Here is a 112,147-nt window from a genome sequence, read left to right as displayed (position 1 = left end):
CGTGCAAAAGTGCCCTCGACTTGCGCGATGTGCCACGGCTTCCACGGGGTCTCCTCGGGATCGCGCAAGGCCGTGCCGCGCGACGCCGTGCACGACGAGGCGCTTGAACTGCCGGTAACCAAGGATTTCAATGCCCCGGACAGACCGGGCACATAGAAACGGGCCAATAACGAAAAGAGCCTTCGGGAGACACGCCTTGCTGATTGCCCAAGTGACGGACATCCATATCGGCTTCGACCGGGGCAACCCGGAGGAGTTCAATGTCCGCCGCCTGCTCGCGGTGCTGCGGCGTATTGCCGAAGGGCCGCAGCGGCCGGATCTGCTGCTGCTTTCGGGCGATCTCACCGAACATGGCGATGCGGAGAGCTATGCGCTGCTGGCGCGTCTGGTCGAAGGCTGCCCGATCCCAGTGGCGCCGATGACCGGCAATCACGATTTGCGCGGGCCACTGCTGGCCGCGTTTCCCGCTTGCCCCAGCCACGACGGCTTCGTGCAATATGCTATCGAGCTGAAAGGCCTGCGGGTGCTGGTGCTCGATACGCTGGAGGAAGGCCGCCACGGCGGCGGTTTCTGCGAAACGCGCGCGGCATGGCTCTCGGCGCAACTCGCCGGGCATCCGCATGCGCCCACGGTGATCGCGCTCCACCATCCGCCGTTCGAGAGCGGCATTGCCTGGCTGGACTGCGACGCGCGTGAGCCGTGGATCGCCCGCCTTGCCCAGGCTCTTGAGGGGCACCGGCAAGTGGTCGGGCTGTTGGCGGGGCATCTCCACCGTCCTATCCACACGCTGTGGAACGGCATTCCCGCTACCGTCTGCGGATCGAGCGCGGCTCCGGTTGCGCTCGACTTCACCCCCGCCGATCCGGCTCACCCCGACAAGCGCGCGATGATTACCGACGAGCCCCCCGTCTACGCCCTCCACCGCTGGGATGGCGAGCGCCTGATCTCGCACATGGAGCAGGGGGGCGAGATCGACGTGCTGGCGCGTTTCGACGCCGCGTTCCAGCCGATCGTGCAGGCTATTGCAGCGGAGCGGCCTGAGTAACGCAGCACCGGCGCGGGGCCATTGGACAGGCTCTGCGAAGATTCCGATGGTTGGTGCCGAGGTCTCTGTTATCAAGTGGGAATGTCTGACCTTTCCGCAGTTCCTGCCTTGATCGCCGCGTGGCTTTCCGCGCGATCGGTTTGTCGGGGACTTCCCTTGCCCGTTGCCGACCGGGGCGGCTGGAGAGTGGATACGAACCTGCCCAACGAGGCGCGCCGTTGGGTGTTTGCCGAGCCGTGTGAGGGATTGCGGGAATTCGGGCGCGAAGTGTCGCTGCCTCGACATTTTCTCAAGTTGTGCGGGTCGGTCGATGATTTGCGGGCTGTTTTGCCGGCGGCGTGGCACCTCCAGCCCGAAAGCCACTTTATGATCGCGAACGATGCGCGCTCATCAGTAAGGGTTCCAGTGGGCGCGGCGGCGCGCACGCTTCCGGACGGCTATCGGCTCGAAAGTGAACGCGATGGGCCGACGACTTCCATTCGTATCGTCGCCCACGGCGGCAGTCTGGCGGCAAGCGGTTATGCTGCCGAAACCATGGGCGTTTTCATCTACGACCGGATCGTGACGGCACCCGAGCACCAGAGGAAGGGGCTGGGCAATATCGTCATGCATGCGCTGAAGTCGCAGCGACAATCCCCGAATGCCCCCGAACTTCTTGTCGCGACCGAGGAGGGGCGCCAGCTTTACATGTCGCTGGGCTGGACGGTGCTTTCCCCGTTTTCGACTGCGGAAATCCCCGCATGAAGCCCGGATCGCTTTGGCGGCGTATGGCTATTTGCACCGAGCCTCGCTCAGGCTAGACATCGGCGCGGGGGGTGGCGCTGCGTGCGCGCACCTTGGGGAAACAAATGTACGCCAGGCTGCCATCGCGTTCAGTGCTCGCAGGGCTGCTCATCGCGGCGGCCTTTGCGCTCGCGCTGGGCTTGCGGCTGCGGCAGGAGCCGGCCCCGCTGGGGTTTGACGAATATGCCTCGCTCTATTTCTCCGGCCGGTCCTTCGCGGAGCTGTGGGGGCCGTGGATGCTGCGCGAGACCAACCCGCCGCTGTTCTATTCGCTGCTGAAACTCTGGCGCATGGCGCTGCCGGACAGTCAGGCGGTGCTGCGGCTCCTGCCATTGCTACTGTCGCTGGCGCAGATCGGATTGGTGGCGCGGATCGCCGGGCGCAACTGGGGCTGGGCGGCGGCGGCGCTGGCGGTGCTGCTCTTCGCGCTCTCGCCCTCCGATATCTACCAGTCCGAATATCTGCGCGGCTATGTGCTGGCCAAGCTGGCGGTGACGGTCTCGTTCGTCGGCCTCCTGGCGGCACTGGAAGGCGAGAGCACGGCACGGCGCGGCTGGGCGCTTTATGTCGGTGGGGCGCTGGTCGCGATTTACAGCCATACGACGATGCTGCTCTGGCCGGTGATCGCCACGCTGGCGGTCCTGGTGGAGGCGGCACTTTGCCGGAGCATCGGCCGCACGGCGTTGCAGCGCCTGTTGGCGGCGAACCTTGCGGTGGCGGTACTGTCGGGCTGGGCCTTGTGGATCGCCGCTGTGCAAGTCCACGCAGCCTCGGCCAATATCGCGTGGATCGAGCCGCTGTCGTTCGACGACTGGCTGTCGAGCGTGAACCTCCAGCTCCTGCTTGATGGAGAGATCGGTTCGGGCCTGATGGCGGCGCTGATGGTCGTCGGCGTGGCGCGGACTTTCCGGGATCGGACGACACGGCTGGCGCTGTTCATCGTGATCGCTGCGCTGGCCGCATTCAAGGTGGCGGACCGGATCCACCCGATCATCTCCGATTACACGCTGCACTGGTGCGCCAGCTTCACCGTCCTGCTCGCCGCTGCCGCGCTGGCGGGGGGAGGGCGCAGATTCGGCATTCTCGCGCAGGGAGTTACGCTCGCAGCCGTGGCAGTGGTGGGGCTTTACGAACTGGTCACGCTCGTCTGGATTCCCCAGCCGCAGGACTGGCGTCGCACGATCCAGACCGTCGCCCACACCCCGAATTCCGCCCTGCTGGTCTCCCACGAGTCGGTGGGGCTGGTGGTGCAGCAGGCCTGCATGCTGGAATTCCACCGGGGCGACTGCCCGTTTCCCCTGATCGTCATGGCCAGCCGCGCGCCAACGGACGCCTGGGCTTTCGGCGGTTATCGCGGCCCGATCACGCCCGTCCGCCAGGTCCGCACCGCGCTTGTCCCGGCGCGCCGGGTCTATGCGTTCAGCCGCTATGTCTACACGCCGCTGCTCCCGCTGGGCCTCGACGAGAACCGCTATCGCCGCGTCGAGTGGGACGATGGCGAACTGATCGGCCCGATCCCGGCGAGCGACTTCCGGAAACACGCCTGAATTCTTATCCATCCCGGCAGCGATCTTGGGTAAAATCCCTCTGGTTCTCGGGCGGGCGATAGCTTAATGAACAACGCTGTTGATAACAGGAGAGGCCACGTGAAAGATACGGGCACCAATCAGACGGCCACACTGACCGCACAGGACATGGACGAGGAACGCCTCGCCACGTATCCGACCACGGCCTTCCTTTCGAAGGATTACCTTCAGGCGGAAAAGACCCTGCTCTGGCCGAAGATCTGGCAAATGGTCGAGCGCGAGACAGACCTGCCGAACCCCGGCGACTGGCTGACCTACAATGTCGCCGACGAATCGATCATCGTGCTGCGCAAGGACGATGGTTCGCTCAAGGCCTTCCACAACGTCTGCCCGCATCGCGGCCGCCAGCTCGTTTCGGTGCCGGACATGCTGCCGGGCAAGGTCCACGACGTGCGCGGCAACAACCGCAAGAGCTTCATCTGCGGCTTCCACGGCTGGACGTTCAACCTCGACGGTGAAAACACCTACATCCTCGACCCGCAGGACTGGCACAACAAGCTGACGCCGGAAATGACCTGCCTGTCCGAAGTGCAGGTCGATACCTGGGGCGGCTACATCTACATCACCATGGATCCCGATGCGGTGCCGCTGTCCGAATGGATGGGCCGCGCGGGGGAGATCCTCGACCACTTCGACCTTGCCGGCATGCACTACAAGTGGCGCCAGTGGGCGATCTACGACTGCAACTGGAAGACCGCGATCGAGGCGTTCCTGGAACCCTACCACGTGGCCGGCACGCACACGCAGCTCTTGGCCTATGGCGACTATTACGCGCTGTCCAAGCAGTACGGCCTGCACTCGGTCTCCAGCTACGACACGCGCGACAGCAAGTTCCAGATGAGCGAGAGCGCCGGCACCACCCGCGCCGGCAAGGGCGACGATGCGCGCGTCTCGACTTACGAACTGATCCGCGAAAACTATGAGACGGTGAACTACTCCGCCTCCACCGAAACGCTGGTCAACGCCGCCAGCCGTCTGGTGGACGAGCTTCCCGAAACCGCCACGCCGGGTGAGATCATCGCCCACTGGCTGAAAAGCGCCAAGGCCGACGACGCCGCGCGTGGTGTGACCTGGCCGGAAGTCCCGCCAGAGATCAAGAAGGAGAGTGGGCTGGCCTGGGGCCTGTTCCCCAACCAGAACATCCTCCATGGCGAGACTTTCGCGCTCTGCTACCGTGTGCGCCCTTATGGCAATGACCCCGACAAGTGCGTGTTCGAAAGCTACGCCCTCGAACGCTTCCCCGAAGGCGAGGAGCCGGAGACGGAATGGGTCTATGCCGATCCGATCGGTGAGAAATGGGGCTCGGTTCTGGCGCAGGACTTCTCGAACATGCAGTTCGTGCAGAAGGGCATGAAGTCCTCCGGCTTCCGCGGCCCGCTGCCCAATCCGCATCAGGAACAGAAGGTCATCAACCTCCACCGCAACCTTGCCAACTTCATGGACGGCATGGGCGCACCGAGGCTGCTGGATATCGACTGAGGGGGAAAACCACCCCCAACCCCTCCCGCTTGCGGGAGGGGAGTTCCAGCGCAACCATGAGAGGGCACGCAACTCTGCCTTCCCGCAAGCGGGAGGGCCGCGAGGCTCACGACGCGCAGGGAAGTCAATCGCCGCGAGGTGCGTAAGCGCCACGTCCGCTTACGCCAGCGTTTCTGGCATGCCAATGTTGCGAAGTTTCACCGCTTGACGCATGGACCCCGCCCGCTCGGCCTCGGTGCCGGCAAGGAGGTTCACGTTGGAAATCGATGCTCAATCAAGTGAGGAAGCGAAAGTCGTAGGTCGCCAGCTCGATGCTTACAATGCACGCGACATCGATGAATTCATGTCTTTCTGGGCAAGCGATGCGGAGGTTTTTGCATGGCCGTCAGAGAGCATCGCTAAAGGTTCCGAACAGATCCGCGCCCGACACATTGAGCGCTTCAACGAGCCGGATTTATTTGCTCGCCTGCTAGGTCGCGTTGCCGTCGGTGGCATGGTCGTGGACCGGGAAATCGTCACACGCAACTTTCCGCAGGGCCGAGCGAAGCTCGACGTCATCGGCATCTATGAAGTTGAAGAGGGTAAGATAAAGCGCGCTTGGTTCAAGCAAGGCCTTCCTGTTTTCGGAACATGATTCACACCAAGGTACGCCTGCTTCCCCGCAATTCCGGCCCTTCAAATCCGCTCACTCTTCAAATCCGCTCAGGCTGAGCTTGTCGAAGCCCCTGGCGGCGTGGCGCTGATCCAACATCCTTCGACAGGCTCAGGATGAGCGGGGTGAGGGGGATGAGCGGCAACCGGGATGGGGAGAGCCATGGCGGCTCTCCCGCACATCCGAACATTCGCCAGACGCGCCGAGCCGCTATTACGAGCGCCGCGAAGTTAGCCGCAGCGGGCAGCGCCTGCATGACGACGCCATGCCCTATCACGCGATCGGCTGCGCCTCCGGAACCGTCCACGACCCGTCCCATATTTCGCGGCGCGGGCGGTGTGTGCCCCTTGGCGCAAGGCGACGGGTTCTTAACCGTGCAAGCTTCAGGAGCACAGGAAACTACGTAGAAACACGTGGGTCTCTGGCTAGCCAATATCAAGGATTATCAATGAGACTCGAAGGCATGGAAAACCTTGCCTTTCAATTCGCCACGCGTCGGAAGCGGTTTTACGCAAACCTTTGCAAGACCGGATCCCTTGCGCTCGCGGTAACCGCATTCGTTTTCGCATCACCCCAGGCTGCCGAAGCGGCGACCGCGACGACCACGTTTGCCGTCACCGCCACGGTCCTGCCCTCCTGCACGGTTTCCGCAACGGCATTGGCTTTCGGCAACTGCAATCCGCTGTCCGGTACGCCCACCGATGGGACCAGCACGATCACCGTCAACTGCACGACCGGCACCAGCTATACCGTCGGGCTCAATGCCGGGGGCACCAGCGGCGCCACCGTGACCACGCGGCAGATGCTGTTGAGCACCAACGCGCTGAACTACGCGCTCTATCGCGATTCCGGCCACACCAACAATTGGGGAAACACGCCGGGAACCGATACGCCGGCCACCGCCACCGCCACCACGACGGCAGCGGCGCTCACCGTCTACGGGCGGATACCCGCGCTCCAGAACGTGCCTGCGGGGAGTTACACCGATACGGTCACGGTCACGGTCAACTATTGATGCGGGCGACCGGCCTCTGGCTGCTGGCCCCGATGGCAATGGCCGGGGCGGCGCCGGTGGCGGCGGGAAGTCTGCGGGTCATGCCGATCCGGGTGGAGGTTCCGGAGAACGCCTGTTTCTGCGGGCTGACGGTCTCCAATGACGAGGACACGCCGGTCTCCGTGCAAGTGCGGGGCTATCGCTGGTCGAAGGATGCGAACCGCGAGGACGTGCTGGCCGAGGACGCGGCGTTTCAGGTCAATCCGACGATCGTGACACTGGGAGCCCGGGAAGAGCGGCTGGTCCGGTGCGGCATGCCGCCATCCGCGCCCCGAACGTCCTCGGGCGTCGCCGAGCAGAGCTGGCGGCTGGTGTTGGACGAACTGCCCCGGCCGGACGCGGCCCCGGGCTCCACTTCCCGACCCGGCGGCATCCGTACACTGCTGCGGATCAGCGTTCCGGTGTTCCGCGCAGCGGCGGAAGCGCAGCCCGATCTCGTCTGGTCGCTGGGTTCCGATGCCGATGGCGTCGGCGGCGGGAAGGAGCGGCAACGTCCTCGTCACCGGGCTGGTTCCCTATGTGGCCAACCGCGTGGCCATCGATCCCGCGAACATCCCGATCGAGGTCTCTCTCGGCGATGTCGAACAGGCCGTGACGCCGGGCTGGGGCAAGGCCGTGCGCGTCACTTTCGGCCACCGCAACGCGCATCCCGCGCGGCTGCGTGTGACCAACGTTGCCGGAAATCCGCTCCCCGCCGGGCTCGACGTTACCGTGCAAGCCGCCACCGCCACGCATACCGTCATTGGCCACGACGGCGAACTGTACCTCGAAGACTTCATCCCCCACACGCGCCTGCGCATCGCGAAGGGGCAGGGCGGCACTTGCGTCGTGCATCTGGGAGAGGCGGTGCCCGCCGATGTCCTCGTCCACCCGATCGCCGCCGTCTGCCAGACCGAATCCGGGATCTTGGGCAAATGACGCTCCGTTACCTCCCCGTGGCCGTCGCGCTCTGCGCGCTGATCCTTCCGCCTGAGCCCGCGCAGGCGCTCTGCCTCTGCTCCTGCACCGTGAGCACGACGGCCATGGCTTTCGGAAACTACGACCAGACCGCCCCCGCGCCGCAGGACGTGAACGCCACTGTCACCATCAACTGCACCAGCGTCGCCAGCATCCTCAGCACCGCCGACATCGCGCTCAGTGCCGGTGCTTCCGGCAATGCCACCGCGCGACGCATGGCTGCGGGCACGAACCTGCTCTATTACAACATCTTCGCGAACTCGGCTCATACCACGGTGTGGGGAGACGGCACGGCGGGCACCTCGACCGTGCAAGTGCAGCTCAACGGACTGCTCGCCTCCAGTTCCAGCGCGACGGCCTACGGCCGCATTCCGGCGCTCCAGAACGTTTCGGTGGGCAGCTATGCCGATACGCTGACGATCACCGTCACGTATTGAGATCGCTCCGCTTCCATGCCTCCGCTTCCATGCCTTCACTTCCATCCCCATCCGTTCCAGCCTCGTGCGGACCAGATACAGGCTGGCCGGACCTCCACGCTGGCGGAGGCCCGGCCGGATTTCGGATGCTCTGGCGTGTCAGGCGCTGCCGGATGCCGCCTGGGTCATGGTATCGAGCACCTTGTCGAGATTGAAGGTTCCTGCCTTCTGGCTTGGCGGGAATTCCTTCAGCGTGCTCAGGAAGTCTGCGATGATCCCCTGCATCGGCACAAGGATGAACGCGCGGTCGAGATACCAGTCCCAATAGGTGTTCGACGTAATATCGGCGAATTCGTAAGGGTCGGTCCGCAGGTTGAAGAGCTTGGGAATGCGGCCCGTGACGAACGGTTCGCCCCAGATCTGCAGCGTGCCCTGGCAGCGCTGCTCCATGAACACCGCCTTCCAGTTGTCCACCCGGAGCGCTGCCACGCCGCCTTCGTCGGTCCAGTAGATGAAGCCCGGACGCGGGGACTTCTCGCCCTTGGTCAAATGCCCGCCAAGGTCGTAACCGTCGAGGTGGACCTTGAACTTGTGACCATCGAGTTCACAGCCCTTCTTGAGCTTCCCGGCGACGTCTTCGATACCGGCCATGGCCGCGAAAGTCGGCAGCCAGTCAAGGTGCGAGACGATGTCGTTCGAGATCGATCCTGCGGGAATCTTGCCCGGCCAGCGAACCATTGCGGGCACGCGGTAGGCACCTTCCCAACTGGTGTTCTTTTCCGAACGGAACGGCGTGGTGCCGGCATCCGGCCACGAATTGCAGTGTGGGCCGTTGTCGGTCGAGTACATGACAAAGGTATTGTCGGCGATGCCCAGTTCCTCGAGCAGGCCCAGCATCACGCCGATCGCCTTGTCATGGTCGATCATCACGTCGTGGTATTCGCTCTGCCAGCGACCGGCCTGACCGCGACTTTCCGGCTTCACGTGGGTGCGGAAGTGCATGTGGGTGGTGTTGAACCACACGAAGAACGGTTCACCCGATTCCACCGTCTTGCGGATGAAGGCGCTGGCCTTTTCAACCACTTCGTCGTCGATGGTCTGCATCCGCAGCTTGGTCAGTGGGCCGGTATCCTCGATCTTTTGCCCGCCCTTGCCGTCGGCATGGCAATGCAGCACGCCGCGCGGGCCGAATTTCTTGCGGAAATTCGGGAAATCCTCCGGCTTGGGATAGTCCGGGTTCTCGGGCTCTTCCTCCGCATTGAGGTGGTAGAGGTTACCGTAGAACTCGTCGAAACCATGCATGGTCGGCAGGTGTTCGTCGCGGTCGCCGAGGTGGTTCTTGCCGAATTGCCCGGTCGCGTAGCCTGCGGACTTGAGCACGCGCGCGATGGTCGGGTTTACGGCCTGCATGCCTTCCTTGGCACCGGGCATGCCGACCTTGGTCAGGCCGGTGCGAAGGCCGTTCTGGCCCATGATGAAGCTGGCGCGCCCTGCGGTGCAGCTCTGTTCGGCATAATAATCGGTGAACAGCATTCCCTGTTCGGCGATACTGTCGATGTTGGGCGTCTTGTAGCCCATCATGCCCTTGGTGAAGATGCTGAGGTTGGACTGACCGATGTCGTCCCCCCACAGGATGAGGATGTTCGGCTTTTTGTCGGCCATCTCTAGGCTCCACTTCCAGGTTACGAGGCCGGAGCATGCGCTCCCCTCTGACTGCACCGCGCGGAGGCTGCATGATCGCCCTTTGGCGGCCTATCGGGGAGATCCCTAGGGATGTACGGGGAAACCTCTGGGGGTGGCGGAGGCAAACCCCCGCGTCGCAGGACTTGATTGCGCCGCCCAAATCCCGTAAGGGCGCCCATCTTCTGCGGGTTCTCTCGCAGGAAACGACATAGAGCTGAACATTGCCATGTCAGCATTTCCGGGACTTTCGCGCGGCTTTGGCTGCGGATCGCTCCCATTCGGGATGACCTTGCGCCGAGTCGGGCAGGGCCTTTTTCCGGGAAGCTCATGGCAAAGTAATCCGGTGCATTCTGGCCGGGTGGAGTGTTTTTCGGCTCACGTGTGACGGTCCCCGCCGATGGGTGGGCCTGAACCGACAGCGACCCCGGTTTTTGCCGGGATGACGATGCGGTTTCCGGAAATACCGTTACGGCGTGACCCTTCCTGCACTCTCCTTTCAGATGCTCCGGGCCCTTGATCCGGGTGCGAAGGGTTCGTGCCGGTGCTTTTGCCCCGGCCCGGATCCATCGCACTCCCATTTGAAAGAAGAGTATAGATGCCCACTATCAACCAGCTGGTCCGCAAGGGCCGCGAACCGCAGAAGGCCAAGTCCAAGGTCCCTGCGATGGAGCAGAACCCCCAGAAGCGTGGCGTCTGCACCCGCGTTTACACCACGACCCCGAAGAAGCCGAACTCGGCTCTCCGCAAGGTCGCCAAGGTGCGCCTGACCAACAGCCGCGAAGTCATTTCGTACATCCCGGGTGAAGGCCACAACCTGCAGGAGCACTCGGTTGTGCTCATCCGCGGCGGCCGCGTCCGCGACCTTCCCGGCGTTCGCTACCACATCCTGCGCGGCGTGCTCGACACGCAGGGCGTCAAGGATCGCAAGCAGAGCCGCTCGAAGTACGGCGCCAAGCGTCCGAAGTAAGCTGGCCGCGGCGTAATTGCGCCGCACGGTACTGGATTTACCGGCCGGTGATGCTCACGCTCCCGCCCGAAAGAACAAGGAATACCAACGATGTCACGTCGTCGTCGTCCCGAGAAGCGGGAAATCCTGCCTGATCCGAAGTTCGGTGATCAGGTCCTGTCGAAGTTCATGAACAACCTCATGCTCGACGGTAAGAAGTCGGTCGCCGAATCGATCGTCTATGGCGCCATGGAAACCATGGAAACCCGTGCCAAGACCGACCCGATCCAGCTGTTCCACGATGCCCTGAACAACGTGAAGCCGCAGATCGAAGTTCGCAGCCGCCGCGTTGGCGGTGCGACCTACCAGGTCCCCGTCGAAGTGCGCCCCGAGCGCGCCCAGGCTCTGGCCATCCGCTGGCTGATCACGGCGGCTCGCAACCGTCCGGAAACCACCATGGCGGCCCGTCTGTCGGGTGAGCTGCTCGACGCTGCCAACAACCGCGGCAACGCCGTGAAGAAGCGCGAAGACACGCACCGCATGGCGGACGCGAACCGCGCCTTCTCGCACTACCGCTGGTAATGTGAGCGTGTGGCCCCGGATATCCGCTCCTCCTGAGCTTGTCGAAGGATCGGGCGGTCATCCGGGCGTCACACTTTTATTTCAGGGGCTGGGGACCTATCTGACGGTCGGTCCCAGTCTCCAAAACTCCTTCTAAGGATTTTCACCATGGCACGCAGCCATCCGCTCAATATGTACCGTAACATCGGTATTATGGCGCACATCGACGCCGGTAAGACCACCACTACCGAGCGAATCCTCTACTACACCGGCAAGTCCTACAAGATCGGCGAAGTCCACGACGGCGCTGCGACCATGGACTGGATGGAGCAGGAGCAGGAACGCGGCATCACCATCACCTCGGCTGCGACCACCTGCTTCTGGACGTCCGAGAGCAAAGAATACCGCATCAACATCATCGACACCCCCGGGCACGTCGACTTCACCATCGAAGTCGAACGCTCGCTGCGCGTGCTCGACGGTGCGGTCGCGTGCTTCGACGGCGTTGCCGGCGTTGAGCCGCAGTCGGAAACCGTGTGGCGCCAGGCTGACAAGTACGGCGTTCCGCGCATGTGCTTCATCAACAAGCTCGACCGTACCGGTGCGAACTTCAAGTACTGCGTGCAGTCGATCATCGACCGCCTCGGTGCGACGCCTGCCGTGCTCTACATTCCGATCGGCCTCGAAGCCGACCTGAAGGGCCTGGTCGACCTGGTTCATAACCGTGCGATCATCTGGAAGGACGAATCGCTCGGCGCCGAATTCTTCTACGAAGAGATCCCGGCTGAGCTGGCTGACGAAGCCGCCGAATACCGCGAAAAGCTGCTCGAACTTGCTGTCGAGCAGGACGATGCGGTCATGGAAGCGTACCTCGAAGGCACCGAGCCCGACGTCGCGACCCTCAAGGCGCTGATCCGCAAGGGCACGCTGAACCACTCGTTCGTTCCGGTCGTTTGCGGCTCGGCGTTCAAGAACAAGGGCGTTCAGCCCCTGCTCGACGCCGTCGTCGACTACCTGCCTTCGCCGCTCGACATCGAAGACGTCCAGGGCGTCAAGGTCGACAGCGACGAGCCCGATAGCCGTCCGCCTTCGGACGAAGCTCCGTTCTCGGCGCTCGCCTTCAAGGTCATGAACGATCCCTTCGTGGGCTCGCTCACCTTCATCCGCATCTACTCGGGCACGCTGTCGAAGGGCACGTACCTGAACTCGGTGAAGGGCAAGAAGGAAAAGGTCGGCCGCATTCTCGAAATGCACGCCAACGACCGTAAGGACATCGACGAATCCTTCGCGGGTGACATCGTTGCCCTTGCCGGTATGAAGGAAACCACCACGGGCGACACGCTCTGCGCGGAAAAGGCGCCGATCGTTCTCGAACGCATGGAATTCCCCGAGCCGGTCATCGAGCTGTCGGTGGAACCGAAGACCAAGGCCGACCAGGAGAAGATGGGCGTCGCGCTCAACCGTCTCTCGGCTGAAGATCCCTCGTTCCGCGTCACCACCGACCACGAGTCGGGCCAGACGATCATCAAGGGCATGGGCGAACTTCACCTGGACATCATCGTCGACCGTATGCGTCGCGAGTTCAAGGTCGAAGCCAACGTCGGCGCTCCGCAGGTTGCCTATCGCGAATACCTCGCGAAGCCGGTGGACATCGACTACACCCACAAGAAGCAGTCGGGCGGTACCGGTCAGTTCGGCCGCGTGAAGGTGAAGGTCACGCCGGGCGAGCGCGGTGCGGGCATCAACTTCAAGGACGAGATCAAGGGCGGTAATATTCCGAAGGAATATATCCCCGCGATCGAAAAGGGCATGCGCGAAACCGCTGCCTCGGGCTCGCTGGTCGGCTTCCCGATCATCGACTTCGACATCGTCCTTTACGACGGTGCGTACCACGACGTCGACTCGTCGGCTCTGGCCTTCGAAATCGCCGGTCGCGGTGCTATGCGTGAAGTCGCCCAGAAGGCCGGCATCAAGCTGCTTGAGCCGATCATGAAGGTTGAAGTCGTCACCCCCGAGGAATACCTCGGCGACGTCATCGGCGACATGAACAGCCGTCGCGGCCAGATCCAGGGTACCGACAGCCGGGGCAACGCCCAGGTCGTCGAAGCCATGGTTCCTCTGGCAAACATGTTCGGCTATGTGAACCAGCTCCGCTCGTTCACCCAGGGCCGTGCAAACTACTCGATGTTCTTCTCCCACTACGACGAAGTCCCGGCCAACGTCGCGGCAGAAGTCAAGGAGAAGCTTGCCTAAGAGGCAAGATCATTCTAGGGGCGGCGCCTGTTTCAGCGGGCGCCGTCCTTCCCGCAGATTCTATTTCAAGCGAAAAGAAGGTTTGAACAATGGCGAAGGCAAAATTCGAGCGGAACAAGCCGCACTGCAACATCGGCACCATCGGTCACGTCGACCACGGCAAGACCACCCTGACTGCCGCCATCACCAAGGTGATGGCTGAAGCATTCGGTGGTACCGCGGTTGACTTCGCAAACATCGACAAGGCTCCCGAAGAGCGCGAGCGCGGCATCACCATCTCGACCGCACACGTCGAGTACGAGACCGACGCTCGTCACTACGCGCACGTCGACTGCCCGGGTCACGCCGACTACGTGAAGAACATGATCACCGGTGCTGCCCAGATGGACGGCGCGATCCTGGTTGTGAACGCTGCTGACGGCCCGATGCCGCAGACCCGCGAGCACATCCTGCTCGCCCGCCAGGTCGGCGTGCCGCAGCTGGTCGTGTACATGAACAAGGTCGACCAGGTCGATGACGAAGAACTCCTCGAGCTCGTCGAACTCGAAGTGCGCGAACTGCTCTCGTCGTATGACTTCGACGGCGACAACATCCCCGTCGTCAAGGGTTCGGCTCTGGCCGCTCTTGAAGGCCGTGACGACAACATCGGCAAGGAATCGATCCTCGCGCTGATGAAGGCCGTTGACGAGTTCATCCCGCAGCCCCCGCGTCCCACCGACAAGGCGTTCCTGATGCCCGTCGAAGACGTGTTCTCGATCTCGGGTCGTGGTACGGTTGTGACCGGCCGCGTCGAAACCGGCATCGTCAAGGTTGGTGAAGAAGTCGAAGTCGTCGGCATCCGCGACACGCAGAAGACCGTCGTCACCGGCGTCGAAATGTTCCGCAAGCTGCTCGACCAGGGTGAAGCCGGCGACAACATCGGCGCGCTGGTTCGTGGTCTGAAGCGCGACGACGTTGAGCGTGGTCAGGTTCTCGCCAAGCCGGGCACCGTTACCCCGCACACCGAGTTCGACGCAGAAGTCTACGTTCTGTCGAAGGACGAAGGCGGCCGTCACACGCCGTTCTTCGCCAACTACCGTCCGCAGTTCTACTTCCGCACCACCGACGTGACCGGCGAAGTGATCCTTCCCGAGGGCACCGAGATGGTCATGCCGGGCGACAACATTGCCCTGTCGATCAAGCTCATCGCGCCGATCGCCATGGACGAAGGTCTCCGCTTCGCAATTCGCGAAGGCGGCCGTACCGTCGGTTCGGGCGTTGTTGCCAAGATCACGAAGTAATTCGCTGATCTTCAGCTTCGGCTAGAGTGATTGGCCCGGCCTTCCGCAAGGAAGGCCGGGCTTTTCGCGTTGAGAGGGCTCGAAGTCCTGACGGGCGTCTTTACCGCGCTCGCAACTCACCCTGTCCGATCTTCCATGCATCCGAGCCCTTGGGGGCTTCGGGAATGGACTTGAGGTCGATGTAGTAGACCGGTTCCGGCACGCGGCCGAACGGTATGGTGATGCAAGGACCAAGGCAGCCGGGCAGATGTCCGACGTCCGGCGGGTAGGCTGCGCCCGTGCGCGTGCTTTCGTCTACCGACTTCGATGCCGGGACGCGCTGGTCCGTGCCGTCGGCGCCGTGGGAGCAGACGACGATCGTGCCTTCATTGCCGCCATTGCTGGCGCGGGCGGCTTCACGGCAGGCGTCGTCCACCGGGCTGCCCGAGGTATCGGGCATGCCAACGTGGGCGGTTAGTACGTCGGTGTCGTCGAGGTCGATGGGAGTGCCGCTTCCGCTGTGGGCATAGGCGGGGGCGCCGGCTGCAAGGGCACCCGGTGCCAGGCATGCAAGAGTCAACGCGGTAAACGCGCTCGAAATTGTCGTGGTGATGGAGGGCATTGAGAGCGGCTTCTGTTAGGCGTCGCCTTCTCAACGTAGGAAGCCGATAGGGGGCAGGGAAGGGCGGATGCGACGAACGGCGCCGGCAACCTTCGAAAAAACCTGCCGGGCCACGTGAAATCAGGGCTTGCCCGACTCGCCTTCGCCGTGTAGGGGCGCGGTTCGAATTTGACTGGGCGCAAGCCCTTTGGCTCTTTCTCATCGGTAGTAGGTAATGGAAGCTCAGAACATCCGTATCCGCCTCAAGGCGTTTGACCATCGCGTGCTCGACCAGGCTACTGGCGAAATCGCTGACACGGCCCGCCGTACCGGCGCTCTGATTCGTGGGCCCATTCCTCTTCCGACCAAGATCGAGAAGTTCACGGTCAACCGTGGTCCGCACATCGACAAGAAGTCGCGTGAGCAGTTCGAAGTTCGCACCTACAAGCGTCTGCTTGATATCGTGCAGCCGAACGCAGCTACCGTCGACGCGCTGATGAAGCTCGACCTGGCTGCCGGCGTGAACGTCGAGATCAAGCTGGCCTAAGCCGGTTTACGGGGCAACCGCCAAGGTTGCCCCGATAGTCTTTTTGATCGGACTTAAAACGATCAGGTGAAATTCGGATCTTCGGATCCAAATTACCTTGTCGGCCTTCGCGGCCGGCTTTGCGAACGGAAGTTTGCAGAGACAGCGCCCCTAAGGGAAACCGAGGGGACACAAGGGATACCTCCGCCGTCTCCTTCGGGAAGCGTCGGGAATGCGTCCCCCGTCTCGTTTCCGCGGCCCATAACGGGTTTGCAGGGAACACCTGACCCGGACGGGGTTCGTATCATAACAGGGTTGGACACGCGTACGGGGGATGGTCCTGCGTACGCCTCTGTAAGGAGAAAGGTCATGCGTACAGGCGTGATCGCCAAGAAAGTCGGGATGACCCGCCTGTTCCAGGAGGACGGTCGCCACGTGCCCGTCACTGTCCTGGCACTTGAAGACTGTCAGGTGGTTTCGGTCCGTACTGCTGATCGTGACGGCTACGTCGCGGTTCAGCTCGGTGCGGGCGAAGCAAAGCAGAAGAACGTTGCCAAGCCGCAGCGCGAACACTTCGCCAAGGCTCAGGTTCCCCTGAAGATGCGCGTCGCGGAATTCCGCGTCGCCGACGACGCCCTCCTCGAAGTTGGCGCCACGATCGCAGCCTCGCACTTCGTGCCCGGCCAGCTGGTCGACGTAGGCGGCCACACCCAGGGTAAGGGCTTCCAGGGCGCCATGAAGCGCTGGGGCTTCGGCGGTATGCGCGCCACCCACGGTGTTTCAATCTCGCACCGTGCGCACGGTTCGACGGGTAACCGTCAGGATCCGGGCAAGGTGTTCAAGAACAAGAAGATGGCCGGCCACATGGGCGACCGTCAGCGCACCCAGCAGAACCTCGAAGTCGTCCGCGTGGACGACGAGCGTGGCCTGATCTTCGTGAAGGGTTCGGTCCCGGGTTCGAAGAACGCCTGGCTCACCGTTTCGGACGCCGTCAAGGTTGCCCGTCACGCCGAGGCTCCGTACCCCGCCGGCATCAAGTCGGCCGCCAACACCAATGATACGGTCGCTGCCGTGACCCCGGCCGAAGCCGTGGCTCCCGAAGCGACCGAAGGCCAGGAGGGCTAATCATGAAGGTTCAGGTCCTCAATATCGACGGTTCGGCCGCTAACGCCGACATCGAGCTTTCGGACGACGTGTTCGGCCTTGAGCCGCGCGCTGACATCCTGCACCGCGTCGTCACCTGGCAGCTCGAAAACCGTCGCGGCATCGCCCGTGCGACCCGCGAGCGCTCGGAAGTCGCGCGCACCGGCAAGAAGTTCGGTCGCCAGAAGGGCGGCGGTACCGCTCGTCACGGCGATCGCGCAGCACCGGTGTTCATCGGCGGTGGTAAGGCTCACGGTGCCCGTCGCCGCGAGTTCAACGTCTCGCTGAACAAGAAGATCCGCGCTCTCGGTCTGAAGATGGCCCTTTCGGCCAAGGCTCAGAACGGTCTCGTGATCGTCGACTCGCTCGACGTTTCCGATGCCAAGACCAAGGCGCTCGCCGGTCAGCTCGCCAAGGCGAACTTCGGCAAGAAGGTTCTCGTCATGGACGGTGAGCAGGTCAACGAGGGCTTCGCCCTGGCTGCCCGCAACATCATCGGCGTCAACGTGCTCCCGGCTGTCGGCGCCAATGTCTACGACATCCTGAAGCATGATACGCTGGTGCTGACGCGCGCCGCTGTCGAGAAGCTGGAGGCGCGTTTCAATGGCTAAGAGCAACGTGGACATCCGTCACTACGACGTGATCCTCTCGCCGCACATCACTGAGAAGTCGACCCTGCTTTCGGAGCAGAACGCGGTCGTGTTCAAGGTGGCTGACAAGGCGACCAAGCCCGAGATCAAGGCTGCCGTCGAGGCGCTGTTCGACGTCAAGGTTACTGGCGTGAACACCCTGGTCCAGAAGGGCAAGACCAAGCGCTGGCGCGGTAAGCCTTACCGTCGCAGCGACGTGAAGAAGGCGATCGTCACGCTGGCCGAAGGCCAGTCGATTGACATCACCGAAGGCGTACGGGGCTGATCCGATGGCACTGAAGCATTATAACCCGACCAGCCCCGCACGCCGCGGCCTGGTCCTCGTCGACAAGTCGTCGCTGTGGAAGGGCAAGCCTGTCAAGGCTCTGACCGAAGGCAAGTCGAAGACTGGTGGTCGTAACAACAAGGGTCATGTCACCTCGCGTGGCATCGCCGGTGGTCACAAGCAGAAGTACCGCTTCATCGACTTCAAGCGTCGTAAGTGGGACATGGAAGCGACCGTGGAGCGGATCGAATACGATCCCAACCGCACCGCCTTCATCGCGCTGGTGAAGTACACCGACGGCGAGCTGACCTACATCCTGGCGCCGCAGCGTCTGGCCGTTGGTGACGTTGTCGTCGCCGGCGAAAAGACCGACGTGAAGCCCGGCAACGCGATGCTCCTGTCGCAGATGCCGGTCGGCACGATCTGCCACAACGTCGAGATGAAGCCCGGCAAGGGCGGCCAGATCGCCCGTTCGGCAGGCACCTATGTGCAGGTCGTCGGTCGTGACCGCGGCATGGTCATCGTTCGTCTGAACTCGGGCGAGCAGCGCTACCTGCGTGGCGATTGCATGGGCACCGTTGGCGCCGTGTCGAACCCCGATAACGCCAACCAGACCCTTGCCAAGGCCGGTCGCGGCCGTTGGCTGGGCCGTCGCCCGCTGACGCGCGGCGTTGCCAAGAACCCGGTTGACCACCCGCACGGTGGTGGTGAAGGCCGCACCTCGGGCGGCCGTCACCCGGTCACTCCGTGGGGCAAGCCGACCAAGGGCGCTCGCACTCGCAACAACAAGCAGACGGACAAGATGATCATCCGTTCGCGCCACGCCAAGAAGAAGAGGTAAGACACGATGGCACGTTCCGTCTGGAAAGGCCCCTTCGTCGACCTGTACCTTCTCAAGAAGGCCGAGGTCGCGCAGGATGCCGGCAACCGCGCTGGTCCGATCAAGACCTGGTCGCGTCGCTCCACCATCCTTCCGCAGTTCGTTGGTCTGACCTTCTCGGTCTACAACGGGCACAAGTTCATCCCTGTCTCGGTCAACGAGGACATGGTCGGCCACAAGCTCGGTGAATTCGCGCCCACGCGCACGTTCCCCGGCCACGCTGCCGACAAGAAGGGCAAGCGCTAATGAGCAAGCAGGCAGCACCCCGCCGCGTTGGCGAGAAGGAAGCTCTTGCGGTCGGCACCACCATTCGTGGTTCCGCCCAGAAGCTCAACCTCGTCGCCGCCCTCATCCGTGGCCGCAAGGTCGAGGACGCGATGAACATCCTGGCCTTCTCCAAGAAGGCCATGGCCCAGGACGCCCGCAAGATCCTCGCTTCGGCGATCGCGAATGCGGAAAACAACCACAACCTCGACGTCGACGCTCTCGTCGTCGCCGAGGCGTCGGTCGGCAAGTCGATCACCATGAAGCGTTTCCACGCTCGTGGTCGCGGCAAGTCCACCCGGATCCTCAAGCCGTTCTCGCGCCTGCGGATCGTCGTTCGCGAAGTCGAGGAGGCCTGAGCCATGGGTCACAAGAGCAATCCGATCGGTCTGCGTCTGCAGATCAACCGTACCTGGGACAGCCGCTGGTTCGCGGAAGGCCGGGACTACGGCAAGCTTCTTGAGGAAGACCTCAAGATCCGCAAGTTCATCATTTCGGCGCTGCCCCAGGCTGCGATCTCGAAGGTGGTGATCGAGCGTCCGGCCAAGCTGTGCCGCATTTCGATCTACGCAGCCCGTCCCGGTGTTATCATCGGCAAGAAGGGTGCGGACATCGAAAAGCTGCGCAAGCAGCTTGCGACGATGACCGGCAGCGAAGTGAAGCTGAACATTGTTGAAATCCGCAAGCCGGAAATCGACTCGAAGCTCGTCGCTCAGGGCATCGCCGACCAGCTGGTCCGCCGCGTTGCTTTCCGCCGTGCCATGAAGCGCGCCGTTCAGTCGGCTCTTCGTCTCGGCGCCGAAGGCATCAAGATCACCTGCGGTGGTCGCCTGGGCGGCGCGGAAATCGCGCGTACCGAATGGTACCGTGAAGGCCGCGTGCCGCTGCACACTCTGCGTGCCAACATCGACTATGCCGAAGCCGAGGCGCTCACCGCCTATGGCATCATCGGCATCAAGGTCTGGATCTTCAAGGGCGAAATCCTTGGTCACGACCCGATGGCGCAGGACCGTCTTATGATGGAGGCCCAGACCTCCGGCGTGCGACCCGCGCGCTGAGGCTTGAGGTAGAGTAAGCACCATGCTGCAACCGAAAAAGACCAAGTTCCGCAAGGCCTTCAAGGGCCGCATCAAGGGCGATGCCAAGGGTGGCACCGACCTGAACTTCGGCTCGTACGGCCTCAAGGCCCTCGAGCCGGAGCGGATCACCGCCCGCCAGATCGAAGCGGCTCGCCGCGCGATCACGCGTCACATCAAGCGCCAGGGTCGTCTCTGGATCCGCGTCTTCCCCGACGTGCCGGTTTCGAAGAAGCCTGCTGAAGTCCGTCAGGGTAAGGGCAAGGGTTCGGTCGAATACTGGGCGGCCCGCGTCAAGCCCGGCCGCATCCTGTTCGAACTGGACGGCGTCGCTGGCCCCCTCGCAGCAGAGGCTTTCAGCCGCGCTGCGATGAAGCTGCCGATCAAGACCAAGGTCGTGGCTCGCCTCGGCGACACCTCGCACCTTGGCGGCGAGTAAGGAAGTCGTATCATGGCTAACAAGATCGAAGACCTTCGCGCCAAGACCGACGACCAGCTCACCGCTGAACTCGTCGATCTGAAGCGCGAGCAGTTCAACCTGCGGTTCCAGGCCGCGACCAGCCAGCTCGAAGCGCCTGCGCGCATCCAGCAGGTGCGTCGTGACATCGCCCGCATCAAAACGCTCCAGGCTGAGCGTGCGGCGAAGGCCTAAGGAGGAAACACGATGCCCAAGCGTATTCTGATCGGGACCGTCGTTTCCGACAAAACCGACAAGACCGTGACCGTACTGGTCGAGCGCAAGGTGAAGCACCCCCTTTACGGGAAGATCATCCGTCGCTCGAAGAAGTACCACGCTCACGACGAAGACAACGCCTTCAAGACCGGCGAACGCGTCCGGATCGAGGAGACGAAGCCCTACTCGAAGACCAAGACCTGGAAGGTTCTTGACCGTCTTCAGGCGAGCAAGGGTACGGCACTGGAAGCCGAGGTCTAAGGACCTCGGCCTCTCGGCCGGACAAGAGTGTTGACCTAGGCGGGTGAATGCGGCAAAGGGCCGCACTTCGCCCGTCGGGGCGACTCGGGCCCCTCGTGGGCCTGTCTTTTTAGGAACTGCCGGACTGGTTCCGGCAAGCCAGTTGAGAAGGACTCGGATCTATGATCCAGATGCAATCCAATCTCGACGTCGCGGACAACAGCGGCGCAAAGCGCGTCCAGTGCATCAAGGTGCTGGGCGGCTCTAAGCGTCGGTTCGCAGGCGTTGGCGACATCATCGTGGTGTCGGTTAAGGAAGCGCAGCCCCGCGCCCGCGTCAAAAAGGGCGACGTCCATCGTGCGGTTATTGTCCGTACGCGCAAGGACGTCCGTCGTGCTGACGGCAGCGTGATTCGCTTCGACGGCAATGCCGCCGTGCTGATCAACAAGAACGAGGAGCCGATCGGCACTCGTATCTTTGGCCCCGTCGTGCGCGAGCTTCGCGGCAAGGGCTTCATGAAGATCATCTCGCTTGCTCCGGAGGTGCTGTAATGGCTGCCGCAAAGATCAAGAAGGGTGACGCCGTCGTCGTCCTGTCCGGCAAGGACAAGGGCCGCACCGGCACCGTTCTCCAGGTCCTGCCCAAGGACGGCAAGGTCGTGGTTGAAGGCGTGAACGTCGCCACCCGCCACCGCAAGCCGACCCAGCAGAACCCGCAGGGCGGCATCGAGCGCACTCCGGCACCGATGGCGATCAGCAAGATCGCCGTTGCCGACAAGGACGGCAAGCCGACCCGCGTTCGCTTCGAGACCAAGGACGGAAAGAAGGTCCGCGTGGCCGTCAAGTCCGGGGAGACCATCGATGGCTGAGAACTACACTCCGCGCATGCGCACGCGCTATGACGACGCGATCGTCAAGGCGATGACCGAGAAGTTCGGTTACAAGAACGCGATGGAAGTGCCCAAGATCGAAAAGATCACGCTCAACATGGGCGTGGGCGAGGCGAGCCAGGACAAGAAGAAGGTCCAGACCGCCGCTGTCGAGATGGAAGCCATCGCTGGTCAGAAGCCGGTGATCACCAAGGCCCGCAAGTCGATCGCACAGTTCAAGCTGCGCGAAGGCATGCCGATCGGCTGCAAGGTGACCCTGCGTCGCGAGCGTATGTACGAATTTCTCGATCGCCTCATCACGATCGCGATGCCCCGCATCCGCGACTTCCGTGGTCTGAATCCGAAGTCGTTCGACGGCCGCGGCAACTACGCGATGGGTCTCAAGGAGCAGATCATCTTCCCGGAGATCAGCTACGACAAGATCGAGAAGGTGCGTGGCATGGACATCATCGTCACCACCACCGCCAAGACCGATGAGGAAGCGCGCGAACTGCTGCGTCTCTTCGGTTTCCCGTTCCCGGCTGAAGTGTCGGAACAGAAGGAGGCGGCGTGAGCCGCCGCTGAGCAAGAGAGCTTAAGTCCATGGCGAAACTGAGTTCCGTGAACAAGAACGAGCGCCGCAAGCAGCTCGTTAAGAAGTATGCAGGCAAGTACGCGCGCCTGAAGGCAGTGGCCGATGATGAATCGCTCGACGAAACCGAGCGCCTCATCGCCCGTCTGAAGCTGGCCGAGATCCCGCGTAACGGCAACCCGACCCGGGTTCGCAACCGTTGCGCCACCACCGGTCGTCCGCGCGGTTACTACCGCAAGTTCGGTCTGTGCCGCGTCGAGCTGCGCGATCTTGCCAACAAAGGCATGATCCCCGGCGTGACCAAGTCGAGCTGGTAAGGGATACTAAGCAATGGCTATGACCGATCCCCTGGGTGATATGCTCACCCGCATCCGCAACGGCCAGCAGGCGAAGAAGGACTCGGTCCTTTCTCCCGCCAGCAAGCTGCGTGCGCGCGTGCTCGAAGTTCTGCAGCGTGAAGGTTACATCCGTGGTTTCAGCGATGACGCCACCGGTGCCCACCCGCAGCTGCGCATCGAGCTGAAGTATTTCGAGGGCGAGCCTGCTATCAAGCACATCGCCCGCGTCTCCAAGCCTGGCCGCCGCGTCTACTCGGGTTCGAAGGAACTCCCGGTTGTGCGCAACGGCCTTGGCATCACCATCGTCTCGACGCCCCGCGGCGTGCTTTCGGATGCCGAAGCGCGCGCTGCCAACGTCGGTGGCGAAGTGCTGGCGGAGGTGTTCTAATGAGCCGCATCGGCAAAAAGCCGGTTGTGATCCCTGGCGGGGTCACTGCCGCCATCGACAACGGCGTTCTCAGCGTGAAGGGCCCCAAGGGCACCCTGACTCTGGGTCTGTCGGACCTCGTGACCTACTCGGTCGAAGAAGGTTCGATCGCCGTTCAGCCTGCCAACCAGACCAAGGCTGCCCGCAGCCACTGGGGCATGCAGCGTACCCTCGTTTCGAACCTCGTTGAAGGCGTTACCAACGGCTTCTCCAAGGTCCTCGAGATCAAGGGCGTCGGCTACCGTGCGGCCGCTCAGGGCAAGAACCTGAAGCTGCAGCTCGGCTACTCGCATGACGTTGACATCGCCGTGCCGGAAGGCATCGAGATCAAGACCCCGGATAACACCACGGTCGAAATCTCGGGCATCGACAAGCAGAAGGTCGGCCAACTCGCGGCCGAAATTCGCCGCTGGCGCAAGCCTGAGCCTTACAAGGGCAAGGGTATCAAGTACCGCGGCGAATTCATCTTCCGCAAGGAAGGGAAGAAGAAGTAATGGCCAAGCTTTCTCTTTTCGCGCGCCGCGCCCGGCGCGTCCGCACGGCCCTGAAGGCCCGTTCGGGCGGCCGTCCTCGCCTGTCGGTGCACCGCACCGGCCGTCACATCTATGCGCAGATCATCGACGACGCGCAGGGCCGTACGCTGGCCGCCGCCAATACCCTTGGCGGCAAGGGCACCGACAAGGATGCCGCGACCCGCGTTGGCAAGGAACTCGCCGAGGCCGCCAAGAAGGCGGGCATCACCTCGGTCGTGTTCGACCGTGGCGGTTTCCTCTTCCATGGCCGCGTCAAGGCGCTGGCCGAAGCCGCCCGTGAAGGCGGGCTGGAGTTCTGATCATGGCTGACGAAAACACCGAAATCCAGACCGACGTCCCGGCTGTTGAAGGCCAGGAAGTCCGCGAAGGTCGTGGTCGTGGCCGTGGCCGTGGCGAACGCGGCGAGCGTGGCGGCCGTGGCCGTCGCGACGACCGCCGTGGCGGCCGTGGCAACAACGACGAGGAACAGGGCGAGGAGCTCATCGAGAAGCTCGTCCACATCAACCGCGTCTCGAAGACCGTTAAGGGCGGCAAGCGCTTTGGTTTCGCAGCACTGGTCGTCGTTGGTGACGGCAAGGGCCGCGTCGGCTTCGGCCATGCCAAGGCTCGCGAAGTGCCTGAAGCGATCACGAAGGCCACTGCTTCTGCCAAGAAGAAGATGGTCCGCGTGCCGCTCAAGGACGGCCGCACTCTTCACCACGACGGTCGGGGCCACTTCGGCGCCGGCAAGGTGAACGTGCGTACGGCGCCTGCCGGTACCGGCATCATCGCCGGTGGTCCGATGCGCGCCGTGTTCGAAAGCCTCGGCGTCCATGACGTCGTGACCAAGTCGGTCGGCACCTCGAACCCGTACAACATGATCCGCGCCACGTTCGACGCGCTGACCAACCAGACTTCGCCGAAGTCGGTTGCCCAGCGTCGCGGCAAGAAGGTCTCTGACCTGCTTGGTCGCGGTGGCGCCAGCGAAGCAGAGGCTGAAGCCGCTGCTGAAGCCATCGTGGAGTAAGCATCATGGCGAAGATCAAGATCAAGCAGATCGGTTCGCCGATCCGTCGCCCCGAGAGCCAGAAGAAGATCCTTATCGGTCTTGGCCTCGGCAAGATGCACAAGGTCGTCGAGCGCGAAGACACCCCGGAAGTCCGTGGTGCGATCGCCAAGCTGCCGCACATGGTTGTGGTGGTCGACTGATCGACCGGCCTTTGGCCAGAAAACAGGAAGGGGCTCCGGCGGAAACGCCGGGGCCCTTTTCTTTGCTCAGGCCGGTTCCGGCGTCATCCCGCCGACGGCCGCCCATCGAAAAGCTGTGCGTTCGCGCAAGTTCATCTCCACCTGGGGATGAGTCCTGTGCTAAGCGCGCCCGACTTTCGGCACCTTGCACTTCCCTGGGGGATACCTTGTTTCGCAGGACCATCGCGGCCTCATCGCTCATTCTTGCCACGCTCGCCGTTTCGGGCTGCGACGGCACCGCCACCGGCGATGACGAGACTTACGTCGAAGAGAGCCCGGCGGCGGAGCCTCCCTGCGCCGATCCGCTGGCGGATCCGGCCGTGCTCGAACGCAACCGCAATGCCGACCGCGCGCTGAAGGCCGCGATCGCGCAGGGCCGCGCCGATCCCATCGAGGAAGCGCAGAAGGCCGCTGCAGCGGGTGATTTCCGGCTCGTCGCCGCCGTCACGGTGGAGGGTATCGATACGCGCGGGTTCGGCGCGCTCTGTGCGCTGCGCGGCGGGCTCAATCCGCGCATGGCCCGCGTCGTCACGTATTACGGCGAGGACGGCGAGCCGTCGCCCGAGCCGACCGATACCGCCAGCGCCGCGCCGGAAGCCACGCGCGAGGACAACCTCGTCGCCTTCGCGCGCGCCTTCAATCAGGCACTGATCGCCGATCCGGCCTATCCTTACCGCGACGTCTGCCGTCCGCTGGAGGCGCAGGAAGCCGATGCGGCGGGCAAGGACGTCGGCTCGGCCCACGGCGCCGTGGTGCGCGCGATCAGCGAGGCGCCCAAGCGCGCCTACGGCTATCCCGACCTCGGCCCGCTACAGACCGGCGCGACTCTTGCCGATGCGGCCCGTAGGGGCAACGTGGCGGCCCTGCGCCGCATGCTGAATGAGGAAGCACGCGAACAGCGCAAGCTGGCCGCCGAACAGGCCAATGCGCCGGTCAAGCCGGGCGAAAAGTCCACCAACAGGCCCGCTCCCAAAAGCTCGATCGATTCGCCGGACCTGTTCGGGATGACCCCGCTGGCCTGGGCCATGGCCTATCGCCGCGATGAAGCGGTGCGCCTCCTGCTCTCGCACGGGGCCAGCCCCTCCGGCGCGCAGTGCCAGGCGTTGGTCGACCGCGATTCGCCGATGCAGATTGCCCGCGCGCTGGGCTGGATCGGGATGGTCCAGCGGATGAAGCCGAAAGTGTCCGAGGACGATTACGCCGCGCTCGCCGAAGAGGCCCAACTCGCCGACGGCAGCAAGGCCGAGTTCAATGGGGAGCTGGCCAAGCTTGGCGATCGCTATGGCAAGATCTTCAACAAGGACGAGATGACCCGGCACACGCTGCACTTCAAGATCGATGCGCGCGGCGGGATGACCTCCTGCGCGTTCGAACCCAAGACGGTCTCGCCCGAGTTCGATGCGGATATCTGCAAGCTGGGTCGGGATGTTCTCGAATGGGTGCCGGCGCGCGATTCGGAAGGCCGCCCGGTGGCGGGCGAGGGCAAGGTGATGATCCGCCTTCGCGGCACCTGAAAAGGCCGTTTCAAAGGCGCCGAGGCCCGCGAATCGGCGGGTTTCGGCCGCGTTCCCGCATTAGGGGGTGACAGGCCGCCGCCTTTCCCTTATGGGGCGCCCCTTCCTTCAAGCGCGATTTAAAGCGAAAGCGAGTGCAGACTATGAAATTGAATGACATCCGCGACAACGCCGGCGCCCGTCACCGTCGCATCCGCGTCGGCCGTGGTATCGGTTCGGGCAAGGGCAAGACTGCCGGTCGCGGCCAGAAGGGTGCCAAGGCACGCTCGGGCGTTTCGATCAACGGCTTCGAGGGTGGCCAGATGCCGCTCCACATGCGCCTTCCGAAGCGCGGCTTCAGCAACAAGAAGTTCGCCAAGGACTACGCTGAAGTGAACCTCGGCATGATCCAGAAGGCGATCGAAGCCGGCAAGCTCGACATCTCGGGCACCGTCGATCACGCCGTTCTCAAGGCAGCCGGTCTGGCCCGTGGCGGCAAGGACGGCGTGCGCCTCCTCGCCAAGGGTGAACTGACCGACAAGGTCACCTTCAACGTTGCCGGTGCCTCGAAGGGCGCCATTGCAGCGGTTGAAAAGGTTGGCGGCACGGTCATCGTTCCTGCCAAGGAAGCCGTCGAGGCCTGAGGCATCGCATCAGCGATTAGCTCATAGGGAGAGGGCGGGCGCCATGCGCTTCGCCCTCTCTTCGTTCCGACTTGTGTAACATTCCGACCGAACCTGCGGCACGGGTCTTTCAGACCCGGCGCGAATGTCTATATGAGCGGACCAGAACCGGGTTCGACAAGCCTGCGCGCAGTCGCTAAGGCAAGTGCGAACCGACTATTCGAGGCATTACCAATCGTCATGGCTTCTCGCGCCGACAACATTGCCAGCTCGCTGAACCTGGCCAATTTCTCGAAGGCCACCGAACTGAAGAACCGTATCTGGTTCACAGTCGGTGCGCTGATCGTTTTCCGCTTCCTGAGCTTCGTGCCGCTCCCGGGTGTGAACCCGGTGATTCTCGCCAAGCTCTATGACAAGACGCAGGGCGGCATTCTCGACCTGTTCAACACGTTCTCGGGCGGCTCGCTTTCGCGCATGAGCCTGATCGCGCTCGGCGTGATGCCCTACATCACGGCGTCGATCGTCGTTCAGCTGGCCGCTGCCCTTCATCCGTCGCTGATGGCGCTGAAGAAGGAAGGCGAAGCCGGCCGCAAGAAGCTCAACCAGTACACGCGCTACGGCGCTGTGGTGCTCTGCGCGATCCAGGGCTGGTTCCTGGCCGTGAGCCTTGAGGCCTATGGCGCCTCCAGCGGTCTCGCCGCAGTCGTGGATCCGGGCCTCGTGTTCCGCGTGGGCGCGGTCATCTCGCTGGTTGGCGGCACCATGTTCCTGCTGTGGCTGGGTGAGCAGATCACCGCGCGCGGTATAGGCAACGGCGTTTCGCTGATCATCATGGCCGGCATCGTCGCCCAGATGCCGACGTTCGCCAGCAACGTGGGCCAGGCCTACAGCGCCGGCGACACCGGCTCGATCCTGATCATCTCGCTGATCGCACTCGTGGTGCTGATGATCCTGGGGATCTGCTTCTTCGAGCGTTCCACGCGCCGCCTGCTGATCCAGTATCCCAAGCGCGCTACCCAGCGCGGCATGATGCAGGCCGATCGCAGCCACCTGCCGCTGAAGCTGAACACCGCCGGCGTCATCCCGCCGATCTTCGCCAGCTCGCTGCTGCTGCTGCCGCTGACGATCACCCAGTTCGCCGGCAAGTCGCTGAACCCGGAATCGACCGCGGGCAAGATCGTCGTCACGCTCAACCAGTATCTCGGCCATGGCAAGCCGCTGTACATGGCGCTCTATGCGGCCGGCATCATCTTCTTCTCGTTCTTCTACACTGCCGTGGTCTTCAATCCTGAAGAGACGGCCGACAACCTGAAGAAGAATGGCGGCTTCATTCCCGGCATCCGTCCGGGCAAGAACACCGCGAACTATCTGGACTACGTGCTGACGCGCGTGACCGTGATCGGCGCCTTGTATCTGACCGTGGTTTGCACCGTGCCCGAGTACTTCCTCTCGATGACCGGTCTGCCGCTGTTGTTCATGGGGGGCACCAGCCTGTTGATCGTCGTCAACGTGACGGTCGACACCATCACCCAGATCCAGTCGCACCTGCTGGCGCACCAGTATGGCGACCTGATCAAGAAGGCCAAGCTGAAGGGACGCCTGCGCTGAAGGGAGCGCAGGCACAGGGATAATTGAGGGGTAAGGCGTGAATATCATCCTGTTGGGCCCGCCGGGGGCGGGCAAGGGCACCCAGGCGCAGCGTCTGGTTGAGCGGCACGGCATGCGCCAGCTCTCCACCGGCGACATGCTGCGCGCCGCCGTCAAGGCCGGCACGCCCACCGGGCTTGAAGCCAAAGCTGTGATGGAACGTGGCGAACTGGTCTCTGACGAGATCGTTTCGGCACTGATCGGGGATGAGCTTGACGCGATGGGGCCGAGCGTCGGCGCCATCTTCGACGGCTATCCGCGCACTGCGGCGCAGGCCGAATCGCTCGACGCGATCCTGGCCGGGCGCGGACGCAAGCTTGACCACGTGGTGGAGCTTGAAGTGAACGAGGATGCGCTGGTCGAGCGTATCACCGGCCGCTTCACGTGCGCCACGTGCGGCAAGGGCTACCACGACAAGTTCGAGCAGCCGAAGGTTCCGGGCGTCTGCGACAAGTGCGGGGGCACTGAATTCAAGCGCCGCCCGGACGACAATGCCGAGACCGTGCGCACGCGCATGGCCGAATACCGGGCCAAGACGGCGCCGATCCTGCCGATCTACGAAGCGCGCGGGATTGTCGCCAAGGTCGACGGAATGGCCGAGATGGACGATGTGACCGCCGCGATCGAGGCGGCGCTCAAGTCCTGAAGCTTCGAAGGGCTCGCGGATATCGCGGGCCCTTTTTGCATCGACTGCACTGCGCTGGGGCGGCGCGCATGGGCACAGGCACGGGCAGGGGGAATCGATGAAGAAGGCGGCAACACTCGCGCTGTTCGCGATGGTGGGGCTTGGCGTGCTCGCGGCAGCACCGGCTCAGGCGAAGGTGCAGGAGGCAAGCGAGCGCGGCATCGTGATGCGCTACGTCGCGCATGTCCCCGTCGGCGCCGATGAGGCCTGGGCCGTGCTGGTCAAACCGTCGCAGTGGTGGGATTCGGAGCACACCTATTCGGGCAGCTCTGCCAATCTCTCGCTGGATGCGCGGCCCGGCGGATGTTTCTGCGAAGTGCTGCCCGACAAGGACGCGCCAAAAGCGGCGCCGCGCGGCGGTGTCGAGCACATGCGCGTGATCTATATCGACAAGGGCAGGGCGCTGCGCTTGACCGGCGCGCTGGGCCCGCTTCAGGCCGATGCCGCCGTCGGCACGCTGACCTTCCAGTTCAAGCCCGATGAGACGGGCACGCAGATCCTCGTGGAATATGTCGTCGGCGGCTATTTCCGGACCGATGCGGCCCGGCTTGCGCCGATGCTCGACCGGGTGCTGGCCGGGCAGGTCGATCGCTTCGTCGAAAAACTTGGCGGCTCGTTTGCCGCTGCATTCCGCCCCGATACGCTCGGCGCCGTGGGTGAGCCGCCTGCCGGTCCGGCCGACAAGCCACAAGACGCGCCGCCCGTGAAGGACGACAAGACGCGGATCATCGGCCGTTGAGGGCGCGCGGCGCGCATCGGAAACGCGGGCAGGTCCTTGCGGCCTTTGCGCTTTCTTTGACTGCGCTTTGCGAATCCGGTACACTGATTGCATCACGGGTGTTGCGACGACCGCCGAAGAGCGGGCCGCAGCCCGAAGGCCATGGCGCGGATCGCTCCAGATCGATCCTTGCGCACCGGGCCTCAGTCCGGGCCGGGTCGCCCGAGCGCTTGAACGCGGATTTGCAGGCGTTGACATGCCTTGCGAATCGTTCTAAGCGCGCCGTTCACTTGACACTTGCGGCAAGTCCGGATGGTACAGGCAAAATGGTTGCTGTGCTCCGGACCTTTTGCCATTTCAGCAGTTTCAGGTGGAATTTGAGCGTTGAGATAGGAAAGCCCGCAGGGGCATTCCTGTGGAGCATGGAGAATTAAGTGGCTCGTATTGCAGGGGTAAATCTCCCCACCAACAAGCGCGTGATCATCGCGCTCACCTACATCCATGGCATCGGTCGTACCAAGGCCCTGGAAATCGCCGACAAGCTGGGCATCGACCACAGCCGTCGCATCCAGGACCTGTCGGACGCCGAAGTCCTGCAGATTCGCGAAACCATCGACGCCGACCACACGGTCGAAGGTGATCTTCGTCGCGAAACCGCGATGAACATCAAGCGCCTGATGGACCTCGCCTGCTACCGCGGCCTGCGTCATCGCAAGGGTCTGCCGGTTCGCGGCCAGCGCACGCACACCAATGCGCGCACCCGCAAGGGTAAGGCCAAGCCGATCGCCGGCAAGAAGAAGTAAGTCGCCTTTCGGCTTCTTTCCCGCAGCGACTAATCTACAGGATATACGGACATGGCACGCGAACCCCAGCGCATTAAGCGCCGCGAACGCAAGAACATCACCAGCGGCATCGCGCATGTGAATGCTAGCTTCAACAACACCATGGTGACCATCACCGACGCCCAGGGCAACGCGATTTCGTGGTCCTCGGCCGGCATGATGGGCTTCAAGGGCAGCCGCAAGTCGACTCCCTACGCCGCACAGGTCGCCGCTGACGACGCCGGCAAGAAGGCCGCCGAGCACGGCGTGCGCACCCTCGAAGTCGAAGTCAAGGGCCCGGGTTCGGGCCGTGAGAGCGCCCTGCGCGCCCTCCAGGCTGTCGGCTTCACCATTACCTCGATCCGCGACGTGACACCGATCCCGCACAACGGTGTTCGTCCGTCGAAGCGCCGTCGCGTCTGATCGAGCTAATACGGACGGCGAACCGGTCGCCGTCCGATTTCGGAACGTCCCGGGCCTTTCCACCAGGCTGCGGGACGTAACCGCCATCACTCCCAGGGGAAGTCCATGACTGTCAACATCAAGAACTGGCAGGAACTCAAGAAGCCGAACAGCCTTGAGATCAAGCCGGGACCCGACCCCAAGCTGAAGGCGACCTTCATCGCCGAGCCGCTGGAGCGTGGCTTCGGCCTGACGCTCGGCAACGCGCTGCGCCGCGTGCTGCTCTCCTCGCTGCAAGGCGCGGCGATCACCTCGATCAAGATCGAGAACGTCCTTCACGAATTCTCGTCGCTTGCCGGCGTTCGCGAAGACGTCACGGACATCGTCCTGAACGTCAAGCAGATCGCGCTCAAGATGCAGGGCGAAGGCCCCAAGCGCCTCCAGCTCTCGGCCACTGGCCCGGGCGAGGTCAAGGCTGGCGACATCGCGGTGTCGGGTGACATCGAGGTCATGAACAAGGACCTCGTGGTCTGCCACCTCGACGAGGGCGCAGTCCTGAACATGGAACTGACCGCCGACACCGGCAAGGGCTACGTCCCCGCCGTGTCGAACCGTCCGGTTGACGCGCCGATCGGTCTGATCCCGGTCGACTCGCTCTACTCGCCGGTCCGTCAGGTCAGCTACAAGGTCGAGAACGCCCGTATCGGCCAGGAGCTTGACTACGACAAGCTGAGCCTCATGGTCGAGACCGACGGCACCGTGACCCCGGAAGACGCAGTGGCTTATGCCGCCCGCATCCTCCAGGACCAGCTGGGGCTGTTCGTCCACTTCGAAGACATCGCCCCGGTTGGCGCCTCGCCGATGATCGGCATGGCTGCCGGCGGTGCTGCGACCTCGGAAGAGAGCGACACCAACCAGCTCAACCGCTACCTTCTCAAGAAGGTGGACGAGCTGGAACTGTCGGTCCGTTCGGCCAACTGCCTCAAGAACGACAACATCATCTACATCGGCGATCTGGTTCAGAAGACCGAAGCCGAGATGCTGCGCACGCCGAACTTCGGCCGCAAGTCGCTCAACGAGATCAAGGAAGTCCTTTCGTCGATGGGCCTGCGCCTCGGCATGGACATCCCGGGCTGGCCGCCCGAGAACATCGAAGAGATGGCCAAGAAGCTGGAGCAGGAACTGCTCGGCTGATCGGCACCTTCGGTACCGAATTGAAGAAGGGCTCCGCAGCAATGTGGGGCCCTTTTTCTTTATGCTGGTCCAAACTTGCAGCGTCGGTTTAAGGTATCGGCATGGTCGAACCTTCCGATACGCTCTCAGCCGATGGGCTGCCGGAGCAAAGTCGTTTCAGTGTCGTGGCGCGTCTCCGGAGCTCTATTTATGCGTGGCGTGGCCTCCGTCAGCTTGTTGAGGGCGAGCATAACGCCCGGCTACATCTGACCGCTTCGCTTGGTGTGGTAGCGGCAGGGCTATTCTTACAGGTTTCGGCAAGCGACTGGCGCTGGCTGGTGCTCGCCATGGCACTTGTCTGGCTGGCCGAGGCGCTCAACACTGCGATCGAGGAACTGTGCGACCGGATCGAGCCCGGCTTCGATGAGGCCATAGGTCGCATCAAGGACATCGCGGCGGGCGCCGTACTCATCGCGGCGATTGCGGCGGCGGGGATCGGATTGCTGACGTTGGGGCCGCCGGTTCTGGTACTGTTGCGTTAGGGACTGGAGAGGGAGGCTTGGCAGCTCATGCGGATCCTGCTTGCGATCATATCGCTGACAGTCTGTTTTCTGTCGCTAACGTGGTCGGCGTGCTGGTTCGCTCGCAACGCGCCTGGCGGGGGCTTTTCAGTCAGCGATGTCTTGCTGGCCGTAATCCCGCCGACCGTCTCTATTGTCTGGATTGCGCGATGGCTACGCCGTGCTGGGATGGCGCTTTGGCTGGCGCGGGTCGAATTGGGTCTGGGCTTCATCTGGTTTGCGATGATTTTTGGCCACTTCGTGTGGCGGACCTATTCGCGCGTCATGTTTGGGCTGAGCTATCAGGATATCTACTACGAAAGTCCCGCTTTTACGGGGAAATACGAGGACTACAGGTTGGTCGCCGTTGGAATGCTGGTGTTCGCCGCAGGTATATCGGGCTGTGGAGCTGGCGTTTTGGCGTGGTGCGCATTCCGACCATTGCGCGGGCATGAATTGGCTGCCGGGGGCATCAATCCTTGACTCTTTCGCCGTTTTCGTCTTGAGGGCGCCCTTCACACGAAAGTGAACCGGCTTTGGGCGGTGGCCGAACCACATCGCCCGGCAGGCAGTACCTTGAACGGCTGTCTGACGAACGGAGAACTGAAAATGCGTCATAAGCACGGTCAGCGCAAGCTGCAGCGCACCTCGGGCCATCGCGCCGCTCTTCTGCGCAACATGGCTGCCGCTCTCATCAAGCACGAGCAGATCCAGACCACCACGCCGAAGGCGAAGGAACTGCGTCCTTACCTCGAAAAGCTGATCACGCTCGCGAAGCATGGCGGCCTTTCGAACCGTCGTCTGGCGCACGCGCGCCTGATGGACGAAGCCCAGGAAAAGAAGCTCTTCGAAGTGCTCGCAGAGCGCTACGCGGGCCGCAACGGTGGTTACACCCGCATCATCAAGGCCGGCATCCGCGCTTCGGACGCCGCCCCGATCGCGATCATCGAACTCGTTGACCGCGACACCTCGGAAAAGGGCAAGGACTCGGGTCCGGTTCTGACCGAAGAAAACGAATACGCCGAAGCCTGATAGGCTGAGGGTCCTCCGGCTTTCCACACGCGAAAGCTGAGGCGAGATTGAAAGGGCGGTCGCGAGTGCTAGGCTCGCGGCCGCCTTTTTTCATTCTCGGAGAACGACATGGTTCGTCTGGCCGGCCTCGGTGGGGCTTTCGGCATGGTGCTTCTGACGGCCTCTTCGCTTTCCGCACAGGACATGCCTTCCACGCAGAACAGGGAGCCGCTGGTCTATCCGGAAACGCGGCGCGGTGACGTGGTCGATACGCTGTTCGGGGAGAAGATCGCCGATCCCTATCGCTGGCTCGAAGCCGACGTGCGCCGCGATGCCGATGTCGCCGACTGGGTAGTGCGGCAATCTGCCTTTACCGATGCCTATCTGAAGACCCTGCCACAGCGCGCCTGGTTCCAGCAGCGGGTCAGCGCGCTCACCGATTTCGAGCGCTTCGGGCTGCCGACCAAGGCGGGCAGGCGCTATTTCTACACGCGCAATTCGGGGCTCCAGAACCAGTCGCAGCTTTTCGTGCGCGATGGGCTTTCCGGCACGCCGCGCCTGCTGATCGACCCGAATGGCTGGGCCAAGGACGGCGCCACCGCGCTCGATGACTGGGAGCCGTCGGACAAGGGGCGCTACCTGCTTTACAGCGTGCAGGACGGCGGCAGCGACTGGCGCGTGCTCCATGTGCTCGACGTCGATACCGGCAAAGTCATGGCGGACGAGCTGCGCTGGGTGAAGTTCTCGCCGCTATCGTGGATCGGCGAGGAGGGCTTCCTCTATTCGCGCTTCCCAGCGCCCAAGCCGGGCGAAACGTTCCAAAGCCGCAATTACAATCAGGCTATCTGGTATCACCGGCTCGGCACGCCGCAGTCGGCCGACGAACTGGTCTATGCGACGCCCGATCATCCCGAATTCGGGCACAGCGCCAAGGTGACGCAGGACGGCCGCCTTGCGGTGATTACCAGCACCATCGGCACCGATGCGCGCTACGAAGTCCGTGTGGTCGATCTGGCGGCGCGCAAGCGGGCGGGCTGGCGGACGCAGGCGGTGGTCACCGGCTTTACCGACGACTGGCGCCTTGTCGAAGGGGCGGGGCAGAGGCTGTGGTTCGTCACCAACCAGAACGCGCCGCGTTTCCGCCTCGTCAGCATCGATCTGGCCCAGAAGGCGCCGACCTTCTCGGAGATCGTGCCGGAGCGCGACGATATTCTGGAGCGGGCCGGGGTGATCGGCAGCGATCTCGTGCTCAACTACATGCGCGATGCGGCGAGCCATGCCGAGATCGTCTCGGTGGACGGCAAGACCCCGCGCACGCTGGCGCTCAGCGGGATCGGCACGGCCTCGGGCTTCCGGGGCAGGCCGGGCGATCCGGAGACGTTCTACGCCTTCTCCAGCTTCAACCGGCCGGCCTCGATCTTCCGGCTCGATATGCGCACGGGCAAGACGGAAGTCTTCGCCGAGCCGAAGATGGACTTCTCGCCCGACGACATCGCGGTCGAGCAGCGCTTCTACACCTCGAAGGACGGCACCCGCGTTCCGATGTTCCTGGTGCGCCGCAAGGACGTGGCGGCGGCAGGCAAGCCCGTGCCGACGCTGCTCTATGGCTATGGCGGCTTCGACATTGCGCTGACGCCGGGGTACTCGGCATCGACGATGGCCTGGGTGCAGGCGGGCGGGGCTTATGCCATGGCGAACTTGCGCGGCGGCGGCGAGTATGGCCGCGCGTGGCATGACGCGGGGCGCGGGGCCAACAAGCAGAACGTGTTCGACGACTTCATCGCGGCAGGCGAGTACCTCAAGGCGCAAGGCATCGCCGCGAAGGACGGGCTGGCCATTCAGGGCCGCTCGAACGGCGGCTTGCTGATCGGGGCGGTGACCAACCAGCGCCCGGACCTCTTCGCGGCCGCCGTGCCGCAAGTGGGGGTGATGGACATGCTCCGCTTCGATCGCTTCACGGCCGGGCGGTACTGGGTGGACGACTACGGCTATCCGGACCGCGCGGCGGACTTCAAGGTGCTGCGCGCCTATTCGCCCTACCACAACATCCGCGAGGGGATGGCCTACCCGGCGATCCTGGTGACCACGGCCGATACCGACGACCGTGTGGTACCGGGGCACTCGTTCAAGTACGCCGCAGCGCTCCAGCATGCGGCGCTGGGCGACAAGCCGCACCTCATCCGCATCGACACGCGCGCGGGCCATGGCTCGGGCAAGCCGACCGACAAGGCGATCGAGGAGAGCGCAGACGTGCTGGCCTTCATGGCGCAGTGGACGGGGCTGCATCCGGAGAAGTGATCCAGCGCGGAGGGCGATCCGTCGCCACGGGCTTGAGTTTTCGGGGAAATCGCGGAGGATAGGGCATGGAGCGGGACTCGGCAGAGTTCCCCCTCCGTGCTGATCGCCTGCCCGAAGGTGCAAGGGAGCCCCGATCCATGCCCACCAAGACTTTCATTCGCGCCGTGCTTCTCGTCGCGCTGCTGCCTGCCGTGGCACTGGCGCAGACGGACCGCTTCGGCACCGATCGCCGCCTTGATAACCGGCGCGATGCATTCGGCGTCAGTTCGCGGCAGGCCGCGCATATGTGCGCTGGCGCCGCCGAAACCGCGCTGCATGGCGCCGGCTATACGGGCGTGCAGGTGGTCGGGCTCAAGGATATCGAGCACAAGCCCGAGGGCTATGTGCTGAGCGCCTGGGTTAGTGTTTCGGGCGGTGGTGCTTCGGCCGAGGGTAAGGCGAAGCGCGGCGATTTCCGCTGCGAGATCGGGCGCGGCTCTATCGTCAATCTCGGCTTCAACGGCATTCCGGGCGTCTGAGCCGTCAGTCCGCGTCCTCTGGCCCGACATGGGCGGGCAGGCCGAGCGACCAGTGGATCGCCGCGCCGCGCAGCGCGAAACCGGCGGCGGCAGCCAGCGCCCAGCTCAGCCCGGCCGAAAGCCCCAGCGCGATCCCCACCGCCGCCAGCGTTGCCGCCAGCGCGGCAGCGGTGACGTAGAGTTCCGGCCGCATCAGGATCGAGGGGTGCCCCGCCAGCACGTCGCGGATGATGCCGCCGACGCAGCTGGTGACGATGCCCATTAGGATCGCCGGGCCTGCCGGCACGCCCCAGGCCAGCGCCTTGATCGTGCCGAACACCGCATAGACCGCAAGGCCCAGCGCGTCGGCCCATTCGAGCAGGCGGCCTTGCCACCAGCGTACCGGTGTGAACCAGGCCAGCAAGGCCACGGCAAGGCAGACCGGGGCGACATAGTGATCGCGCACCCAGAACACCGGGGCGCCGATCAGCAGGTCGCGCAAGGTACCGCCCCCCACGCCGGTCATCAGCGCGAAGAAGGCGGCGGTGACGAACGTCTGGCGCATCTGTACCGCCGTGAGCGCGCCGGACAGCGCGAAGACCGCGATCCCGAACAAGTCGATCGCGGGAGGCAGGGCGGGGGTCAGGGGAGCGGTTATGATCGGCATCCCGGTATCATAGACCGGCCGGATGGGCTTCGGGAAGCGGCACGAGATCCGGCTCGATCCAGCCCGCGCGCGCCTCGGGGCTCATCAGCCGCGCCTCGCTCCAGTGCACAAGCAGCCAGCCCGAGCGGCCCAGCGGCGAATCCATGATTCCCGCCAGCACGCGCGAGAGCGGCGCATCCTTGCCGTGGCGGGCCAGTTCCCGCGCCGCCACGCGCATCGAAGCCTCGGTAATGGTGGCGTGGAAGCCGCGTGTCGGGCTCTCCGGCACGCCGACGGCGCGGTTGTAACGGCGGATCACCGCCTCGATCCCGCCGTGCCCGGTCAGCACCGCGGGATGGCGCAGCAGCCAGAGCGCCGCCGCGAAATGCGCGGCGTGGCTCCACTCGGCATAGGGCCAGCTGGTGTCGAGCACGCCGTGGGCGACGCGTTCGATCGTCTCGTCATCGAAGGGGAGGGATATGGTCATTGTCGGATCCTTGGTCTGGAGACCCGGCTCCAACGGCAAGCGCGCTTTTACCCGGCGGCCGAAGGGCCGGGCGGTATCGCGGAGTGAGGGAAGGGTGGTTGGCCTTACCTGCTTCGCGCGCACGCCCCGCCGCGTGCGCCTTGGCGGCACGTACGGGAAGCGGTGAGGGCGGCAGTCATGGCCATGCCGGGGCGATATCACAGCGGAGAAGCTTTGACCATCGGTGTGGATGTGATACACATAAGATCATAAATGTGAGAGATCGGGAGAAGTCGCCCAGTGCTTAATCCAGCGCCGAAGCAAGCCGCGTCGTACGACACCGCAGACTGGTACACCGACGTGTGGCTGGTGGACGATCCGCACGCCTATTTCGACCACTTGCGCGCGCAGGGCCCGGTGGTGCGCCTGCCGTACCGCAATGCCGTAGCGGTGACGGGCTATGACGAGACCGTGCAGGTCATGCTGGACACCGAGCACTTCTCGTCGATCAACGGCGTGACCGGCCCACTGGCCGAACTGCCCTTCACGCCCGAGGGCGACGACATCACCGCGATGCTCGAAGCGCATCGCAAGCAGATCCCGTTCGCCGATCAGGTCGTCACCGAGAGCGGCAATCGCCATGCCGACTTGCGCTCGATCCTCGCGCGGCTGTTCACGCCGAGCCGCCTCAAGGAGCTTCAGCCCAAGCTGCTCGCCACGGCCGAAGGGCTGATCGACGAGTTCCGCCATGACGGCAAAGTCGATCTCGTGCGCCAGTACGGCGGGCCATATGGTGCGCTGGTGATCTCCGACCTGCTCGGCCTGTCCGAGAAGACGCGCGCGAAATTCCGCGGGCTGCTCGAAGGCGCGATCCCGGTGCCGATGGACGCCAGCGAAGAGGACATGCTGAAGAACCCGCTGGTTGGCGTGGGCAAGGACCTGTTCAAGCTCATCGCCCAGCGCCGCTTCGCGCTTCATCCGCTGATGCGCCCGCTGCGCGGGGTTCTGGCACAGCAGGACATCCTCGCCGAACTGGCGCAGGCGCGCTATCCCGATGGCCGCAAGCCGACTCTGGTGGACCTCACCAGCCTTGCCGCGTTCCTGTTCGGCGCCGGGCAGGACACCACCAACCGCCTGCTCGCCAACGCCTTCAAGGTTATCGCCACGCGCCCCGACATCCAGCAGGGCCTGCGCGACGATCCGGCGCGGATTGCCAATTTTGTCGAGGAAGTCTTGCGCTTCGACGGCTCGGTGAAGAGCGGCGGACGCATGTGCCAGAAGACCACCACGCTGGGCGGCGTGGAGATCAAGGCGGGCACGGCGGTCTTGATGTCGCACATGGCCGCCAACCGCGATCCGGCGCGCTTCCCCGATCCCGGCAGGTTCGACATGGACCGGCCAAAGCTCAAGGAACATCTTGCTTTCGGTCGCGGTGCCCACACCTGCATCGGTGCCCCGCTCGCCCGGCGCGAGGTGGTCACCAGCATCGAGCGCCTGCTCGCGCGGATGGGCAATATCCGGCTATCGCAGGCGCATCACGGACGGGAAGGCGAGTGGCACTTCGATTACGAACCGACCTATGTCCTGCGCGCGCTGGCGAGCCTGCATCTGGAGTTCGATCCGCTTTAGGAGCGGATCTGAAGAACTGAGGGGCCGCCAGTCTTACAACCGTCGCCCCCGCGAAGGCGGGGGCCCCGCTTCCTGGCAACCTCTCGCCCCGCACGACAGAAGCGGGATCCCCGCCTTCGCGGGGATGACGGGTTCTTTGGGAGTGGGAGGTGCTGCGAACGATTGCCGCCGTCCTACCGCTTCGTGCACTCGCCAATCCGCTGGGCGCTCAGCTCGGACTGAAGCGTGGAGAAGAACGGCAGCTCGCGGCCATTCGGCGATTTCGCGTCAAAGTGCACGTTCTTGGTGATCTCGATACGGTTCGCGTCGATACGCCCGGTGAGTTTGCCCTGCTTGATCGCGCCGCCCTGCAGGAAGCAGCTCAACGAGCCGGAAATGTCCTTGCCTTTGACCTTGATCTTCCAACTGCGACAGGCCGGCGGCATGGCGTTGTTCACGGAGGTTTCGGGCGTTTGCAGGGCATTCGCGAAAGCGTGAAGGTCATCGTCGGACATGCAGACCTGCCACTGGTGGACCGATGGGGGCGAGACACGGTCCAGGCTGGTGGTATGGGTGCTGTATTCGACGAAGCGCCACAGCCCCGCCGGAATGGGGTGGCGCGATCCGGCAACGGTGATCTCGTTGGAGGTTTCGGGAGCAGGCGCCGCGTTGTCCTGCGGAGTGCCGAGGTTCTCCGCGATGTCCGTCTCGAACGAGGCTTCGGCGGCTCCGATCGGAACGTCCTGCGCCGCGAACCGGTTGATACGGTCGTTCAGACAGGCTTTGGCGCGGATTTCTCCGGAGTACCCTTCGAGCAGGCACTGCTGCAACATGGAGCAAAGGACGCGATCGGCGGCGGGCGATCCCACGGAGGGGTGCGGCACGCAGCCTCTGAGATAGGGGCCGCGCACGGTGTATTCGATATTCGTGATCCGCATCTTGCGGGCCGTCACCACGATTGGATCGCCGATGGTTTCGGGCGCCTCGGCCAGCCCGGAAAAGCCGCTGGCCATCAGGAACAGGCAAGCTGAAGCCGTGAAAAATCGGCGCTTCAGGGTCGATGGCGGCATCTCTTCTCCGGGCATTCTCTGATGCTTGTTGTTGATATGCTAGCAAAGAATGAGGCGCGGGTCTTGGTTCGGCTGAACGGTTTCGGCGGCGCTCGCGGCTTTTCTCATGGATCGCTTGGGTCTAGGGTCCGCGCCGAGAACAGACCCGAAAGGCTCCCCCCATGTTCGCGCCTAAGTTCGTCCCCAAGTTCGGCCCCATCATGCCCACCACCCGCTTCGCGCTCGCTCCATTGCTGCTTGCCGCCAGTGTCTTGCAGGCCCCGCCCGCCATGGCGCAGACGGCCGCGCCGGTCTACGATCTTGCCGCGCAAAAGGCGAAGCTGGCGACCGTGCACATGCAGGTCGATACCAAGTTCCTGACACCTGAAGAGCGCGATGTCGTCAACAAGCTGATGAAGGTCGCCGACCTGTTCAGCGAGATCTACATGCGCCAGCGCTATGCAGAGAACCCGCAAGTGGGCCGCGCGATTGCGGCAGACCGGAGCGCCAACCGCGATCTGCTGGTGGAGATGTTCCACCGCAACTTCGGCCCGTGGGACGAACTGGCCGATCTCCACCCGTTCTGGGGTGACAAGCCGATGCCCGAAGGCGCCGGTTTCTATCCCGAAGACCTGACGCAGCAGGAATTCGAGGCCTATCTCGCCGCCCATCCGGACCAGAAGGCGGCGCTCACCAGCCCCTATACGGTGGTGCGGCGCGATGGGAGCAAGCTGGTCGCGGTGCCCTATTCGCAGGCCTACAAGGAATGGCTGGAGCCTGCCGCCAAGCTGCTCGACGAGGCGGCGGCGCGCACCAGCAATGCGAGCCTGAAGAAGTTTCTGAGCCTGCGGGCCAAGGCGCTGCGCACCGACGACTACTTCGAGAGCGAATTGGCGTGGATGGACATCGAGGGCACGCCGATCGAACCGGCTATCGGGCCTTATGAAGTCTATACCGATCGCCTGATGGGCGCGAAGGCCTCGTTCGAGGCTTTCGTGACGCTGAAGGATCCCGAGGAATCGGCCAAGCTCGCCAAGTACAAGGCCTTCCTGCGCGATATGGAAGCGAACCTGCCGATCCCCGACGAGTACAAGAACTTCCAGCGCGGTTTCGCCAGCCCCATCGCCGTGGCCGAGCAGGTGCGCGGTGGCGGCGACAATGTGCCGGGCCCGCAGACCATCGCTTTCAACCTGCCCAATGACGAGCGGGTGCGGGAGGCCAAGGGCGCCAAGAAGGTGATCCTCTCCAACGTGCTGGGCGCCAAGTTCGACCTGATCTTGAAACCGATGGGCGCGCTGGTGCTGGTGCCTGAGCAAGCGGCGCTGGTGGATCGTCGGTACATGCAGTTCGAGACGCTGTTCCACGAACTCTCGCACAGTCTCGGGCCGGGCACGATCGTCGTCAATGGCGAGAAGACCACCGTGGACAAGGCGCTGAAGGAGCAGAACTCCGCCATCGAAGAGGCCAAGGCCGATGTCGCGGGGGTGTGGGACCTGCTGCTGATGATGCAGAAGGGCGAATTGCCGGTGGCGGAGAAGCCGCAATTGTTCGCGACTTACGCGGTGGGCGTGTTCCGCGCGGTGCGGTTCGGCGCGGTGGAGGCGCATGGCAAGGGCGCGGCGCTGCAATACGGCTATCTGCGTGCGAAGGGCGCCTTCGTCTTCGACCCGGCGACCGGGCGCTTCACGGTGGACGATGCGAAGATGGAAGCGGGCCTGCGCGACCTGCTCCACGACATGCTGATGTTGCAGGCCAGGGGCGACTATGCCGGGACCATCGCGTTCATGGACCGCTGGGCGAAGCTCGATCCGGAGGCGGAAGGCGTGATCAAGGCAATGGGTACGCTGCCGGTGGATATTCGTCCGATCTATCCGGATAGCGTCTGACGGTTCCATCGGCCGAGCCTTGGCTCAGGTTGCTAAAAAGCACGCTGCTAACCCCAAACCCGTCATCCCCGCGAAGGCGGGGCTGTGGATTCACATTCGAAGTGCAACGGTTGAAGAGAGCATGCCTCGGCGGGTGTTTTGAAGTCGAGGCATTTTCGCGGTGTATTGTTGTAGCGTTGGATGATGTCCTCAAAGTGGGCAGGCGAGAGATCCTCGATGTTGGTCTTGCGCGGCAGGTCGCGTCTGAGGCGGCCGATGGCGTTTTCGACGCCGCCCTTTTGCCATGGGGCATGGGGGTCGCAGAAGAACGTATCGATGCCGAGACGGTGCAACCTGTGGTGCTGTGCAAACTCGGTGCCGTTGTCGAGGGTCAGGGTTTGGCGCAAGGCGGCGGGCCAGGGCCGCAGCATGGCGGCGAGCAGGTCGGCGGTGCGCCGGGCCTTTCGGTCGGGCGGATGGCAGATCAGGGTGTAGCGCGAGGAGCGTTCATGGGCGACGAGGATGGCCTGGCCGTATCGGGCGAAGAGCATGAAGTCGGCCTCCCAGTGGCCGGGCCGGGACCGATCCGCGGCCTCGTCCGGGCGCATGGCGATGGGTTGGCGCTTGGCGATGAAGCGGACCGAGGATCCGCCGGGCTTGCGGCGCCATCCGCGGCGGGCCTTGGCGCGGGGCAGATAATGGCGCCATGATCGATCGTTCGTCCGCCTGATCTGGGCATGGATGAAGCGATAGATGCTCTCGTGACTGATGATACGCACGCCGGCCTCGCGGGCCATGCGGCCGGCGATCTGCTCGGGTGACCAGCCGGCCGCGAGGCGGCCCAGCACGCCCTCGCGCAAGGCCTGATCGCGTTCGAGGCGCATGCCCGACCAGCGCCGGGCGCGCGCCTGCTCTTGCGCATAGCCGGGCCGATAGCCCACCGTGCTGCCGCTGTTGCGCTTCAGCTCCCGAAAGATCGTCGATGCCGAGCGATGCCGAGCTGCCGCGATCTGGCGCAGCGATTGCCCGTCTTCATGAAGACGGGCAATCGTACACCGCTCTTCCAGATCAAGCTGTTCGTAAGCTCTTCCCATGACAACACCATAACCTGGTGTTGCACTTCGTTTGTGAACTTGGCGGATCCCGCTTCTTGCGGCTGAACGAGAGGTTGCAAAGAAGCGGGGCCCCCGCCTTCGCGGGCGCGACGGTTCTCAATTCCGCGACTATACCTAAGGCCGCAGGACCACGCGGCCGTAGACGCCGCCCCGGCGGGTGAAGGCCCAGGCCTCGCCCGCCTCGCAGAGCGCGAATTCGTGTTCGACCGGGATTTCGACTTCGCCGCGCGCGACGCGGTGCAACTCGCGCTCGACGAGTGCATGGACCGCCGGATCGTCCATTGGCGCGAAAAGGCCGATGGCGAAGTGCGCGAACCTCGGGTCCCGGTACTGGTTATCGCGGCGGAAGCTGGCGTAGCGCCCGCCCGAGACCGTCAGGCGCGACAGTATGTCATAGTCCGCGCCCAAGCCGGTATCGACGACGAAATCGAAGCCGCGCCCGTCGCTCGCCTCCAGGCAGGCGGCCAGCACGTCATTGCCGCACCTGTCGATCAGGTGGGAGAGCCCGTAACCGGTCAGGGTATCCTGGCGAGAGGTGTCGGCGGCGATGCCCGTCACCCGCGCGCCCGCCTGCGCTGCCGTCTGCAACAGGATGAGCCCGATGGCGCTGGTGACGCCGTTGATGAGCAGCGTCTCGCCCTGCCTGAGGCCGCCGCGCGCGAAAAGCGTGGCATGGGCCGAGGCGAAAGCATGGGGCACGGCCGCCGCGAACGCCGGGTCGATCCCTTCGGGCAAGTGCCAGACGGTCGCCTCCGGCACGGCGAAGAGTTCCGCGAAGGCGCCGCCGGGATGGTGGCCGACAACCCGGTCCCCCGCGGCGAAGCGCGTGACCGCAGGCCCGGCCGCGATCACGGTGCCGACAGCCTGACATCCCGGGATCCGCGTGGGCACCGGCGCCGGCAGGGTGGCGGGGTCATGCGTGTCCACGCATTCCAGCGAGGCCAGCTCCACCTCGATCAGCACGGTATCGTGGCCGATCGCGGGCTTTGTCGCCGGGGCATAACGCAGGTCGATCCTGCCGTTGCCGCCGTGCTGGAAAACCGCGTTCACCTTGCCCTCCGCATCATGTCTGGCTGGATGGAATTACAGAATATAGTATACAAATTGTGATGTCCACGCGATGGGGCTGGAAGCGAGCGGGCCCTGCGCTCATTCGTCGACCTTGACCGTTGCCACGCCGCTGCCGCGTACGGGCAGGTAGAGGCCCTGACCGGCCGCCCGGATCGTGCCGGTGTGCACGTCCTGAACTTCGGCGCGGATCAGCAGCTTGCCCGCGCGCTTTTCGGCAATGGCACGGTCGATCTTGCCGAGCAGTTTCTGGAAGTCGTTCTCGAAGTTCTGGCCCAGCGCATCCGCCAGCGTGGCGGAGAGTTCGGGCCCATTGGCGAAGCTCAGCAACAGATCGCTGCCGACCATGTCGATCCCCCCGCTTACGTGCAGCGCGGTGAACGCCACCTTGCGGGAATCGGGAGCATTCGCGGGCAGGGCGGTCAGCCAGACGGTGCCGCTCGATTTGCCCAGATAGCCCCTCGTCCCCTCGACCGAGAGTTCGATGCCCACCGCGATCCGCCCGCCGGTGGTGCCGTAGATCGTCGCCTTGCGGAACTCGGCGCGCACGGCACCGCCGCCGGGCACGGTGAACGGCCGCTGCTGGCGCTTGACCAGAGCCTTCATCAGCACCGGCTCCAGCTCGCGATAATCGGCGATCACCGGGATGAAGAAGGCGATCCGGCCCGCCTCGCTGGCGAGGGGGCGCATCGGTGGCAGCGCTGTGGGCTGCGGATCGTCCCGCCGCTCGCCGACGAAGGTCTCGGTCAGCGCCTTGAGACCGAGCCGCAACTGCAGGCGGTGCCCGTTCACGGTATAGCCGCCGTATTGCAGCTCCTGCGGCGTGATCCGCATCCACACGGGCGGATTGCGCTTGTTGAGTTCCACCGATGTGAAGGCCGCTGCCCAGGCCTGCTCGATCTTCGGCCGGACGTTGATCTTGGCCAGTTCCGCGCTCAGCTGCTTTTCCAGCCCGGCCACGATCGGGGCGAGCTTTTGGTCGGCAGGCTTGGACAGGTCGATGCGCTTGCCGAGGAAGTCGAGGTGCGGGCTGTCGATCCAGTGATAGGAGATCTCGACCTTGCCGCGCAGGTGCCAGTCGGGCGTCAGGTCGAGACGGACGCGCGCGCGGGCCTCAGCGCGGGCGCTCGCGGTCTCGTGCTTGAGCACGCCGCCGATGTCGCGCGCCTGCACTTGTGCGACGATGGGAATGGTGAAGACAACCTCGTTGCCGGTCCCGGAGAAGCGCAAGGCCCCGCGCCGTGCATCGCCGACGATGTCGCACTTGATCTTCGGGGTCTTGATCTTGACGAAGGCCACTTTGACCCGCTTCGAGGGCAGGCAGTCCAGCCCGGTCTGGTCGATCGACCAGAGCGTGCGCGGAATTTCCCGCTCCAGCGCGGGGCCGAGCGGGGAAATGTCTGCCTCGACGGGGACTGTCAGCAAGGACGCCTGCGGTTCGATGACGATGGCGTCATTGGCGCGGGGCGGCGGACCTTCGCCGGACGCCTTTCGGTGACACCCGGCAGGCGCGAGCGCCAGCACCAGCAGGCCGAGAGCGGCGGAAACGCGCTTTGCCTTCATCTCACCTCGGATCCGGCCGCATTTCCATCCCGCGTAAATACGCGAGGTGCCGCTGTGGTTCCAGTCATGCGAAAGTCTGAAAAACCGGAAATTCCGGCAGGGAATTGGCCGGTGCCCCGGCGAACATGCCCGAGCGGGCGTTGCTCAAACGGACATTCAGGTCGCGAAAAGCTGGTCCAGCTGCGCGAAGGCCTTCATCTCGATGGCATTGCCCGAAGGGTCGCGGAAGAACATGGTTGCCTGCTCGCCCGCCTGACCGGCGAAGCGGATATAGGGCTCGATTCCGAAAGCGACACCGGCTTCGCGCAGGCGCAGGGCCAGCGCTTCCCAGTCTTCCATGGACAGCACGATGCCGAAATGCGGTACCGGCACGCCGTGACCGTCTACCGGGTTCGAAGCGCGATCCCCGCGCGCCATGTCCGGTACGAGGTGGGCGACGATCTGATGGCCGTGGAAGTCGAAATCGACCCAGGCGTCGCTGCTGCGCCCCTCCCGACAGCCCATCAGCCCACCCCAGAACGCACGTGCGGCGTCGAGATCATGGACGGGGAAGGCGAGGTGGAAAGGGCGCAGTGCCATGGGCCGGATCTTACGCGCCGCTCATGCGGTTCGCCAAGAGGGGCCGGTCAGAAGTCAGCGGCAGCGTGAATAGTCGCCGGCGCGGCAGGCGGCGACATCGCGGCGCCATCTCGCAAGGTCGGCCTCGTACTGGCGGCGGGCTTCGGCGTAATCGCGGGCGCCGTCGTCGCTGGCGCTGCTGCGCCGGGCATCCGGCGACTGCCGATAGGCCTTCCAGCCTTCGGCATACTGCGCATCACGTTTGCGCACATAGGCCAGCTGGTCCTGATTTAGCTTGCGGATCACGGCGCGATCGCGGGCAATGGCCTCGGGCGTCATGGTCGGATCGCGTGGATCGTCGGCATGCGCGGCACTGGCGATGCCGAATGCGAAAACCGGTGCAGCAAGCGCCAGAAGGATGGGCGACCCCCTCATGTAATTCTCCGTCCCTGAAGGTGTTTGCGCGCATCTGTGACCACGCGAACGGGCCGGCGCAAAGCCTATGCGACGAATGGTGACGCGCGGGGACGGACTGTGCGGCGCCTGCGACAGAAAGAGGATTTCTCGGGGAACCGGCCCCGAGCCGGAGCCAGGAACCACGGGTCATGAAATGGAAAGCGCCGCCCCCGCATGGGGGAGCGGGGGCGGCGCATTCAGGGCGTTCCGATGCGGTCAGTGATCGGAACGTCCGGTGGCCGGACCCTTGGAGATGGCAAGGGCGGCCACATGGTCGCCGCGATCGCGAGCGGCGAGCATGGTGTCGCGCGCCGTATAGGCCCGCTGCGCGCTTTCGCTGCGGCAATCATGGATCTGGGCGCGCCCTTCAAGATCGCCGATGTCGGCGTGGCCGCAGACATGATCGATTGCCGAATTGATGCGCGCATCCAACCGCGCGCGTCCTTGCGGGGAAGTGAGGTCAAGGTCGGCATACCGCACCAATTCGGTGGGCCTGTCGCCATCCGTCATGGTGGCGGCAACGGTTTGCGCGAGAGCCGGCGATGCGATCGGCAGCGCGGTGCAAAGCAGCGCGACACCGGACCACAAAGTACGGGTGGAAACGAATTGCGAGGTTTTGCGGCTGTTAAAATGCGTCATGCTCGTATGCTCCGGTCGGTCCGGGGGAATCCCGGCACGGTGGTGGATTGCGAGCGACCCTCATGGCGTTGCTTCGTTATTGTCGGCCGCTTTGGTGGCGGTCTTTTGAACGGTGTTTGGGAGGGATGGGCCGACCTGGGTGACCGCGAATTGCGGCGCACGATGCGGCATCGATTCCCCCGAGACCATCCCGCAATGCGCGGACGGCCTCCTCTATTTCTCGATTGTGAAACATTAAATACAGTGACGGAAAATTAATTCCGCAACGTACAAAGTAACTGCAAGCTGGCGTAATCCTATTGCTCGGACAGTATTGCCTATACAACAGGGCGCTTGCCGAAAATTTCAGTCTGCTAACTCAATGATGCGTCCCGCCGATCCGGAAAGGGCAGGACCGGCGGACGCAAGGGCTCAGCGCCGGGCAAAGACCGCCATGGTTTGCGGGGTGCCGGCCGAAGCAAGGGTCTGGCCACTCGCCCGGGCGGCCATGTGCTGGGCGAAGAGTTCGTCACGTGCCGCATAGGCACGATCGGTGGACTCATCGCGGCAGTCCCGCATGTGGCTGAAGTCGTCAAGATTGCGGACATCCGCGTCTCCGCAGACCGTCCGGACCGCGGAATCGAGCCGCGTGGTGAGCCGGTCGCGGCCCGCCTGGCTATCTAGATCGAGGTCGCTGTAGCGCACTTCGACGCGCGGAACGTTCGGATCGATGGCGCGATTCTTGACAAGGACGTCTTCTGCCATGGCCGGCGCGGCCAGGCCGAGCGCGGCACCGAACAGGACGGCGGAAGCGAACAGGGAAACCTTGGTCATCTCAGGTACTCCTCCTTTAAGGGCGCAGTCGGCCTTTCGCGGAACCTCCCTGTCCCACGATGCAAATGAACTGCGACGACCCTGGTGCGATCTGAAAATTCTTGTTTTACAGGCGCGTTGTGCGCACCTGCCCCGCCGTGAACTCACGTTGTGAATCCAAGCTGTGAATTCGATCGGCAATAAGTGCGTTAGCCTGTGCGACGTCCCGGGCCGGTTCATTCACCTGACGATCTACTTTGTCATGCAGGTCGACATAATAGCAAAGGGTGAGTCGTTACTGTAATCAGGCAGCGTCTCTATTACTGATTGGGATGACGGTTTCAAGTCTGCAAACTAACGGATCGGCAAACGACATTGCACGACCGATAGACGACATTCGATTGCCGACGAACGGCGTGACCGGTGGAAGCGGCGCCGAGGGGAGGGCGGGGGGCGGCATACGTTGCAATCGGGCCTGCCGTTCCCACATGGCTTCGCGGCCCCCATTTTGCGGCGCAGCGTGCCTTGCGTATCGTGAACAAATCTGGAACATATCTCCCCCATGAGTCTCTCCCACATCACCGTACGCGGCGCCCGTGAGCACAACCTCAAGGGTTTCGACATCGAGCTCCCGCGTGAGAAGCTGATCGTCATCACCGGCCTGTCGGGTTCGGGGAAATCCAGCCTCGCGTTCGACACGATCTACGCCGAGGGCCAGCGCCGCTACGTGGAGAGCCTCTCCGCCTATGCGCGCCAGTTCCTGGAGATGATGCAGAAGCCGGACGTCGAGCATATCGACGGCCTCAGCCCCGCGATCTCGATCGAGCAGAAGACCACCAGCCGCAACCCGCGCTCCACGGTGGCGACGGTAACGGAGATCTGGGACTACATGCGCCTGCTCTGGGCGCGCGTGGGCATTCCCTATTCGCCCGCCACGGGCCTGCCGATCGAGGCGCAGACCGTCTCCAACATGGTCGACCGGGTGATGGAACTGCCCGAAGGCACCCGCGCCTACCTGCTCGCGCCGGTCGTGCGCGGCCGCAAGGGCGAATACCGCAAGGAATTGGCCGAGTGGCAGAAGGCGGGCTATACCCGCGTGCGCATCGACGGCGAACTCTACGCCATCGAGGACGCCCCCGCGCTCGACAAGAAGTACAAGCACGACATCGAAGTCGTGGTGGACCGCATATCGGTCAAGGACGGCATCCAGACCCGTCTTGCCGACAGCTTCGAACAGGCGCTGAAGCTGGCCGAGGGGCTGGCCTATATCGACCTTGCCGATACGACGGTGGCGGAGGTTTCCGGTGCTTCGACAAGCTCGGCACGAGCGGGGAAGGGGGGGCGCTCCAAGTCCGCTCAGCCTGAGCCTGTCGAAGGCCAAGCGCAACCGAAGGGCATGAAGAAGGTCGGCCTGCCGCCGAACCGCATCGTCTTCTCCGAAAAGTTCGCCTGCCCGGTCAGCGGCTTCACCATCGAGGAGATCGAGCCGCGCCTGTTCTCGTTCAACGCCCCGCAGGGCGCCTGCCCGGCTTGCGACGGATTGGGGGAGAAGCTGCTGTTCGATCCGCAACTTGTGGTCCCGAACGAGCATCTCAGCCTCAAGCAGGGCGCCGTGGTGCCCTGGGCCAAGTCCAACCCGCCTTCGCCTTATTACATGCAGGTGCTCTCCAGCCTGGCCGAGCACTTCGGTTTCGACCTCACCACGCCGTGGGACGCGCTCTCGCCCGAGGTGAAGATCGTCATCCTCTACGGCACCGCGGGCAAGGCCGTGCCGCTGACGTTCAAGGACGGCAAGAAGGAATACACGGTCAACAAGCCGTTCGAGGGCGTGATCGGCAACCTCAACCGCCGCATGATCCAGACCGACAGCGCTTGGATGCGCGAGGAACTGTCCAAGTTCCAGACCGCGCAGCCCTGCGAAACCTGCGAGGGCAAGCGTCTCAAGCCCGAAGCGCTTTCGGTGAAGATCGCCGGCAGCGACATTGCCGACGCCGCGCGCCTTTCGGTGGCGGACGGCTTCGCATGGTTCGGCAATCTTGAGGAGAAGCTGACCGCCCAGCAGCAGCAGATCGCCAAGGCCATCCTCAAGGAAATCAACGAGCGCCTCGGCTTCCTCAACAACGTCGGGCTCGATTACCTCAACCTCGACCGTACCAGCGGCACGCTGTCAGGCGGCGAAAGCCAACGTATCCGCCTCGCCAGCCAGATCGGCTCGGGCCTGTCGGGCGTGCTCTACGTGCTCGACGAACCCTCGATCGGCCTCCACCAGCGCGACAACGACATGCTGCTGGAAACGCTCAAGCGCCTGCGCGACCTGGGCAATACCGTGATCGTGGTCGAACATGACGAGGACGCGATCCGCACGGCCGACCATATTGTCGACCTTGGCCCCGGCGCCGGCGTCCATGGCGGCGAAGTGGTGGCCGAAGGCACGCTGAAGCAAGTGCTCAAGAGCAAGAACAGCCTCACCGCCGCCTACCTCAACGGCACGCGCAAGATCGAGGTGCCGACCAAGCGCCGCAAGGGCAACGGCAAGAAGATCGTGGTCGAGAACGCCCGCGCCAACAACCTGAAGAACGTGACGGCAAAGTTCCCGCTCGGCACCTTCTGCTGCGTCACCGGCGTTTCCGGATCGGGCAAAAGCTCGCTCACCATCGACACCCTGCAGGCCGGCGCCGCGCGCCAGCTCAACGGCGCGCGCGTCGTCGCCGGGGCGCATGACCGGATCACCGGGCTCGAAAACTGCGACAAGGTGATCGAGATCGACCAGTCCCCCATCGGCCGCACCCCGCGCTCCAACCCCGCCACCTATACCGGCGCCTTCACCCAGATCCGCGACTGGTTCGCGGGCCTCCCGGAATCGGAAGCACGCGGCTACAAGGCCGGGCGCTTCAGCTTCAACGTCAAGGGCGGCCGGTGCGAGGCGTGCCAGGGCGACGGCCTGATCAAGATCGAGATGCACTTCCTGCCAGACGTCTACGTCACGTGCGAGGAATGCCACGGCAAGCGCTACAACCGCGAAACGCTGGAAGTGAAGTTCAAGGGCCACTCCATCGCCGACGTGCTCGACATGACGATCGAGGACGCGGAGGAGTTCTTCAAGGCCGTGCCGCCGATCCGTGACAAGATGCACATGCTGAACGAGGTGGGCCTCGGCTACGTCAAGGTCGGCCAGCAGGCGACCACGCTGTCCGGCGGCGAGGCGCAGCGCGTCAAGCTCGCCAAGGAACTGGCCCGCCGCTCCACCGGCCAGACGCTCTATGTGCTGGACGAGCCAACCACCGGCCTCCACTTCGAGGACGTGCGCAAGCTGCTCGAAGTGCTCCACCGCCTTGTCGAGCAAGGCAATTCGGTGGTGGTGATCGAGCACAACCTCGATGTCATCAAGACCGCCGACTGGATCATCGACATGGGCCCGGAAGGCGGCGTGCGCGGCGGCGAGGTGATCGCCGAAGGTACGCCGGAGGATATCGTCAAGGTGAAGAAGTCCTTCACCGGGCACTACCTGAAACCGCTGCTGGCCAAATGACCGGCCCGGCGCGCCGGGCAGGCAGTCCGGCGCGGCCCTTCACGCCGAAAATGGAAGTGTGAGCCGCATCACGCCCCTTGCCCATGCAAGGGGCGTAGTGGCACGCTCAGTCGATTCGTAATGTCAACCGCGCCATCCGGGCGCGAGACTTTCGAACTGGCGCCTGTTTCTGGAGGGAGACATGCGCGCGAACAGCAGAGCCAATGCAGTCACCCTTGCCGTCCTGACGGCGGCGCTTGCAGCCATGCCGCAACCCCTTGCCGGCGCGAGCTGGGCCCCGCGTTCGGCGATTGGCCCCGTGGCGGACGAAGTCGGACCGGGTGGTTCCTCGACGACAGCGCCGACGGTCCCGTCGAGCGCACCCCCGCGCAGCGCGCTGCCCGCGCCATCCCTTCGCTGTGAAGACGTGCGCGGCGATGCGCCCGGCAAGACCCTGCGCCGTTCCGGCGTCCTCGTCCTGCTGCGGAGCAATGGCCGCACATGGCGGCTCAATCTCAAGCCGTCCGAAGTGCGGCGGGGCTACGCTACGTGGAGCAAGCCGCACTATGTGATGATGTAGGCCTCGCTTGGCCGCTTTGCACTCCAATCCGGCCATCAGGGCAATTGTTTAGATTTCCCGGAAGCGGTCATTGCTGGGCACGGTAGCAACGGCATTTAAGTCAACGAATGCCGACCACACCCATTCTCGCCCGTGCAACGACCCCATAATGACCGATCAGTAACAAACGGCACTTTGTCTCGCCGCAAACGAAAAGCTGGCAGGCCAGTAACATCATTAAGACTAGCCGAAAGATTTCGAATGTGGCAACACGCCGATGATTTGTAATGTTTGCATGAGATAGTTTTTGACAAAGCTTGTAGATCTTCCTGCCGCTGATGAGATGAAGTATTTCCTGAGGGGTAGTAGCTACTTCAACGCTGATTTCCCAAATTATATCAGCTTCGAGCCCATCCTTGAGGCTGTATCGAGTGTGCTCAAGGGAGGTGATTACAAAGAACTGGCCGACGGTAAGCCAGAAAAAATGTCTGGTGTGAACTATAACTTCATTGCCAACAAAGATGGTCGCTTTGCATGGCGGCCATTAGAATTGATGCATCCCGCAATTTACGTATCTTTGGTCAATACGATCTGCGAGCCAGATGCTTGGAAAACGATAACAGAAAGGTTCGCCGAATTCGAGGGCGGGGCTGTCACCTGTTGCAGTTCGGTTTTCTTGTCTGATGGCGACGAAAAGGATCAAGCTACGCAAATCAGAAAATGGTGGCAGACGGTAGAGCAGGCATCGCTGACCTACTCACTGGATTTTTCACATATTCTGCATAGGGATGTGACTGACTGTTACGGCTCGCTTTATACCCACAGCATCTCTTGGGCCTTACACGGCCTCGAGGCTGCGAAGGAAAGCAATGGCAAGAGCCTCTTGGGAGATAAGATTGACCGCCTTGTTCGCGGGGGGAGGTTTGGCCAAACAAACGGCATTTCCCAAGGCTCCGTTTTGATGGACTTTCTGGCAGAGCTTGTGCTTGGCTACGTTGACGAGTTGATCACAAAGAATCTCGAAGGAGAGAAAGACTTCATAATCCTGCGCTACCGTGATGATTACCGCATTTTTACTAACAGCGATCGGGAGGGCGAACGCATACTAAAAGTGGTCAGCGATTGTCTGCGAGAAGTCGGAATGAGGTTGGGCGTTGCGAAGACGTACTCCAGCACCAACGTCATCGAAGGTTCCATCAAGGTCGATAAGATCGCTGCTATCGAAATCCAAGACCTGGGTGAGACCAACGCCAGGACATTGCAGAAGCAATTGCTCCGATTACATTCATTCGGTCGGAAGTATCCGAGCAGCGGCGCACTAAAGCGGCTCTTGGCCGAATTGCACAAAAAGATCGCCGCACAAAAGATCGAGCCTGAAGATATAGAAGTGCAAGTGGCAATCGCCACAGACATAGCTGTCACGTCCCCATCAACTTTTCCGGTAGTTGCCGGTATCTTGACCCATTTGCTCGCCTTGCAAAAGCCAGAGGAGAAAGCCAGGCTATGGCGCAAGGTAAAGGCAAAGATGGGCGGTGTTCCGTACAACGGTTATCAAGAAGTCTGGCTGCAACGTGTAACAAAACCCGCTGCACTAGAGCTTGAATTTACGTCAAACGAGACAATTTGTAAGATTGTCGATGGCGAATCGGAAGCGTTGTGGAACAATGACTGGATATCTGGGGCCGCATTGAAAGAAGCCTTGGATGTTAGCAAAATCGTGGTGGCAGATGCGGCAAATACGCCGGAAGTGGTCGATCCATCAGAGGTAGAACTGTTCAACGACAATGCTTTTTCTCACAGCGGGTAAGCTGGCATCCTGCGAACGGCAAATAACCGTTAGTGCCACCTCTAAATCGGGCAGTCGCCTACCGGCCCCAAGCGGCCATCTGATGAACCCTCTCGTCGTGAGCTTGTCGGCAAGATGTCTCCGATACTTCACTTTCCTACACGTCCTCACATGCGATAAATGATCTGGTTCACCCCGGCGCCTCCGTGCCGGGGCTTTGGCTCCAGTCTTGGGGGTGAACCATGTCCGACCATTCAAACTCTTCGTATCCCACCGCTGCCGGGCGGGGGTGGATTCCGGGCTCTCGGGATATCGGGTTGCCGGGGGAGTCCTTTCCGCGCGGGCGGGGCGGTGGGCGCTCGGTCGAGGGCGATCCCGGCTTGCGCTGGGATGACGGGATGGGGCCGGGCTTTGGTGAGGCGCTCGGCGACGGTGCGGGGCAGGGCGCTTCGCGGGCGTCGGGCGCGGCGGGAAGGGTTGGGGAGCGCGAGGGCGATGGCCCTCGCATTTTATCTGGTTCCTCTACTTCTGGCGGTGGCGCTGTGGCTCGCCCCCTCCACCATCCTTCCTTCGACAAGCTCAGGATGAGCGGAGATGGTCCCCCTCCCCCGATGGGGGAGGATCTTTCACCTCACAATTCTTGGACCGCCGAGCGGAAGGTTCGGTTTTTGCACCGGCTGGCCGATAAGGGGGACGTGCGGGCGGCGAGTGCGGCGGTGGGGTTGTCTCGGCAGTCGGCCTACGTGTTGCGGCGGCGGGACGCTCTCTTTGCGCAGGGATGGGATGCGGCGCTGGTGCTGGCGCGGCGGCATGTCGAGGAAGTGCTGGCGACGCGGGCGCTCGATGGGGTGGAGGAGGCTGTCTTTTACCATGGCGAGCAAGTGGCGGTGCGACGTCGGTTCGATGCGCGGCTGCTGCTCGCGCATCTGGCGCGGCTCGACCGGGCAGCGGAGGAGACTGAGGCGGGCGCTCATGCCGATCGGTTCGACGAGGTGCTGGCGCTGGTGGCGGGCGCGGTGCCGGAGGGGCTGACGCCGATGGAGGACGACGCGGACGGTCTCGGCGATGCGCGGTTGCCGCCGGAGCGCGGGCGATACGTGGCGGAGCTGGGGGCCTTGCTCGTCGGGGAAGCGCGGGAGGCGTGGCTCGACGCGGTGGATGCCGGGGAGGAGGTGGCCGATGCGCCGGCTCTCGATCTGGAGGCGTGCCGGGCCCTGGCGGCGGGCGAGTGGGATGCGTGGCAGGGCCATGCTTTCGCGGCGGTGGACAGCGTGCTGGCGGGGGATGGCGCCTCGGTGGGCGGGCCGCCGATGGAGTTCAAGTCGCTGGATGGTGCGGTGTGGGGCGGCTCGGAAAGGGCTGGGCCTATTTGCGCTGGACCGTGTCAACTGTGTCAACCGCGCGGCGCGGCGGCGGCGCAAAAAAATCGAGCGGGCCGGGAACTCTATGACGCTGGCGATGTTTGTATCTGTGAAGGCCGGCGCGGTGCTTCCCCCACCCCCCTCCGATACCGCGTCGGCCTAACCTTCTTTCAGATCAGGCAGAATGGGCGATCAATCGTCGTCGCGGACGGCGATTTCGACTTTGCCGGAGCCGGCGCGCGAGATGCCGATCTTGTCGGCAGCGGCCTTGCTCAGGTCGATCAGGCGGTTCGAATGGAACGGGCCGCGGTCGTTGACGGTGACGATCACCGACTGGCCGGTGGCCGGGTTGGTGACGCGAACCTGCGAGCCGAGCGGCAGGGTGCGGTGCGCGGCGGTGAGGGCGGTCGGGTCGAAACGGTCGCCGCTGGCGGTGCGGTTGCCGGCGAGTTCGCGGCCGTAGAAGCTGGCCATGCCGGAACCGATGGTCTCGAATTCCTGCGTTTCGGGCTGGATAGCCTCGATCAGCGGAGTGGCGGGCAGGGCGGCCGGGGCCGGCGTCAGCGCGGCGGGCGGCACCATGGCTACCGGAGCTTCCGCCGCAGCGGGCTCGGAGCCCGGCAGCTTGACCAGGCGCCCCTCGGCCACGGCCGAAGAGGCGGGAGCTGCGATAAGCGCGATGCTCGCCAGAGCGAACCCGATGCGTTTAGCGCGAGCTTTAGGCGGCTGGTTTTGCTTCCCCGTCATAGGGATGGACTCCTACAGGCAGTTCATCGCCTTGAGGACCCATGCAAAAGCGGCCCGTCGCACTTTGGCAACGGGCCGCCCTATGTCGTTAAGACGTTGAAAGGATTCGGAAGGCCGAATCCGAAGGTATTTACTTGGAATCGCGCTGGGCCAGCAGGCGGAGTCGCAGGGCGTTCAGCTTGATGAAACCGGCTGCGTCCTTCTGGTCGTAAGCGCCGGCATCGTCCTCGAACGTGACGTGGCGTTCGGAGTAGAGCGAGTCCGGGGACTTGCGGCCGACGACCGAGGCATTGCCCTTATAGAGCTTGAGGCGAACGGTGCCGTTCACGCGGGCCTGGCTGTGGTCGATGGCGGCCTGAAGCATCTCGCGCTCCGGGGCGAACCAGAAGCCGTTGTAGATGAGCTCTGCATACTTCGGCATCAGCTCGTCCTTGAGGTGCGCGGCGCCGCGGTCGAGCGTGATCTGCTCGATGCCGCGGTGGGCGCGGGCGTAGATCTCGCCGCCCGGCGTCTCGTACATGCCGCGCGACTTCATGCCGACGAAGCGGTTCTCGACCAGATCGAGGCGGCCGATGCCGTGCTTGCGGCCGAGTTCGTTGAGCGCGGTGAGGAGCGAGGCGGGGCTCATGGCCACGCCGTTGAGCGCGACGCCGTCACCCTTCTCGAAGTCGATGGTGATGTATTCCGGCTCGTTCGGCGCGTCTTCCGGGTTTACGGTGCGCGAGTAGACGTAGTCGGGGGTCTCTTCCCACGGATCTTCCAGAACCTTGCCTTCGGACGAGGTGTGGAGGAGGTTCGCGTCGGTCGAGAACGGGCTTTCGCCGCGCTTGTCCTTGGGAACGGGGATCTGGTGCTGCTCGGCCCAGGCGATGAGGGCGGTGCGGCTGGTCAAGTCCCACTCGCGCCAGGGGGCGATGACCTTGATGTTCGGATCGAGCGCGTAGGCCGAGAGTTCGAAGCGAACCTGGTCGTTGCCCTTGCCGGTGGCGCCATGCGCGACCGCGTCGGCGCCGGTCTCGTGCGCGATTTCGATCAGGCGCTTGGAGATCAGAGGGCGGGCGATCGAGGTGCCGAGGAGATAGTCGCCTTCATAGCGGGCATTGGCGCGCATCATCGGGAAGACGAAGTCGCGCACGAATTCCTCGCGCAGGTCGTCGATGTAGATGTTCTCGTCCGGCAGGCCCATCATCTTGGCCTTGGCGCGGGCGGGGTCGAGTTCTTCACCCTGGCCGAGGTCGGCCGTGAAGGTCACCACTTCACAGTTGTAGGTGACCTGAAGCCACTTGAGGATGACGCTGGTGTCGAGGCCGCCGGAGTAGGCGAGGACGACCTTCTTGATGCTGTCGGACATGGGAACGGGCTCCGCAGAAATGCGCTGGATTCGGCTCGCGCGCCTAACAGCCCCCGCCCCCCAGTGCAATAACGCGCAACGGCGGGCGGGGTGAGAGATGTCCCTCAGCGGTTAGGAAGCGCGGCTTCGGCCTTGCCCATGTAGTCGCGCGTGATCGGCAGCGTACCGCGATTACGGGCGTATTGAATTTGATAGTTGCACATGCCTCCGCTCTCGAACGCGGCGGTGGCGCCCGAGAGGTAGAAGATCCACATGCGGTAGAATCGCTCGTCCATCATCGAAATGATCGCTTCGCGATTGGCGACGCAGCGCTTGTACCATTCGCGCAGGGTGAGCGCGTAATGAAGCCGCAGGTTCTCGACATCGGTGGCGATGATGCGGAATTTTTCGCTCGCCGCCACGGTCTCGCTCAGCGCGGGGATGTAGCCGCCCGGGAAGATGTACTTGCGTGTGAAGGCATCGGTGGCGCCGGGGCCGCCCATGCGCCCGATGGTGTGGAGCAGCATCACGCCGTCGTCGGGCAGGAGCGTACCGCAGGCCTTGAAGAACTGTGCGAACTGCGCCTGGCCGACATGTTCGAACATGCCGACCGAAACGATCCGGTCGAACTTCTCGCCGCGGGCGGCAAGGTCGCGGTAGTCGACCAGTTCGAACGTGCACTTGTCCGCCACGCCCGCCTGCTGCGCCCGCTCGCGCGCCAGGGCAAGCTGCTCCTCGCTCAGCGTGATGCCGAGCACCGAAACGTCCGCATTCTTCGCGAGGTAGATCGCCATGCCGCCCCACCCGCAGCCGATGTCCAGCACGCGCTGGCCCGGGGCGAGGGCGAGCTTGGCGGCGATATGGGCGAGCTTGGCGGTCTGCGCCTGCTCCAGCGTCATGTTCTCTTCCGGCCAATAGGCGCAGGAATACTGCATGTGTTCGATGTCGAGGAACAGATTGTAGAGTTCGTTGCCGATGTCGTAGTGATGCGCGATATTCTTCTTGGCGCTGGTGGCCTTGTTGATGCCGTCGACCAGCGTGACGAGCTTTCCGGTCACTTTCTTGAGGGCAGACTGTTCGTGCAGTTCGCCGCCCTTGTCCCATCTGGAGTTGGCGCGCAGCAGTTCTACCAGCCCCATGATGTCGTCGTTTTCGACAGTGAGCTTGCCGTCCATGTAGGTTTCCGCCGCGCCGAGACGGGGATCGGTAAGGATCTGGCGTTCGGCCTTGGCGTCCGCGAAGCGGATGCGGACATCGGGGTAACCGGCGACCGGTTTACCGAAGCGTTTTACGCTCCCGTCCGGCCGGGTCAGTTCGAGCGTGCCGCTGCGGACCCCGCGTTCGAGAAAGCGATCGAGAATTCCCATTGCCATCAGCCATTTGTGAGTGGGCGCGCCGGCCCGGAACAAGAAGGTTCGCGTGCGAATGCCGCATGCGAAGGCGAGAAATCGGGCAGCGCCTCCCTTACTGCCGTGCAAGGAACAGCACGTCGCGCGGCTGCGCGAGCAGGTGCTGTCCGGAATCGACGAAAAGCGTCTCCCCGCTTGCGAGCCATCCCTGCGAGAGGAACAGCGCCGCGTCGGCGACGTCTTCGGGTGTGGTCTTGCGGTGAAGCAGGTTCATCCGGTGCGACACTTCGGTCTCGGCCTCGCTCTGGTCGTGGCTGGCGAGGATCGCGCCGGGTGCGAGCGCGTAGATCCGGTCTTCCGCCCGCGGGCGGGCCATCGAGAGCATCGGCACTGTCGCGGCGAGCGCGTGCTTGCTCATCGTGTAGGAGAAGAAGTCCGGATTGGGATTGAGTAGCTTCTGGTCGGTCACGTGGATCACGCGGCGGCCTTCCGGGCTGCGCGCATGGGCGAGGAACGCCTGCGCCAGCCGGGCCGGAGTGCCCGCGTTGACGCGCATGGCCTTCTCGAACGTCGCCGGGACAAGCGCCTCGGCGGTGTCGAGATCGAACATGCCCGCGCAGTTCACCAGCACGCGCCAGCGGGGCAGGCGCGCGGCGAGTTGTTCGACCATCGCGGGGCCCGCGTTCCAGTCATCCAGTTCGCAGCTGACGATTTCGGCGCTGGGCAGTTCGGAGGCCAGTGCCTGAGCCTGTTCGCGGGAGTTGCCGTAGTGGATCACGACATGCCAGCCCGCCGAGCCATAGGCACGGGCGATGGCCGCGCCGATCCGCTTGGCACCGCCGGTGACGAGCATTGCCGGCCTCTCGGTCAAGCGCAGGCCCCCGTCTGATGGCCCGGTTGACACAGTTGACACGGTTCAGGTGAAAATCCCCGGGCCTGCCCGGCCGGAGCCGAAACGGGGCAATTCCGATATGTCAGGAAGGGGGGATTCCGCATGAACATCGCCAGCATAGGAGCATAGTACGGCGGCTTAGGAAAGGCCCCTATGCACAGAGCAATGCTTTGATTTTTCGCCTCTGCCGCAAAGTGCGGCGCGAACTGCCAACGGCCGGCCCTTGAACTTGGCCCCCTGAACCGGCCCCCTTGAACCGGGCGTCCGGATCAGGGCGTCAGCAGCGGTGCGCCGGCTTTCAGAGCCCTTTCGCGCAAGGCGAAATCGTCAGCATAGAACTGGTGGAGGAAATCGAGCTGGGCGCGTCCCGGCAGTTCGCACGCTGTTTCGCAGCAGTTGAACTGCGGCAGGTTCTCCAGATCCGGCCGGCGCAGCAGCCTGCCGATTTCACCGATCCGCTCATAGGGGATCAGCCGGTCAACCGCCAGTTGGCCACAGGCATCGAGCAAGTACCACGATTGCGGTCGAAAGACGTGATCCAGATCGAACGGGCTGCGCGCGGCAGCAAGGTGGTCGATGGCGTCGTCGATCGAACGAAAGGCGGTGTAGCGTTCGCGAAACGGGGCTGAAATCGTGCGATGCAAGGTTCCGCCTGCGCGGGCGTAGCGATAGGCGGAAAGGAACCGTTCGACCGGATTGCGCACGATCGCAAAGCTGGGCAGGATCAGCAGGTCCGGTGCCGCCCGGGCATAATAGATGGCGGAAGCGTGCTTGGTCTGGGCGCCGTAGAGCCGGTCGCTGATCGAGGTGCCGGCATTCTTGGGAACATGGATGAACAACAGGCCGCTCATGCGGATCCGATTGAGCCGCTGACGGCGCTTGGCATCCAGCAGAGGGCGCAGTCCGAAGCGGGACAACCGTTCGGGCACGTCGCTGACGAGGCGCACGCCGAAGGCCGAAGCGATGATCCGGTTCAGGCCGGTGGTACCGGCGGTCCTGTCCAGAGCGGGGGTCTCAAGAACGGTTGCCATGGGGCAAGGCCCTGAGGCCTTCATGTGAGTTGCGGATTTCAGAATATTTCAGCCCATGAAACCGGGCGCCGGTAAATGGCGCCAGAACAACACCGTAAAACAAGAAGGGGCGCGCCGGCTTTCGCCGGCGCGCCCCCCATCGATCTATGGGCCAACCGGCCCGATCAGTCTGAGATCAGCCGCAGCGCGGGCGGCTGTTGTTGCGATCGATCGAGCGACCGAGCAGCGCACCAGCGCCGGCGCCGAGGATCGTGCCGGTGGCGCGATCGCCGCGGGTGTCGATCGAGCGACCGATCAGGGCGCCGGCAACGCCGCCGATCAGCAGGCCGGTGGTGCCGTTCGACTTCGTGCAGCGGTAACGGCCGTCGTTGCCGCGCCAGTAGCGGATGCCATTGTTGGTGTGGTGATATTCGGGGCCGCGACCGCGCGCTTCGGCGGTTTCGGAAATCGACATGCCGACCGGAACTGCCATGGTGGCAATGGTGGCGGCGATCAGGGTTTTACGCAAAGTGTCCTCCGAGATGAAAATTCTATTTGGCGACCGAGCCCCGTCTTCGCGCCGATCACTTCAACCCAAGATGAACAAATCGATTTTCGCGATTTTAAGCGACGGAACGTTGCTTGAGGGCGGCGAATGCTTTTGCACGGCCTGCGTTCGAAATATTTCGTTGCATGTATTCGAACCGATGCATGGCCGGCCGGTTTCAGGCGCGCCGAAGCATCGCGGCCATCAAGCCGTTACTTTATCTTGAATTTTCCGAAAGTGCTGGGTGTCGCGCCGGCCAGCTTGGCGAGGATTTCGTCCAGCGCGGCGCGGTCGTGCCAGAGTGCCGGGAAGCTGTCGCGGTAACCGATCGGCTGTTCGACCGGGCGCCCGAACGTGGGTTCCGGCCCGCGCGGTGGCGGGCCGGTTCCGGGTCAACGGCAGTGCAGATCGCCGCGATCGATCTCGCGGCCGAGCACGCCGCCGGCGACGCCGCCGAGGATCGCACCGAGCGTCTGGTCGCCATTGCCGGCGATCTGGTGGCCGGCCAGCGCGCCTACGCCGGCGCCGATGATGAGACCGGTGGTGCCGTTGTCGCGCTTGCAATAGTAGCGCCCGTCACGGCCGCGCCACACGTGGTCATTGCGGGTGATGCGGTGCGGATTGCGATAGTAGCCGTGCGAATCGTACATGTTGTTGCGCGGTGGGGGCGGCGGCGGCGGGCGGTGCCCGTCGGGTCCGCGATAGTACGGATCGTTCGGACGGTGATTGTCATGCCCGCGACGATCGTCGTGGCGCGGCGGATCTGCCGACACCGGTGCTGCCATGGGGGCGACTGCGGCCGCCATGGTGAGCGCGAGCAGAAGCTTCTTCATCAGATTGTTCCTTATTGGAATTGTTCGTCCGAGGACCTAACCGTCATCGTGGAATTAGGCTCCAAAACTTCCGATTAACGGCACGGCGCCAGCGCTGTGCGAGGGGTGGTCCGGGGCCCGTCTACGACGAAGCGAAGAGGGCGGCAATCATGGCGCAAATGTTACTGGATCTGGTCGACGTATTTGCAGGGGCCGCGCTGCGCGGCAATCCGCTGGCCGTGGTGCGCGGGGGCGAGGAACTCGATACCGGGCAGATGCAGGCGCTGACGCGCTGGCTGGGATTTTCGGAGACGACCTTCCTGCTGCCGCCGACCGATCCGGCGGCCGACTACCGCGTCCGGATCTTCTATCCGGCGGGCGAATTGCCGTTCGCAGGGCATCCGACGCTGGGTTCCGCCCATGCCTGGCTGGCAGCGGGCGGGGTGCCGAAAGTGCCCGGTCGGATCGTGCAGGAATGCGGGATAGGACTGGTCGAGGTGCGCCAGGAACAGGGCATGCTGGCTTTCCGTGCGCCCCGGCTGCTGCGCGAAGGTCCGCTTGACGAAGCGGAGCGGGCGGAGACGATCCGGCTTTCCGGTGCCGATCCCCAGACCGTTGTCGCGGCCGTTCATGCCGCCAATGGGCCGGGTTGGAAGCTGCTGCATCTGGCGAGTTCGGGGGCCGTGCTGGCCGCCGAGCCGGTTGCGAAGGCGCCGAAGGGAACCGATGTCGCGCTGCTGGGGCCTTGTGCGCCCGGCGGTCCCGCGCAGTTCGAGGTGCGTGCGTTCTTCGCCGATCCGCAAGGACGCATGGTGGAGGACCCGGTGACGGGCAGCCTCAACGCCGCCGTGGCGCAGTATCTGTTCGGAGCGGGGCTGGTCGAGGGCGGCTATGTCGCCGCACAGGGCCGCAAGGTGGGCGCGGACGGTCTGGTCCACTGCACCCGAGAACCCGATGGTTCGATCTGGATCGCGGGCCGCGTGGATACGGTGTCTTCGGGCGGCGCGTTGCAACCTGCATAGAATGACGGAAATGGAAGGCTGGGGCTGTGTGCCAACCCCAGCCTTTTCCATCGTCAGGCGAAATTACGCCTTCTTGGGCAGCGCGATTTCGGCGGTGCCGAGGCACATCTTCACGCCGCGCTGGTTCGTCATCAGGTGCTTGACGTGGATGAGGTGGCGACCCTCTGCATCGACCGATTTTTCGGTCACTTCGGCGGTCTGGATCGTCACGTCGCCGGTCAGCGCCGGGCCACGATAGTTGGAGACGGAGTGGACCAGCATGCCATGCTCGCCCGCCCAGCCCGAAAGGTAGTCGGTCACCCAGGAGCCCATCGACGCGCCATAGCCATAACCGCGCGGCATGCCGATGCGGCGGGCATACTTGGGGAACAGGTGCCCGCGTGAGGGGCCGTAATAGGCGCCGTCGGTGAGGAAGGGGTTCTCCTTCATCATGTCCGGATCGTTCTCGTACCCGGCCATCTCGCGCGTGAAGCCAAGGGCTTCGAGATCGTTCTTGCGCAAGTTCATCGTCCCCCAGGTGTTGACGATATAGGCGCGCCATTCGGTGGCGAAGCTGGCCAGCGAGTGCGGGCCGAACACGCGTTCGGGAAGCTGATCGCCCACCTGCACGTCATCCCACCAGCGTTCCTTGTGGCCAAGGTCGTGCAGCATCTTCACCCAGGCGAAGACGCGCGCCTCGATGTCCGCCACCGCTTCGTCGGTCCACTCGGGATCGTCGAAGTCGGCCGGATTGACCGCCGCGCCGCCGGCATGAGCGTTGTAGCGCAAGGCGGTGGAGCGCTGCGTGGCGATCGGTTCGCCATGCTGGTTGGTGTAGTTGTTGTCGCCGCGCTGGAAGCAGGTGGGGCCGAAGCCGGTTTCCTTGACGACATAATCGAAGGGAATGCGGGTGTTGGTAATCACGTCGCCCGCCTTGATGCGGGTGTCGTGGAACCACCATTCGTCGCCCGCGAACAGCAAGTGCGAATTGGGAATGCAGCCCACGCAGGCCGGCGCGGCGCCGTGGCCGTCATCGGTGGCGATCGGGAAGCTCTGCGGCGCGACAAGGCCGCCCCAGCGGCTGGCCGCCGCATAGTCTGGGTCGAAATGGACGAGGTTGGGGAAATGCATCGCATGGACCCAGCGCCGGATGTCGTTGGCGGCAATCGGCTCGCGCAGGGGCGAGAAGTCCATGACTTTGCCGAGGTACTGGTCGATATCGGAGCAGTCGAGCGTGGCTGTGGCGGTAGCGTTCATCGGATGCGTGTCCTTGGGCGGCGAGGCGGCCGCTGGGTTGGTCTGGAATTAGGGTCAGGCGGTGCGGGTGCCGGTCGCGTCCTCGAGCTTGAAAACCGGGATTTCCTCATCGCCTTTCAGCAGGATCAGCGGCAGCACGCGGTCGGTCGACTTTTGATAGTCGGCATAGAAGGGGTGGCAGTCGATGAAGAAGTCCCAGACTTTCTGGCGCTCGGCGCCTTCCGGCTCGCGCCAGGTGCCGCGAAAGGCCTGTGTGGCGATCTGGAATTCGACTTGCGGGTCCGCGACGAGGTTCAGGTACCACTGCGGGTGGGTATCGGCGCCGCCCTTGGAGCCGCAGATCACGACTTCTCCGCCGATATCGGCATAGCAGAGCGGGGTGATGAAGACCTTGCCGCTCTTGCGGCCGGTGTATTTCACCAGGCAATGCGTCGCGAACTTGCGCCCGCCGACGGGGGTGATGTCCACGATATGGCCCTGCGCGCCGCCCGAGCCCAAGTACATCTCGCGATGCTCGGTCACCCAGTCGCGCCTGACGGCACTGATGGCTGCTGCGGTTTCGTCGCTCATGCCGCGCTCCTCTCCACGGTTATTGCGGCGGAAGATCGCGAAGGTTGCGCGGCGGGTCCAGAAACTATGCGCTCTGGCGGGGAAGTATCACCGGGGCGGGTTTTGCAACAACCAGCTTAGGAAGCTACCGGACTGGTGAGGTTTGGAGGAGGCAGGGAGCGGACCGTCTGGAAGCGCCGACATTGCGGACTTCGAAGCGCCGTGCGAAAAAAGCGGGATGACTTTTCTCGCAAAGAGCATGGAAGTGGTATTCATCTGCGCTTGGTGTGTTGGTGTCGCCGCTCACGTCTACGCGAGCCGCTATTGGTTTCCAATGTGGGCAAGCGGTTTCAAGAAGTTAGACAAGCACGCGGGTTACATGCGCAAAGCACTTACCGGCTACGGCGTATTCATCCTTGCTATCGGAGTTGGCTTTGCCGCTGGCGCTATCGCAGAATATTGGGGCGGTGGATGGTGAAGCCAGCACGTCCGCTCACCCATAATCCCAACTCTTCAAATCCGCTTTGTCGAAGCCCCCGGCGGCGCTGGTTCAACATCCTTCGACAAGCTCAGGATGAGCGGGGTGGGGAAGTGAATTCAGTGGCTTTCTCTTCGTCATCCCCGCGTAGGCGGGGATCCCGCTTTCTTCTGTAACGGGGCAAAGAAAAGCGGGGCCCCCGCCTGCACGGGGCGACGGGATGACTTTGGCAGTCTGACTCCCCTTCCGTACATGCCGGACCCAAGCGACAACTCAACCCCTCAGGCATTCAACTGACGGAACGGCGTGTTCTCCTGCCAGCCTTCCATCCGTCCAGCACGTCCTCGTAGGGCATCGGGCGGCAAATGCCGTAGCCCTGGCCGTTGTAGCAGCCGAGCGAGACCAGCAGGTTGCGGATTTCCTCATTCTCCGCGCCCTCTGCCACCAAAGGGATGCCGAGGCTGTCGCAGAGCACCACCAGACTGTTCACCAGCGACTGGTCAAAGCGGTTTTCGGTGAAGCGCTGGATGAACGAGCGGTCGATCTTGATCTCGCTGATCGCGAAATCGCGCAAGTAGCCGAACGACGTGAAGCCCGCGCCGAAGCCGTCGATCGAAAGCGCGATGCCGTTCTCGCGCAGGCGCTCCACCACGCGGCGGGCTTGTGACGGGTTGGTGATCAGCGCCGTCTCGGTCAGTTCCAGCGTCACCCGCCGGGGATCGATGCGGTGGCAGTTCACCATGTCGACCAGACCGTCGACGAAGCTTGGGCGCTCCAGCATCCGGGCGGAAAGGTTGATCGAGATCGAGGCGCCGTCCACCTTGTCCTGAATCTGCGCGAACTGTTCCAGCACTTTGTCGATGCACTGGTGGGTGAAGGTTTCCAGTAGCGGGCTGTGCTCCACCGCGCGGATCAGCTGGTCGGCGGGGATATTGCCGATGCGCGGGTGGTTCCACCGCACCAGCGCCTCGAACCCGAGCAGGCGGCCGTCGCGCATGTCCACTTTAGGCTGCCAGTGCCATTGCAGCGTGACATGCGCGATGGCGGCTTCCAGTTCCTCCAGCATGAACTTGGGATCAACCGGCGGGTGCGAGGGCATGCCTTCCTGCCAGGTGGCCAGCTTGGCAAGGCCGCGCTTGGCCTCGTACATGGCATCGTCCGCCGCCGAGAGCAGTCCGGCGGGCGAGAAACCGCACTGCGGGCAGAGCGCGATGCCCAGCGAGGCGCCGACATGCATCACCCGGCTTTCGTGGACGATCGGCTGCTCGATCAGCCGCACCAGCTTGGCGGCGAGAGCAGAGGCGTTGTCCTCGTCGTCCACGTCCTGCAGCAGCAGCGCGAACGCGTCGCCGCCAAGGCGGCCCACGGTGTCCACTTCGCGCAAGTTGCGTACCTCTAGCGTCATACTTTGGGCCAAGGCGCGTTTGCAGCTTGCCAAGGGCGCATTCCGTCGAAGCCCTTAAAACAGGCTGCCGATAACGATTGCGGGGAGGTTTTCGTCAGGTCGAGGCTGGCTTGGGCCTCAAATCGCTTCAAATCGCTACGAATTTTCCCGCTTCGCGGTCCTTGCGGACCTGAAGGCCGTTGAACACCGAGCCGCTCATCGTGATCCACACGCCGGGCTGGGCCGACTGGCAGCAGGCGAAAGCCATGCCGAGGTTGAACGTGGCATCACTCTCGGCAAAGCGCGCGGGGGCGAGGGCGCCGGTCAGCACCACCGTCTTGCCTTCCAGACCGTCGAGCGCCTGGGCGGTGTGGGTCATGGTGTCGGTGCCGTGGGTGACAACAACGTGACTTTCCGGCGCGGCGGCGATGGTGGCGCGGATGAGGGCGCGGTCCTCGTCGGTGAGTTCGAGGCTGTCCTTGCGCAGCAGTTCCACCACGCGGAACGGATGGGCGACGCGCGAGGTCTTGAGCAGCTTTTCGATCACGCTCTCGGCGATCTGGTATTCGCTGAGGGCGTCGAAATACTGCTTGTCGAAAGTGCCACCCGTGGTGACGACGAGGATCGGGGGGAGAGCCTGGGTCATGCCCGCGCCTTTAAACCGGCGATAAGGGCGGGGCAACCGTTGGCGGATGTGTATGGATCCCGCTTCTCTTTTTCGGTACGCGCGGAGACGCGGAGGCACGGAGACGCAGTGTAGTGCTCCACCTCTCCGCATGAACTCAAAAGCGGGGCCCCCGCCTTCGCGGGGGCGACGAGGTTGTGTTTGAGGGGTTATTCCGTCTCCATCGCGTGAAGTTCGGCTACCTTTGCCATCTCGGTCAGCGTCACATAATCCAGCTTGCCGGTGCCGAGCACGGGAAGGGCATCCAGCACCCGGATGTCACGCGGGATCATCAGTTCGGCAATGCCGTTGGCGCGGCCCCATTCCTGAAGCGCCTTGTGATCCGCGCCCTTGGCGGTGGTGTAGAGTACCAGTTGCTCGCCCTTCCTGGCATCCGGCCGGGTGACCACGGCGCTTTCCTCATCGGGCCAGACTTTGGCGGCATAACCCTCGACGGCCGGCAGAGAGACCATTTCGCCCGCGATCTTGGCAAAGCGCTTGGCGCGGCCGCGGATGGTGACGAAGCCGATCTCGTCGATGGTGACGATATCGCCGGTGTCGTGCCAGCCCTCGGCGGGCGGCTGGAGCACGCCGGGCTCGCTGGCCAGCAGGTATCCGGCCATGACGTTCGGCCCGCGCACATAGAGACGGCCACCTTCGGCGATGCCGGGGACCTCTTCAAGCCGCGCTTCCATCGCCGGCAGCATCCGGCCGACCGTGCCCGCCTTGAAGTGCATCGGTGTGTTCACCGCGATAACCGGCGCGCACTCGGTGGCGCCGTAGCCTTCGAGGATGCGCAGGCCGAACTTGTCGGCATAGGTGCGCCGGGTTTCCTCGCGCACCTTCTCCGCGCCGGCAAAGATGTAGCGCAGCGAGTAGAAGTCATAGCTGTGCGCCATGCGGGCATAGCCGGAGAGGAAGGTGTCGGTGCCGAACATAATCGTGGCGTTGGCGTCGTAGGCGAGCGCGGGCACGATGCGGTAGTGCAGCGGGCTGGGGTAGAACACGGTGCGGATGCCGTTCAGCAGCGGCAGCAATGTGCCGCCGGTCAGGCCGAACGAGTGGAACACCGGCAGCGCGTTCAGCACCACGTCGGCAGGGTTGAAGTCGATCCGCGCGGCCAGCTGCGCGCAGTTGGAGAGCAGGTTGCGGTGGCTTAGCACCACACCCTTGGGCGCGCCTTCGGAGCCCGAGGTGAACAGGATCACCGCCGGCGCATCGGGCGAAACCTTGCGACGGGCATGACGGCTGGCGGCAAGACGGCCGGTCAACATGTGCCAGAGCTTGGCGGCGGTGCCGATTTCGGCGGCCAGGTCTTCGAGGTAGAGCACTTTGCGACCGTCCGCGTCCAGCGCGGTGATCACGGCGTCCAGCTTGCCCTGTTCGACGAAGGCGCGTGCGGTAACGACGGTTTCGATCTTCGCGGTCGTGCAGGCGGAAACGAGGCTGGCCTGACCCACCGTGAAGTTCAGCATGGCGGGCACGCGTCCCTCGGCCTGAAGCGCGAAGAAGGCGAGGGCGACGCCGCTGACGTTCGGCAGCAGCAGCCCCACCGCCTCTCCCGGGCGGGTGCGATAGGCAAGCCGTTCGCCCAAGAGTTCGGCGCCCAGGATCAGGCGGTTGTACGCCAGCGGCGTGCGCTTGATGTCTTCCACCACCTTGGTCTTGCCGCCGTGGACCGCGCGCGCTTCGCAAAGCGCGGCGAACAGCGTGCGGTCGGTATGGCTGGTGTCGAAGATCATCCGGCTCATCTCGTCATAGAGACGGCGGCCGGCGATGGCGCGGCGCTGGCGGGCGGTCATCTCGCCCTCGATGGAGAAACGGCGCGCGGGCAGCACTTCGATCGAGACTTTGGGGAACCAGCGCTGGCGGACCTTGCCCTTGAGGTGGGAGAAGGGGGTGTACTGCGGCCCGTCCAGACGGACGGGGATGATCGGCGCGTCGGCCTTGTCGGCCACCATGCCGGGACCGTCGAACACTTTCATCAGCGCGCCGGTCACGGTGATGCGGCCTTCGGGGAAGATCACCAAGGTCCGGCCTTCCTTGACGGCGCGGACCATCGCCTTGGCCGCCATCGGATTGGTGGGATCGACCGGGAAGGCGCGGAACAGCTTGAGGAAGGGCTGGATCCACCAGCTTTTGGCGATGGCAGTGTGGACCGCGAACGTCGGTTTGCCGGGCAGGAACGCGCCCAGCAGCAGACCGTCGAGGTAGGAGAGATGGTTGACCACGACCACGGCCGGTTCGCCGGGCTTCGGCGTGTTCTCCATGCCCGTCACCTCGACGCGGTAGAGCACCTTGAGCACCGCGCGGATCACGGCCTTGAACAGCGTTTCCGGCAGCAGCCAGATCGAGATCACCGCCACCACCAGCGTCGCGAAGCCGAGCACGCCGATGACGCCGGGCACGCTCACGCCGCTCGCCAGCAGGGCGGCCACGATGGCGATAGCGATCACGGTCATGCCTGCGTTGAGGATGTTGTTGGCGGCAATGACCTGCGAGCGTTCCTCCGGCGCCGAGCGAATCTGGAGGATCGCATAGAGCGGGACGATGAACATGCCGCCCGAGAAGGCGATCACCACCAAGTCGGCGAAGATCTTCCACGACTGCGGATTGGCCACGAACTGGCGCACGGTCGCGTCGATCACGGTGGGCACGAATGCGCGGGTGGAGAGCCAGAGGTCGATCAGGCCGATGGACAGCATCAGCGCGCTCACCGGCACGTAGCGCGCGGACACTTCGCCCTTGAGCATGCGGTTCACCGTCATCGAGCCAAGTGCGATGACCACCGAGAAGACGATGAGGAACAGCGTCGCCACTTCCTTTTGCGCTTGCAGCGTGTCGGAGACGAGCGGGACGAATTCGGTCAGCAGGATCGCGCCCGCCGTGAAGAACCAGCTGATGCCCAGCACCGCCAGCCATACCCCGCGGCCGCGATGGGCGGCAACCAGCACAGCCCAGGTTCCGCGCGCGATGTTCCAATCGATCGGATGGCCGTCACGGCTGGGCGGTGCGGGCGGGATCGCCTGCGCGGCGACCCAGCCCAGCACTGCGAGCCCCATGGCGACGAGCCCCCCTTCCCATGGCACGACCTGCCCGGCCAGAAGCTGTCCGCCAAGGATCGCCAGGAAAGTGCCCGCCTCGATCAGGCCGGTGCCGCCCATGACTTCGCGTTCGGACAAGTGCTGCGGCAGGATCGAGTACTTCACCGGGCCGAACACAGTGGAATGCAGGCCCATCATGAACAGGCTTGCGAGCAGGACCGGGATAGATTCCCACGCGAATCCGACCAGCGCGAGGCCCATGATCCCCACTTCGGCCAGCTTGATCCAGCGGACCAGCTTTGTCTTGTCGATCCGGTCCGCGATCTGGCCGGCGAGGGCGGAGAACAGGAAATAGGGCAGCGTGAACAGCCCCGTCGCCACCACCGAGAGCATCCCCGCCTTGTCCGGCGCGTCGCGCAGCAGGCCGTAATTGGCCAGCAGCAGCATCGCGTATTTCAGCAGGTTGTCGTTGAAGGCGCCAAGGAACTGGACGCAGAACATCGGCGCAAAACGCCGCTTCGAAAGCAATGAAAAGTCTGGTGCCGCCACGCCCGTATCCCCGTGATTGAATGGACCGCTTGGACTTCAAGGACTTTGCAGGCGGTTAAACCGCCTGCGATTCGTTGTCGCAGTCTTTCTTCACACGGAATTGAACGACGTTCAATTTAAAAAATAGACAGTGTTCAATTTAAGCGCGCAAACGGGGTTCGGGCGGGCGTCATGTCTGCGGTTGAAGCGGCGCAGCGCGGCCGTTCAGGCCGCTTCGCTGCGGGCGGGGGAGGGGCGCGGCCAGTCGATCAGGCCGATGGCATTGTCCACGAATCCCTCGCGGTCCCGCAAGGTCGGCTTGACCGGGCGCATCAGCACGTCCGAGCGGTAACCGACCATCGCAGAGACGATCAGCAGGGTCAGCCGCTGTGCTTCCGCCTCGGAGAAGGACGTGGCGAAGAACCGGGTGACGCAGCTTCGGAACTTCTCCGGGCCGCGCGAATAGAACATTTCGGTGATCTCGGGGAAGCGCTCCCCCTCGCTGACGACGAGGCGGAAAAGCTGCACCGAATCCTCACGCAGCAGGCAGTCGAGGAAGCGCAGGCACGCACGGCGCAGCGCGGAAAACGAGAACGACTGGCTGGTCAGCACTTCGTCCACGTCCTTGGAGAAGGCTTCGACCTTGTTGTCCACCACGGCGGCGAACAGGTCTTCCTTCGAGGCGAAGTGGGCCCAGAGCGTGGCTTTCGAGCCGCCCAACTCGTCGGCAATCGCCGACATGCTGGTGGCACCATAGCCGCGTTCGAAGAACGATCGGGTCGCCACCTCGACGATCTCCGCCCGCTTTCTGGCCTTGTTGAGTTCTCTCTTACCCGTATTTGTCATCTCAGTACTGCATAGTACGCTTTCCGATTGACACAGGCAAGGCCGAGGTCGATAAAAACTGTACTGATGAGTACGATCCTCTCCCCCCGAGTCGCGGCAGCCTCGTTGCTGGTCGTCGGCCTTTCGCTGTCCGCCTGTGCAGTGCCCGATCTTGGGCCCAAGCCGCAGATGCGCGCCCCATCAACGCTGGAAAGTGCGCAATCGCTGTCCTCGCAACAGGCCAATGCCGCCTGGCCGCAGCAGCAGTGGTGGACCGCCTATGGCGATCCGCAGCTTGATGCGCTGGTGACGGAGGCTCTGGCCGGCTCGCCGGATGTCGCCGTGGCACAGGCGCGCATCCTGCAGGCGCGCGGCGCGACCGAAGTGGCCGGCGCGGCCACTTTGCCGAGCGTGAACGGGCAGGGCTCCGCCGGCATGGCCAAGCAGAGCTACAACAACGGCATTCCCGCCGAATTCGTGCCGCACGGCTGGAAGAGCACCGGCTCGCTCGCGCTTTCGGGCGATTTCGACCTCGACCTCTGGGGCAAGAACCGCAAGCAGCTTGCGGCCGCCACGTCCGAGCAGATGGCCACCGAGGCCGATGCCCGGCAGGCCGAACTGATGATCTCTTCCAACGTCGTGTCCTCGTACTTCGACCTTGCCCGCCTGCTCGCGCGGGGCGAGGCGTTGAAGGACGCGGTGAAGGCACGCGAGTCTCTGGTCGACCTTTCCGGCCAGCGCATGCGCCAGGGACTGGACGACGAATCCCCGCTGCGTCAGGCCGAAGCGCTCGCCGCCTCGGCGCGCGCGGCACTTTCCGCCAATGACGAGCAGATCCTGCTGCGCCGCCATGCACTGGCCGTGCTGCTGGGCGCCGGGCCGGATCGCGGGCTCTCGATCACGCCTACTTCGATTGCCGCGATCCCCGTTGTCGCGATTCCGGGTGACGCCGGGATCGGGCTTGTCGGCCGCCGCCCGGACATCGTTGCCGCGCGTCTGCGCGCGGAAGCGGCGGACAAGCGGATCGGTGCCGCCAAGGCCGCGTTCATGCCGGATATCTCGCTTTCCGGCCTGATCGGGTTGCAGTCGCTTGGCCTCTCGAACCTGTTCAAGAGCAGTTCGACCTACGGCAATGGCACCGGCGCGATCAGCCTGCCGATCTTCGAGGGCGGCCGGCTCAAGGGCGGCTATACGCAGGCGCGCGGTTCCTACGACGAAGCCGTGGCGAACTACAATTCGACCGTGGCCGGCGCGCTTCGGGATGTTGCGGACGCTCTGGCGAGCCGTGACGCGGCCCTCGTGCAGGAACAGGCTTCGGCAGAGGCCGGAGCCAAGTCCGCCCGCGCGCAGGACCTTGCGTTCCAGCGCTATCACGGCGGCATCGGCAACTATCTCGATGCCCTGACGGCCCAGACAACCGCGCTCGATGCCCGCCAGCAGGCGGTCGATGCCCATTTCCGGACGCTGGCCGAAGACGTCGCGCTCAAGCGCGCTCTCGGCGGCGGTTACGAAGACAATTCCAGCAAGAAGGCCGCTGACAATGACTGACGAAGCGCAGGGTTCGCCTGCACAAGAAAACGCCGATTCGGGGAGCGTGCTAGGCAAGGAACGCCGCAAGCCGTTGCTGCTGGGTCTTGGCGCTGCGGTCGTCGGCGTCGCGGTGCTCTATGGCGCCTATGAATTCTTCATCGGCGGCCGCTCGGTCTCGACCGACAACGCCTATGTCAGCGGCGACAACGCACAAGTCACGCCGCTCACGTCGGGCCGGGTGATCGAAGTGCTCGTTACCGACACGCAGCCGGTCAAGAAGGGCCAGCTGCTGTTCCGTATCGAGGACAAGGACCAGCGCATCGCGCTTGAACAGGCCGAGGCGGAGCTGGCTTCCGCGCAGCGCACGTATGGCCAGTCGCTTGCCAACAACCGGGCGCTGGGCGCTTCGGCCGAAGCCAGCGAGGCGGAGATCAATTCGGCCAAGGCCAAGCTCGCTTCCGCACAGGCCACGCTGACCAAGGCGCAGGCGGACTATAGCCGCCGTGCCGCGCTGGTCGGCAGCGGCGCCGTCTCCGCAGAGGACCTGACCACTGCCCGCGAGGCGCTGGCCTCGGCCAAGGCTGCCGAAGGCGAAGCCCATGCAGGGCTGGCCCAGATGCAGGCCAACGCGATCAGCGCCCGCCGTCAGGAAGACGCCGCCGTCGCCATCACGCAGGGCACCACGACCAGCACCGCGCCGCAGATCCGGCAGGCGCAGGCCAAGCTGGACCAGGCCAAGCTCGATCTCGAACGTACCGTGGTGCGCGCGCCGATCGACGGCGTGATCGCCAAGCGCGCGATCCAGATCGGCCAGAAGGTTCAGATCGGCTCCGTCGCCATGACGATTGTTCCGGTGAACGAACTCTATGTCGACGCCAACTTCAAGGAAACGCAGCTGGGCAACGTCCGTCCGGGACAGAACGCCACGCTGACGTCCGACTTCTACGGTTCGGGCGTGAAGTTCCACGGCAAGGTCGTGGGCTTCGCGGGCGGCACCGGCGCGGCGTTCTCGCTGATTCCGGCTCAGAACGCGACGGGTAACTGGATCAAGGTGGTGCAGCGCCTGCCGGTGCGCATCGAACTCGATCCCAAGGATCTCCAGAAGCATCCGCTGCGTATCGGTCTTTCGATGGATGCCGAGATCGATCTGACGGGCGGCAACTGATGGCCGGCGCTCCCCCCGCAGCCGGGGCGCCAGGGAGCGAAGGGCAAGACGGCACCTTCACCGGTGCGCGGCTGCTGATCGCCGGCTTCCTGCTGGCGATGGCCAACTTCGTCGTCGTGCTGGACATGACGATAGCCAACGTCTCGATCCCGCACATCTCGGGCGGTCTTGGCGTCTCGGTGTCGAACGGCACCTGGGCGATCACGTCCTACGCGGTGGCGGAGGCAATCTGCGTGCCGCTGACCGGGTGGCTCTCGGGCCGCTTTGGCAGTCTGCGGGTGTTCCTGCTCTCGCTGATCGGCTTCGGCGTGTTCTCCGCGCTCTGCGGCATCGCGCATACGTTCCCGCTGCTGGTAGTCTTCCGCCTGGGGCAGGGCTTCTGCGGCGGTCCGCTGATGCCGCTGACGCAGACGCTGCTGCTGCGCATCTTCCCCAAGCACATGCATCCGCGCGCCATGGCGATGTGGGCGATGACGGTCGTCACCGCCCCGATCGCGGGCCCGATCGTCGGTGGCTACATCTCCGACAACTGGTCATGGGAGTGGATCTTCTTCATCAACGTGCCGATCGTGGCGCTGGTCTTCTTCGGCCTGTTCACGATGCTGCGCGGGATCGAGACGCCCACGCGCAAGCTGCCGATCGACGTCGTCGGCCTGCTGCTGCTGATCTGCTGGGTCGGCGCGTTCCAGATGATGCTGGACCTTGGGCGCGAGCGGGACTGGTTCGGTTCGCCCTTCATCGTCGCGCTGGCGGTGATCGCGGTGCTGTTCTTCATCGCATTCGTGATCTGGGAACTGACCGAGGAACATCCGGTGGTGGACCTGAAAGTCTTCCGCCATCGCGGCTTCTCGGCGGCGACGTTCTCACTGACCATCGCTTTCGGCACCTACTTCGCCTCGGTCGTGGTGATTCCGCAATGGCTCCAAACCTCGATGGGATACACCGCCACCCAGGCGGGGGAGGCGATGGCCTTCTCCGGCGTGCTGGCCGTGATCGCATCGCCTTTCGTGCCCAAATTGATGCAGCGCTTCGATCCGCGCCTGCTGGTGTTCATCGGCATCTCGTGGATCGGCATCTGCGCGATCTTCCGTACCAGCTGGTCTACCGAAGTGCCGTTCTGGACTATCGCCTGGCCGCAACTGGTGCAGGGCGTCGGCGTCTCGCTGTTCATGGTGCCGCTCACCACGATCAGTCTGGCCTCGGTGCTGCCGCATGAGACGGCGGGTGCTGCAGGCATCGCCAACTTCGGACGCACGCTTGCCAGCGCCATCGCCACCGCACTGGTGACGACGATCTGGGAAGACATGGGCCGCGCCAACGGGGCGGACATGGCTGCCTCGATGAACGGGGCGCAGCAGACCATGGACAAGCTCCAGGGGGCAGGGCTCTCCATGGAACAGGCGCGCCAGACGCTTGCCAACCTCGTTACTGCGCAGGGAACGGCGCTGGGAACCGTGCATGTCTTCGCACTCTGCGCGATCCTGCTGTTCATCGCCGCCTGCACGATCTGGATTGCACCGCGTCCCCCCCGCGGTGCGAAGCCGGCCTCCGGCGGGCACTAAACCGCCTTAGCCCGCCGACCGGTCAAGCCGCCGACGCCTCCCCCCATCCCCCGGCGTCGGCGGCTTTTTTGTTGAGTGCGCCTCCGACATCCGTCGAAGGCTTGCAGCACCGGCCCACTCCCCCACCCGACCTCCCAGATTGTGTCCTGCAGGGAGGTCGGGTGGGGGAGTGGGCCGGTGCTGCAGGAGAGGTGGGCGCTTAGCTTTTTTGACAGCCCGCCCTGATCCCCGTCGTCCCAGCGTAGACGGGACCCCGCTTTTCTTCAGCCGTCAGCCGTGCCGCATTGCGCAAGCACATCGGCAGCAAGTTCTTCCAGCTTCAGCTCTGCATCCCCGAGCCTGACGACATGGACACGCTCGGCCTGTGGGAGTGAGCGTCTTGCAGGCATGATGTGCCGGGGCTACGCCCGTGCCATGTCCGATCTTCGCCGCACCGCACCCGCCGTCGCCCGCAATCGCGATCCCATTTTCGACGTGCTGCGCGATGTCCTGCCGGCATCGGGCACGGTGCTGGAAGTGGCCAGCGGCACCGGCGAACACGCCGTCCACTTCGCGCGCGGCTTGCCGCATCTTGATTGGCAGCCCAGCGATCCGGATGCCGATGCCCGCACTTCGATCGAGGCGTGGCGGGAGGCGGAGAGCGTGCCGAACCTCCTCGCTCCGCTGGAAATCGATGCGGCTGCCGCGGAATGGCCGGTTTCGCATGCCGATGCGCTGGTCTGCATCAACATGATCCATATCAGCCCCTGGGCGGCGACCGAGGGTCTGATGGCAGCAGCGGGGCGGCTGTTGGCCACGGGTGCAGCGCTGGTGCTTTACGGCCCTTACCGCCGCGAAGGCCATGCGATCGAGCCGAGCAATGCCGCTTTCGACGAGGATCTGAAGCGCCGCAATCCGGCATGGGGCCTGCGCCTGCTGGAAGAGGTCGCGAGGGAGGCCGATGCGCACGGGTTTGCTCTCGAACGCGTGATCGAGATGCCGGCCAACAACCTTACGGTCGTTTTCAGGAAGCGCTGAAGCTGGCCCGTACCTTGCGTGGCAGCACGGCCAACTGGCTACCCGCGCGGGCCACGAAGAACAGGGTGAAGGCGGTCCACAATCCCGCATTGCCCAGCGGATGGAGCAGCCAGATCAGCGCGCCGTAGATCGCCATGGAGACGGCCATCGTTCCCAGCATCGCCCGCGTCCATCCCGCGCCGACAAAGACGCCGTCCAGCACGTAGGACGCATAGCCGGCGATGGGCAGCACCATGACCCATGGCACGAATTGCGCGGCACGGGCGATCACCGCTGGATCGGTGCTGAAGCGTGCGGCCAGCACCTCTCCGCCGAATACATAGCCCAGCGTCAGCACCAGCGCCGTCACCCCGCCCCAGAGCAGCGCGGCGCGTACGGCGGCGTTGAAGCGGGATCGCTCGCCGGCGCCAAGCGCCTCTCCGCAGAGCACTTGCGCGGCGCTTTCGAACCCGTCGAGGATCAGCGTGGCCAGCATGAACAGCTGGAACAGGATGCCGTTGGCCGCCAGCGTCACCGGCCCGCCTTGCGCGCCGGTGCGGGCGAACAGCAGGAGCACCGCCGTCAACAGCAGCGTGCGCAGGAACAGGTCGCGGTTGAGGGCGAACAGCGCGGCCAGATCGGCGCGGCGCCACGTCACCCGGCGGCGCATCGCGGTGAAGGCGGCACGCGCCGAAGGGCGGTTGAGCACGATGGCGGCAAGGAGGAGGAACTTGAACGCTTCGCTCGTCAAAGTCGCCGTCGCCACGCCGGCAACGCCCCAGTGCACCACCAGCACCAGGAACAGGTCCAGCGCGATGTGCACGGCATTGGCGGTCACTTCCACCACCAGCACATGGCGCACCAGTCGCTGGCCGATCAGCCACCCCACCAGCACGCAATTGCCCAGCCACAGCGGCGCAGCCCAATAGCGAATGGCGATGTAGTGCTGCGCGCTCTCGCGCACCGCCGCCTTGGCATCCAGCAGGTCCAGACCGAGCGGGATCGCCAGCGGCATCGCGGCGATCAGCAATGTGCCGATCCCCAGCGCCACCGCCATCGCGCGCGCCAACGTGGCTGCCTGCGCCTGAGCATTGCCGCGTCCGGACCCTTGCGCGGTGAGCGCCACGGTGCTGGTGCGCAGGAAGTTGAAGACGTTGAGCAGCGCCATCATGAACTTGGCGCCCAGTTCCACCGCGCCCTGCGCCGGGGCGTCGCCCAGCCTGCCGATCGCCCACATGTCCGCCAGCCCGAACAGCGCGGTCGCCAGATTGGTCAGCATCGCGGGCAGGGCGATGGACCAGAGCAAGCGCGCCTGTGCGGTGTCGGGGCGGGAAAAGCGGAGCAAGGGGAACCTGTCGTGGAGGATGGAGCCGCCCGCCTATCCGACCATGTGGCGCACGGCAATCATCCCGAACACCGCGCCGACGCCCGCCGCGAAACCGGGGGCAATGTCGTTGGGGCCGGAAAGCGGCGCGGTGCAGCCGCCGATGGCGTAGAGCCCGGCAATCGGCCGTCCGTCGTCGCGTAGTACGCGGGCATGGGCATCCACCAGCACGCCGCCGCAGGTGCCAAGGCTTTCGGAGCGCAGCGGAATGGCGAAGAACGGCGCGCGCGAGATCGACCCCATGCAGGGATTGGGCTGATGGCGCGGGTCGCCGTAATAGCGGTTGTAGGCCGAGACGCCCTTGGCAAAATCGGAGTCCTCCCCGCGTGCGGCCAGCGCGTTCCAGCGCGTGACCGTTGCCTCCAGACCGGCCGGATCGATCCCGCACGCATGGGCGAGCGCGTCGAGCGAGGCGGCCCTTACCACCGTGCCGTTCTGCAACTGCTGGCGCGGGACCGGGCCGGGCGGGAGCGGGCCGAAGCGGTAGTGCACGCGGTGGCGGGCATCGAGCACTGCCCATGCCGCCGGGATGCCGCTCACCAGGCTTTCCCGGGCAAGAACGGCCCGGCCCACCTCCATCGGCGGCGCAGCCTCGTTGACGAAGCGGCCCCCCGCCGCATCCACGATCACGAGGTGCGGCTTTGCAAGCCCCGGCAGCACGATCAATGCCGGTGTGACATGCTCGGACGCCGGGCGCACGAAGCGCCAGGCGTCGCTCATCCACGCGGTTCCCGCGCCGAGGCCTTCCATCGCCGCCACCGCATCGCCGGCGCCCTCGCCGGGAGCGGGCTGCGTTGCATTCGGCGCGACGCGGCCGCTGGCGATGACCACGCCGTGGCGCGCCCGCACCCGCCGGTGCCAGCTTTCGCAGTCGATCATGGCGCCGGTCACCCGGCCGCGCTCGCTTTCAAGCGCCATCAGCGCCGCGCGGGTGCGGATCTCGGCCCCCAGTTCCAGCGCGCTGAGCAGGAGGCGGGCCTGAAGCGCGGCGCCTGCCGTGAACAGCTGCTGCGCGCGGACCCGTCCGGCAAGCCGCCGCCAGCGCAGGCGGGCCGAGCCCAGGCGGCCCTCCCACGTCGTGGCGCGGCTGAGACGGGCAAGCTCGGAGGCGCGGGCGGGAATCGGCAGGCTCTGCGGCCGGATCCTGCGCCGCCAGGTGCCGAGCCGCTCCGCGTCGATCACCGAGGTTTCCACGGCGCGTCCCTCGGCATGGCCGCCGGGGAGGGTGTCGTAATGGTCCGGATACCCCTCGCAGCGGTGCAGCGGAATGCCGCGCGAATCGTAGAGCGCCACCAGCGGTGCCACGCCATCGACGAAAGCGGCGCGGCGCTCAGGCGTGGAGGAGCGATCGCCCTCGGCCACGAAATTGGCGAGATAGTCCAATGCGGCGCTGCGCGAATCGTGCACTTTGTCGCGGATCATCAACTGGCTATTGGGCATCCAGAGCATCCCGCTCGACAGCGAGGAGGGGCCGCCGATGAGCAGGTCCTGCTCGATAACCAGCGTGTCCAGACCGGCCATGCGCGCGGCTATGGCGGCGGTGAGGCCGCCGATTCCGCTGCCGACAATGAGGACGTCGCACTCGATATCGGGCATCTGTCCAGTCCGATGGGCCGGGACGCCGATGTTCGAGAAGGGATTCTTCCGCGAATCACCTGCGCCTTTCGCTTACGCTTCAAGATGATACGATTTATGCTGCGACTGCGCAAAGATTGGCGCGGAGAGCTGTGTTGCAGGCCTGAACGAACTGCGCCCCTGTCTGCTTTTTCGCAGGACAGGGGCGCCGATTCGAGGTATCAAGTTCATGCTGCAATTGCGAAGATTCGGCGCGCCGGAGGAGGTTTAAGCTCCCCTCGGCGCGCTCTCTCCCAACGCCGCTAAGGCCGAGAACGGCCCTTCGCCTTGCACCTTGGAACATTTTTTCGCTTTGGCAAAGTCCGAATTTGCGGAAGGACGCTTCGCGTTCGATGCGTGTCCTTTGTGCAGCATGATGGAGCGCACCCGTTGGGAAGGGGGCGGGTCTCACCGTTTCGGACCTATCCCGCCTTTCCAGTGCAGGCACCCGGCGAGATCCTCCATTCTGACTTCAAAGGAGCATCCTGCGATGATTCCTGGAAATTCAGCCGATGGTACGCGGATCTGTAATTCCGGAGCGGATTATCGTTTTGGCCAATTCCATTATCAGTTCCACCGCAGGGTCCTTCGTGGTCGCGCAGGTGTCGGTGGACCGGAGGGGGCAGGGCAACCGCACCGGGGGCGTGCGGATTGGCCCCGGCGGCGCAGGTGAGCAGCCATCGGCCTGCGCCGCCGCCCCATCTCCTGATGCTCTCGTAGCTGACCAAGATTTCGCTCAGGCTGAGCTTATGGGGGCCTCCTGATGCGCGGTGCGAGGCTGCCATCCTTCGACAAGCTCAGGATGAGCGGAGGGAGGTGTTTCGGGCCCGCATTCCCGCTGTGCTCGCTCTCCCCACCCGCTCAGGCTGAGCCTGTCGAAGCCCCAGGAGGCGTGGCGTGATGAGCGGAAGGAGGTGCCTCGGGCTCGCAGTTCCCATCGCGTCAATCCCTCTCCTCTCACCAAGGCCGAGCGGTTCCAGGCTTGAACGGAACGGGGGCCGGATGATCCCACCCAGCCCCCGTGTTATCTCTCATCCCGCAGGATTTGACCCGCGCTTACCAGACCAGTGGCACTTCCTCCGGTCCGATCACGCCACCGGGGCGGTACTCGATCCGGGTGCCGGGCTTGAGTTCGAAGTTCGGAATGCGCTTGAGCCATTCCTGCAAAGCGATCTTCACTTCCAGACGGGCGAGGTGCCCGCCCATGCAGCTGTGCACACCCACGGTGAAGGCCAGGATGGTCTTGCGCGGACGGTCGAAGTCCACGGTCAGCGGATCGGGGAAGACTTCGGGATCGAAGTTGCAGGCGGGCAGGATGAAGGTGACGCGGTCACCCTTCTTGAGCTGCACGCCGCGCATTTCGTGGTCCTTGTCGAGCACGCGGCCTGAGAACGTGACCGACCAGCGGCGCAGCAGTTCCTCGACGATCTTGTCGATGTCCTGTGGACGGTCGATGATTTCCTGCCGCTTTTCCGGGTTCTCCGCCAGCCATGCCCAGATGTTGTTGAGCGTGGCGAACACGGTGTCGAGCCCGGCGATGAACAGGAAGCAGACGAAACCGAAGATCTCCTTCTCGGACATCAGCGCGCCGTCCACCTGGGCATGGGCGATCCGGCTGACCACGCCGTCATCGGGATTGGCCTGCTTCTCTGCAATGGCTTCCTTCAGATAGGCGGTGATCTTCTGCATCGCCCCGCCCATGATGGCGCGGTCATTCGAGTGCAGCAGTTCCATCGCCCAGGACACGAAAGTATCGCGCATGTCCTGCGGCAGGCCCATGATGTCCAGGAACACCGCGACGGGCAGTGGGCGGCCGAAATCCTCGGTGAATTCGCAGGAGCCACCGGCGGCGACCTTGGCTTCGATCTCGTCGATCAGATCGTTGGCGCGCTTGCGGATCAGGCCTTCCAGCTTGAGCACGCCCTGCGGGCTGAACACCGGATCGACGATGTTGCGATACTTGCGGTGGTGCGGCGGATCGATTTCGATCGGGATAAAGTAGAAGTAGTCGCTGGGATCGCGCGGGAACGGCGTGGCGCCTTCGTTCGAGAAGATCTCCGGATGGCGCAGGCCGAACAGGGCATCTTCGTGGCGGGTGAAGTGCCACATGTTCCCCATCGGGCTGACGTCGTAATAGATCGGCGGCTGCTTGTCGTGCAGCGCGGCCATGAAATCGTGCGGCGAGGCAAGGAATTCGGGCCCGAAGGTCAGGCCTACCTGGCGGATCAGATCCGCCGGAACGTGGTCAGGCACCTGATCCATCCCGACATGGCGCGGGAAAGTGGGCGGAACGGGGTTGGCGGCGTCGATCGGCATCGTTTCTCTCCCTTTCGCGCGGCTTAGAACTGATGCTCGGGAAGGTGGACGACCAGCCCGTCCAGCGCGTCCGTCATCACCATCTGGCAGGAGAGGCGGCTGGAAGGCTTCACTTCATCCGCCGCGGATTCGAGCAGTTCTTCTTCCGCCTGCGAGGACGGGCCGCCCACCGTGTCGGTCCAGTCCGCATCGACATAGCAGTGGCAGGTGGCGCAGGAGAGGCCGCCGCCGCATTCGCCGGTGATCCCGTCGATCCCGTTGTAGAGCGCGCCGCGCATGACGTTTTCGCCGGTTTCGACCTCTACCGTCGTCGCATGACCGGTATGGTCGACATAAGTCACCTTGGGCATCTGGCTCTCCTGAATCCCGTCTCTTTCGCGTTGCTTGAGAACGCTGTTCTCGGCTATTTAGCGCGAAGCACAGGCGCGAGTCAATCTCGGCGGCGCGGCCTGCTCGCCCGGTCCTTTCCGACGGGCTGGACCGGGCGGGCGAGAGCGGATACCCCATGGCAATGGCCAGCACGAACCCAAGCCCGATCCTGCCTTTGGCCATCGCGCCTTTGCCGATTGCGGACGCGGAAGAGGACCGCAGCCGCCGGTTGATTGCCGCGGCGCACCAGTTGCTTGACGAGGCAGGGCTGGAAGGGCTCACCATCCGTGCGGTGCTCGCGCGCACGGGGCTTGCGCGCCGCGCTTTCTACGAACGCTTTCAGGGCAAGGACGACCTTGTGCTGGCGGTGTTTGATACGACGCTGCGGCTGGCGGCCTATCAGTTCCGAACGATGGCCGCCGATGCCGGAGACCCTGCCGAGGCGCTGGGGACGATCGTGCGCGGGCTTGTGGTCGGGCAAGCGCAACTGGATCAGGCGCAACTGGATCGGATGCATCCGGGGCCATTGCCTGCTGGGCAGGCGCTGGTCGGCGGCGCGCATCTGCGCAGTGCGGCGCTCAGCCGCGAACACTTGCGCCTTGCCCAGCAGCGTCCGGCCGAACTCAAGGCAGCGCTGGAGCCGCTGCTGGACCTCGTGGCCGGGCACATCGCCGACGGCATGGAGGCGGGCGTGTTTCGCAAGGCCGATCCGCAGCTTCAGGCGCGGCTGATCTACAACCTTGTATCGACGACTGTGCATACCCTGCTGCTGGAGGAGGAAGGCCACGCGCCCAATCGCAGCGAGCGCGAGGCGCTGGCCGAGGCGATCTGGTCGTTCTGTCTGCGGGCGATTGCGGTCTGAGGTTCGGCTGTTCCGATCGGCCTAATCCTCTCCTACCCCCAAATCCTGTTTTTCCGTCGTCCCCGCGAAGGCGGGGATCCCGCTTACTTTTCTCCACGCCGCAAGAAAGCGGGGCCCCCGCCTTCGCGGGGGCGACGAGGTGTTGTTGTTGGGCGAGCAAGCAACGGCGAGATCAGCCGGGGCGTTTTACAACGGCTGAACCTTATCAAGCAGCCGCGCGATGTCGGCAGGGCGCGCCAGATCGGTGCCCGCGCGCAGCACGGCGGCGGAGCCTGCGGCAAGGCCATAACGGAAGGCGGAAAGGTCGTCCTCGCCCCGGCACAGCGCGTGGACCATGGCGGCGACGAAGCTGTCGCCCGCGCCCACCGCGCTCGCGGCCTCGATCTTCAGTGCGGGCAGGTACGCCGTGCCACCTGCGTGGGCTAGGACGGCGCCCTCATGCCCCAGCGTCACGGCGACGAGGCGTGACTTTCCAGCCTCGACAATCTCCATCGCCGCCTTGCCGATTGCCTCGACGCCGTCGAGCGCGTGGCCGCAGTACTCCGCGAGTTCGCCTTGGCTGGGCTTCACCAGCAGGAGTTCGCCTTGCTCGATCCCGGCCGCGAGGGCCGCGCCCGAGGTGTCCAGCACGATCTCGACCCCCTTGGGCCGCAGCAGCCGGGTGACGCGGGCGTAGAAGTCGGTCGGCACACCGGGCGGCAGCGAGCCGCTGAGGACCATCACGTCGCAGTCGGTTTCGGCCAGCACGTCAAGGCAGTGCGTCCATTCCGCCTCGCTCACGTGCGGGCCGGCGGGGGTGAAGCGGTATTCCTTGTTGGTCTCGTGTTCGAGGATATCGGCGGCGATCCGCGTCGGCCCCTTGATCTCGATCCGCGTGCGCACGAGCTGGTGCAGGTCGATAAGCCCGTCCAGCGCCGGCCCGATGGCGCCGCCCGAGAGGTAATAGCAGCGCGCGTTGCCGCCGAGCCGCACGAAGACGCGCGCCACGTTGATGCCGCCGCCGCCCGGTGCGTAGTGCTCGTTGTCGGTGCGCATCTTGTGCGTGTGCCGAACCTTCCCGACGTCGTAGGACACGTCGATCGTCGGGTTCATGGTCAGCGTGGCGATGCTCTTCATCGAGGCGGGCTCCGTGGGGAGGAGGGGGATCCGGTCATGGCGCGCGTATGGGACGCAACTCATGCCCGTCATCGCGAAGAGGCGTCAAGCGTGCCGGTAGACCGGCCGGAGCTTCAGGCGGCGCGGCTGCCGGTCTCGCGCGCTTCGAAGGTGATCGTGCCGGCGGGCCCGGGGCGGCCGAACAGGAAACCCTGACCCTGCGTGCAACCTTCGCTGCGCAAGTATTCGCGCTCCATCTCGCGCTCGATGCCTTCCGCCACGACATCGACGCCAAGGCTGCGGCCAAGGCCGATCACTGCCCGGATCACCGCCCGCGAATTGGCCTCGCGCTGGAGGTTCAGGATGAACGACTTGTCGATCTTGATCTTGGTGAAGGGGTAGTTGAGCAGGTAGCTCAACGAGGAATAGCCGGTGCCGAAATCGTCGAGCGAGATGCCGATGCCGAAAGCGCGCAAGTTGCGGATGATCGCGGCGGGACGAGGCCCGCGCTCCATTAACACGGCCTCGGTGATTTCCAGTTCGAGCCGTTCGGCAGTAAGTCCCGAGGACGAGAGCGCGTTGATGACGGTGCTCAACAGATTGCCGTTGCGGAACTGGAGCGGCGAGACATTGACCGAGAGGCGAATGTGCGCGGGCCATGTCATCGCCTCGCGGCAGGCCGAATTGAGCACCAAGCGGCCGACCTGATCGATCAGCCCCAGTTCCTCGGCCAGCGGAATGAAGACTTCGGGCGAGACGAGGCCGCGTTCGCCGTGATCCCAGCGCAGCAGCGCCTCGCAGCATTCGATCTCGCCGGTCTCCAGATTGACCAGCGGCTGGTAATGAACCTCAAGGGCGCCTTCCTGCACGGCCTTGCGCAAGTCCTTTTCCAGCCTGCTCTTGGCCTGCGCCGCCTCGTCCATGCGCGCTTCGAAACCCCGGCACGATCCGCGCCGTTCGCCTTTGGCGGCATAGAGCGCAAGGTCGGCGTAGCGCAGCAAGGTCTGCGGGTCGGAGGTGTCGTAGGGCGCGCTGGCGAAGCCGATGGTGGCGCCGATGTGCAGCATGTTGCCGTGGACGAAGAACGGCTCGCTCAGCGCGGTGATGATCGACTTGGCGACCAGTTCCGCCTGAGTCTGGCTGGAACGGCGGAAGATGATCGCGAATTCGTCGCCGCCGATGCGACAGAGCAGAGCGTCCGGCGGGATCAGTTCGCGCATGCGCCGCGCCGCGTCGGTCAGCAGCATGTCGCCGAAATGGTGGCCGTAGGTGTCGTTGACCGCCTTGAAGTGATCGAGATCGACGAAGGCCAGCGTGACGGTGTCCTCCGGAGAGGCGTGTTCGAGCACCTGGCTCAGATATTCGCGGCAATGCGCGCGGTTGGCGAGGCCGGTGAGTTCGTCGTGCCGGGCCATGTGCGCCATGCGCTGTTCGATGCGGCGGCGTTCGGTGACATCGACGATCGTCACGATCGTCACCGTATCGCCTTCCAGCTGCGAAAGCCGGGTCGAGACCATGGCTTCCACGGTGCCGCCGTCGCTGCGCAGCAGGGGCCAGCACGAATCGCCTTCCGGGCAATCGGTGGCGAGCATGCGCGAGGCCGCTTCGCGATCGGGCTCGGAGAACAGCACCTGCGCGCTCATCCCGGCGATGGCGTCCGCTGTGTAGCCGAACAGCCGGCAGGCCGCCTCGTTGGCCGAGCGCACGTGCCCGCTTGCGGCATTGTAGACGAGCATGGCCAGCGGGTTCTGCTCGAACAGCAGGCGGAAGGCTTCCTCGCGCTGCTTGAGATCGGTGATGTCGACGCGGATGCCGATCGTGCCGCCGCTGTCGGTCTTCCGCTCCTCGATCAGGATGCAGCGGCCGTTGGCAAGGCGTTGCTCGTGGCGGCAATCCGGCTGGCGGAGCATGGAGACGCGGCGGGCAAGCCACTCCTCCTCCTGCCCGAGGGCTTCCGGATAGTCGCCGCGCTCAACCCCGATGCGCAGCGTATCGCTCAGCTTGGCGCCGCGTTCCAGCAGGTCGGCGGAGCGGTGGTAGATTTCCTCGTAGCGGCGGTTCCACAGGACGTAGCGGTCATCCTCGTCAAGGATGACAATGCCCTGAGGGAGAGCCTCGATCGCTTCGCGCAGGAGAGATTCGGTCCGCGCGCTGGCGGCAAGGGCGGCCTCAAGCGATGGGTGCGCGGGTGCGACCGACGGATTGCCCGTCGTTTCGTTCGCTTCCCTTTCGTGACCGTCGCCAGGAATCAACATGGTGCCCTCAAGCTGATGGCGGGGATATAGGCAAGCCGTTAATTTTCTTGTCAATGTGGCTGCGACAGGCCGAACTGCAGGCGCAGGCGCCGGTAGTACCATCCGGATTTGTCCGGAGGCTCCGGCAGGCCGCGAAAAAGCCCGCCGCACGCGGGTGCGACGGGCTGGCTTTCCTCCCCAGGAAAGAACTCGAGTGGCCTGCCCTTCCTTGCGGGTCGGGCTGGTTTTCCGGCGGCCGGGCCGCGGTGATTTTCTGTGTTCGACCTCTCTCAGCGCCGGGTGGCGCTGCCGAGTCGGTGATAGAGGTTAGAGTACGTGGAAGAGACCGGATCGTCCTCATGCGCACGCATGTAGAACAGCACGGCTTCCTGAAGCAGCCTGAAGTCCTGGCTCGAAAGTACCGCGCGGGCGCGGGCCGGTTCGGTGGTCATGGTGGTCATTGTACCTTCCTTTCCTTGCTTGGCGGGGACCTTCCCCAGCGGCCGCAGGCCGCAATCCCTGTTTGACGGCGACCTCAGGCCGCGAATTGATTCATCGTGTTGTGTGTGCCGCCCGCCTTCAGGGCCGCCTCGCCGGCGAAGTATTCCTTGTGGTCGTCGCCGATGTCCGATCCGGCCATGTTCTGGTGCTTCACGCAGGCGATGCCCTGACGGATTTCCTGACGCTGCACGCCCTTGACGTAGCCGAGCATCCCCGCCTCGCCGAAGTACTCCTTCGCCAGATTGTCGGTCGACAAGGCGGCGGTGTGGTACGTCGGCAGGGTGATGAGGTGGTGGAAGATCCCCGCCTCGCGCGCCGCGTCCTTCTGGAAGGTGCGGATTCGCTCGTCGGCCTCATTGCCCAGCTCGGTGCCGTCGTAGTCCACGCTCATCAGCTTCGCCCGGTCATAGGCGCCGGTGTCGCGGCCTTCCGCTTCCCATGCATCGAAGACCTGCTGGCGGAAGTTCAGCGTCCAGTTGAAGCTGGGTGAGTTGTTGTAGACCAGCTTGGCGTTCGGGATCACTTCGCGGATGCGGCTGACCATTCCGCCGATCTGGCCGATGTGCGGCTTCTCGGTTTCGATCCACAGCAGGTCCGCGCCGTTTTCCAGCGCATGGATGCAATCCAGCACGCAGCGATCCTCGCCGGTTCCGCTGCGGAACTGGTAGAGGTTCGACGGCAGCCGCTTCGGACGCATCAGGCGGCCTTCGCGGGTGATCAGCACTTCGCCGTGGCCGACATCGCCCGCTGCGATCTCGTCGCAGTCGAGGAAGCTGTTGTACTGGTCGCCGATGTCGCCCGGCTCGCGGGTGAAGGCGATCTGCTTGGTCAGCCCCGCGCCCAGCGAGTCGGTGCGCGCCACGATCAGGCCCTCGTCCACGCCCAGTTCCATGAAGGCGTAGCGGACCGCGCGGATCTTCGCGATGAAGTCCTCATGCGGAACGGTGACCTTGCCGTCCTGATGGCCGCACTGCTTCTCATCAGAGACCTGATTCTCGATCTGGATGCAGCAGGCGCCGGCCTCGATGAACTTCTTGGCCAGCAGGTAGGTCGCCTCGGCATTGCCGAAGCCCGCGTCGATATCGGCGACGATCGGCACGACATGCGTCTCGTGATTGTCGATCGCGGTTTCGAGGCGCTTGGCCTCCATCTCGTCACCGGCCTCGCGCGCCTTGTCCAGATCGCGGAACAGCATGCCCAGTTCGCGGGCATCGGCCTGACGCAGGAAGGTGTAGAGTTCCTCGACCAGCGCGGGAACCGAGGTCTTCTCGTGCATCGACTGGTCGGGCAGCGGACCGAACTCGCTGCGCAGCGCCGCGACCATCCAGCCCGAGAGGTAGAGGTAGCGGCCCTTGGTCGTGCCGAAATGCTTCTTGATGGAGATCATCTTCTGTTGGCCGATGAAGCCGTGCCAGCAGCCCAGCGACTGGGTGTAGTTGGCAGGGTCGCGATCATAGGCCGCCATGTCCTCACGCATGATTCGCGCGGTGTAGCGGGCGATGTCGAGGCCGGTGCGGAAGCGGTTCTGCAGGCGCATGCGCGCGACCGATTCCGGCTCGATGCCGTTCCAGTTGGGCTCGGTGCCGATGGTCTGGCCGGCTTCGGTGATCTTGCTCTGGTAGGTCACTGCCAAAAGTCCCCGTCGAAAAATGTGTTTGGGCGATGACCTTGAGGTAGGCCCCATTTTTGCAGTGCGGAACGGCCTGCGAAGTCCGGTTGTCAAACTTTACAGATATTCCTTGTAAAGATGTGCAGGCATGACAAAGTGCTGAGCCATGGCGGAATCGAGACCTCTCTACCTTGGCCCCAGGCTTCGCCGCCTGCGTCGTGAACTGGGCCTGACGCAGCAGGCCATGGCGGACGATCTGGAGATCTCGCCCAGCTATGTCGCGTTGTTGGAACGCAACCAGCGCCCGGTCACGGCGGACATGTTGCTGCGCCTTGCGCGGACCTATCGGCTGGACATTGCCGACATTGCCGGTGACGATGGCGAGGACTATGCCCGCCGCGTGGGGGACGTGCTGCGCGACCCGCTGTTCGCGGATATCGACTTGCCCTCGCTGGAAATCGCTGACCTGGCGATGAGCTTTCCGGGCATTTCGGAAGCGCTGCTACGGCTTCACGGCGCTTACACCCGCGAAAGTCAGGCGCTGGCCGAGCAGCGTGCCTCCGGCCCGGCGGCGGAAGAGAACGAGCCGGTGCGCGAGGCGCAGCGTTTCCTCGGCCAATCGCGCAACTACTTCCACGCCATCGACGTGCGGGCGGAGGAGCTGGCCGGAGAGATCGAGCAGGCCCGCGGTGCAACCGCATGGCTCGCGGACAAGGGCGTGCGCGTGCGCTTCCTGCCGCCCGACGTCATGGTCGATTCGCTGCGACGGTTCGACCGGCATAACCAGCAGTTGCTGATCGACGATACGCTCGGCCCCTCAAGCCGGGCATTCCAGATCGCCACTCATATCGCCCACACCGCGATGCGCGGCGACATCGTCGCGGTCGTGCGCGCTGCCGCGTTTGTGCAGACGACTACGGCGACGCTCGTGCGCCGCGCGCTGGCGGGCTACGCGGCGGCGGCGATCCTGATGCCCTATGCCAAGTTCGCCCGCGCGGCGGAGGCGCGGCGCTACGATATAGAGGTGCTCTGCGGGCTGTTCGGCACCAGTTTCGAGCAAGTCGCGCACCGGCTCACGACGCTGCACCGTCCGGGGGAAGAGCGGGTACCGTTCTTCTTCCTGCGCGTGGATGAGGCCGGGAACGTCTCGAAGCGGCTGGACGGCGCGGGTTTCCCCTTCGCGGCGCATGGCGGCGGCTGCCCCTTGTGGTCGGTGCATCAGGTGTTCCGCTGGCCGGGCGAAGTGCGGACCCAGTGGTTGGAACTGCCGGACGGTCAGCGCTTCTTCTCGATCGCGCGCACGGTCACCTCGGGCGAGGGGCGGCATGGGCGGATGAAAGTCACCCGCGCCGTGGCGCTCGCCTGCGCGGCGGACGAGGCGGGTAAGCTGGTCTATGGCGGCGAGTCAGAGGCCAGAGCGACGCCCATCGGCGTGACCTGTCGCCTTTGCCAGCGCGCGGATTGCGCGGCTCGCTCGGTGCCGCCGATCGGGCGCGACGTGCTGGCGGACGACTATCGCCGCGCCGCGCAGCCCTATACCTTCTCCGAAAGCTGATATTCTCTATTGCGAATTTAAATTCGTAAATACGACGATTCCGCCCCGGCGATGGCGGGGCGCAAATGCTTGCGATGGCGACCTTCGCAACGCAGAATTGCCCCCAGAGGGCAGGAACCCGGCGAGAGGATGAGTGCATTGAGCAGCGAAGGCACGCCGGGCGCGGCCCGGACTTTTCCCGAACTGATCCGCTCTGCCGCCGCCGCTTACGGCGATGCCGTGGCGATCACGCTGGACACCGAAACCGGCAGCGAAAGCGCCACTTTCACCGATCTTGACCGCCAGTCCGCAGAATTCGCGCGCGGATTGCTGGCGCGCGGCGTGGGGAAGGGCGCGCGCGTCGGGTTCATCTTCGGCAACGGTCCGGGCTTCGCCACGGCCTTGGCCGCCATCGCCCGTATCGGTGCGGTCGCCGTGCCGATCAGCACGATGATCCGCGCCAACGAACTGGTCCGCGTGCTGCGCCAGAGCGACGTGCAGGGGCTGATCGTTCAGCGGACCATGCTGGGGAAGGATCTGGTGGCCCGGCTTACCGAGGCGCTGCCCGAACTGGCCGACCAGACTTGCGGCGCGCTGCGCTTGCCGCGCGCGCCGTACTTGCGCTGGATCGTCTCCAGCGGCGCGGACTTGCCCGCCGCCGTCGCGCCGATGGCGTGGCTTACCGATGTCGATGTGGGCGAAGAATTGCTGCGCGAGGTCGAGTCCGAAGTCCATCCGACCGACCAGATGATCGAGATCTACACCTCCGGCTCGATGGCGCTGCCCAAGGGCGTGCGCCACCTCCACGGCGCGGTTCTCGCGCGCAGCCACTGGCTGGTGGAGATGCTGGGCGTGAAACGGGGCGAAGAGCGTCCCGCGCAATTGCCGATGTTCTGGGTGGGCGGGCTGATGCTTTATCTGCTTCCCAGTTGGGAGCACGGCGCCGTCACCACCTGTACGGAACGCACGCTCAGCAACAGCCGCTTCGCCATGGGATCAGTGCTGGCCGAGGAAGACCTCGAACGCATCAAGGGCCCGCAGCCCTGGTGGGGCCTCGGCATGAGCGAGACGCTCGGCCCCTATGGCTGGGGCGATGAGTTCCGCGTTTCCGGTCGCCCGGTCTGCGCGCCGATGGACCACTTCGCCCCCGGCTACGACATCCGCATCGCGGATGAGGACGGCCGCGCGGTGGGCGATGGCGAAGTGGGTGAAATGCAGGTGCGCGGCCCCGCCGTCGCCCCGGCACTCCACAAGATCGACCGGGCCGAGCATTACACGCCGGACGGCTACTTGCGCACCGGCGACCTCTGCCTTGTCGAAGATCGGGCGGACGGCCGCCGGATTCATTTCGTGGGACGCGGCGGGGACATGATCAAGGTTTCCGGATCGAACGTCTCGCCCGCCGAGGTGGAGATGGAATTGCAGGCGCTGGACGGCGTGCACAGTGCCTATGTCGTCGGCCTGCCGGATCGGGAGCGGGGGGCGCTGCTGGTGGCGGCGCTGGTTCCGCGCGACGGGGCGGCGCTCGATGTGCCTGCCATCGAGGCGCGGATGAAGGCCAGCCTTTCGGCCTACAAAGTACCGCGCGCGTGGGTGGAACTTACTCGCGAAGAGGTGCCGCTGCTGCATTCCAACAAGGTCGCCCGGCGCGAAATCGCGCGGATAGTGGCGGAGCGGTTGGAAGCGGAAAAAGTCATTAGCAGCTAAGGCCTCGAGCAATCGGCCACGAGATTTGAACATCAACTTCGTCGTCCCCGCGAAGGCGGGGACCCCGCTGTTCTTGGCGGCGTCGCAAGAAGGAAGCGGGGCCCCCGCCTTCGCGGGCGCGACGAAGTGGTTTTTTGTAGGCCGTGCTTGTGATGGTGGCACTTCTGCGTCCCCATTGACGAACCCCTCCACGCCCCATAACCCGACAGGTAATTCGAAATAGCGAAAGCACCCATGTCGCGTTCTTCTCCCGGCGTCGCCCGCATGGCCGCCATCCTCAATTTCATCGCCGATCATCCGGGGCAGTCCTTCGCGCTTACTGATCTGGTGCGCGCGCTGAAGCTCAGCCGGGCGACCTGCCATGCGCTGCTGACCGGGCTGGTCGACGTGGGTTATCTCTACCGCACCAGCGACAAGACTTATGTGCTGGGCCCGGTGCTGGCCGCGATCGGGCGCACCGCAGCCGAACACTTCTCACCCTTGCAAGTCGCGCAGCCGGAAATGCGCAAGCTGGCAGACGATTTCGACGTCGTCTGCGGCGCCTATTTCCTGGAAGGCGACATGATCCACCTGCGCGAGCGCGCAGCCTCTGCCAGCCATGTCGGCTATCCGGTGCCGCTGGGCACGCGCATGCCGCTGCGCTGGGTGCAGGCCACCGCCTTCTTCGCCCGCAACCCGCGTGAGGCCGATGCGGCGCAGGCGCGCATCAATCCCTCGCCCTCGGTCGAGCAGCTTGAACAACTCCATAGCGGCATGGCCTTCGTGCGCGAACATGGCTTCATTGCCCTGACCCGCCGGCCGGACAGCGCTCCGGGTAGCAGCAGCATGGTCGGCGCCAGCCTGGACGACCCGCCGGTCATGCCGGAAACCGTGCTGGAAGCGGGCAAGACGTACCCGCTCATGGCGGTCATGGCTCCGATCTATGACGCGCGCGACCGCGTTTCGATCTCGCTGGTCATGGCCGGCTTCAGCGGAGCGCAGACCGGCGCCGAAGTGCGCAAGGCGGGCGAGGCACTGGCCGAGGCCTGCACGCGCATCTCGCGCTTCCTGATCGGCCAGCCCGAAGCCGCCTGATTCTCCGTCGTCCGGGCGGATTCGCCCCCGCAACAAGCCTGCCGTGCTTGACCGTCCCCGCTTGTCGATTTATCAAATAGTCGAAAATAAATTCGCGATTTGGAATTGCAATAAAGCGGGAGAGTGCTGGATGTCGGACGTGATCGTCGCGCCGGAAACCCGGGACCTTGAGGAACTGGCGCGCGCGCTGGCCAGTTGGCTGGTCGAACGTATGCCGCAGGCGCGTGACGTGAGGATCAGCGATCTCGCCTATCCGCGCGGGGCCGGGCAGAGCCACGAGACGATCCTGTTCGAAGCGCATTGGCGCGAAGACGGCGCGGCGCGGCAGCAAGGTTGTGTCGTGCGGATCAAACCGGGCGGTTTTACGGTCTTCCCCGACGACTTGTTCGTTCAGCAATACCGCGTGATGAAGGCGCTGGCCGAAAGCGGCGCAGAGAACGGCGGGGTCCGCGTCGCTCGCCCGCTGTGGTTCGAGGAAGACCCGGCGCTGCTGGGCAATGCCTTCTTCGTCATGGAGCGGAAAGTGGGCCGCGTTCCGGTGTCGATCCCGCCTTATGCGCGCGAAGGCTGGCTTCGGGACGCTGCGCCGGAGCAGCGCCGCACGCTTTGGCGCAATGCCGTGAAGCAACTGGCGGCGGTGCAGCGCGCGCCGCTGGATGGGCTGGACTTTCTGGCCGGTCCCGCCGGTGAGCGCGGGCTTGAGCAGGAATGGGCCAAGTACAACCGCTTTGCCCGATGGTTGCAGGACGTGGAGCCGCTTCCCGTGCTTGACGCCGCGCTGGACCGGCTGCGCGGGCTTTGGCCGGCGAACCAGCCCGAAGGCCTCGTCTGGGGTGACGCGCGGATCGGCAACATGATGTTCGATGAGAACTTCGACGTGATCGCGGTGATGGATTGGGAGCAGCCCTCGCTCGGCGGGGCGTTGCATGATCTGGCGTGGTTCTGCGTGATTGCAGACACGATGCACGGGCCGGCGTCGACTTACGGCGCTCCGCTGGAGGGCATGGGCGGCCCGGAAGAGACCGTGGCCCTGTGGGAGGATCTTACCGGCAAGTCCGCAGCCGACCTCGAATGGTACGAGGATTTCGCGAAGTTCAAGATGACCTGCACCGGCATCCGCCTCGGCCATCTGCGTGGCACGCGGATGATGGACGAGGCGGCGATGGCGAAGCGGTTGAAGGTGGGGTGATGGGCTGCGCGGCAGCGCGGGATCCTTCGACAAGCTCAGGATGGGCGGGGTTGGGGTTTTGCGCATCGTGCCTTCCCTCCACTCGTCATCCTCGCGAAGGCGGGGATGACGGAGCAAATTGGGCTATCGACTACGCGTGCTGCCCGACGCCTACGAAAGCCCCAGCAACTTTCGGCAATTGTCGTGAATGATCGCCCGCACATCCGCTTCGGGCACACCCGCGAAGTCGCGCCGGATCACGTCGCGGGAACGCGGGAAGGTAGTTTCCGAATGCGGATAGTCCGATGACCACATGATGTTGCGGCCGCCCGGAAGGTCGCGGTTCAGGATGCCCGCGCGATCCTGGATGAAGGAGCCGTAGATGTTGCGGTCCATGTAGTAGCTGGGCGGGTTCTTCAGCGGCGATTCCGTCCAGTAGCGCTGCTTTTCCCAGGTACGGTCGTTGTACTCGGCGAACCACGCGAACCAGCCCACGCCCGATTCCATCGATCCGATCTTCAGGTCCGGGAAACGGTCGAACACGCCGTTGTAGATGAGGATGCCGATCGGCTCCGCCATCGCCAGCTTGCTCATCGGCATGTCGGCCAGGAAGTACTCCTTCTGTCCGAAACGCGGCACCCGCGCGCCGAGGTGGAAGGTTATGACGATCCCGGCGTCGGACACTGTCTTCCACAAGGCGTCGAAGGCCGGGTCCGAATATTGCAGCGCGCCCTTGGCGTCTCCTGTCAGCGCCGAGACTTGCCCATCCTTCAGCGCCTGCACACCCGAGGTGGTCTTCCACGCCTCCGGGTTCTGCGGGAAGGCGGGCAGGTTGATGGCGCGGAAACCCTTGGCGGCGAGCCGCCTCACATGGGCGCAAGTTTCCTCGATATCGCGCATCGGCACATAGCCGACGGGAAACAGCCGGTCCGGCGCGGCTGAGCAGAAGTCCAGCACCCAGTTCTGATAGGCCTCATAGCTGGCGACATAGAGCTCGTTGTCGAGCGAGCCGAGTGGCCCGCCGCCGAATAGCAGTGCCGCGCCCATATGGTCGGCATCCATGTCGGCGAGGCGCGTGGCGGGTTCCCAGACCTTGCGTTGGTCGGCAAGGCGGCCCTTCATCTTGAAGTTCTTGCCCTCGCGCCCCGCCTGGTTGTTGATCATCATGAACGGGCGGCGATTGCCTTCGAAGCAGATGTAGTCCCCGTCCTCGGCATGCTCGATGAAAGGCACGCGGTCCTTCAGGTGCGCTGGCAGGTAGTCCTTCCACATGTCATGCGGCGGATCGATGTGGGCATCGGCGTCGAAAATCGGACCGTAAGTCCATTCGCTTTCGGCGCCTTTGCGGATCGCCGGATCGGCCTCGCTCATCTCCCGGTTCCTCTCGTTCTTTAATTCGCTATTGTGAATATATTATCGTCATAACGAACTGAAAAAGTCAAGGATGCGACTCGCCGTCAGTCGCGCCGCAAGATCATCGCGCCGTATCCGAAGCCGCCGTTGGAGATCAGGCAAGTCCGCGCGTCGGCCACCTGCCGACCCCCGCCGCGATTCCAGAGCTGCATGCAGGCCTCGTGGATGTGCCCATATCCGTGCAGCCGTCCGGCCGAGAGCTGGCCGCCGCCGGTATTGAGCGGCAGTTCGCCGTCCAGCGCGATCCTCGTGCCACCTTCGACGAAGCGGCAGGCCTCGCCTTGCGGCGCCAGCCCCAGCGCTTCCATCCAGAGCCACATATGGATCGAGAATCCGTCGTAGATCTGCGCGCAGTCGAGGTCGGCGGGTTTCAGGCTGGTGCGCGACCACAGCATTTCTCCGGCGCGGCGGGCGGCGGGCAGAGTGGTGAAGTCGCCCTCGTGCCGTCCGACCCAAAGGCTGCCGACCGCCATTCCGGTGGCCTCGATATGCAGCGGCGGGTTGCGCAAATCTTTCGCGGTGTCCCGGTGCGAGAGGACGATGGCGGTGGCGCCGTCGACATGGGCGTCGCAGTCGTAGAGCCGCAGCGGCGAGGAGATCACGCGCGAGGCGAGGTAATCGTCCAGCGTCAGCGGCGCCTTGTAGATCGCTGCAGGGTTGTGCGCGGCATTGCGGCGGGCATTCACCGCCAGCGCGCCCAATTGCGCTTCAGTGGCGCCGTATTTGTCGAAATAGGCCTGCGCATAGAGCGCGAACATGTTGATCGGCGAAAGCGCGCCAAACGGCACGGTCCAGGCATTTGTCCCTTCCACCCGTGCGCCGCGTCCGCCCATCAGCGTGGAGGCGCGGGCCTGCGCGCGGGCACTTGCCTGCGCCACGGTGCGGAACACCACGACATGGCGCGCCAGGCCGCAGGCGATCGCGGTCACAGCGTTGAAAATCGGCGCCATGTGGCTGAAACCCTCGCTGGAGGTGAGAGTCCAGCGCGGTGACAGGCCCAGAACCGCCGCCGCCTCGGCCGTGCTCACCGGGGCGATGCCGCCGCCTTCGGCCGATTTGCCGGGATAAGTCGCGATGCCGTCGATCTGGCGCGGCGAGAGTCCGGCGTCGGCAATGGCGGCAAGGCAGGCGTCGGCGGTAAGCTGGAGCGCACTGCGCGAGGACGGGCGCGCCACTTCGGATTGCGCCGCGCCGGTGACGCAGATCTGCTTTTCGGGAAGCGCCGTCACAGACCGTCCTCCGCCGCGAAGAAGGGCAACCAGACGTCTTCGTGCTGTTCGAAACGGACCCGGACCGGTAGCCCAATGCGCGCGGCGGCGGGATGCCCGTCGAGGTTGGCCAGAACGTGCAGGCCGGTCTGTTCGGCCAGTTCCACGGCGGCGAGCACGAAGGGCACCGGCAGGCCCGGCAACCACGCCTCGTAATTCACCGTATAGCTGATGACCTGGCCTCTGCCTGAGACCGGCTCGGGCGCGAGTTGCTCGCTGCCGCAAGTGGCGCAGCGCGGCAGGGGTGGGTGCTGCCAGGTGCGACACGTTGCGCAGCGCTGGATGCGCATCATGCCGTCTGCGCCCGAGGTCCAGAAGAAGGCCGTCTCGGGTTCGAGGGCCGGCAGTTTGCGTGGCGGTGGCGCCGACGGTGCGCGCGAAGCGGGACTGTCCGATGCCATCAGAACACCACGCCTTGTACCTTGAGGTCGATCACCGCGTCTTCGTCATAGCCGAGTTCGGTCAGAACCGCGTCGCTGTCCGCGCCCAGTTCCGGGGCGCGGGTGGAGGGCAGGGCCTTGCCGCCGAACAGCATGGGGCTCGCCACCATCGGGATCGCAGCGCCGCCGCCCGCATCGACCGCGCGCAAGTAGTGGTTGGCGCGGACTTGCGGGTCGTCCTTCAACTCGCCCACGTCCTGCACGACGTCCCACTGGCCGTCCTGCCGGGCCAGGATGGTCTTCCATTCGTCCAGCGGTTTCGCGGCGAAGAGCGCGGTCACTTCGGCGTGGCACTCGGCCAGATGCGCCCGGCGCGCGGCGGCGTCGGCAAAGCGCGGGTCGGCGGCGAGGTCCGGCCTTCCGGCAACGTCGCAGAAGCGCGCCCAGTAGCGATCCGCCTGCAACATGCAGAGCGCCACGAAGCGGCCGTCGGCGGTGCGGTAATTGGCCACCAGCACATTGTGCGGAGGCCCCGCCGGACGCGGGAAGCGCTGCACGTCCTCGGCAGTCGCCTGGCAGATCAGTCGCTGCTGAGACCACATCGCGGTCCCGAGCAGCGAGACATCCACTTCGCTCGCTTCGCCGGTCATCGCGCGCTGGGCAATGGCGGCGCAGATGCCGGCCGCCAGCATCGCGCCCGAAAGCGTATCGCCGAAGGCTGGCCCGGGCGGGCCAACGGGCTGCGCCGCGTCCTCCGCCGTCAGCGAGGAGGCGATGCCGCCGCGCGCCCAGAAGGTGATGGCGTCATAGCCGCCTTTCTCTCCGTCCGGACCGTTCGGGCCGGTGGCGCTGCCGCTGGCGTAGATCAGGCGCGGAAAGCGGGCGCGCAGGGTCTCTACATCGATCCCCATCGAGCGGCGCGCGGGAGGGAGCAGGCTGGTAAGGAACACGTCGGCGTCCTCCAGCAGGCGGCCCAATACCGTACGGCCCGATTCGTGGCGTAGATCGAGCGTGATCGAGCGCTTGCCCCGGTTGTAGCTCTCCCACGACCAGTCGTATTGCGCTTCCGGATTCGAGAGCGCGCCGATCTTCAACCCGCGCAAGGGGTCGCCAGTGGGCGGTTCGACCTTGATGACTTCCGCCCCCAGATCGGCGAGCATCCCGCCGCAGGCCGGGACGAACGCCCACATCGCCACTTCGACAATCCTGATGCCTTCCAGCGGCCTTCCCATGTCCTGTCCGTCCTGTACCGAGCCTTTGCGATGCGTCCGGCAAGACAATCGCGTGACCGTTGAAATTCTCTATTGCGAATGATGTACCGAAATGGAGAATTGAGCAAGCTGGGCGAGGCCGACCAATCGTCTCGCCGGATGGCATCAGGGAGAGGCCGATGACGATAACTGCCGCACGCTTGCCGGAGGCGCCGCTGGAGCATTCCGGCCCGGTTCCCGCGACTTTGGCCGAAGCGCTGGACCCGCAGTGGCTGGCGCCGGTGCTGGCGCATCTGTCCGGTGACCGGGCGATCGTGGCGGTCGAAACTGTGGAGGTGATCCGCACTGTTGCCACCAAGGTCCGCTTTGCCGTGCAGTTCGAAGGCGAGGGGGAGGCGCAGCGATTCTGCCTCAAGGGCTTGCTCGATGTGGATGCGGCCACCGCGCGCGGCGGCCCTACGTGCGTGCTGGAGGCCGATTTCTACAACCGCCTTGCGCCGGTGCTCGATCTGCGGGTGCCACCTTGCGTCGCCACCGCGGTCGACCGCGAGGCGCAGCAGGCGGTGACGGTGATGCGCGACCTGATTGCGCAAGGGGCGGTGTTCTGCTCGGCGCTGGATCCCTTCGGCGCCGATGATGCGGCGGCCAGCCTTGGCCTGCTCGCGCAGCTCCATGCCCGGGCGGACTTGCTGGACGGCGCCGACTGGATCGCCCCGCGCGTGGCGCAGCTTGCGCGGATGGATTATGTGACGCCGGAAATGCTGCAAGACCTGCTCGACGGCCCGCGGGGAGAAGGCATCGCGCCCGAAGTGCGCAATGCGAACCGTCTCGCGGCGGCGATGCGGGCACTGGGACTGCGCGATGCGGGTCGGCCAGACTTCCTGCTGCACGGCGATGCCCATGCCGGGAACCTGTTCCGCGCGTCGGAAGGCATGGGCCTGATCGACTGGCAATTGCTTCAACGTGGGGGGTGGGCGCTTGACGTGGCCTATCACCTGAACGCGGTTCTGCCGGTCGACGTGGCCGAAGCGGAAGAGCGCCGTCTGCTGGGCGAATATCTGGCGGCAATGCGCGGTCATGGATGCGCGATGCCGGACGCGGAAGAGGCCTGGACGCAATACCGGGAGGCGGTGGTCTACGGTTATTACCTCTGGTCGATCACCCGCCGTGTCGATCCGCCGATCATCGAGGCTTTCGTCGGTCGCTTGGGCCGGGCGGTCATGCGCCACGACAGCTTCGCGCTGCTGGGCGTCTGACGAGAGAAGGGCCGTACGCCAGCGCGTACGGCCCTTCCCATTTTCGTCTGGGCGAGAGGGAATGCACCATGGGTGCATTCCCGAACCCGGTTCAGCCTCCGAAGTGATACTTCAGAGTGAAGCCATACATGCGCGGCGCGCCGACCGAAGCGGTCTCGAAGCCGGTGCCGGTCGAAAGGCCTGGGAAGAACGAGTAGTACTTTTCGTTGGTTACATTGGTTGCGAAGAAGCCCGCATCGATGGGCGTTCCCGCGATATTGTCCCAATTGACGTTGACGTTCAGCAAGTCGGTGGGCTGCAGGAACGTCAGGCTCTGGATATAAGCGACAGTCGCCGGATCGGAGACCGAGCCCGCCTGGCAATTCGGCATGTTCTGGTTGGCCGTGCCGTTGCAGCCCGCGTAGAAACGGTTGCCGGTATTCGCCAGCATCTTGTCGGTATGCGTGAAGGTCAGGCCGAACGAGACCTTGCCCACGCTGTCGGGCAGCGGCAGCGTGTAGGTGCCCGATGCGGTGATCTTGTTCTTCGGCGACAGCGCCAGCGGATCACCCACAAGGTAAGTGCCCGAGAGCACATAGGGCGAGCCGGGTTCGAGCGAGAAGGTCTCGGCCGAAGTCAGCTTGGTGTTGAGGTAGGTATAGCCCACCTGCAACAGCAGACCTTGGAACGGGCTGATCGAGGCGTCCACTTCGATACCCCAGATCCGCGATTTACCGGCGTTGACCGGGGCCGCCGTGGGCGAAACCGGAGCAGCGACGCAGTTTCCTGCGGCATCGGTCGATTGGCAGGGGTTGGCGTTGAAGCCGAGCTGGAGCTGCTGATCGGCGAACTTGTTGTAGAAGCCCGCGATGTTGAAGTTGCCCGGTATCGAGCCATGCCAGCTCGTCTTGGTGCCGATTTCGAAAGCGTCCACCTTTTCGGGATTGAACGTAGCGAAGGCGGTCGTCACGTTGGGAGCGATGCCACCGGCGCGATAGCCGCGTGCGTACTTGGCGTAGACGAGGATGTCCTGCGTTGGCGTGTAGTCAAAGTCGATCAGCCAGGTTGGCGCCGAAGACTTCTGCTTGAGGTCGCGGCGGCAACCGTTCTCCGCGCTCGGGTCCTGCACCGGTGCGTCGGGGTAGGTACAGAACGAGAAGAGCGGACCCGCCGGTAACGGCTGGAAGGTCGGGAAGCTAAGCGGGTAGCCGGTGATTGTGGTGGTCTGGACGCTCGTGTTGTTCTCACGGTCCCAGGTGTAGCGGAAGCCGCCGGTCAGCTTGAACTGGTCGGTGAACTTGTAGGTCGCCTGCGCGTAGAGGCCCACGTTGTGGAACGATGTGCGGCCTGCGGTAGTGTTGATCGCACCGGCATGCTGGGTGGGATCGAAGGCTCCGCCGAAGAATACCGGCGTGACCGCGGCGAGATAGCCGAGGATGTCATAGCACTCGCTGGCCGCCAGCGCGGCGGCATTGGCGCAGGACTGGATCACGGGCGACTTCGAACCCACCAGCGAAAGCGGCTGGACCGATTCCAGATAAGCGCCGGTCTGCCAGTTCAGTTTGTCGTCGCTGGAGTGGCCCTGGACCTGGAATTCTTCGGTGAACGTCGATTCGTCCGCCGTATGACGGCCGGGCAGCGGCTGGCTGCTGGCGAAGCCGAAGCGATAGCTCGACAGGCCGATCTGCGGGATCGCCGGCGTTTCAAAAGCCGTGCCGAAGATCGGGTTGCTGAAGGTATCCGTCAACTGGCCATAGCTGGCGATGTTCTTGATCGTCAGTGTGTCGCTGGCGTGCCAGGTCGTGGTGTTGATAATCTGCCAGACGGTGAGCAGCGAGCGCGGATCTGGCAGATCCTGTGCGAAGTCATAGAAGCCCGAACCCTGATAGTTGGAGCTGCCCGGCGTCAACTGCTCGCTGGCGAAATGGCCGAGGCTGTAGGCCGGATCGGCCGCGATCAGCTTCTGCGCGTCACCATGCGTATCCGAACGCGAATAGGTGGCGATCATGTAGTTTTCGAGGTCAGGCGTCAGGTCGGCGATTACGCTGAGGCGCGCCGCGACATAGTCGACGTCGTTGAAGTCCTTGGGGCCGACGCCGCTGTTATTGTGCAGGTAGCCGTCGCGCTTCATGCGGTCGACACCGAGGCGCACCTTGAACGTATCGGAGAGCGGAACGTTCAGGACGGCCTGGACGCGGCGCATGTCGTAATTGCCGATCGAGCCGGAGACGTAGCCCTCGAACGTGTCGGTCGGCCGGTTGGGCACCAGCAGCACGGCGCCGCCAGTGGTGTTGCGGCCGAACAGGGTGCCCTGCGGGCCTTTCAGCACCTGCACGTTCTGAAGGTCGAAGAAGGCGCCCGGGCCCGCGCCGTCACCCGAGGGGAGGCCGTTCGAGGCACCGCGAGGCGCCACCACGTCGGCGAAGTAGACGCCCACCGACGGTGCCGTGCCCAGATCCTGCACGAAGCCGCGGATCGCGAACGACGAGTTCTGCGAGCCGAAGTTGGTGTTCGCCGACAGTGAAGGCGTGCTGGTCGCAAGGTCCGCCGCGCTCACGACGTTGCGGTTGTTGAGCTGTTCCTGGTTGAACACGGTGATCGAGATCGGCACGTCCTGCAGGCGTTCCTCGGTACGCCGTGCGGTAACGATGATGTCTCCGGGATTGATCGTCGGACTTTCGCGTCGTGCCGATTCCTGAGGCGCGTCCTGCGCCATGGCCGGCGATGCCGCGATCAGTCCCGCAGCCGCCCCCACGGAAGCCACGCCCAGCATCAGCGAAGTCCTGAAATTCCTTGAAATCATCTTGATCCTCTCCTCCGGAAACCATGTTCTCACGCAGGCCGCCCCGCTTTTGCGGAAAGGTATGCGACGCCGGCTCTTGCCGGTCAGGCGCATCCGCGGCTTCTTCGACATTCTCTGGAAGGTGTGGGCCGACGATGGGTCGGCCGGCCATTCACGCTCCCCCTGGTACCGTATTGCGGTGCCGGTTTGCCGGCACTCTTGCTTAAGTCCCGCCCTGGAACCTGCCCAAGATCGGGCAGCGCCGAAATTCGGCATGTTCTGGGTAGTTGTCCGTATGCACCTTGATTCTGTGCCTAAGTTGGAAAGTATCGTTCGAACGGGGACTGTGCAATTCTTCCGATGAGCCTTCCTCATTTCTTTCCAGGGACAGTTGCCTCCAGGAGACACCTTGGTGTTGCTCAGAGGCTGATAGTTTCCTCCAGCAGCGCAATTGTTCCGTTCCAGGCAATCCGGTGTGCTGTTCGGTTATAGGCGATCCCCGGGGCGATACCGTCATGGTCAGGATCGGTGAAGGCGTGCGCGACCTTCGCGAACAGGGTGAGTTGATAGTCCACGCCGGCCGCATCCAGTTCAGCGCGCAGTGCCTCGACATCGGCGGGCGGGGCGTAAGGATCCTCGCCCCCGGTCCAGATCGCGACTCGTGCGCGCACGGCGCCGGGCTGGGCGGGGGCATGGGTGCCGAGCAACCCGTGGAAGCTGGTAACACTGCGCACCGGCGCGCCGCTGCGGGCGAGTTCGAGCACGCACTTGCCGCCGAAGCAGTAGCCTATCGCGGCAATCCGCTCGGGATCGACATCGGGCAGGGCGCGCACACGCTCGAACCAGACGAGCACACGTTCGCGCAAAAGCGCCGGCTTGGCCATGAGCGCGGCAAAGTACGTGCCCGCCGCCGCGTTCGTGGAGAGATCGGCGCCGACCCCGTACATGTCGGGCGCGACAACCAATCGTCCACCAGATGCAATTTCGCGCATCGCCTGGAAGAAGCTGTCGCTGGGTCCGGTGGCACCGGGGAACATCAATACGGCGGCACAGGGAGTACGTGCATCCGATATGCCCGCATCCGGGCGCACCAGAAGGCCGCGCAGAACTACGTCGTCATGCTCGGATTCGAGGGATTCGAAACCCTTCATGCGTTTGTTTCTCCCCTCCCTGTTCTCTCTCGGCGACGAATCGGCGTCGCATTGGGGAACATAGGTTCGGTAATGAGAATGTATCGGCCGACCGATCCTGTCAAAGCCCGTTCTGGCCCTTCCCTTGCCGGGCCTCGTCTTGTCGACGTGTCCTTGCCTCCTCCGCGGTCGCCGTGGCATCGGGTGGGCATGGCACCGGAGGCAACAGCGGCCGATCTCAGGCCGCCACGGCGCATAAGGCTTGGGGTGGCGGCTCTGGTGATCGTGCTGCACGTCCTGGCTGTCATCGTCCTCGCGCGCGCGTTCGCGCCGCAATTCGTGGCCGATGTGGCGCGGACCGTCACGCAGACTTTCGACATGCCGCTCGAACCGCCGCATCGTCCTGAAACCACGTCGAAAGCGGGCACAGCGGGTGCGTCGGGGAAGCGAGCGACACCGCGCGATACCGCTCTTCCGAAAGCTGCGACGCCGGTCCTGCCGACCGAGGCGCCGCCGGTGGTCGGAACCGGCCGGGACAACGCTGTCGGAGCGAGTCCCTCCGGCCTAGGCCTCGGCGCGGGCAAGGAGGGCTCCGGGACAGGCGGTGGCGGTATCGCGGTCCAACCTGTCAAAATCGCAGGCGATATCAATTCGGCGCGCGACTTCCCCCGCGCCAGTCGCGATCTCAGACTCGGCCATCAGGTCGTGGTCATCCTGCGCATCGGTACCGACGGGACGGTGACGTCCTGCGGGGTCTCGCAGCCGAGCCCCGATGCAGAGGCCGACCGCATAACCTGCCATCTTGCCGCCGAACGCTTCCGTTTCCGCCCGGCGCGCGATGCTGCCGGAAACCCGGTCGAAGCGGACTATGGCTGGCGCCAGCGCTGGTTCCTCGCGGGCCAGAGTGACGGTGATTAGCGGGGATGCACCGTGACGCCGTCGTTGCATTGCACCGAAGGACCGGTATGGCGATTCCCATGTCTCTTTCTTCGCGAGATGCTTCACTTCCCATGCCCCAGATCGTTCCGGTCATTCTCTGCGGCGGCAACGGTACGCGGCTATGGCCGCGCAGCCGTGCCGATCGTCCCAAGCCGTTCCTGCCGCTGGTCGGCGAGACCACGCTGTTCGAGGCAAGCCTCGCACGCTGCCCGGCGGCGCAGGGCTTTGCCGCACCGGTGGTGGTGACGGGCGCCAAGCACCTCGAACATGTCGAGGCGCAACTGGCCGGCGCGCCGGGGGCGACCGTGATCGTCGAGCCTGCCGCGCGCAACACTGCCGCCGCCATCGCGCTGGCCGCCTGCCGCCTGCCCGAGGACGCGGTGATGCTGGTCTGCCCGAGCGATCACCATATCGGCCGTCCCGAGGTCTTCTCCGATGTCGCCTGCGCAGCGGCGGCGCTTGCCGCCGAGGGCTGGCTGGTCTCCTTCGGTATCGAGGCGACCCGGCCCGAGACCGGCTTCGGCTACCTGAAGCGCGGCGAGGCCATCGAAGGCACCCCCGGTTTCCGCACCGCCCAGTTCGTCGAGAAGCCGGACCTCGCCCGCGCGCAGGCTTTCCTTGAGGACGGCAACTACGCCTGGAACGGCGGCATCTTCGCGTTCCGTGTGGGCGACTTCATGGCCGAACTCGCCGCGCACCGGCCCGAGATCGCCGCCAAGGTGCGCGAAGCGGTCGAGAAGGGCGCCGAGGATGGCCACCGCTTCCACCCCGATGCCGTCACTTTCGCCGAAGTCGAGAGCGATTCGGTGGACTACGCGGTGATGGAGAACACCAGCCGCGCCGCCATGGTGCCTGCCGACATGGACTGGTCGGACATCGGCAACTGGCAGGCGCTGCATGACGCGCTCGACCGCGACGGCAGCGGCAATTCGGTGCGCGGTGCGGGCGATGCCGAGCTGGTCGACTGTACCAATGTGCTGGTCGATAGCGACGGGCCGCGCGTCTCGGTGATCGGGCTGTCCAACGTGGTGGTCGTCATCGACGGGAACGAGGTGCTCGTCACCACCGTTGAAGGCGTGCAGAAAGTCGGCAAGCTTTCCGGCGCCGTGAACCAGTAAGGGATAGAACAATGACTGCCGCACTCGCGATCCGCGAAGTCGAGAAGCCCTGGGGCAGGGATGTCCTGCCCGCGCCTTTCGTCGCGCCCGAAGGTGAGCGCATCGGCGAGGTCTGGTTCGAGCCCCCGGCGGCGCTCCCCGACCTTCTGGTGAAGTACATTTTCACCAGCGAAAAGCTTTCGGTGCAGGTGCACCCCAGCGACGCACAGACGAGTGCCAAGGGGCTGGGCCGTCAGGGCAAGGAAGAGTGCTGGCTGATCGTCGCGGCTGAGCCCGGCGCCACGCTGGGCATCGGTTTTGATGCGCCGATCTCGCAAGAGGCCATGCGCGCCGCCTCGCTCGATGGTTCGATCGAGGGGCTGATGACCTGGCACGAAGTGCAGCCCGGCGACTTCTTCTACATCCCGGCCAACACCGTCCACGCCATCGGCGCGGGCGTGAGCCTGATCGAGGTGCAGCAGAACAGCGATATAACCTACCGCCTCTACGACTACGGCCGCCCTCGCGAACTCCATCTGGACGAGGGCATGGCCGTATCGAAGGGCGAGGTCTACGATCTGGCGCGCTGGCACAAGCGCGTTCCCGTGCGGAAAACGCAATCGTTGGTCGATGGGCCGCTGTTCCTGCTCGATCAGGTGGTCGGTGCCCCGACGCCGGAAATCGCCGCCCGTTATCCCGGTGCCGTACTAGTCATTCCGCGCGAGGAATCTGTGAAAATCGGCGGAGAACTGGTCGCTCCCGGCGGCTGCGCGCTGGCGACCTCGCTGGCCAGCGTCGAATTTGCGGACAACGGTGTCTACTTGCTGGCAAGGGCCTGTGCAGCCTGAATGACCTTTGCAATAACCGACACCATGATCGTCCAGACTATCCAGTTGGCCCTGACGCCGGTGTTCGTGCTTGTTGCAATCGGCAATATCCTCAACATCCTTTCCACCCGGCTCGGGCGCGTGGTTGACCGCGCGCGCGAGTTGCAAGGGCGGCACAACGTGACCGAGGGGCCGGAGCACGACATGATCGTGCTGGAAATCCGGCTGGTCGACAGGCGCATTACCATCATCACCAAGGCCATCCGCTTCATGGTGCTTTCGGCGCTGTGCATCGGCACGACCGTGGCGGTGCTTTTCCTGCAAGGCATTGCCGGGCTGGACCTTCACGGGGTGGCGGCGATGATCTTCCTGGCTTCGATCGTGCTCCTGCTGGCAGCGCTGGTGCTGTTCCTGCGCGAGACGCAGGTCGCCAAGGACGCGCTCAGCATCCCGCGCGACTATCTGGAATTGCACCGCACCATCTGATTTCGGCGGCCAGGCGACCGGCGCGCACTATCGCCGGGGCGATTGGCGTTTCCGCCTTTGGCCCTAGGTTCTCTTCCAAGGGAGAGAACAATGCACGCACCGGAAAGGGGGCGGCCGGTACAGGCCGACCAGAGGCAGGAATGGCGTTCGGGCTGGACGCTCGTTCTGGCATCGGCAGTCGGCTTCTCGTTCTTCTCGGTGCTGCTGGCGGCGACGGGGCTGTTTTTCGAGCCGCTGGGCAAGGAATTCGGCTGGAGCCGCTCAGTGCTTTCGGCTGGGCCCGGGATCGCGACGTTCGTCACCGCGCTGCTTTCGCCGTTTTACGGCGCCTTGATCGACCGTATGGGATCGCGCCGACTGGCGCTGCCGGGGATCGTGCTGGTCATGATCTCGATGAGCGCCTTCGCGCTGGCCAATGGCTCCGAGGTGCAGTGGCTGGTGATGTGGGGCGTGTTCGGCCTTGTCGTCACTTCGATCAAGTCGACTGTCTGGACCACTGCGGTCGCGGGTCTGTTCGAAAAGGGCAGGGGCCTTGCGCTTGGCGTGACCGTGGCGGGAACGGCGGTGGCGCAGGCAGTCGTGCCCCCGCTCGGCAACTTCCTTATCGACCACACCGGATGGCGCGGTGCGTTCGTCTGGTTCGCGATCGGCTGGGGCGGGCTCACGCTGCTGCTCTGCGCGCTGTTCCTTTACGACGTGCACGACCGCGCCCGCCAGGCGGCGCAGAAGTCGGGCGGAGTGGTCGCGGCGCGCAGCACGCTGCACTTGCCGGGCCTTACCCCGCGCGAGGCGCTGCGCAGCCGGGCGATGTGGCAGCTGGGCCTGTCGACGTTTCTGGTCATGGTGCTGACCGTGGGGCTGGGCATCCATCTTTTCCCGATCCTGACCGAAGCCGGCGTAACCCGCACCAACGCGGCGTGGCTTACCGCGTTGACCGGGGTCGCTGGCATTATCGGCAAGCTGGTGACCGGCGCGCTGCTGGACCGCTACCGGCCGAACTGGATCGGCGGCGTGACCATGGGGGTTACGGCGGTAACTTTCCTCGTGCTGATCGGCGCGATCAATTCGACGGCGGCGGTGATTTTCGGCCTGCTGGTCAACGGCTATGCGGCGGGGACGAAGACGCAGATCTGTGCCTATCTCACGGCCGGATACGCGGGCATGCGGCACTTCGGCGCGATCTACGGGGTGATGGCGGCGATGGTCGCTTTCGCGTCGGGGCTGGGGCCTTGGTTGGCGGGCGTCGTTTACGACAAGGCCGGCAATTATGGCCCGTTCCTTTGGGCAGGCGTGATTGGCTGCGTGGTGAGCGGCCTGCTGCTGGTGACCTTACCCGCCTATCCAAAGTGGGATGAGCGCGAGCAAGCGACGGACTGAAATCGGGCGCAGAAATGGAACCCTCGCGGCGAAGCTGCAGTCCCGGGAACATTGCGTCCACCCCAAGGATCAAGAGACGAAAATCGCCTCCAACGCAGAACCAAATCTTTGCGCCTTTGCGCGATTCCTCCCTTTTTCTTCTCCGCGTCTCCGCGCCTCCGCGTGAATCATTCGAAGGCGCCGATTTCACAGGTCAGGCACTCCGCAAGACGCCGCACGGACAAGTCGAATTGCCTGGAACGAAATCGTTTCACGCGGAGGCGCGGAGAAGAAAAAGAAGGAAAGAGGAATCGCGCAAAGGCGCGAAGGCGCAAAGAGGGTGGGTTTGCCGCAGGCTGGCGGTTCCCGGCGACATTGAGGCTGTCGTAAGGCTTGAGAGACGGACATTGCTTGCGGCGCCGACCAACATCTTTGCGTCTCTGCGTGACTCAAAAAAGCGAAACACCGCGCCGGTAAGGTGACGGGCTATCGTGGCCTCCGGCATCCGCCGGAATCGAAACGGGCCGGAAAGCTCTCGCTCCCGGCCCGTCCCTTTTAATCGATTGCCTGAGATCAGGCCGCGATCTTGAACGGCTCGATCTCGCCCGAAAGGTAGAGCTTCTTCGCCTTGGCGCGGCTGAGCTTGCCCGAGCTGGTGCGCGGCAGGCTCTTCGGCGGAACCAGTTCGACCACGCAGTTCATGCCGGTGATCGAACGCACCTTGTCACGGATCAGGTCGCGCAGTTCGATGCGCTTGACCGGATCGGAAACACGACAGTGCACCAGCACCGCAGGCGCTTCCTCGCCATTCTCGGTCTCGACCGAGAAGGCGGCGATGTCGCCATGGTTGAACCCCGGCAGCTGTTCCACGGCCCATTCGATATCCTGGGGCCAGTGGTTCTTGCCGTTGATGATGATCATGTCCTTCGCGCGGCCGACGATGAACAGGTAGCCATCGGCCATGTAGCCCATGTCGCCCGTATCCAGCCAACCGTCGACGAGGCAGGCCTCGGTCGCTTCGGGGTCGCGGAAGTAGGAGTGCATGACGCTGGTGCCGCGGCACCAGACCTTGCCGATCTGGTGGTCGCCCAGGCTCGCGCCGGATTCGCCCCGGATCACCACTTCCATGTCGAGCACGGGCTTGCCGCAGTTGACGATGGCGCGGTAGCGGGCCGGGCGGCTGAGGTCGCGGGGGCTGCCGGAAAGGCGCTCTTCCTCGACCAGTTCGACGCGGATGCCTTCGCCCGGGGGCATGATGGTGACGGCCAGCGTCGCTTCGGCCAGGCCATAGCTGGGCAGGAAGGCCGAAGCCTTGAAGCCCGCATCGGCAAAGGCATTGACGAAGCTCTGCATCACGTCCGGGCGGATCATGTCGGCGCCGTTGCCGGCGAGACGCCAGCGCGACAGGTCGAAGCGATCCCCCACGTGGCTCTGGCTGGAGATACGGCGGGCGCAGATGTCGTAGCCGAACGTCGGCGAGTACGAGATCGAGGTGCCCTCGTTCCGCGTGATCATGTCGAGCCATGCCAGCGGACGGCGGGCGAAGTCCTCGGTCTTGAGGTAGTCGCCCGAGACTTGGTTGGCGATCAGCGAGAGGAAGCAGCCGACCAGACCCATGTCGTGGTACCACGGCAGCCACGAAACGCAGCGGTCAGTGTCGCAGACTTCCATGCCGTGGCTGTGCGCGGCAAGGTTCGACATCAGCGAACGGTGGGTGACCGCTACGCCATGCGGGAAGCGGGTCGATCCGCTGGAATACTGCAGATAGCAGATATCGTCCGGGCCGGCCTTGGGCAGTGCGACTTCAGGCGCATCCTTGGCGGCGAAATCGGCCCATGTGGCATGGCCGCAGCCCTGCCGCTGGGCGGCGGCGGCGGTCATCTCGGCGATTTCGTCCGGGCCGACCAGCAGGAGCGGGTCCGAGCTGGCAAGCTGGACCGCAAGCTGCTCGATATAATTGTCCTTGCCGCCGAAGCTGGTGGGCAGGGGCAGCGGCACCGGCCAGGCGCCTGCGTAGACGATGGCGCAGAAGAGCGCGGCAAATTCCTCGCCGGTTTCGGCGATCAGGGCGATGCGATCACCCGGTTTGACGCCGCGCGCGACAAGCGCGTGCGCCACCTTGATCGAATCCGCACGCAGTTCGCTGAACGGGTAAACCCGCTTCAGAGTGCCACGCGGATCGTGGAAATTGAACCCACGCTGCCCCTTCGCTGCATAGTCGAGGGCATCGCAGAAAGTGTCGAAATCGGCAAAACGGCGGGCAAGCGCATCCCGGTTGGGGGTAGCGACAAGTGCTTCAACCGCTTGCGGCACCATGCTGATGGTGTCGGTCATTTCGTTATAACCCGTTGTTGTTATACCGTTTTATTCTTCAGGAACCGGGCGCTTTTATCCTGTTCAAGCTGAACCGGACATAGCCATCCCACCTGCATGGTTCCGTGCGCTCTCCCCATTCCGAGCCGAGTGTGGCACGAATAGGGCAAGATGTCCGACAAGCGTCGCAATCCACAACCGCTCGACCAGATCCACCTGGAAGAATTAGCGCTCGCCTATGTCGCGCGTTTCGCGACGACGCAAGGGAAGCTGCGCGATTATCTGCAACGCAAATTGCGTGAGCGGGGCTGGGCGGGTGACGAATCACCCGATCTGGCCGCGCTGGTGGCCCGTTATTCCGACCTTGGCTACGTCGACGACGCCGCCTGGGCGCGGATGAAGGCGGGCAGCCTGCTGCGACGCGGCTATGGCGCGCGGCGGGTGGGGGAGGCGCTGGGGCACGCGGGGCTGGACGAGGATATGCGCGCCGCAGTGCGACCGGACGACGCGGCCGAGCGGCAGGCGGCGCTGGTTCTGGCCCGGCGGCGGCGGTTCGGGCCCTTCGCGGTTCAGCCCGAGGACAGGCTCACGCGTGAAAAGCTGCGGGAGAAGCACATCGCGGCGATGCT

At 64.5% G+C, this 112,147-nt stretch carries 111 protein-coding genes and 1 pseudogene (2 of these 112 only partly in view); 70 read left to right on the top strand and 42 right to left on the bottom strand.

Going from position 1 to position 112,147, the window contains the following annotated elements:
- The 7 genes from AC1VVM_RS16900 to AC1VVM_RS16870 all read left to right on the top strand — a co-directional run.
- On the top strand, positions 1 to 156 hold the end of the coding sequence (locus AC1VVM_RS16900; RefSeq protein ID WP_482904723.1) for a cytochrome c3 family protein. It extends 1,689 nt beyond the left edge of the window; only the last 156 of its 1,845 coding nucleotides appear in the window; the start codon falls outside the window, past its left edge; it ends in the stop codon at positions 154 to 156.
- A 40-nt stretch (positions 157 to 196) separates the two neighbouring features.
- Entirely contained in the window at positions 197 to 1,045 is an 849-nt protein-coding gene (locus AC1VVM_RS16895; protein ID WP_482904722.1) for a phosphodiesterase, read from the top strand.
- 156 nt (positions 1,046 to 1,201) lie between these two features.
- Positions 1,202 to 1,789, top strand: coding sequence for a GNAT family N-acetyltransferase (locus tag AC1VVM_RS16890; RefSeq protein WP_482904721.1), 588 nt, complete (start codon positions 1,202 to 1,204; stop codon positions 1,787 to 1,789).
- Between the two features lie 104 nt (positions 1,790 to 1,893).
- Positions 1,894 to 3,375, top strand: coding sequence for a hypothetical protein (locus tag AC1VVM_RS16885; RefSeq protein WP_482904720.1), 1,482 nt, complete (start codon positions 1,894 to 1,896; stop codon positions 3,373 to 3,375).
- A 147-nt stretch (positions 3,376 to 3,522) separates the two neighbouring features.
- On the top strand, positions 3,523 to 4,893 hold the full coding sequence (locus tag AC1VVM_RS16880; protein WP_482905124.1) for an aromatic ring-hydroxylating oxygenase subunit alpha: 1,371 nt from the start codon (positions 3,523 to 3,525) through the stop codon (positions 4,891 to 4,893).
- 256 nt (positions 4,894 to 5,149) lie between these two features.
- Complete coding sequence (locus tag AC1VVM_RS16875; protein WP_482904719.1) at positions 5,150 to 5,527, top strand: nuclear transport factor 2 family protein; 378 nt, start codon at positions 5,150 to 5,152, stop codon at positions 5,525 to 5,527.
- 466 nt (positions 5,528 to 5,993) lie between these two features.
- Positions 5,994 to 6,560 carry a Csu type fimbrial protein gene (locus AC1VVM_RS16870; RefSeq protein WP_482955538.1) on the top strand — a complete coding sequence of 189 codons (567 nt, stop codon included), beginning with the start codon at positions 5,994 to 5,996 and terminating at the stop codon, positions 6,558 to 6,560.
- On the opposite strand, the gene AC1VVM_RS16865 is transcribed toward AC1VVM_RS16870, so the two are convergent.
- Positions 6,550 to 6,711 carry a hypothetical protein gene (locus tag AC1VVM_RS16865; protein ID WP_482904717.1) on the bottom strand — a complete coding sequence of 54 codons (162 nt, stop codon included), beginning with the start codon at positions 6,709 to 6,711 and terminating at the stop codon, positions 6,550 to 6,552. The genes AC1VVM_RS16870 and AC1VVM_RS16865 overlap by 11 nt on opposite strands.
- Here AC1VVM_RS16865 and AC1VVM_RS16860 point away from each other — a divergent pair.
- The 3 genes and pseudogenes from AC1VVM_RS16860 to AC1VVM_RS16850 form a co-directional block, all read left to right on the top strand.
- Positions 6,641 to 6,946 (top strand): annotated as a pseudogene (locus tag AC1VVM_RS16860) (fimbria/pilus periplasmic chaperone); the annotation flags it as partial. The gene AC1VVM_RS16865 and the pseudogene AC1VVM_RS16860 sit on opposite strands and share 71 nt — an antisense overlap.
- Before the next feature lie 109 nt (positions 6,947 to 7,055).
- A complete protein-coding gene (locus AC1VVM_RS16855; protein ID WP_482955537.1) occupies positions 7,056 to 7,517 on the top strand; it encodes a FimD/PapC C-terminal domain-containing protein in 462 nt (153 codons plus the stop codon).
- On the top strand, positions 7,514 to 7,993 hold the full coding sequence (locus tag AC1VVM_RS16850) for a Csu type fimbrial protein (RefSeq protein ID WP_482956367.1): 480 nt from the start codon (positions 7,514 to 7,516) through the stop codon (positions 7,991 to 7,993). The genes AC1VVM_RS16855 and AC1VVM_RS16850 overlap by 4 nt, the downstream gene beginning before the upstream one ends.
- 138 nt (positions 7,994 to 8,131) lie before the next feature.
- Here the strand turns inward: AC1VVM_RS16850 and AC1VVM_RS16845 are convergent, their stop codons facing one another.
- Complete coding sequence (locus AC1VVM_RS16845) at positions 8,132 to 9,634, bottom strand: arylsulfatase (protein ID WP_482955536.1); 1,503 nt, start codon at positions 9,632 to 9,634, stop codon at positions 8,132 to 8,134.
- Positions 9,635 to 10,250: 616 nt separating this feature from the next.
- Here AC1VVM_RS16845 and rpsL point away from each other — a divergent pair.
- The 4 genes from rpsL to tuf all read left to right on the top strand — a co-directional run bounded on the left by rpsL (position 10,251) and on the right by tuf (position 14,695).
- A complete protein-coding gene (gene rpsL / locus AC1VVM_RS16840; RefSeq protein ID WP_007011879.1) occupies positions 10,251 to 10,622 on the top strand; it encodes a 30S ribosomal protein S12 in 372 nt (123 codons plus the stop codon).
- Between the two features lie 90 nt (positions 10,623 to 10,712).
- Complete coding sequence (gene rpsG, locus AC1VVM_RS16835) at positions 10,713 to 11,183, top strand: 30S ribosomal protein S7 (protein ID WP_132386867.1); 471 nt, start codon at positions 10,713 to 10,715, stop codon at positions 11,181 to 11,183.
- Positions 11,184 to 11,330: 147 nt separating this feature from the next.
- Positions 11,331 to 13,415, top strand: a complete 2,085-nt coding sequence (gene fusA, locus AC1VVM_RS16830; RefSeq protein ID WP_132386865.1) for an elongation factor G — start codon at positions 11,331 to 11,333, stop codon at positions 13,413 to 13,415.
- 89 nt (positions 13,416 to 13,504) lie between these two features.
- A complete protein-coding gene (tuf, locus tag AC1VVM_RS16825; RefSeq protein WP_132386863.1) occupies positions 13,505 to 14,695 on the top strand; it encodes an elongation factor Tu in 1,191 nt (396 codons plus the stop codon).
- A 100-nt stretch (positions 14,696 to 14,795) separates the two neighbouring features.
- On the opposite strand, the gene AC1VVM_RS16820 is transcribed toward tuf, so the two are convergent.
- Entirely contained in the window at positions 14,796 to 15,296 is a 501-nt protein-coding gene (locus AC1VVM_RS16820) for a hypothetical protein (RefSeq protein ID WP_482955535.1), read from the bottom strand.
- Between the two features lie 214 nt (positions 15,297 to 15,510).
- Here AC1VVM_RS16820 and rpsJ point away from each other — a divergent pair, with 214 nt between their 5' ends.
- From rpsJ to AC1VVM_RS16655, 33 genes are all read left to right on the top strand, one after another.
- Positions 15,511 to 15,822 (top strand): 30S ribosomal protein S10, encoded by a 312-nt coding sequence (gene rpsJ / locus AC1VVM_RS16815; protein ID WP_007011873.1) that lies wholly within the window; start codon positions 15,511 to 15,513, stop codon positions 15,820 to 15,822.
- A 348-nt stretch (positions 15,823 to 16,170) separates the two neighbouring features.
- Positions 16,171 to 16,926 (top strand): 50S ribosomal protein L3, encoded by a 756-nt coding sequence (gene rplC / locus AC1VVM_RS16810; RefSeq protein WP_482904714.1) that lies wholly within the window; start codon positions 16,171 to 16,173, stop codon positions 16,924 to 16,926.
- A gap of 2 nt (positions 16,927 to 16,928) precedes the next feature.
- Positions 16,929 to 17,555, top strand: coding sequence for a 50S ribosomal protein L4 (gene rplD / locus AC1VVM_RS16805; RefSeq protein ID WP_132386858.1), 627 nt, complete (start codon positions 16,929 to 16,931; stop codon positions 17,553 to 17,555).
- On the top strand, positions 17,548 to 17,859 hold the full coding sequence (locus AC1VVM_RS16800) for a 50S ribosomal protein L23 (protein WP_132386857.1): 312 nt from the start codon (positions 17,548 to 17,550) through the stop codon (positions 17,857 to 17,859). Before rplD ends, AC1VVM_RS16800 begins: the two co-directional genes overlap by 8 nt.
- A 4-nt stretch (positions 17,860 to 17,863) precedes the next feature.
- Positions 17,864 to 18,700, top strand: coding sequence for a 50S ribosomal protein L2 (gene rplB, locus AC1VVM_RS16795; RefSeq protein ID WP_132386856.1), 837 nt, complete (start codon positions 17,864 to 17,866; stop codon positions 18,698 to 18,700).
- A 6-nt stretch (positions 18,701 to 18,706) separates the two neighbouring features.
- Positions 18,707 to 18,985 (top strand): 30S ribosomal protein S19, encoded by a 279-nt coding sequence (gene rpsS / locus AC1VVM_RS16790; protein ID WP_054440312.1) that lies wholly within the window; start codon positions 18,707 to 18,709, stop codon positions 18,983 to 18,985.
- A complete protein-coding gene (gene rplV / locus AC1VVM_RS16785; RefSeq protein ID WP_132386855.1) occupies positions 18,985 to 19,362 on the top strand; it encodes a 50S ribosomal protein L22 in 378 nt (125 codons plus the stop codon). Before rpsS ends, rplV begins: the two co-directional genes overlap by 1 nt.
- A gap of 3 nt (positions 19,363 to 19,365) precedes the next feature.
- A complete protein-coding gene (gene rpsC, locus AC1VVM_RS16780; RefSeq protein WP_132386854.1) occupies positions 19,366 to 20,061 on the top strand; it encodes a 30S ribosomal protein S3 in 696 nt (231 codons plus the stop codon).
- A 22-nt stretch (positions 20,062 to 20,083) separates the two neighbouring features.
- Positions 20,084 to 20,518 carry a 50S ribosomal protein L16 gene (gene rplP / locus AC1VVM_RS16775; RefSeq protein WP_021233439.1) on the top strand — a complete coding sequence of 145 codons (435 nt, stop codon included), beginning with the start codon at positions 20,084 to 20,086 and terminating at the stop codon, positions 20,516 to 20,518.
- A 12-nt stretch (positions 20,519 to 20,530) separates the two neighbouring features.
- The gene (gene rpmC, locus AC1VVM_RS16770) at positions 20,531 to 20,731 is read left to right on the top strand and encodes a 50S ribosomal protein L29 (RefSeq protein ID WP_132386853.1); all 201 of its coding nucleotides are present in this window, start codon (positions 20,531 to 20,533) and stop codon (positions 20,729 to 20,731) included.
- Positions 20,732 to 20,743: 12 nt separating this feature from the next.
- Positions 20,744 to 21,013 (top strand): 30S ribosomal protein S17, encoded by a 270-nt coding sequence (gene rpsQ, locus AC1VVM_RS16765; protein WP_054440320.1) that lies wholly within the window; start codon positions 20,744 to 20,746, stop codon positions 21,011 to 21,013.
- A gap of 161 nt (positions 21,014 to 21,174) precedes the next feature.
- The gene (gene rplN / locus AC1VVM_RS16760) at positions 21,175 to 21,543 is read left to right on the top strand and encodes a 50S ribosomal protein L14 (protein ID WP_132386851.1); all 369 of its coding nucleotides are present in this window, start codon (positions 21,175 to 21,177) and stop codon (positions 21,541 to 21,543) included.
- Positions 21,543 to 21,860 carry a 50S ribosomal protein L24 gene (rplX, locus tag AC1VVM_RS16755; RefSeq protein WP_132386849.1) on the top strand — a complete coding sequence of 106 codons (318 nt, stop codon included), beginning with the start codon at positions 21,543 to 21,545 and terminating at the stop codon, positions 21,858 to 21,860. The genes rplN and rplX overlap by 1 nt, the downstream gene beginning before the upstream one ends.
- Complete coding sequence (gene rplE / locus AC1VVM_RS16750) at positions 21,853 to 22,434, top strand: 50S ribosomal protein L5 (protein WP_132386847.1); 582 nt, start codon at positions 21,853 to 21,855, stop codon at positions 22,432 to 22,434. Before rplX ends, rplE begins: the two co-directional genes overlap by 8 nt.
- Positions 22,435 to 22,463: 29 nt before the next feature.
- Positions 22,464 to 22,769, top strand: a complete 306-nt coding sequence (rpsN, locus tag AC1VVM_RS16745; RefSeq protein ID WP_132263811.1) for a 30S ribosomal protein S14 — start codon at positions 22,464 to 22,466, stop codon at positions 22,767 to 22,769.
- 13 nt (positions 22,770 to 22,782) lie between these two features.
- Complete coding sequence (gene rpsH, locus AC1VVM_RS16740) at positions 22,783 to 23,178, top strand: 30S ribosomal protein S8 (RefSeq protein ID WP_132386845.1); 396 nt, start codon at positions 22,783 to 22,785, stop codon at positions 23,176 to 23,178.
- Positions 23,178 to 23,711 carry a 50S ribosomal protein L6 gene (rplF, locus tag AC1VVM_RS16735; protein WP_132386843.1) on the top strand — a complete coding sequence of 178 codons (534 nt, stop codon included), beginning with the start codon at positions 23,178 to 23,180 and terminating at the stop codon, positions 23,709 to 23,711. The genes rpsH and rplF overlap by 1 nt, the downstream gene beginning before the upstream one ends.
- A complete protein-coding gene (gene rplR / locus AC1VVM_RS16730) occupies positions 23,711 to 24,049 on the top strand; it encodes a 50S ribosomal protein L18 (RefSeq protein ID WP_132386841.1) in 339 nt (112 codons plus the stop codon). The genes rplF and rplR overlap by 1 nt, the downstream gene beginning before the upstream one ends.
- A 2-nt stretch (positions 24,050 to 24,051) precedes the next feature.
- Complete coding sequence (rpsE, locus tag AC1VVM_RS16725) at positions 24,052 to 24,756, top strand: 30S ribosomal protein S5 (protein ID WP_132386839.1); 705 nt, start codon at positions 24,052 to 24,054, stop codon at positions 24,754 to 24,756.
- 5 nt (positions 24,757 to 24,761) lie between these two features.
- Positions 24,762 to 24,938, top strand: coding sequence for a 50S ribosomal protein L30 (rpmD, locus tag AC1VVM_RS16720; RefSeq protein WP_132386837.1), 177 nt, complete (start codon positions 24,762 to 24,764; stop codon positions 24,936 to 24,938).
- A 206-nt stretch (positions 24,939 to 25,144) separates the two neighbouring features.
- Positions 25,145 to 26,491, top strand: coding sequence for a hypothetical protein (locus AC1VVM_RS16715; RefSeq protein ID WP_482904713.1), 1,347 nt, complete (start codon positions 25,145 to 25,147; stop codon positions 26,489 to 26,491).
- 143 nt (positions 26,492 to 26,634) lie between these two features.
- Positions 26,635 to 27,114, top strand: a complete 480-nt coding sequence (gene rplO, locus AC1VVM_RS16710; RefSeq protein WP_132386833.1) for a 50S ribosomal protein L15 — start codon at positions 26,635 to 26,637, stop codon at positions 27,112 to 27,114.
- Positions 27,115 to 27,333: 219 nt separating this feature from the next.
- Positions 27,334 to 28,701: a preprotein translocase subunit SecY gene (secY, locus tag AC1VVM_RS16705; protein ID WP_132386831.1), complete on the top strand. Its 1,368-nt coding sequence runs from the start codon at positions 27,334 to 27,336 to the stop codon at positions 28,699 to 28,701.
- A 37-nt stretch (positions 28,702 to 28,738) separates the two neighbouring features.
- Complete coding sequence (locus AC1VVM_RS16700; RefSeq protein ID WP_132386829.1) at positions 28,739 to 29,386, top strand: adenylate kinase; 648 nt, start codon at positions 28,739 to 28,741, stop codon at positions 29,384 to 29,386.
- Positions 29,387 to 29,483: 97 nt separating this feature from the next.
- Complete coding sequence (locus AC1VVM_RS16695; protein ID WP_482904712.1) at positions 29,484 to 30,164, top strand: SRPBCC family protein; 681 nt, start codon at positions 29,484 to 29,486, stop codon at positions 30,162 to 30,164.
- 413 nt (positions 30,165 to 30,577) lie between these two features.
- Positions 30,578 to 30,946 carry a 30S ribosomal protein S13 gene (rpsM, locus tag AC1VVM_RS16690; protein ID WP_086490038.1) on the top strand — a complete coding sequence of 123 codons (369 nt, stop codon included), beginning with the start codon at positions 30,578 to 30,580 and terminating at the stop codon, positions 30,944 to 30,946.
- A gap of 51 nt (positions 30,947 to 30,997) precedes the next feature.
- A complete protein-coding gene (rpsK, locus tag AC1VVM_RS16685; protein WP_007011846.1) occupies positions 30,998 to 31,387 on the top strand; it encodes a 30S ribosomal protein S11 in 390 nt (129 codons plus the stop codon).
- 105 nt (positions 31,388 to 31,492) lie between these two features.
- The gene (locus AC1VVM_RS16680; RefSeq protein WP_482955534.1) at positions 31,493 to 32,560 is read left to right on the top strand and encodes a DNA-directed RNA polymerase subunit alpha; all 1,068 of its coding nucleotides are present in this window, start codon (positions 31,493 to 31,495) and stop codon (positions 32,558 to 32,560) included.
- A gap of 101 nt (positions 32,561 to 32,661) precedes the next feature.
- Positions 32,662 to 33,081, top strand: coding sequence for a diacylglycerol kinase family protein (locus AC1VVM_RS16675; RefSeq protein WP_482904711.1), 420 nt, complete (start codon positions 32,662 to 32,664; stop codon positions 33,079 to 33,081).
- Positions 33,082 to 33,108: 27 nt separating this feature from the next.
- Positions 33,109 to 33,582 carry a hypothetical protein gene (locus tag AC1VVM_RS16670; RefSeq protein ID WP_482904710.1) on the top strand — a complete coding sequence of 158 codons (474 nt, stop codon included), beginning with the start codon at positions 33,109 to 33,111 and terminating at the stop codon, positions 33,580 to 33,582.
- 126 nt (positions 33,583 to 33,708) lie between these two features.
- Positions 33,709 to 34,131, top strand: a complete 423-nt coding sequence (gene rplQ, locus AC1VVM_RS16665; protein WP_132387461.1) for a 50S ribosomal protein L17 — start codon at positions 33,709 to 33,711, stop codon at positions 34,129 to 34,131.
- Positions 34,132 to 34,239: 108 nt separating this feature from the next.
- On the top strand, positions 34,240 to 36,408 hold the full coding sequence (locus tag AC1VVM_RS16660) for a prolyl oligopeptidase family serine peptidase (RefSeq protein WP_482955533.1): 2,169 nt from the start codon (positions 34,240 to 34,242) through the stop codon (positions 36,406 to 36,408).
- A gap of 137 nt (positions 36,409 to 36,545) precedes the next feature.
- Positions 36,546 to 36,926 carry a hypothetical protein gene (locus AC1VVM_RS16655; RefSeq protein WP_482904708.1) on the top strand — a complete coding sequence of 127 codons (381 nt, stop codon included), beginning with the start codon at positions 36,546 to 36,548 and terminating at the stop codon, positions 36,924 to 36,926.
- A gap of 4 nt (positions 36,927 to 36,930) precedes the next feature.
- On the opposite strand, the gene AC1VVM_RS16650 is transcribed toward AC1VVM_RS16655, so the two are convergent.
- Positions 36,931 to 37,572 carry a trimeric intracellular cation channel family protein gene (locus AC1VVM_RS16650; RefSeq protein ID WP_482904707.1) on the bottom strand — a complete coding sequence of 214 codons (642 nt, stop codon included), beginning with the start codon at positions 37,570 to 37,572 and terminating at the stop codon, positions 36,931 to 36,933.
- A 7-nt stretch (positions 37,573 to 37,579) separates the two neighbouring features.
- On the bottom strand, positions 37,580 to 38,038 hold the full coding sequence (locus AC1VVM_RS16645) for a hypothetical protein (RefSeq protein WP_482904706.1): 459 nt from the start codon (positions 38,036 to 38,038) through the stop codon (positions 37,580 to 37,582).
- A gap of 279 nt (positions 38,039 to 38,317) precedes the next feature.
- Here AC1VVM_RS16645 and AC1VVM_RS16640 point away from each other — a divergent pair, with 279 nt between their 5' ends.
- Complete coding sequence (locus tag AC1VVM_RS16640; RefSeq protein ID WP_482955532.1) at positions 38,318 to 39,646, top strand: cytochrome P450; 1,329 nt, start codon at positions 38,318 to 38,320, stop codon at positions 39,644 to 39,646.
- A gap of 173 nt (positions 39,647 to 39,819) precedes the next feature.
- On the opposite strand, the gene AC1VVM_RS16635 is transcribed toward AC1VVM_RS16640, so the two are convergent.
- Positions 39,820 to 40,695, bottom strand: coding sequence for a hypothetical protein (locus AC1VVM_RS16635; RefSeq protein WP_482904704.1), 876 nt, complete (start codon positions 40,693 to 40,695; stop codon positions 39,820 to 39,822).
- 161 nt (positions 40,696 to 40,856) lie between these two features.
- Between AC1VVM_RS16635 and AC1VVM_RS16630 the strand changes: the two genes are divergently transcribed.
- The gene (locus tag AC1VVM_RS16630; RefSeq protein ID WP_482955531.1) at positions 40,857 to 42,560 is read left to right on the top strand and encodes a dipeptidyl-peptidase 3 family protein; all 1,704 of its coding nucleotides are present in this window, start codon (positions 40,857 to 40,859) and stop codon (positions 42,558 to 42,560) included.
- 62 nt (positions 42,561 to 42,622) lie between these two features.
- Here AC1VVM_RS16630 and AC1VVM_RS16625 read toward each other — a convergent pair whose 3' ends face one another.
- The 7 genes from AC1VVM_RS16625 to AC1VVM_RS16595 all read right to left on the bottom strand — a co-directional run bounded on the left by AC1VVM_RS16625 (position 42,623) and on the right by AC1VVM_RS16595 (position 48,751).
- Entirely contained in the window at positions 42,623 to 43,633 is a 1,011-nt protein-coding gene (locus AC1VVM_RS16625; protein WP_482955530.1) for an IS30 family transposase, read from the bottom strand.
- A gap of 135 nt (positions 43,634 to 43,768) precedes the next feature.
- Positions 43,769 to 44,704 carry a quinone oxidoreductase family protein gene (locus AC1VVM_RS16620; protein ID WP_482904701.1) on the bottom strand — a complete coding sequence of 312 codons (936 nt, stop codon included), beginning with the start codon at positions 44,702 to 44,704 and terminating at the stop codon, positions 43,769 to 43,771.
- Positions 44,705 to 44,803: 99 nt separating this feature from the next.
- Complete coding sequence (locus AC1VVM_RS16615; RefSeq protein ID WP_482955529.1) at positions 44,804 to 46,285, bottom strand: DUF4403 family protein; 1,482 nt, start codon at positions 46,283 to 46,285, stop codon at positions 44,804 to 44,806.
- A 156-nt stretch (positions 46,286 to 46,441) separates the two neighbouring features.
- Positions 46,442 to 46,864, bottom strand: coding sequence for a VOC family protein (locus AC1VVM_RS16610; protein WP_482955528.1), 423 nt, complete (start codon positions 46,862 to 46,864; stop codon positions 46,442 to 46,444).
- Between the two features lie 54 nt (positions 46,865 to 46,918).
- Entirely contained in the window at positions 46,919 to 47,278 is a 360-nt protein-coding gene (locus AC1VVM_RS16605; RefSeq protein ID WP_132386797.1) for a hypothetical protein, read from the bottom strand.
- 237 nt (positions 47,279 to 47,515) lie between these two features.
- Positions 47,516 to 47,938, bottom strand: a complete 423-nt coding sequence (locus AC1VVM_RS16600) for a UrcA family protein (RefSeq protein ID WP_482904697.1) — start codon at positions 47,936 to 47,938, stop codon at positions 47,516 to 47,518.
- Positions 47,939 to 48,349: 411 nt separating this feature from the next.
- Positions 48,350 to 48,751 (bottom strand): UrcA family protein, encoded by a 402-nt coding sequence (locus tag AC1VVM_RS16595; RefSeq protein ID WP_165912161.1) that lies wholly within the window; start codon positions 48,749 to 48,751, stop codon positions 48,350 to 48,352.
- A 541-nt stretch (positions 48,752 to 49,292) separates the two neighbouring features.
- Between AC1VVM_RS16595 and uvrA the strand changes: the two genes are divergently transcribed.
- The 3 genes from uvrA (at position 49,293) to AC1VVM_RS16580 (ending at position 54,604) form a co-directional block, all read left to right on the top strand.
- Positions 49,293 to 52,259, top strand: coding sequence for an excinuclease ABC subunit UvrA (gene uvrA, locus AC1VVM_RS16590; RefSeq protein WP_482904696.1), 2,967 nt, complete (start codon positions 49,293 to 49,295; stop codon positions 52,257 to 52,259).
- 181 nt (positions 52,260 to 52,440) lie between these two features.
- Positions 52,441 to 52,818 (top strand): hypothetical protein, encoded by a 378-nt coding sequence (locus tag AC1VVM_RS16585; RefSeq protein ID WP_482955527.1) that lies wholly within the window; start codon positions 52,441 to 52,443, stop codon positions 52,816 to 52,818.
- A 286-nt stretch (positions 52,819 to 53,104) separates the two neighbouring features.
- Positions 53,105 to 54,604 (top strand): RNA-directed DNA polymerase, encoded by a 1,500-nt coding sequence (locus tag AC1VVM_RS16580; RefSeq protein WP_482955526.1) that lies wholly within the window; start codon positions 53,105 to 53,107, stop codon positions 54,602 to 54,604.
- Between the two features lie 605 nt (positions 54,605 to 55,209).
- On the opposite strand, the gene AC1VVM_RS16575 is transcribed toward AC1VVM_RS16580, so the two are convergent.
- From AC1VVM_RS16575 to AC1VVM_RS16540, 8 genes are all read right to left on the bottom strand, one after another.
- Positions 55,210 to 55,833 carry a hypothetical protein gene (locus AC1VVM_RS16575; RefSeq protein ID WP_482955525.1) on the bottom strand — a complete coding sequence of 208 codons (624 nt, stop codon included), beginning with the start codon at positions 55,831 to 55,833 and terminating at the stop codon, positions 55,210 to 55,212.
- Positions 55,834 to 56,136: 303 nt separating this feature from the next.
- The gene (locus AC1VVM_RS16570; protein WP_243652523.1) at positions 56,137 to 56,691 is read right to left on the bottom strand and encodes a septal ring lytic transglycosylase RlpA family protein; all 555 of its coding nucleotides are present in this window, start codon (positions 56,689 to 56,691) and stop codon (positions 56,137 to 56,139) included.
- 130 nt (positions 56,692 to 56,821) lie between these two features.
- On the bottom strand, positions 56,822 to 58,042 hold the full coding sequence (locus tag AC1VVM_RS16565) for an argininosuccinate synthase (protein WP_482904691.1): 1,221 nt from the start codon (positions 58,040 to 58,042) through the stop codon (positions 56,822 to 56,824).
- Between the two features lie 104 nt (positions 58,043 to 58,146).
- Entirely contained in the window at positions 58,147 to 59,388 is a 1,242-nt protein-coding gene (locus AC1VVM_RS16560; RefSeq protein WP_482905121.1) for a class I SAM-dependent methyltransferase, read from the bottom strand.
- 97 nt (positions 59,389 to 59,485) lie between these two features.
- Complete coding sequence (locus AC1VVM_RS16555; protein ID WP_482905120.1) at positions 59,486 to 60,223, bottom strand: SDR family oxidoreductase; 738 nt, start codon at positions 60,221 to 60,223, stop codon at positions 59,486 to 59,488.
- A 308-nt stretch (positions 60,224 to 60,531) separates the two neighbouring features.
- Positions 60,532 to 61,293 carry a sulfotransferase family 2 domain-containing protein gene (locus tag AC1VVM_RS16550; protein ID WP_482904690.1) on the bottom strand — a complete coding sequence of 254 codons (762 nt, stop codon included), beginning with the start codon at positions 61,291 to 61,293 and terminating at the stop codon, positions 60,532 to 60,534.
- A gap of 175 nt (positions 61,294 to 61,468) precedes the next feature.
- On the bottom strand, positions 61,469 to 61,801 hold the full coding sequence (locus AC1VVM_RS16545) for a glycine zipper 2TM domain-containing protein (RefSeq protein ID WP_482904689.1): 333 nt from the start codon (positions 61,799 to 61,801) through the stop codon (positions 61,469 to 61,471).
- Between the two features lie 410 nt (positions 61,802 to 62,211).
- Complete coding sequence (locus tag AC1VVM_RS16540; protein WP_482904688.1) at positions 62,212 to 62,652, bottom strand: glycine zipper 2TM domain-containing protein; 441 nt, start codon at positions 62,650 to 62,652, stop codon at positions 62,212 to 62,214.
- Between the two features lie 158 nt (positions 62,653 to 62,810).
- On the opposite strand from AC1VVM_RS16540, the gene AC1VVM_RS16535 reads away from it, so the two are divergent.
- Positions 62,811 to 63,653 (top strand): PhzF family phenazine biosynthesis protein, encoded by an 843-nt coding sequence (locus AC1VVM_RS16535; protein ID WP_482905119.1) that lies wholly within the window; start codon positions 62,811 to 62,813, stop codon positions 63,651 to 63,653.
- A gap of 63 nt (positions 63,654 to 63,716) precedes the next feature.
- On the opposite strand, the gene AC1VVM_RS16530 is transcribed toward AC1VVM_RS16535, so the two are convergent.
- The gene (locus tag AC1VVM_RS16530; protein WP_482904687.1) at positions 63,717 to 64,889 is read right to left on the bottom strand and encodes an FAS1-like dehydratase domain-containing protein; all 1,173 of its coding nucleotides are present in this window, start codon (positions 64,887 to 64,889) and stop codon (positions 63,717 to 63,719) included.
- Between the two features lie 54 nt (positions 64,890 to 64,943).
- Complete coding sequence (locus AC1VVM_RS16525) at positions 64,944 to 65,459, bottom strand: nitroreductase/quinone reductase family protein (RefSeq protein ID WP_482904686.1); 516 nt, start codon at positions 65,457 to 65,459, stop codon at positions 64,944 to 64,946.
- A gap of 217 nt (positions 65,460 to 65,676) precedes the next feature.
- Between AC1VVM_RS16525 and AC1VVM_RS16520 the strand changes: the two genes are divergently transcribed.
- The gene (locus tag AC1VVM_RS16520) at positions 65,677 to 65,916 is read left to right on the top strand and encodes a hypothetical protein (RefSeq protein ID WP_132386771.1); all 240 of its coding nucleotides are present in this window, start codon (positions 65,677 to 65,679) and stop codon (positions 65,914 to 65,916) included.
- Between the two features lie 289 nt (positions 65,917 to 66,205).
- Here AC1VVM_RS16520 and AC1VVM_RS16515 read toward each other — a convergent pair whose 3' ends face one another.
- The 4 genes from AC1VVM_RS16515 to AC1VVM_RS16500 form a co-directional block, all read right to left on the bottom strand.
- The gene (locus AC1VVM_RS16515; RefSeq protein ID WP_482955524.1) at positions 66,206 to 67,321 is read right to left on the bottom strand and encodes a putative bifunctional diguanylate cyclase/phosphodiesterase; all 1,116 of its coding nucleotides are present in this window, start codon (positions 67,319 to 67,321) and stop codon (positions 66,206 to 66,208) included.
- Between the two features lie 127 nt (positions 67,322 to 67,448).
- Entirely contained in the window at positions 67,449 to 67,946 is a 498-nt protein-coding gene (locus tag AC1VVM_RS16510) for an asparaginase domain-containing protein (RefSeq protein ID WP_132386767.1), read from the bottom strand.
- Positions 67,947 to 68,134: 188 nt separating this feature from the next.
- Complete coding sequence (locus AC1VVM_RS16505; protein WP_482904684.1) at positions 68,135 to 71,557, bottom strand: acyl-[ACP]--phospholipid O-acyltransferase; 3,423 nt, start codon at positions 71,555 to 71,557, stop codon at positions 68,135 to 68,137.
- A 204-nt stretch (positions 71,558 to 71,761) separates the two neighbouring features.
- Positions 71,762 to 72,382, bottom strand: coding sequence for a TetR/AcrR family transcriptional regulator (locus AC1VVM_RS16500; RefSeq protein ID WP_132386765.1), 621 nt, complete (start codon positions 72,380 to 72,382; stop codon positions 71,762 to 71,764).
- Positions 72,383 to 72,448: 66 nt separating this feature from the next.
- Here AC1VVM_RS16500 and AC1VVM_RS16495 point away from each other — a divergent pair, with 66 nt between their 5' ends.
- From AC1VVM_RS16495 to AC1VVM_RS16480, 4 genes are all read left to right on the top strand, one after another.
- Positions 72,449 to 73,909 carry an efflux transporter outer membrane subunit gene (locus AC1VVM_RS16495; protein WP_482904683.1) on the top strand — a complete coding sequence of 487 codons (1,461 nt, stop codon included), beginning with the start codon at positions 72,449 to 72,451 and terminating at the stop codon, positions 73,907 to 73,909.
- A complete protein-coding gene (locus AC1VVM_RS16490) occupies positions 73,902 to 75,056 on the top strand; it encodes an EmrA/EmrK family multidrug efflux transporter periplasmic adaptor subunit (protein WP_482904682.1) in 1,155 nt (384 codons plus the stop codon). Before AC1VVM_RS16495 ends, AC1VVM_RS16490 begins: the two co-directional genes overlap by 8 nt.
- Entirely contained in the window at positions 75,056 to 76,618 is a 1,563-nt protein-coding gene (locus AC1VVM_RS16485; protein WP_482904681.1) for a DHA2 family efflux MFS transporter permease subunit, read from the top strand. Before AC1VVM_RS16490 ends, AC1VVM_RS16485 begins: the two co-directional genes overlap by 1 nt.
- 414 nt (positions 76,619 to 77,032) lie before the next feature.
- Entirely contained in the window at positions 77,033 to 77,635 is a 603-nt protein-coding gene (locus tag AC1VVM_RS16480) for a DUF938 domain-containing protein (RefSeq protein ID WP_482904680.1), read from the top strand.
- Here AC1VVM_RS16480 and AC1VVM_RS16475 read toward each other — a convergent pair.
- The 4 genes from AC1VVM_RS16475 to AC1VVM_RS16460 all read right to left on the bottom strand — a co-directional run bounded on the left by AC1VVM_RS16475 (position 77,622) and on the right by AC1VVM_RS16460 (position 83,278).
- Positions 77,622 to 78,959, bottom strand: a complete 1,338-nt coding sequence (locus AC1VVM_RS16475) for an MATE family efflux transporter (RefSeq protein ID WP_482904679.1) — start codon at positions 78,957 to 78,959, stop codon at positions 77,622 to 77,624. The two genes, AC1VVM_RS16480 and AC1VVM_RS16475, sit on opposite strands and share 14 nt — an antisense overlap.
- Before the next feature lie 33 nt (positions 78,960 to 78,992).
- Positions 78,993 to 80,594, bottom strand: coding sequence for an FAD-dependent oxidoreductase (locus AC1VVM_RS16470; RefSeq protein WP_482955523.1), 1,602 nt, complete (start codon positions 80,592 to 80,594; stop codon positions 78,993 to 78,995).
- Between the two features lie 1,074 nt (positions 80,595 to 81,668).
- Entirely contained in the window at positions 81,669 to 82,928 is a 1,260-nt protein-coding gene (locus AC1VVM_RS16465; RefSeq protein WP_132386739.1) for a cytochrome P450, read from the bottom strand.
- Positions 82,929 to 82,951: 23 nt separating this feature from the next.
- Positions 82,952 to 83,278, bottom strand: coding sequence for a 2Fe-2S iron-sulfur cluster-binding protein (locus tag AC1VVM_RS16460; protein ID WP_132386737.1), 327 nt, complete (start codon positions 83,276 to 83,278; stop codon positions 82,952 to 82,954).
- Between the two features lie 155 nt (positions 83,279 to 83,433).
- Between AC1VVM_RS16460 and AC1VVM_RS16455 the strand changes: the two genes are divergently transcribed.
- Positions 83,434 to 84,159 (top strand): TetR/AcrR family transcriptional regulator, encoded by a 726-nt coding sequence (locus AC1VVM_RS16455; protein WP_482955522.1) that lies wholly within the window; start codon positions 83,434 to 83,436, stop codon positions 84,157 to 84,159.
- Between the two features lie 186 nt (positions 84,160 to 84,345).
- On the opposite strand, the gene AC1VVM_RS16450 is transcribed toward AC1VVM_RS16455, so the two are convergent.
- The 4 genes from AC1VVM_RS16450 to AC1VVM_RS16435 form a co-directional block, all read right to left on the bottom strand.
- Positions 84,346 to 85,275, bottom strand: coding sequence for a 1-phosphofructokinase family hexose kinase (locus AC1VVM_RS16450; RefSeq protein WP_482904675.1), 930 nt, complete (start codon positions 85,273 to 85,275; stop codon positions 84,346 to 84,348).
- Between the two features lie 113 nt (positions 85,276 to 85,388).
- A complete protein-coding gene (locus AC1VVM_RS16445; RefSeq protein WP_482904674.1) occupies positions 85,389 to 87,509 on the bottom strand; it encodes a putative bifunctional diguanylate cyclase/phosphodiesterase in 2,121 nt (706 codons plus the stop codon).
- Between the two features lie 269 nt (positions 87,510 to 87,778).
- The gene (locus tag AC1VVM_RS16440; protein ID WP_482904673.1) at positions 87,779 to 87,949 is read right to left on the bottom strand and encodes a hypothetical protein; all 171 of its coding nucleotides are present in this window, start codon (positions 87,947 to 87,949) and stop codon (positions 87,779 to 87,781) included.
- 74 nt (positions 87,950 to 88,023) lie between these two features.
- The gene (locus AC1VVM_RS16435) at positions 88,024 to 89,616 is read right to left on the bottom strand and encodes an isocitrate lyase (protein WP_482904672.1); all 1,593 of its coding nucleotides are present in this window, start codon (positions 89,614 to 89,616) and stop codon (positions 88,024 to 88,026) included.
- Between the two features lie 148 nt (positions 89,617 to 89,764).
- Between AC1VVM_RS16435 and AC1VVM_RS16430 the strand changes: the two genes are divergently transcribed.
- The 4 genes from AC1VVM_RS16430 to AC1VVM_RS16415 all read left to right on the top strand — a co-directional run bounded on the left by AC1VVM_RS16430 (position 89,765) and on the right by AC1VVM_RS16415 (position 95,102).
- On the top strand, positions 89,765 to 91,153 hold the full coding sequence (locus tag AC1VVM_RS16430; protein ID WP_482904671.1) for a helix-turn-helix domain-containing protein: 1,389 nt from the start codon (positions 89,765 to 89,767) through the stop codon (positions 91,151 to 91,153).
- A gap of 129 nt (positions 91,154 to 91,282) precedes the next feature.
- Positions 91,283 to 92,839, top strand: a complete 1,557-nt coding sequence (locus AC1VVM_RS16425; RefSeq protein WP_482904670.1) for a class I adenylate-forming enzyme family protein — start codon at positions 91,283 to 91,285, stop codon at positions 92,837 to 92,839.
- A gap of 234 nt (positions 92,840 to 93,073) precedes the next feature.
- Positions 93,074 to 93,913: an IclR family transcriptional regulator gene (locus AC1VVM_RS16420; RefSeq protein ID WP_482904669.1), complete on the top strand. Its 840-nt coding sequence runs from the start codon at positions 93,074 to 93,076 to the stop codon at positions 93,911 to 93,913.
- Positions 93,914 to 94,043: 130 nt separating this feature from the next.
- Positions 94,044 to 95,102 carry a phosphotransferase family protein gene (locus AC1VVM_RS16415; RefSeq protein WP_482955521.1) on the top strand — a complete coding sequence of 353 codons (1,059 nt, stop codon included), beginning with the start codon at positions 94,044 to 94,046 and terminating at the stop codon, positions 95,100 to 95,102.
- A 150-nt stretch (positions 95,103 to 95,252) separates the two neighbouring features.
- Here the strand turns inward: AC1VVM_RS16415 and AC1VVM_RS16410 are convergent, their stop codons facing one another.
- The 4 genes from AC1VVM_RS16410 to AC1VVM_RS16395 form a co-directional block, all read right to left on the bottom strand.
- Positions 95,253 to 96,452, bottom strand: a complete 1,200-nt coding sequence (locus tag AC1VVM_RS16410) for an amidohydrolase family protein (protein ID WP_482955520.1) — start codon at positions 96,450 to 96,452, stop codon at positions 95,253 to 95,255.
- Positions 96,453 to 96,538: 86 nt separating this feature from the next.
- On the bottom strand, positions 96,539 to 97,723 hold the full coding sequence (locus tag AC1VVM_RS16405; protein ID WP_482955519.1) for a thiolase family protein: 1,185 nt from the start codon (positions 97,721 to 97,723) through the stop codon (positions 96,539 to 96,541).
- The gene (locus tag AC1VVM_RS16400) at positions 97,720 to 98,163 is read right to left on the bottom strand and encodes a Zn-ribbon domain-containing OB-fold protein (RefSeq protein WP_482955518.1); all 444 of its coding nucleotides are present in this window, start codon (positions 98,161 to 98,163) and stop codon (positions 97,720 to 97,722) included. The genes AC1VVM_RS16405 and AC1VVM_RS16400 overlap by 4 nt, the downstream gene beginning before the upstream one ends.
- Entirely contained in the window at positions 98,163 to 99,374 is a 1,212-nt protein-coding gene (locus tag AC1VVM_RS16395) for a CaiB/BaiF CoA transferase family protein (protein ID WP_482904665.1), read from the bottom strand. The genes AC1VVM_RS16400 and AC1VVM_RS16395 overlap by 1 nt, the downstream gene beginning before the upstream one ends.
- Positions 99,375 to 99,532: 158 nt before the next feature.
- Here AC1VVM_RS16395 and AC1VVM_RS16390 point away from each other — a divergent pair, with 158 nt between their 5' ends.
- Entirely contained in the window at positions 99,533 to 100,609 is a 1,077-nt protein-coding gene (locus AC1VVM_RS16390; RefSeq protein ID WP_482904664.1) for a phosphotransferase, read from the top strand.
- 91 nt (positions 100,610 to 100,700) lie between these two features.
- On the opposite strand, the gene AC1VVM_RS16385 is transcribed toward AC1VVM_RS16390, so the two are convergent.
- Both AC1VVM_RS16385 and AC1VVM_RS16380 read right to left on the bottom strand, forming a co-directional pair.
- Complete coding sequence (locus tag AC1VVM_RS16385; RefSeq protein ID WP_482904663.1) at positions 100,701 to 103,391, bottom strand: TonB-dependent receptor; 2,691 nt, start codon at positions 103,389 to 103,391, stop codon at positions 100,701 to 100,703.
- Positions 103,392 to 103,789: 398 nt separating this feature from the next.
- Entirely contained in the window at positions 103,790 to 104,521 is a 732-nt protein-coding gene (locus tag AC1VVM_RS16380) for a dienelactone hydrolase family protein (protein WP_482955517.1), read from the bottom strand.
- A gap of 246 nt (positions 104,522 to 104,767) precedes the next feature.
- Here AC1VVM_RS16380 and AC1VVM_RS16375 point away from each other — a divergent pair, with 246 nt between their 5' ends.
- From AC1VVM_RS16375 to AC1VVM_RS16355, 5 genes are all read left to right on the top strand, one after another.
- Positions 104,768 to 105,418 (top strand): TonB family protein, encoded by a 651-nt coding sequence (locus tag AC1VVM_RS16375; RefSeq protein WP_482955516.1) that lies wholly within the window; start codon positions 104,768 to 104,770, stop codon positions 105,416 to 105,418.
- A gap of 92 nt (positions 105,419 to 105,510) precedes the next feature.
- Positions 105,511 to 106,557, top strand: coding sequence for a mannose-1-phosphate guanylyltransferase (locus tag AC1VVM_RS16370; protein WP_482904660.1), 1,047 nt, complete (start codon positions 105,511 to 105,513; stop codon positions 106,555 to 106,557).
- An 11-nt stretch (positions 106,558 to 106,568) separates the two neighbouring features.
- Complete coding sequence (locus AC1VVM_RS16365) at positions 106,569 to 107,384, top strand: class I mannose-6-phosphate isomerase (protein ID WP_482904659.1); 816 nt, start codon at positions 106,569 to 106,571, stop codon at positions 107,382 to 107,384.
- The gene (locus AC1VVM_RS16360; protein WP_243652514.1) at positions 107,385 to 107,849 is read left to right on the top strand and encodes a DUF2721 domain-containing protein; all 465 of its coding nucleotides are present in this window, start codon (positions 107,385 to 107,387) and stop codon (positions 107,847 to 107,849) included.
- A gap of 90 nt (positions 107,850 to 107,939) precedes the next feature.
- Positions 107,940 to 109,226, top strand: a complete 1,287-nt coding sequence (locus tag AC1VVM_RS16355; RefSeq protein ID WP_482904658.1) for an MFS transporter — start codon at positions 107,940 to 107,942, stop codon at positions 109,224 to 109,226.
- 552 nt (positions 109,227 to 109,778) lie between these two features.
- Here the strand turns inward: AC1VVM_RS16355 and AC1VVM_RS16350 are convergent.
- Entirely contained in the window at positions 109,779 to 111,539 is a 1,761-nt protein-coding gene (locus tag AC1VVM_RS16350; protein ID WP_482904657.1) for a fatty acyl-AMP ligase, read from the bottom strand.
- A gap of 150 nt (positions 111,540 to 111,689) precedes the next feature.
- On the opposite strand from AC1VVM_RS16350, the gene AC1VVM_RS16345 reads away from it, so the two are divergent.
- Positions 111,690 to 112,147, top strand: the 5' portion of a protein-coding gene (locus AC1VVM_RS16345) for a regulatory protein RecX (RefSeq protein WP_482955515.1). Its footprint extends 112 nt past the window's final position; 458 of the gene's 570 nt are visible here — the first part of the coding sequence; the start codon lies at positions 111,690 to 111,692; the stop codon falls past the right edge of the window.

It is taken from the genome of Novosphingobium sp. BL-S-33 (genome assembly GCF_056857025.1).
Note: the sequence above shows the minus strand (reverse complement) of the source record. Positions and strands in the feature narration are given on the sequence as shown.

Coding starts and splice junctions, on each gene's coding strand:
- AC1VVM_RS16885 (WP_482904720.1), top strand. CDS start 1,894: ATGTACGCCAGGCTGCCATCGCGTTCAGTGCTCGCAGGGCTGCTCATC.
- AC1VVM_RS16880 (WP_482905124.1), top strand. CDS start 3,523: ATGGACGAGGAACGCCTCGCCACGTATCCGACCACGGCCTTCCTTTCG.
- AC1VVM_RS16870 (WP_482955538.1), top strand. CDS start 5,994: ATGAGACTCGAAGGCATGGAAAACCTTGCCTTTCAATTCGCCACGCGT.
- AC1VVM_RS16855 (WP_482955537.1), top strand. CDS start 7,056: ATGCCGATGGCGTCGGCGGCGGGAAGGAGCGGCAACGTCCTCGTCACC.
- AC1VVM_RS16850 (WP_482956367.1), top strand. CDS start 7,514: ATGACGCTCCGTTACCTCCCCGTGGCCGTCGCGCTCTGCGCGCTGATC.
- AC1VVM_RS16845 (WP_482955536.1), bottom strand. CDS start 9,634: ATGGCCGACAAAAAGCCGAACATCCTCATCCTGTGGGGGGACGACATC.
- rpsL (WP_007011879.1), top strand. CDS start 10,251: ATGCCCACTATCAACCAGCTGGTCCGCAAGGGCCGCGAACCGCAGAAG.
- rpsG (WP_132386867.1), top strand. CDS start 10,713: ATGTCACGTCGTCGTCGTCCCGAGAAGCGGGAAATCCTGCCTGATCCG.
- fusA (WP_132386865.1), top strand. CDS start 11,331: ATGGCACGCAGCCATCCGCTCAATATGTACCGTAACATCGGTATTATG.
- tuf (WP_132386863.1), top strand. CDS start 13,505: ATGGCGAAGGCAAAATTCGAGCGGAACAAGCCGCACTGCAACATCGGC.
- AC1VVM_RS16820 (WP_482955535.1), bottom strand. CDS start 15,296: ATGCCCTCCATCACCACGACAATTTCGAGCGCGTTTACCGCGTTGACT.
- rpsJ (WP_007011873.1), top strand. CDS start 15,511: ATGGAAGCTCAGAACATCCGTATCCGCCTCAAGGCGTTTGACCATCGC.
- rplC (WP_482904714.1), top strand. CDS start 16,171: ATGCGTACAGGCGTGATCGCCAAGAAAGTCGGGATGACCCGCCTGTTC.
- rplD (WP_132386858.1), top strand. CDS start 16,929: ATGAAGGTTCAGGTCCTCAATATCGACGGTTCGGCCGCTAACGCCGAC.
- AC1VVM_RS16800 (WP_132386857.1), top strand. CDS start 17,548: ATGGCTAAGAGCAACGTGGACATCCGTCACTACGACGTGATCCTCTCG.
- rplB (WP_132386856.1), top strand. CDS start 17,864: ATGGCACTGAAGCATTATAACCCGACCAGCCCCGCACGCCGCGGCCTG.
- rpsS (WP_054440312.1), top strand. CDS start 18,707: ATGGCACGTTCCGTCTGGAAAGGCCCCTTCGTCGACCTGTACCTTCTC.
- rplV (WP_132386855.1), top strand. CDS start 18,985: ATGAGCAAGCAGGCAGCACCCCGCCGCGTTGGCGAGAAGGAAGCTCTT.
- rpsC (WP_132386854.1), top strand. CDS start 19,366: ATGGGTCACAAGAGCAATCCGATCGGTCTGCGTCTGCAGATCAACCGT.
- rplP (WP_021233439.1), top strand. CDS start 20,084: ATGCTGCAACCGAAAAAGACCAAGTTCCGCAAGGCCTTCAAGGGCCGC.
- rpmC (WP_132386853.1), top strand. CDS start 20,531: ATGGCTAACAAGATCGAAGACCTTCGCGCCAAGACCGACGACCAGCTC.
- rpsQ (WP_054440320.1), top strand. CDS start 20,744: ATGCCCAAGCGTATTCTGATCGGGACCGTCGTTTCCGACAAAACCGAC.
- rplN (WP_132386851.1), top strand. CDS start 21,175: ATGATCCAGATGCAATCCAATCTCGACGTCGCGGACAACAGCGGCGCA.
- rplX (WP_132386849.1), top strand. CDS start 21,543: ATGGCTGCCGCAAAGATCAAGAAGGGTGACGCCGTCGTCGTCCTGTCC.
- rplE (WP_132386847.1), top strand. CDS start 21,853: ATGGCTGAGAACTACACTCCGCGCATGCGCACGCGCTATGACGACGCG.
- rpsN (WP_132263811.1), top strand. CDS start 22,464: ATGGCGAAACTGAGTTCCGTGAACAAGAACGAGCGCCGCAAGCAGCTC.
- rpsH (WP_132386845.1), top strand. CDS start 22,783: ATGGCTATGACCGATCCCCTGGGTGATATGCTCACCCGCATCCGCAAC.
- rplF (WP_132386843.1), top strand. CDS start 23,178: ATGAGCCGCATCGGCAAAAAGCCGGTTGTGATCCCTGGCGGGGTCACT.
- rplR (WP_132386841.1), top strand. CDS start 23,711: ATGGCCAAGCTTTCTCTTTTCGCGCGCCGCGCCCGGCGCGTCCGCACG.
- rpsE (WP_132386839.1), top strand. CDS start 24,052: ATGGCTGACGAAAACACCGAAATCCAGACCGACGTCCCGGCTGTTGAA.
- rpmD (WP_132386837.1), top strand. CDS start 24,762: ATGGCGAAGATCAAGATCAAGCAGATCGGTTCGCCGATCCGTCGCCCC.
- rplO (WP_132386833.1), top strand. CDS start 26,635: ATGAAATTGAATGACATCCGCGACAACGCCGGCGCCCGTCACCGTCGC.
- secY (WP_132386831.1), top strand. CDS start 27,334: ATGGCTTCTCGCGCCGACAACATTGCCAGCTCGCTGAACCTGGCCAAT.
- AC1VVM_RS16695 (WP_482904712.1), top strand. CDS start 29,484: ATGAAGAAGGCGGCAACACTCGCGCTGTTCGCGATGGTGGGGCTTGGC.
- rpsK (WP_007011846.1), top strand. CDS start 30,998: ATGGCACGCGAACCCCAGCGCATTAAGCGCCGCGAACGCAAGAACATC.
- AC1VVM_RS16680 (WP_482955534.1), top strand. CDS start 31,493: ATGACTGTCAACATCAAGAACTGGCAGGAACTCAAGAAGCCGAACAGC.
- AC1VVM_RS16675 (WP_482904711.1), top strand. CDS start 32,662: ATGGTCGAACCTTCCGATACGCTCTCAGCCGATGGGCTGCCGGAGCAA.
- AC1VVM_RS16670 (WP_482904710.1), top strand. CDS start 33,109: ATGCGGATCCTGCTTGCGATCATATCGCTGACAGTCTGTTTTCTGTCG.
- rplQ (WP_132387461.1), top strand. CDS start 33,709: ATGCGTCATAAGCACGGTCAGCGCAAGCTGCAGCGCACCTCGGGCCAT.
- AC1VVM_RS16660 (WP_482955533.1), top strand. CDS start 34,240: ATGGTTCGTCTGGCCGGCCTCGGTGGGGCTTTCGGCATGGTGCTTCTG.
- AC1VVM_RS16655 (WP_482904708.1), top strand. CDS start 36,546: ATGCCCACCAAGACTTTCATTCGCGCCGTGCTTCTCGTCGCGCTGCTG.
- AC1VVM_RS16650 (WP_482904707.1), bottom strand. CDS start 37,572: ATGCCGATCATAACCGCTCCCCTGACCCCCGCCCTGCCTCCCGCGATC.
- AC1VVM_RS16645 (WP_482904706.1), bottom strand. CDS start 38,038: ATGACCATATCCCTCCCCTTCGATGACGAGACGATCGAACGCGTCGCC.
- AC1VVM_RS16635 (WP_482904704.1), bottom strand. CDS start 40,695: ATGCCGCCATCGACCCTGAAGCGCCGATTTTTCACGGCTTCAGCTTGC.
- AC1VVM_RS16630 (WP_482955531.1), top strand. CDS start 40,857: ATGTTCGCGCCTAAGTTCGTCCCCAAGTTCGGCCCCATCATGCCCACC.
- AC1VVM_RS16625 (WP_482955530.1), bottom strand. CDS start 43,633: ATGGGAAGAGCTTACGAACAGCTTGATCTGGAAGAGCGGTGTACGATT.
- AC1VVM_RS16615 (WP_482955529.1), bottom strand. CDS start 46,285: ATGAAGGCAAAGCGCGTTTCCGCCGCTCTCGGCCTGCTGGTGCTGGCG.
- AC1VVM_RS16610 (WP_482955528.1), bottom strand. CDS start 46,864: ATGGCACTGCGCCCTTTCCACCTCGCCTTCCCCGTCCATGATCTCGAC.
- AC1VVM_RS16605 (WP_132386797.1), bottom strand. CDS start 47,278: ATGAGGGGGTCGCCCATCCTTCTGGCGCTTGCTGCACCGGTTTTCGCA.
- AC1VVM_RS16600 (WP_482904697.1), bottom strand. CDS start 47,938: ATGACGCATTTTAACAGCCGCAAAACCTCGCAATTCGTTTCCACCCGT.
- AC1VVM_RS16595 (WP_165912161.1), bottom strand. CDS start 48,751: ATGACCAAGGTTTCCCTGTTCGCTTCCGCCGTCCTGTTCGGTGCCGCG.
- uvrA (WP_482904696.1), top strand. CDS start 49,293: ATGAGTCTCTCCCACATCACCGTACGCGGCGCCCGTGAGCACAACCTC.
- AC1VVM_RS16585 (WP_482955527.1), top strand. CDS start 52,441: ATGCGCGCGAACAGCAGAGCCAATGCAGTCACCCTTGCCGTCCTGACG.
- AC1VVM_RS16575 (WP_482955525.1), bottom strand. CDS start 55,833: ATGGCCCTGCCACGCATCCCACTCGCCCGCCGCCAGGGCCCGGCACGC.
- AC1VVM_RS16570 (WP_243652523.1), bottom strand. CDS start 56,691: ATGACGGGGAAGCAAAACCAGCCGCCTAAAGCTCGCGCTAAACGCATC.
- AC1VVM_RS16565 (WP_482904691.1), bottom strand. CDS start 58,042: ATGTCCGACAGCATCAAGAAGGTCGTCCTCGCCTACTCCGGCGGCCTC.
- AC1VVM_RS16560 (WP_482905121.1), bottom strand. CDS start 59,388: ATGGGAATTCTCGATCGCTTTCTCGAACGCGGGGTCCGCAGCGGCACG.
- AC1VVM_RS16555 (WP_482905120.1), bottom strand. CDS start 60,223: ATGCTCGTCACCGGCGGTGCCAAGCGGATCGGCGCGGCCATCGCCCGT.
- AC1VVM_RS16550 (WP_482904690.1), bottom strand. CDS start 61,293: ATGGCAACCGTTCTTGAGACCCCCGCTCTGGACAGGACCGCCGGTACC.
- AC1VVM_RS16540 (WP_482904688.1), bottom strand. CDS start 62,652: ATGAAGAAGCTTCTGCTCGCGCTCACCATGGCGGCCGCAGTCGCCCCC.
- AC1VVM_RS16535 (WP_482905119.1), top strand. CDS start 62,811: ATGTTACTGGATCTGGTCGACGTATTTGCAGGGGCCGCGCTGCGCGGC.
- AC1VVM_RS16530 (WP_482904687.1), bottom strand. CDS start 64,889: ATGAACGCTACCGCCACAGCCACGCTCGACTGCTCCGATATCGACCAG.
- AC1VVM_RS16525 (WP_482904686.1), bottom strand. CDS start 65,459: ATGAGCGACGAAACCGCAGCAGCCATCAGTGCCGTCAGGCGCGACTGG.
- AC1VVM_RS16520 (WP_132386771.1), top strand. CDS start 65,677: ATGACTTTTCTCGCAAAGAGCATGGAAGTGGTATTCATCTGCGCTTGG.
- AC1VVM_RS16515 (WP_482955524.1), bottom strand. CDS start 67,321: ATGACGCTAGAGGTACGCAACTTGCGCGAAGTGGACACCGTGGGCCGC.
- AC1VVM_RS16510 (WP_132386767.1), bottom strand. CDS start 67,946: ATGACCCAGGCTCTCCCCCCGATCCTCGTCGTCACCACGGGTGGCACT.
- AC1VVM_RS16500 (WP_132386765.1), bottom strand. CDS start 72,382: ATGACAAATACGGGTAAGAGAGAACTCAACAAGGCCAGAAAGCGGGCG.
- AC1VVM_RS16495 (WP_482904683.1), top strand. CDS start 72,449: ATGAGTACGATCCTCTCCCCCCGAGTCGCGGCAGCCTCGTTGCTGGTC.
- AC1VVM_RS16490 (WP_482904682.1), top strand. CDS start 73,902: ATGACTGACGAAGCGCAGGGTTCGCCTGCACAAGAAAACGCCGATTCG.
- AC1VVM_RS16485 (WP_482904681.1), top strand. CDS start 75,056: ATGGCCGGCGCTCCCCCCGCAGCCGGGGCGCCAGGGAGCGAAGGGCAA.
- AC1VVM_RS16480 (WP_482904680.1), top strand. CDS start 77,033: ATGTCCGATCTTCGCCGCACCGCACCCGCCGTCGCCCGCAATCGCGAT.
- AC1VVM_RS16470 (WP_482955523.1), bottom strand. CDS start 80,594: ATGCCCGATATCGAGTGCGACGTCCTCATTGTCGGCAGCGGAATCGGC.
- AC1VVM_RS16465 (WP_132386739.1), bottom strand. CDS start 82,928: ATGCCGATCGACGCCGCCAACCCCGTTCCGCCCACTTTCCCGCGCCAT.
- AC1VVM_RS16460 (WP_132386737.1), bottom strand. CDS start 83,278: ATGCCCAAGGTGACTTATGTCGACCATACCGGTCATGCGACGACGGTA.
- AC1VVM_RS16455 (WP_482955522.1), top strand. CDS start 83,434: ATGGCAATGGCCAGCACGAACCCAAGCCCGATCCTGCCTTTGGCCATC.
- AC1VVM_RS16450 (WP_482904675.1), bottom strand. CDS start 85,275: ATGAAGAGCATCGCCACGCTGACCATGAACCCGACGATCGACGTGTCC.
- AC1VVM_RS16445 (WP_482904674.1), bottom strand. CDS start 87,509: ATGTTGATTCCTGGCGACGGTCACGAAAGGGAAGCGAACGAAACGACG.
- AC1VVM_RS16440 (WP_482904673.1), bottom strand. CDS start 87,949: ATGACCACCATGACCACCGAACCGGCCCGCGCCCGCGCGGTACTTTCG.
- AC1VVM_RS16430 (WP_482904671.1), top strand. CDS start 89,765: ATGGCGGAATCGAGACCTCTCTACCTTGGCCCCAGGCTTCGCCGCCTG.
- AC1VVM_RS16425 (WP_482904670.1), top strand. CDS start 91,283: ATGAGTGCATTGAGCAGCGAAGGCACGCCGGGCGCGGCCCGGACTTTT.
- AC1VVM_RS16420 (WP_482904669.1), top strand. CDS start 93,074: ATGTCGCGTTCTTCTCCCGGCGTCGCCCGCATGGCCGCCATCCTCAAT.
- AC1VVM_RS16415 (WP_482955521.1), top strand. CDS start 94,044: ATGTCGGACGTGATCGTCGCGCCGGAAACCCGGGACCTTGAGGAACTG.
- AC1VVM_RS16410 (WP_482955520.1), bottom strand. CDS start 96,452: ATGAGCGAGGCCGATCCGGCGATCCGCAAAGGCGCCGAAAGCGAATGG.
- AC1VVM_RS16400 (WP_482955518.1), bottom strand. CDS start 98,163: ATGGCATCGGACAGTCCCGCTTCGCGCGCACCGTCGGCGCCACCGCCA.
- AC1VVM_RS16395 (WP_482904665.1), bottom strand. CDS start 99,374: ATGGGAAGGCCGCTGGAAGGCATCAGGATTGTCGAAGTGGCGATGTGG.
- AC1VVM_RS16390 (WP_482904664.1), top strand. CDS start 99,533: ATGACGATAACTGCCGCACGCTTGCCGGAGGCGCCGCTGGAGCATTCC.
- AC1VVM_RS16385 (WP_482904663.1), bottom strand. CDS start 103,391: ATGATTTCAAGGAATTTCAGGACTTCGCTGATGCTGGGCGTGGCTTCC.
- AC1VVM_RS16380 (WP_482955517.1), bottom strand. CDS start 104,521: ATGAAGGGTTTCGAATCCCTCGAATCCGAGCATGACGACGTAGTTCTG.
- AC1VVM_RS16370 (WP_482904660.1), top strand. CDS start 105,511: ATGCCCCAGATCGTTCCGGTCATTCTCTGCGGCGGCAACGGTACGCGG.
- AC1VVM_RS16365 (WP_482904659.1), top strand. CDS start 106,569: ATGACTGCCGCACTCGCGATCCGCGAAGTCGAGAAGCCCTGGGGCAGG.
- AC1VVM_RS16360 (WP_243652514.1), top strand. CDS start 107,385: ATGACCTTTGCAATAACCGACACCATGATCGTCCAGACTATCCAGTTG.
- AC1VVM_RS16355 (WP_482904658.1), top strand. CDS start 107,940: ATGCACGCACCGGAAAGGGGGCGGCCGGTACAGGCCGACCAGAGGCAG.
- AC1VVM_RS16350 (WP_482904657.1), bottom strand. CDS start 111,539: ATGACCGACACCATCAGCATGGTGCCGCAAGCGGTTGAAGCACTTGTC.